The 115,343-nt window shown below is 51.0% G+C and carries 99 protein-coding genes, 1 tRNA gene, 1 other RNA gene and 4 pseudogenes (1 of these 105 running past the window's edge); 82 read left to right on the forward strand and 23 right to left on the reverse strand.

Going from position 1 to position 115,343, the window contains the following annotated elements; translation table 11 throughout:
• Positions 1-160: 160 nt before the first annotated feature.
• Both GQS10_RS07835 and GQS10_RS07840 read right to left on the reverse strand, forming a co-directional pair.
• On the reverse strand, positions 161-406 hold the full coding sequence (locus GQS10_RS07835; protein WP_341805026.1) for a hypothetical protein: 246 nt from the start codon (positions 404-406) through the stop codon (positions 161-163).
• Between the two features lie 155 nt (positions 407-561).
• Positions 562-1,398 carry an MBL fold metallo-hydrolase gene (locus tag GQS10_RS07840; protein ID WP_166240790.1) on the reverse strand — a complete coding sequence of 279 codons (837 nt, stop codon included), beginning with the start codon at positions 1,396-1,398 and terminating at the stop codon, positions 562-564.
• 124 nt (positions 1,399-1,522) lie between these two features.
• Between GQS10_RS07840 and GQS10_RS07845 the strand changes: the two genes are divergently transcribed.
• Positions 1,523-2,515: a DMT family transporter gene (locus tag GQS10_RS07845; RefSeq protein ID WP_166240792.1), complete on the forward strand. Its 993-nt coding sequence runs from the start codon at positions 1,523-1,525 to the stop codon at positions 2,513-2,515.
• A gap of 72 nt (positions 2,516-2,587) precedes the next feature.
• On the opposite strand, the gene GQS10_RS07850 is transcribed toward GQS10_RS07845, so the two are convergent.
• The 4 genes from GQS10_RS07850 to GQS10_RS07865 are packed head-to-tail and all read right to left on the reverse strand — an operon-like array spanning position 2,588 to position 6,517.
• Positions 2,588-4,189 carry a GMC family oxidoreductase gene (locus GQS10_RS07850; RefSeq protein ID WP_166240794.1) on the reverse strand — a complete coding sequence of 534 codons (1,602 nt, stop codon included), beginning with the start codon at positions 4,187-4,189 and terminating at the stop codon, positions 2,588-2,590.
• Entirely contained in the window at positions 4,179-4,793 is a 615-nt protein-coding gene (locus GQS10_RS07855) for a gluconate 2-dehydrogenase subunit 3 family protein (RefSeq protein WP_166240796.1), read from the reverse strand. The genes GQS10_RS07850 and GQS10_RS07855 overlap by 11 nt, the downstream gene beginning before the upstream one ends.
• 12 nt (positions 4,794-4,805) lie before the next feature.
• Positions 4,806-5,195: a hypothetical protein gene (locus tag GQS10_RS07860; protein ID WP_166240797.1), complete on the reverse strand. Its 390-nt coding sequence runs from the start codon at positions 5,193-5,195 to the stop codon at positions 4,806-4,808.
• A 29-nt stretch (positions 5,196-5,224) separates the two neighbouring features.
• The gene (locus tag GQS10_RS07865) at positions 5,225-6,517 is read right to left on the reverse strand and encodes a nickel-dependent lactate racemase family protein (protein WP_166240799.1); all 1,293 of its coding nucleotides are present in this window, start codon (positions 6,515-6,517) and stop codon (positions 5,225-5,227) included.
• Positions 6,518-6,652: 135 nt separating this feature from the next.
• Between GQS10_RS07865 and GQS10_RS07870 the strand changes: the two genes are divergently transcribed.
• The 9 genes from GQS10_RS07870 to GQS10_RS07910 all read left to right on the forward strand — a co-directional run bounded on the left by GQS10_RS07870 (position 6,653) and on the right by GQS10_RS07910 (position 15,866).
• Positions 6,653-7,600 (forward strand): MraY family glycosyltransferase, encoded by a 948-nt coding sequence (locus tag GQS10_RS07870; RefSeq protein ID WP_166240801.1) that lies wholly within the window; start codon positions 6,653-6,655, stop codon positions 7,598-7,600.
• A 142-nt stretch (positions 7,601-7,742) separates the two neighbouring features.
• Entirely contained in the window at positions 7,743-8,594 is an 852-nt protein-coding gene (locus tag GQS10_RS23075; protein ID WP_341805027.1) for an NlpC/P60 family protein, read from the forward strand.
• Between the two features lie 104 nt (positions 8,595-8,698).
• A complete protein-coding gene (locus GQS10_RS07880) occupies positions 8,699-9,802 on the forward strand; it encodes a PucR family transcriptional regulator (protein ID WP_166240803.1) in 1,104 nt (367 codons plus the stop codon).
• Positions 9,803-9,893: 91 nt separating this feature from the next.
• Complete coding sequence (locus GQS10_RS07885; protein ID WP_166240805.1) at positions 9,894-11,015, forward strand: ABC transporter ATP-binding protein; 1,122 nt, start codon at positions 9,894-9,896, stop codon at positions 11,013-11,015.
• Between the two features lie 204 nt (positions 11,016-11,219).
• Positions 11,220-12,158 (forward strand): HPr(Ser) kinase/phosphatase, encoded by a 939-nt coding sequence (gene hprK, locus GQS10_RS07890; RefSeq protein WP_166240807.1) that lies wholly within the window; start codon positions 11,220-11,222, stop codon positions 12,156-12,158.
• Positions 12,159-12,180: 22 nt separating this feature from the next.
• Entirely contained in the window at positions 12,181-13,260 is a 1,080-nt protein-coding gene (lgt, locus tag GQS10_RS07895) for a prolipoprotein diacylglyceryl transferase (protein ID WP_207952187.1), read from the forward strand.
• Positions 13,257-13,919: a pyrophosphatase PpaX gene (gene ppaX / locus GQS10_RS07900; RefSeq protein WP_166240811.1), complete on the forward strand. Its 663-nt coding sequence runs from the start codon at positions 13,257-13,259 to the stop codon at positions 13,917-13,919. Before lgt ends, ppaX begins: the two co-directional genes overlap by 4 nt.
• Complete coding sequence (locus GQS10_RS07905) at positions 13,916-14,416, forward strand: acyltransferase (protein WP_166240813.1); 501 nt, start codon at positions 13,916-13,918, stop codon at positions 14,414-14,416. Before ppaX ends, GQS10_RS07905 begins: the two co-directional genes overlap by 4 nt.
• A gap of 127 nt (positions 14,417-14,543) precedes the next feature.
• Positions 14,544-15,866, forward strand: a complete 1,323-nt coding sequence (locus GQS10_RS07910; RefSeq protein WP_166240815.1) for an MFS transporter — start codon at positions 14,544-14,546, stop codon at positions 15,864-15,866.
• A 51-nt stretch (positions 15,867-15,917) separates the two neighbouring features.
• Here the strand turns inward: GQS10_RS07910 and GQS10_RS07915 are convergent, their stop codons facing one another.
• Both GQS10_RS07915 and panD read right to left on the reverse strand, forming a co-directional pair.
• A complete protein-coding gene (locus GQS10_RS07915; RefSeq protein WP_166240817.1) occupies positions 15,918-16,676 on the reverse strand; it encodes a YheC/YheD family protein in 759 nt (252 codons plus the stop codon).
• Entirely contained in the window at positions 16,660-17,070 is a 411-nt protein-coding gene (gene panD / locus GQS10_RS07920; protein WP_166240819.1) for an aspartate 1-decarboxylase, read from the reverse strand. Before panD ends, GQS10_RS07915 begins: the two co-directional genes overlap by 17 nt.
• A gap of 188 nt (positions 17,071-17,258) precedes the next feature.
• On the opposite strand from panD, the gene GQS10_RS07925 reads away from it, so the two are divergent.
• The 20 genes from GQS10_RS07925 to GQS10_RS08020 all read left to right on the forward strand — a co-directional run bounded on the left by GQS10_RS07925 (position 17,259) and on the right by GQS10_RS08020 (position 36,462).
• On the forward strand, positions 17,259-18,470 hold the full coding sequence (locus GQS10_RS07925; RefSeq protein WP_341805028.1) for a threonine synthase: 1,212 nt from the start codon (positions 17,259-17,261) through the stop codon (positions 18,468-18,470).
• Between the two features lie 12 nt (positions 18,471-18,482).
• On the forward strand, positions 18,483-19,712 hold the full coding sequence (locus GQS10_RS07930) for a YheC/YheD family protein (protein ID WP_166240821.1): 1,230 nt from the start codon (positions 18,483-18,485) through the stop codon (positions 19,710-19,712).
• A 198-nt stretch (positions 19,713-19,910) separates the two neighbouring features.
• Positions 19,911-21,110 (forward strand): ATP phosphoribosyltransferase regulatory subunit, encoded by a 1,200-nt coding sequence (locus GQS10_RS07935; protein ID WP_166240823.1) that lies wholly within the window; start codon positions 19,911-19,913, stop codon positions 21,108-21,110.
• Positions 21,111-21,125: 15 nt separating this feature from the next.
• Positions 21,126-21,770, forward strand: coding sequence for an ATP phosphoribosyltransferase (gene hisG / locus GQS10_RS07940; RefSeq protein ID WP_424991774.1), 645 nt, complete (start codon positions 21,126-21,128; stop codon positions 21,768-21,770).
• A 21-nt stretch (positions 21,771-21,791) separates the two neighbouring features.
• A complete protein-coding gene (hisD, locus tag GQS10_RS07945; RefSeq protein ID WP_166241101.1) occupies positions 21,792-23,087 on the forward strand; it encodes a histidinol dehydrogenase in 1,296 nt (431 codons plus the stop codon).
• Positions 23,088-23,687 carry an imidazoleglycerol-phosphate dehydratase HisB gene (gene hisB, locus GQS10_RS07950; RefSeq protein ID WP_166240827.1) on the forward strand — a complete coding sequence of 200 codons (600 nt, stop codon included), beginning with the start codon at positions 23,088-23,090 and terminating at the stop codon, positions 23,685-23,687.
• Between the two features lie 3 nt (positions 23,688-23,690).
• Positions 23,691-24,320, forward strand: a complete 630-nt coding sequence (gene hisH / locus GQS10_RS07955; RefSeq protein ID WP_166240829.1) for an imidazole glycerol phosphate synthase subunit HisH — start codon at positions 23,691-23,693, stop codon at positions 24,318-24,320.
• 15 nt (positions 24,321-24,335) lie between these two features.
• Positions 24,336-25,070, forward strand: coding sequence for a 1-(5-phosphoribosyl)-5-[(5-phosphoribosylamino)methylideneamino]imidazole-4-carboxamide isomerase (gene hisA, locus GQS10_RS07960; RefSeq protein ID WP_166240831.1), 735 nt, complete (start codon positions 24,336-24,338; stop codon positions 25,068-25,070).
• Between the two features lie 33 nt (positions 25,071-25,103).
• A complete protein-coding gene (gene hisF / locus GQS10_RS07965) occupies positions 25,104-25,862 on the forward strand; it encodes an imidazole glycerol phosphate synthase subunit HisF (protein WP_166240833.1) in 759 nt (252 codons plus the stop codon).
• Complete coding sequence (gene hisIE, locus GQS10_RS07970; RefSeq protein ID WP_424991775.1) at positions 25,859-26,518, forward strand: bifunctional phosphoribosyl-AMP cyclohydrolase/phosphoribosyl-ATP diphosphatase HisIE; 660 nt, start codon at positions 25,859-25,861, stop codon at positions 26,516-26,518. The genes hisF and hisIE overlap by 4 nt, the downstream gene beginning before the upstream one ends.
• Before the next feature lie 14 nt (positions 26,519-26,532).
• The gene (hisJ, locus tag GQS10_RS07975) at positions 26,533-27,342 is read left to right on the forward strand and encodes a histidinol-phosphatase HisJ (RefSeq protein WP_166240836.1); all 810 of its coding nucleotides are present in this window, start codon (positions 26,533-26,535) and stop codon (positions 27,340-27,342) included.
• A 65-nt stretch (positions 27,343-27,407) separates the two neighbouring features.
• Positions 27,408-28,358, forward strand: coding sequence for a ribose-phosphate diphosphokinase (locus GQS10_RS07980; protein ID WP_166240838.1), 951 nt, complete (start codon positions 27,408-27,410; stop codon positions 28,356-28,358).
• Positions 28,359-28,402: 44 nt separating this feature from the next.
• Positions 28,403-30,148, forward strand: a complete 1,746-nt coding sequence (locus GQS10_RS07985) for a tetratricopeptide repeat protein (RefSeq protein ID WP_166240839.1) — start codon at positions 28,403-28,405, stop codon at positions 30,146-30,148.
• A gap of 39 nt (positions 30,149-30,187) precedes the next feature.
• The gene (gene trxB, locus GQS10_RS07990; RefSeq protein ID WP_166240841.1) at positions 30,188-31,138 is read left to right on the forward strand and encodes a thioredoxin-disulfide reductase; all 951 of its coding nucleotides are present in this window, start codon (positions 30,188-30,190) and stop codon (positions 31,136-31,138) included.
• Positions 31,139-31,348: 210 nt separating this feature from the next.
• Positions 31,349-32,296, forward strand: a complete 948-nt coding sequence (locus GQS10_RS07995; RefSeq protein ID WP_166240843.1) for an ROK family glucokinase — start codon at positions 31,349-31,351, stop codon at positions 32,294-32,296.
• A gap of 5 nt (positions 32,297-32,301) precedes the next feature.
• Positions 32,302-33,189, forward strand: a complete 888-nt coding sequence (gene rapZ, locus GQS10_RS08000) for an RNase adapter RapZ (protein WP_166240845.1) — start codon at positions 32,302-32,304, stop codon at positions 33,187-33,189.
• Positions 33,190-33,204: 15 nt separating this feature from the next.
• Positions 33,205-34,173: a gluconeogenesis factor YvcK family protein gene (locus GQS10_RS08005; protein ID WP_166240847.1), complete on the forward strand. Its 969-nt coding sequence runs from the start codon at positions 33,205-33,207 to the stop codon at positions 34,171-34,173.
• Positions 34,174-34,179: 6 nt separating this feature from the next.
• Positions 34,180-35,115, forward strand: a complete 936-nt coding sequence (whiA, locus tag GQS10_RS08010; RefSeq protein WP_166240849.1) for a DNA-binding protein WhiA — start codon at positions 34,180-34,182, stop codon at positions 35,113-35,115.
• Positions 35,116-35,244: 129 nt separating this feature from the next.
• Positions 35,245-35,514, forward strand: coding sequence for an HPr family phosphocarrier protein (locus tag GQS10_RS08015; RefSeq protein ID WP_166240851.1), 270 nt, complete (start codon positions 35,245-35,247; stop codon positions 35,512-35,514).
• Positions 35,515-35,697: 183 nt separating this feature from the next.
• Positions 35,698-36,462: an SIMPL domain-containing protein gene (locus GQS10_RS08020; protein WP_166240853.1), complete on the forward strand. Its 765-nt coding sequence runs from the start codon at positions 35,698-35,700 to the stop codon at positions 36,460-36,462.
• Between the two features lie 101 nt (positions 36,463-36,563).
• Here GQS10_RS08020 and clpP read toward each other — a convergent pair whose 3' ends face one another.
• Both clpP and GQS10_RS08030 read right to left on the reverse strand, forming a co-directional pair.
• A complete protein-coding gene (clpP, locus tag GQS10_RS08025; RefSeq protein ID WP_166240855.1) occupies positions 36,564-37,145 on the reverse strand; it encodes an ATP-dependent Clp endopeptidase proteolytic subunit ClpP in 582 nt (193 codons plus the stop codon).
• A gap of 155 nt (positions 37,146-37,300) precedes the next feature.
• Positions 37,301-37,375: transfer RNA gene (locus GQS10_RS08030), tRNA-Arg, on the reverse strand.
• Between the two features lie 169 nt (positions 37,376-37,544).
• Between GQS10_RS08030 and GQS10_RS23080 the strand changes: the two are divergent.
• From GQS10_RS23080 to eno, 9 genes and pseudogenes are all read left to right on the forward strand, one after another.
• Positions 37,545-37,764 (forward strand): annotated as a pseudogene (locus tag GQS10_RS23080) (autorepressor SdpR family transcription factor); the annotation flags it as partial.
• Between the two features lie 315 nt (positions 37,765-38,079).
• Positions 38,080-38,739 (forward strand): SdpI family protein, encoded by a 660-nt coding sequence (locus GQS10_RS08040; RefSeq protein WP_166240859.1) that lies wholly within the window; start codon positions 38,080-38,082, stop codon positions 38,737-38,739.
• The gene (locus tag GQS10_RS08045) at positions 38,739-39,542 is read left to right on the forward strand and encodes a YhfC family intramembrane metalloprotease (protein WP_166240861.1); all 804 of its coding nucleotides are present in this window, start codon (positions 38,739-38,741) and stop codon (positions 39,540-39,542) included. Before GQS10_RS08040 ends, GQS10_RS08045 begins: the two co-directional genes overlap by 1 nt.
• A gap of 156 nt (positions 39,543-39,698) precedes the next feature.
• Positions 39,699-40,727, forward strand: coding sequence for a sugar-binding domain-containing protein (locus tag GQS10_RS08050; RefSeq protein WP_166240863.1), 1,029 nt, complete (start codon positions 39,699-39,701; stop codon positions 40,725-40,727).
• Positions 40,728-40,799: 72 nt separating this feature from the next.
• Positions 40,800-41,804 carry a type I glyceraldehyde-3-phosphate dehydrogenase gene (gene gap / locus GQS10_RS08055; protein ID WP_166240865.1) on the forward strand — a complete coding sequence of 335 codons (1,005 nt, stop codon included), beginning with the start codon at positions 40,800-40,802 and terminating at the stop codon, positions 41,802-41,804.
• Between the two features lie 101 nt (positions 41,805-41,905).
• Positions 41,906-43,087 carry a phosphoglycerate kinase gene (locus GQS10_RS08060; RefSeq protein ID WP_166240867.1) on the forward strand — a complete coding sequence of 394 codons (1,182 nt, stop codon included), beginning with the start codon at positions 41,906-41,908 and terminating at the stop codon, positions 43,085-43,087.
• 212 nt (positions 43,088-43,299) lie between these two features.
• Positions 43,300-44,055 carry a triose-phosphate isomerase gene (gene tpiA, locus GQS10_RS08065; RefSeq protein WP_166240869.1) on the forward strand — a complete coding sequence of 252 codons (756 nt, stop codon included), beginning with the start codon at positions 43,300-43,302 and terminating at the stop codon, positions 44,053-44,055.
• The gene (gene gpmI, locus GQS10_RS08070; RefSeq protein ID WP_166240871.1) at positions 44,055-45,593 is read left to right on the forward strand and encodes a 2,3-bisphosphoglycerate-independent phosphoglycerate mutase; all 1,539 of its coding nucleotides are present in this window, start codon (positions 44,055-44,057) and stop codon (positions 45,591-45,593) included. The genes tpiA and gpmI overlap by 1 nt, the downstream gene beginning before the upstream one ends.
• 161 nt (positions 45,594-45,754) lie before the next feature.
• On the forward strand, positions 45,755-47,044 hold the full coding sequence (gene eno / locus GQS10_RS08075) for a phosphopyruvate hydratase (RefSeq protein WP_166240873.1): 1,290 nt from the start codon (positions 45,755-45,757) through the stop codon (positions 47,042-47,044).
• Between the two features lie 121 nt (positions 47,045-47,165).
• Here eno and GQS10_RS08080 read toward each other — a convergent pair whose 3' ends face one another.
• From GQS10_RS08080 to GQS10_RS08090, 3 genes are all read right to left on the reverse strand, one after another.
• Positions 47,166-47,687 carry a MogA/MoaB family molybdenum cofactor biosynthesis protein gene (locus tag GQS10_RS08080; RefSeq protein WP_166241105.1) on the reverse strand — a complete coding sequence of 174 codons (522 nt, stop codon included), beginning with the start codon at positions 47,685-47,687 and terminating at the stop codon, positions 47,166-47,168.
• Between the two features lie 12 nt (positions 47,688-47,699).
• Positions 47,700-48,719, reverse strand: coding sequence for a CobW family GTP-binding protein (locus tag GQS10_RS08085; protein WP_166240875.1), 1,020 nt, complete (start codon positions 48,717-48,719; stop codon positions 47,700-47,702).
• 212 nt (positions 48,720-48,931) lie between these two features.
• Entirely contained in the window at positions 48,932-49,990 is a 1,059-nt protein-coding gene (locus GQS10_RS08090; RefSeq protein WP_166240877.1) for a CobW family GTP-binding protein, read from the reverse strand.
• Positions 49,991-50,127: 137 nt separating this feature from the next.
• On the opposite strand from GQS10_RS08090, the gene GQS10_RS08095 reads away from it, so the two are divergent.
• The 13 genes from GQS10_RS08095 to GQS10_RS08155 all read left to right on the forward strand — a co-directional run bounded on the left by GQS10_RS08095 (position 50,128) and on the right by GQS10_RS08155 (position 61,424).
• The gene (locus GQS10_RS08095; protein ID WP_166240878.1) at positions 50,128-50,484 is read left to right on the forward strand and encodes a (2Fe-2S) ferredoxin domain-containing protein; all 357 of its coding nucleotides are present in this window, start codon (positions 50,128-50,130) and stop codon (positions 50,482-50,484) included.
• 6 nt (positions 50,485-50,490) lie between these two features.
• On the forward strand, positions 50,491-51,537 hold the full coding sequence (locus GQS10_RS08100) for a CobW family GTP-binding protein (RefSeq protein ID WP_166240880.1): 1,047 nt from the start codon (positions 50,491-50,493) through the stop codon (positions 51,535-51,537).
• A gap of 42 nt (positions 51,538-51,579) precedes the next feature.
• Entirely contained in the window at positions 51,580-52,038 is a 459-nt protein-coding gene (locus GQS10_RS08105; RefSeq protein WP_166240882.1) for a Fur family transcriptional regulator, read from the forward strand.
• Positions 52,039-52,130: 92 nt separating this feature from the next.
• On the forward strand, positions 52,131-52,280 hold the full coding sequence (gene rpmG, locus GQS10_RS08110; RefSeq protein WP_166240884.1) for a 50S ribosomal protein L33: 150 nt from the start codon (positions 52,131-52,133) through the stop codon (positions 52,278-52,280).
• Positions 52,281-52,296: 16 nt separating this feature from the next.
• Positions 52,297-53,517 (forward strand): GTP-binding protein, encoded by a 1,221-nt coding sequence (locus GQS10_RS08115; protein WP_166240886.1) that lies wholly within the window; start codon positions 52,297-52,299, stop codon positions 53,515-53,517.
• A gap of 206 nt (positions 53,518-53,723) precedes the next feature.
• Positions 53,724-54,428: a M50 family metallopeptidase gene (locus tag GQS10_RS08120; RefSeq protein ID WP_166240888.1), complete on the forward strand. Its 705-nt coding sequence runs from the start codon at positions 53,724-53,726 to the stop codon at positions 54,426-54,428.
• Positions 54,429-54,504: 76 nt separating this feature from the next.
• A complete protein-coding gene (secG, locus tag GQS10_RS08125) occupies positions 54,505-54,738 on the forward strand; it encodes a preprotein translocase subunit SecG (RefSeq protein WP_166240890.1) in 234 nt (77 codons plus the stop codon).
• A 120-nt stretch (positions 54,739-54,858) separates the two neighbouring features.
• Entirely contained in the window at positions 54,859-55,623 is a 765-nt protein-coding gene (locus tag GQS10_RS08130; RefSeq protein ID WP_166240892.1) for an alpha/beta hydrolase, read from the forward strand.
• Positions 55,624-55,860: 237 nt separating this feature from the next.
• Positions 55,861-58,383, forward strand: a complete 2,523-nt coding sequence (gene rnr, locus GQS10_RS08135) for a ribonuclease R (protein WP_166240894.1) — start codon at positions 55,861-55,863, stop codon at positions 58,381-58,383.
• A 193-nt stretch (positions 58,384-58,576) separates the two neighbouring features.
• Positions 58,577-59,050, forward strand: a complete 474-nt coding sequence (locus GQS10_RS08140; protein ID WP_166240896.1) for a DUF6843 domain-containing protein — start codon at positions 58,577-58,579, stop codon at positions 59,048-59,050.
• A gap of 56 nt (positions 59,051-59,106) precedes the next feature.
• Positions 59,107-59,589 (forward strand): SsrA-binding protein SmpB, encoded by a 483-nt coding sequence (gene smpB, locus GQS10_RS08145; RefSeq protein ID WP_166240898.1) that lies wholly within the window; start codon positions 59,107-59,109, stop codon positions 59,587-59,589.
• Between the two features lie 139 nt (positions 59,590-59,728).
• Positions 59,729-60,093: a transfer-messenger RNA gene (ssrA, locus tag GQS10_RS08150) on the forward strand.
• A 209-nt stretch (positions 60,094-60,302) separates the two neighbouring features.
• Positions 60,303-61,424, forward strand: coding sequence for a tyrosine-type recombinase/integrase (locus GQS10_RS08155; protein WP_166240900.1), 1,122 nt, complete (start codon positions 60,303-60,305; stop codon positions 61,422-61,424).
• 69 nt (positions 61,425-61,493) lie between these two features.
• On the opposite strand, the gene GQS10_RS08160 is transcribed toward GQS10_RS08155, so the two are convergent.
• Positions 61,494-61,673 carry a helix-turn-helix domain-containing protein gene (locus GQS10_RS08160; protein ID WP_166240902.1) on the reverse strand — a complete coding sequence of 60 codons (180 nt, stop codon included), beginning with the start codon at positions 61,671-61,673 and terminating at the stop codon, positions 61,494-61,496.
• A 586-nt stretch (positions 61,674-62,259) separates the two neighbouring features.
• On the opposite strand from GQS10_RS08160, the gene GQS10_RS08165 reads away from it, so the two are divergent.
• From GQS10_RS08165 to GQS10_RS08200, 8 genes are all read left to right on the forward strand, one after another.
• Positions 62,260-63,018, forward strand: a complete 759-nt coding sequence (locus tag GQS10_RS08165) for an HNH endonuclease (protein ID WP_166240904.1) — start codon at positions 62,260-62,262, stop codon at positions 63,016-63,018.
• A gap of 80 nt (positions 63,019-63,098) precedes the next feature.
• A complete protein-coding gene (locus GQS10_RS08170) occupies positions 63,099-63,905 on the forward strand; it encodes a hypothetical protein (RefSeq protein WP_166240906.1) in 807 nt (268 codons plus the stop codon).
• A gap of 163 nt (positions 63,906-64,068) precedes the next feature.
• Positions 64,069-65,298, forward strand: coding sequence for an IS256 family transposase (locus GQS10_RS08175; protein ID WP_166240908.1), 1,230 nt, complete (start codon positions 64,069-64,071; stop codon positions 65,296-65,298).
• Positions 65,299-65,521: 223 nt separating this feature from the next.
• Entirely contained in the window at positions 65,522-66,787 is a 1,266-nt protein-coding gene (locus GQS10_RS08180) for a class I SAM-dependent methyltransferase (RefSeq protein WP_166240910.1), read from the forward strand.
• A 3-nt stretch (positions 66,788-66,790) separates the two neighbouring features.
• Positions 66,791-69,376 (forward strand): metallophosphoesterase, encoded by a 2,586-nt coding sequence (locus GQS10_RS08185; RefSeq protein ID WP_166240912.1) that lies wholly within the window; start codon positions 66,791-66,793, stop codon positions 69,374-69,376.
• Between the two features lie 160 nt (positions 69,377-69,536).
• On the forward strand, positions 69,537-70,130 hold the full coding sequence (locus tag GQS10_RS08190) for an RNA 2'-phosphotransferase (RefSeq protein ID WP_166240914.1): 594 nt from the start codon (positions 69,537-69,539) through the stop codon (positions 70,128-70,130).
• Complete coding sequence (locus tag GQS10_RS08195; RefSeq protein WP_166240916.1) at positions 70,111-70,899, forward strand: TatD family hydrolase; 789 nt, start codon at positions 70,111-70,113, stop codon at positions 70,897-70,899. The genes GQS10_RS08190 and GQS10_RS08195 overlap by 20 nt, the downstream gene beginning before the upstream one ends.
• A 30-nt stretch (positions 70,900-70,929) precedes the next feature.
• The gene (locus GQS10_RS08200) at positions 70,930-72,174 is read left to right on the forward strand and encodes a hypothetical protein (protein ID WP_243735044.1); all 1,245 of its coding nucleotides are present in this window, start codon (positions 70,930-70,932) and stop codon (positions 72,172-72,174) included.
• A 39-nt stretch (positions 72,175-72,213) separates the two neighbouring features.
• On the opposite strand, the gene GQS10_RS08205 is transcribed toward GQS10_RS08200, so the two are convergent.
• A complete protein-coding gene (locus GQS10_RS08205; protein WP_166240918.1) occupies positions 72,214-72,501 on the reverse strand; it encodes a hypothetical protein in 288 nt (95 codons plus the stop codon).
• Between the two features lie 350 nt (positions 72,502-72,851).
• Positions 72,852-72,980, reverse strand: coding sequence for a hypothetical protein (locus tag GQS10_RS23460; protein WP_279537947.1), 129 nt, complete (start codon positions 72,978-72,980; stop codon positions 72,852-72,854).
• A 693-nt stretch (positions 72,981-73,673) separates the two neighbouring features.
• Here GQS10_RS23460 and GQS10_RS08210 point away from each other — a divergent pair.
• The 3 genes and pseudogenes from GQS10_RS08210 (at position 73,674) to GQS10_RS08220 (ending at position 76,254) form a co-directional block, all read left to right on the forward strand.
• Complete coding sequence (locus tag GQS10_RS08210) at positions 73,674-74,789, forward strand: slipin family protein (RefSeq protein WP_166240920.1); 1,116 nt, start codon at positions 73,674-73,676, stop codon at positions 74,787-74,789.
• A 58-nt stretch (positions 74,790-74,847) separates the two neighbouring features.
• A pseudogene (locus GQS10_RS08215) lies at positions 74,848-74,943 on the forward strand (DNA polymerase beta superfamily protein); the annotation flags it as partial.
• A gap of 84 nt (positions 74,944-75,027) precedes the next feature.
• Positions 75,028-76,254, forward strand: a complete 1,227-nt coding sequence (locus GQS10_RS08220; protein ID WP_166240922.1) for an RtcB family protein — start codon at positions 75,028-75,030, stop codon at positions 76,252-76,254.
• A 436-nt stretch (positions 76,255-76,690) separates the two neighbouring features.
• On the opposite strand, the gene GQS10_RS08225 is transcribed toward GQS10_RS08220, so the two are convergent.
• The gene (locus GQS10_RS08225; RefSeq protein WP_166240924.1) at positions 76,691-76,987 is read right to left on the reverse strand and encodes a hypothetical protein; all 297 of its coding nucleotides are present in this window, start codon (positions 76,985-76,987) and stop codon (positions 76,691-76,693) included.
• Positions 76,984-77,217, reverse strand: a complete 234-nt coding sequence (locus GQS10_RS08230) for a helix-turn-helix transcriptional regulator (protein ID WP_166240926.1) — start codon at positions 77,215-77,217, stop codon at positions 76,984-76,986. The genes GQS10_RS08225 and GQS10_RS08230 overlap by 4 nt, the downstream gene beginning before the upstream one ends.
• 518 nt (positions 77,218-77,735) lie before the next feature.
• Between GQS10_RS08230 and GQS10_RS08235 the strand changes: the two genes are divergently transcribed.
• The 6 genes from GQS10_RS08235 (at position 77,736) to GQS10_RS08260 (ending at position 89,939) form a co-directional block, all read left to right on the forward strand.
• Positions 77,736-77,936: a cold-shock protein gene (locus GQS10_RS08235; protein ID WP_166240928.1), complete on the forward strand. Its 201-nt coding sequence runs from the start codon at positions 77,736-77,738 to the stop codon at positions 77,934-77,936.
• An 80-nt stretch (positions 77,937-78,016) separates the two neighbouring features.
• A complete protein-coding gene (locus GQS10_RS08240; RefSeq protein WP_166240930.1) occupies positions 78,017-78,229 on the forward strand; it encodes a cold-shock protein in 213 nt (70 codons plus the stop codon).
• A 361-nt stretch (positions 78,230-78,590) separates the two neighbouring features.
• Positions 78,591-81,656: a hybrid sensor histidine kinase/response regulator gene (locus GQS10_RS08245; protein WP_166240932.1), complete on the forward strand. Its 3,066-nt coding sequence runs from the start codon at positions 78,591-78,593 to the stop codon at positions 81,654-81,656.
• Positions 81,657-81,681: 25 nt separating this feature from the next.
• Positions 81,682-82,797 carry a response regulator gene (locus tag GQS10_RS08250; RefSeq protein WP_166240934.1) on the forward strand — a complete coding sequence of 372 codons (1,116 nt, stop codon included), beginning with the start codon at positions 81,682-81,684 and terminating at the stop codon, positions 82,795-82,797.
• Between the two features lie 360 nt (positions 82,798-83,157).
• Positions 83,158-85,800: an InlB B-repeat-containing protein gene (locus GQS10_RS08255; protein ID WP_166240936.1), complete on the forward strand. Its 2,643-nt coding sequence runs from the start codon at positions 83,158-83,160 to the stop codon at positions 85,798-85,800.
• Positions 85,800-89,939 carry an S-layer homology domain-containing protein gene (locus GQS10_RS08260; protein ID WP_166240938.1) on the forward strand — a complete coding sequence of 1,380 codons (4,140 nt, stop codon included), beginning with the start codon at positions 85,800-85,802 and terminating at the stop codon, positions 89,937-89,939. The genes GQS10_RS08255 and GQS10_RS08260 overlap by 1 nt, the downstream gene beginning before the upstream one ends.
• A 398-nt stretch (positions 89,940-90,337) precedes the next feature.
• Here GQS10_RS08260 and GQS10_RS08265 read toward each other — a convergent pair whose 3' ends face one another.
• Entirely contained in the window at positions 90,338-91,369 is a 1,032-nt protein-coding gene (locus tag GQS10_RS08265; protein ID WP_166241107.1) for a LacI family DNA-binding transcriptional regulator, read from the reverse strand.
• A gap of 408 nt (positions 91,370-91,777) precedes the next feature.
• Here GQS10_RS08265 and GQS10_RS08270 point away from each other — a divergent pair.
• The 13 genes and pseudogenes from GQS10_RS08270 (at position 91,778) to GQS10_RS08325 (ending at position 110,525) form a co-directional block, all read left to right on the forward strand.
• A pseudogene (locus GQS10_RS08270) lies at positions 91,778-93,211 on the forward strand (L-fucose/L-arabinose isomerase family protein).
• Between the two features lie 17 nt (positions 93,212-93,228).
• Positions 93,229-94,071 carry a transketolase gene (locus GQS10_RS08275; RefSeq protein WP_166240940.1) on the forward strand — a complete coding sequence of 281 codons (843 nt, stop codon included), beginning with the start codon at positions 93,229-93,231 and terminating at the stop codon, positions 94,069-94,071.
• Positions 94,068-95,006 (forward strand): transketolase family protein, encoded by a 939-nt coding sequence (locus tag GQS10_RS08280; RefSeq protein ID WP_207952189.1) that lies wholly within the window; start codon positions 94,068-94,070, stop codon positions 95,004-95,006. The genes GQS10_RS08275 and GQS10_RS08280 overlap by 4 nt, the downstream gene beginning before the upstream one ends.
• A gap of 10 nt (positions 95,007-95,016) precedes the next feature.
• Complete coding sequence (glpK, locus tag GQS10_RS08285; protein WP_166240941.1) at positions 95,017-96,516, forward strand: glycerol kinase GlpK; 1,500 nt, start codon at positions 95,017-95,019, stop codon at positions 96,514-96,516.
• Between the two features lie 27 nt (positions 96,517-96,543).
• Entirely contained in the window at positions 96,544-97,437 is an 894-nt protein-coding gene (locus GQS10_RS08290; RefSeq protein ID WP_166240943.1) for a nucleoside hydrolase, read from the forward strand.
• Between the two features lie 39 nt (positions 97,438-97,476).
• Positions 97,477-98,634 carry a glycoside hydrolase family 88/105 protein gene (locus GQS10_RS08295; protein WP_166240945.1) on the forward strand — a complete coding sequence of 386 codons (1,158 nt, stop codon included), beginning with the start codon at positions 97,477-97,479 and terminating at the stop codon, positions 98,632-98,634.
• Positions 98,635-98,840: 206 nt separating this feature from the next.
• Positions 98,841-99,263 carry an HNH endonuclease gene (locus GQS10_RS08300; RefSeq protein WP_166240947.1) on the forward strand — a complete coding sequence of 141 codons (423 nt, stop codon included), beginning with the start codon at positions 98,841-98,843 and terminating at the stop codon, positions 99,261-99,263.
• A gap of 210 nt (positions 99,264-99,473) precedes the next feature.
• Positions 99,474-99,671 (forward strand): annotated as a pseudogene (locus GQS10_RS23085) (MerR family transcriptional regulator); the annotation flags it as partial.
• A gap of 51 nt (positions 99,672-99,722) precedes the next feature.
• Entirely contained in the window at positions 99,723-100,289 is a 567-nt protein-coding gene (locus GQS10_RS08305) for a hypothetical protein (protein WP_243735059.1), read from the forward strand.
• 200 nt (positions 100,290-100,489) lie between these two features.
• Positions 100,490-108,838: a pectinesterase family protein gene (locus GQS10_RS08310; RefSeq protein WP_243735045.1), complete on the forward strand. Its 8,349-nt coding sequence runs from the start codon at positions 100,490-100,492 to the stop codon at positions 108,836-108,838.
• Between the two features lie 258 nt (positions 108,839-109,096).
• Positions 109,097-109,675: a TetR/AcrR family transcriptional regulator gene (locus tag GQS10_RS08315; RefSeq protein ID WP_341805029.1), complete on the forward strand. Its 579-nt coding sequence runs from the start codon at positions 109,097-109,099 to the stop codon at positions 109,673-109,675.
• Positions 109,672-110,097, forward strand: a complete 426-nt coding sequence (locus GQS10_RS08320; protein ID WP_166240953.1) for a DUF3995 domain-containing protein — start codon at positions 109,672-109,674, stop codon at positions 110,095-110,097. Before GQS10_RS08315 ends, GQS10_RS08320 begins: the two co-directional genes overlap by 4 nt.
• 35 nt (positions 110,098-110,132) lie before the next feature.
• Positions 110,133-110,525 (forward strand): (deoxy)nucleoside triphosphate pyrophosphohydrolase, encoded by a 393-nt coding sequence (locus tag GQS10_RS08325; RefSeq protein ID WP_166240955.1) that lies wholly within the window; start codon positions 110,133-110,135, stop codon positions 110,523-110,525.
• Positions 110,526-110,562: 37 nt separating this feature from the next.
• On the opposite strand, the gene GQS10_RS08330 is transcribed toward GQS10_RS08325, so the two are convergent.
• The 4 genes in view from GQS10_RS08330 to GQS10_RS08345 are tightly spaced (at most 60 nt apart) and all read right to left on the reverse strand, a layout consistent with a single transcriptional unit that may run on beyond the window.
• Entirely contained in the window at positions 110,563-111,582 is a 1,020-nt protein-coding gene (locus GQS10_RS08330; protein ID WP_166240957.1) for a protein-glutamate methylesterase/protein-glutamine glutaminase, read from the reverse strand.
• Positions 111,583-111,588: 6 nt separating this feature from the next.
• Positions 111,589-112,404, reverse strand: a complete 816-nt coding sequence (locus tag GQS10_RS08335) for a CheR family methyltransferase (RefSeq protein ID WP_166240959.1) — start codon at positions 112,402-112,404, stop codon at positions 111,589-111,591.
• A gap of 60 nt (positions 112,405-112,464) precedes the next feature.
• On the reverse strand, positions 112,465-114,330 hold the full coding sequence (locus GQS10_RS08340; RefSeq protein ID WP_166240960.1) for a methyl-accepting chemotaxis protein: 1,866 nt from the start codon (positions 114,328-114,330) through the stop codon (positions 112,465-112,467).
• Between the two features lie 54 nt (positions 114,331-114,384).
• Positions 114,385-115,343, reverse strand: partial view of a methyl-accepting chemotaxis protein gene (locus tag GQS10_RS08345; RefSeq protein WP_166240962.1) — the 3' portion only. It continues 772 nt past the right edge of the window; 959 of the gene's 1,731 nt are visible here — the last part of the coding sequence; its start codon lies off the right edge, out of view — the gene reads right to left on this strand; the stop codon is at positions 114,385-114,387.

The following is a 115,343-nucleotide window of genomic DNA, read 5'->3' on the forward strand; positions in this document are numbered from 1 at the left end:
AGGGTGTCGTAGGTTCGAGTCCTACATGGCTCATCTTTATAAGAGTATTTAAATCAGACCATTGATATGATCAATGGTTTTTTTATTTTATAAGCAGGCGCCAAAAAGCCCCTTCCTTCCTAAGGAGGGGGCTTAAGACATGCAGCGATGCTTTACCTACTTACTCCAAAACCTCAAAACGGTTCAGCTCATCGATTAGCTGTCTGGATCGTTTCGCGTTGCCTTCTGCAAAGTTACGCAAACGCTCTTGTAATTCCTCATCCTCCACTCTTTCCGCGGCAATTAAGTAAGTACGCATCATTTCTTCCTCGCGCTCGACAGACAGCTTTAACACTTCCCGCATATTATCATCTACGATTTCCCCAGCGGGCATAAATAGGACGTCCAGCTTTTGTTCCTGCTCCACGATGGAATGACCTCCACTTCACAAATTTTATTGTAGTTTTCCCAATACGGACGATTTCCATGATTCATTTTGCAGTGCTAACAGAGCAGCTTACTACTCTAATTCATTTCACAACAATACCTATAGTTTATACTTTGTATCGAACGACCTGATGCCTAAGGAATCCTTACTTCATGCTCGCTTTTTGCCCCAACTAACGTGTCGGTAAAGCGACCATCCTTCGGGACAGCAACCTCTTCAAACCGCTCGACAAGGCTATGGAGGCCTTGTAATAGCCGATCACCTGACATGGGGTGGCCATGCCCTGGGTAGATTACGCTCGGAGCAAGCTCGAAAATCGTACGAGCCGATTGCTTGGCTGCTGCCCAATTCGTTGTAAAATACGCCGGAGGACCGCTCACTTCTTCACGCTGAAGGAGAACGTCAAAGGCCGATTCTTGATTGACGGTAATCACGGCATCGCCAGAGATGAGTACACGGTCTTGCTCCCGGAAGAAGGAAACATGACCTGGTGTATGACCGGGGGTATGAACCCATTTCCAAGCAGGCAGGTGAGGAACGGAGCCATCTGCAGGAAGGGAATGAACGCGATTTCCAAGATTGATCGCTTCGTTAGGATAAAAAGGAGAGAGCAGTGACATCATCCCGCCGCCAGCGGTAGGGTCTCCTGGAGGGTAATCGGCCTTCCCGGTAAGGTATGGAGTCTCCGATTCGTAAGCATGGACGGGAACGTCCCAGCGCTTCAGAAGCTTCTCGATATCGCCGACATGATCGAAATGGCCATGGGTAAGCAAAATGGCTCTAGGAGGACAACCGAAGTTTTTTTCCGCATACTCAATTATTTGATCGCTGTGACCGGCCAGTCCAGTATCGATGAGGACCCAGTCTTTTTGATTCGAGCCGGGCTTGGCTCCTGCCTCCACCATTAATACATTCACAAATAAAATTTGCAAAATATGAACCCCAGCAGCAATGTTGGTTTCCACTGTCATTATCCCGCACCTCCTAATTGATTTATTATAGTTTCCGTTGAAAACAAAAGATTGATGCACCGTTGACGATTCCCTGAATGGGGAGTATAGTCATACCCAGATTACGTGCAACATCGGCTTCCAAATGCAGTGCACTGTGCACAGCTCAAATCCATTTGTTGTGACGATTGACGGCTTCGAAGTAGATGTAGGGGGTGCTGGGGGCATGTACGTAGCACTGGTGTTTGTTGTTGCAATTTTATGGAGCTTGGTCGGTGTGTTTGTAAAAATGGCCTCGACAATGCTGGACAGCGCAACGATCACCTTTTTACGTTTCGCGATTGGGGTATTGTTTTTACTTGCTCTCTTGTGGTGGAAAAAAGGGAAGCTCCGCATCCGTGGAAAGGAACGCTGGGTTTGGTTCGGGGCGGTCGGAAAGAGCGCAAATTATTTTTTTGAAAATATCGGGATCGCACTTGGATTATCGTATGGGTATATCATCGGCTCGCCGGTGGGAACGATTGTAGTTTTGCTGGTGATGGTATTCGCGTTTCGGGAATCGATTTCGCGAATCGAGTGGCTGGCGGCGCTGGTCTGCTTAATCGGAGTCTTTTTCGTCAACTGGAATGGCAATTCTCTTGATGAAATGGTGTCGGAGCACGGGGCGGTTACACTGCTGTTTGTGCTGTCGGGGATCGGCTATGCGTTTCATGTGTTAAGTCAAAAAAAGCTGGTGCAATCCATGGATGCGATCACGATGAATGTATCGGTATTTTTTTGGAGTGCGTTGATTACGGCTTTGCCGCTGCCCTTTCAGTTTGAGTTTAAAGGGACAGTGAGCGTATCCGCGGTTGTATCGGTACTATTGCTAGGGGCAATCACGGGAATCAGCTTTTATATGTTCTCCACGGCGCTCAAGCACGTACCGTTTTTTGTGGCGGTTATCGTCAGCAATTCGAGCGTGATGTTCACCGTATTGTGGGGCTGGCTGTTTTTTAAGGAGCCGGTGAGCATCTATGTGGTGATCGGTGTCCTGCTATTTGTGGCGGGCATGGTAACGGTGAACTGGCCCAAGGGCAAGGCGAGGGCGGTACCTGTCCAAGCGTCAGCAACGGGAGAACGGTCGCGGGGAGAGTAATACTGAAGAAGGAAAGAAGCCGAGGGCGTAAAATTTACGTCACTCGGCTTTTTTGCCGCCAAAACTTAGCTGCTATACGCCGCTTCCGGCCAGCTCGAGCTTTGCGGCTTTTTCCTTAATCCGGTCAGCAGTGCGCAGGGCAAGCGCCAATACGGTCTCCGTCGGGTTTCCGCCGCCGGAAGTGACAAAGGTGCTCGCATCGCATACCCACAGGTTGGGGATCTCATGCGTCTGTCCGTCTGCGTTGACCACGGAAGTGTCCGGGTCATCTCCCATGCGGCAGCCCCCCATCATATGGGCGGTGTCGGAGGTGACGAATTCCGGCTTGCCGCCGGCGGCAATTATAATTTTTTTCATTTGCAGCACCGCGTGGTCGATCAGCTTCTGGTCGTTGTCTCCATAGCTGAACGTTACCTTGGCTCGCGGAACGCCGTTTTCATCTTTTTCATCAGCAAGCGTCACACGATTATCGGCGTGCGGCAGAACTTCACCGACCATGGTAATGCGGTTGTAATAGTTGTAGTCAAAAGCCGTGCGGCGCAGCTTATCTCCCCACAGCAGGCCTTGATTCTGTGAGTTCGATATCCCGTGAATGAACTCCAGCGGCCTCGCGCCATGGGCATGCAGTGTGTAACCTCTAGCAAAGCCGCGGTTCTCATCGGTTTCGTAAAAATCCTGGGTGCTGGAAAGCACAGGAGTACCTTTATATAAACGTATTTCTTGATTGAATTTGCCGTACACATCCGCGGAGCTGTGTACCATGACGCCTCGTCCAACCATACCGCTGCCGTTGGCGAGTCCATTAGGGAATTGACCGTTGGACGAATTCAAAAGCAGCCGTGGGGTCTCCACGACATAAGCGCTAAGAATGACCATTTTGGCCCGCTGCTCGTAGGTTTTCCCGTCGTGAATGAATTCAACGCCTTTCGCCCGTCCGTCCTTCCCCATAACGACGCGGGTTACGGTGCAGTCGGCGAGAAGCTCAGCGCCCGCTTTGATCGCCTTCGGGATATGTACGATTAAGGTGCTGAACTTGGAGTTCGGCATGCAGCCCTGATTGCAGAAGCCCCGATTGATACACGGGGGGCGTCCTTCGAATGGGGCAGATAAAATCGCCAGCGGGGAAACGACGGTTTCAATGCCAAGCTTTTCACAGCCCTGCCGGAAAATATAAGCGTTCGGACTAAGCGGCTCCCGTTCCGGGAACGGATAGGGGCCATGAAATTCTCCCCAAGGGAAATGCTTTGGCCCCGAGACGGCAATTTCTTTCTCGATCCGGTCGTAGTACGGGGCAAGCTCCCGGTAGGTGATGGGCCAGTCGTCGCCAACCCCGTCTTCGGTAAACGTTTGAAAGTCGGACTTGTGGAAGCGCAGAAAAACGCCCGTCCAGTGCAGGGTCCCGCCGCCAACGCCGCGCCCGGAGTTGTTGTGTCCGATCGTTAACGGGTTTTCGCCGTCGACTAGGCGTGTTTCCTGCCAGCCGAGGCTTTGCATTCGAAGCTCATCGCTGGCAAAATCCTTCTGCGGATCAAGCAGCGGCCCAGCTTCCAGCACGACAACGCTCATGCCCGCCTCCGCCAGCTCCTTAGCGAGAACCCCGCCGGCCGCGCCGGCCCCAACGATGACGGCATCGACGATTTCGCGGCCGTATTTGCGCTTTAGCTCATTGGCCATCGCTTTTCGCCTCCCATGGATCAAGATGATTCGGGTGGGTCCGTATGTACCCTCTAGGGTAGGCCGGTCCCCCGTATCCAATTTCCGACCATACCGTTGGATGGGAATAATATGCGTCCATCGTCATCCGAAGCAGCTTCTTGAAGAAGGTTTTCTGCGGATATCGTCCCCACACGTCAACCGGCTTGGCATACTCTCGGCTTAGCTCGTCCAGCATGACGCTTTGGCTGTCCTCGCCGATCTGGATAAACGGCCCCTGAAAGAGACGCAGAGCTGCAAAATCGAGCAGCTTTAAGCCGTCTCGAATAAACTCAGGAGCTGGAGGAATTCCCGGCTTGCGGTCCGCTTCCCCGATAAAACGCCCTAAGGCTTCGTCCACGTGGCTGATCACATACTGAATGATCGGTCCCCGATGATCTCCCGTCAGAATGACGGCGATCGCGCGAATTTGCTCGGCCTCGGGCATCGTAAGAAACTCATAATTACGTTCCCGGATCAGCCGCGATCTGACAATGCTTCGAGTATGCTCATCCCAGTGCTCCTGCTGATCCATAACATTATAGGTCGGATAATGTGTGCCCTTGGGCAAACCGTTATCACTCATCGGACGCCCTCCTTACAAATAAAATATGAGCCAGCCAAAGCCTCCGAGAGCGGACAGCATGAGAGGCAGTACAATCGGCGGGCCGATTAGTATATTTTGCATCGTCCATCCTCCCACGCGGGAGCTCATGCCGCGGGTGTGAAAATAGAATCCGATAAACCCGCTGAGAACAGCAAGCCCCATCATCCACATAAAAAGGGTCACCAAGCCGTCCGTTCGAGAGAAGGTAAGCAGCAGGCCGATCAAAAAAAAGATAGGGGCTTCAATTACGGGCACCCACATGGCTTTGTTGCGGAAATTTTGACGGGAATGATACAGGGTGACCTGAATGCCGATCATTAAAAATGCAACACTTACAAACAGCACAGACCATCTTTCCAAGGTCCAGCCTTCCCAATACATAGCTTCCGTCCTCCTTTAGTAGAAACTGCTTACGACGATGCCGACGATGGGCCTGTTACAGGAAACGTAATGGAACCGCAGGGCATGACCGCAACCTCGGGCGAGGAAAAGCTCTCAAGCAGCTTCTTGATTTCTTGCTCGCAATCATCGGGGTAGACCGGCTTGAAGCCGAGCAGCTCGGCTTGCGGAGCGGCTACATCGCTGACAAGCAGCACCTGCTTTTCCTTCGTTACCTTGTGGATATGCTCTAGCTTGTGAGCGCCCAATACGAAGGTTTCTTTAAGGCTATCCAGCGCTTTTTGCTGGTCGGTCCACGTTTCGGCCCAGGTTTGAAACGTTCCGTTTCCGTAAAGCTCCTCGCATTTTGCAATAAGTACTATGGTACCTCCAGGCTTACAAATGGTGCTCGCATTTTGCAGTGTCTTGATCGCTTGGTACAGCTGCATATCCTTCGGGTATCCGCCGGCCGATGCGATGACCACATCGTAGCTTTTGTGAACCGGTACAAGAAAGTAGCCCTTGGCCGCTACTACGCCTCTACGGTGGGCTTCAAGGATGTTGCCGGATACCGCAAACAGAACTTTCCGCTGATGATCGACTACCGTGTTGTATAGGAAATGGATGGGCAGCATCGACTGCGCCTCCTCCAAATCCTGATGAATCGGATTATTCGGATCGCCGGGAGTGATTTGATAACGGGATGACAGCGAATGATTGGATTCAATGGTTTTGACGGAGGCTGCGCCGGGTACGAGCGCTTTTACCCCGCCTGACATTCCGACAAGCCGATGCGGCTCGATATTGCCGGTCGCAATCCGTAGGTCAGCCATGGCTACAATTCGGTTTATTTCAACGGGAGTCCCCTTGGAGGTTACCCCGATAAAGCTGCAGTCCTCCGATCGCGCCGAGTGATTGACAATCGAAACCCTCCGATAGGCTTCCTCCCCGGCGAGCCGGCGGATTTCCTGGTCGGTGAGTCTTCGGTGAGCACCCAAGGCGACAACTACGTGGATACAATCATCAGCGATCCCGCCAGCGTTAAGCTCGTCCAGCAGCATCGGCAAAAACTTGTGTGTCGGGCACAGCCTTGTAATGTCGCTAACGAGGATGACGGCATTTTGGGCTTTAACGGCCAATGCCCGGAGCAAAGGCGAATCATAAGGCTGCTGAAGCGCTTCAAGCAGGCGGAGCCTTTCTTCGTCTGTGCAGACTTCAGGATGGATTCCGGGATCATGGCGGTAACCGCGGTATGCAATCGTATCTGAAGGAACCCCCTCAAGAAGCGAAAGTTGAATATGGTTTCTTCCGTAACCAAGCAGCATGGTCGATTCCTCCTCAGTACGTACATGTTTTCCAATCCAAGAAAAAATTATGTCCTATACAAAGGTTACAGATGCCGTATGCGGTACTTTCGGTTTGGGGAACAATAAAAAGGCATCGAGAGGGAGGGATATACGATGGAAGTAATAGTGCCTTTTGCCTTTTCGCTTGCCCTCGTTTTGCTGCTCGTACCGGCTGTCCGGAGGGTTGCGCTCGAGACCGGTTTTTTTGACAAGCCGACGGGACGCAAAATCCATTCGCGACCGATCCCTCTTATGGGAGGAGCGGCGATCTTTGCGGGAGCCGTCATATCGCTGCTGCTTTTTGAGGGGTGGACGAATTTATCGCAAACGATCGTTTATGGCGGAGCGGCGCTGGTCGTTACGGGGCTGGTGGATGATTGGCATAAGTCTCGAGGGTTGGAGTTCCCTGTTTGGCCGAGATTGCTTATTTATAGTGCGGTGTCTGCAATACCTCTGGTGTATGGCATTGAAATTTCAGGCATTTCCCGGCTTATCGGCGGAGGAATGCATATGTTCCCGGAGATCCTCGTCATTGTTGGCACGATGCTGTGGGTGTTCGCTTTTATTAACATGATTAATTTCATTGACGGGTTGGATGGGCTTGCTTCGGGAATATCCGCGATTTCGTCCACGACCCTGCTTATTGTAGCCGTGTGGTCGGGTCAGCGGGATTCCGCCTTATTAGCAGCCGTCTTGGCGGGAGCGTGCATCGCTTTCCTAGCGTTTAATTTTCATCCGGCCAAGATTTTTATGGGTGACGCAGGAGCGACGTTTTTGGGGTACGCTTTAGCCGTGCTGGCCATTGAAGGGGCCTTTAAAAGCGCAACGGTCGTTTCCGTGCTTGTGCCGGTATTTGCGCTTGGCGTGCCGATTATGGATACGGTATTTGTATTTACCCGGCGCTTTTTGGAGCGGCGTGGCCTGCATAAGGCAGATAAGCTGCATACCCATCACAGCCTTATGAAGAGCGGCTTATCCCATAGACAAACGGTCTCTTTTCTGTATTTGATCGGCACGGTATTTTCGCTGGTTTCGATAATATTAATGCTTGTCATACGATAGTCCAATTCCTCATTAGCCAATAAAACCCTAACCATACCATTATTTTAGGCGTGAAAGGGGTTTCCCACCCATGGTAATCTAAGTGTGGATATCGAAGGTTTACCAATCCACCTAGAATTTACGATTCCTGGGAGGGAATATTGTGAAAGCAACATTGATGAAGAAATCAGCTGCCGCAGCATTGGGATTTTCCTTTATGTTCGGATTTATGCACACAGGCACAGTCATGGCAGCCTACGATGACATGGATGCTGTTTCGTTGGCCAAGAAGATGGTCGGCAAAGATTTTGACAGTGGAGAGGAAAGGCCATCGCAAGGCTTTGATGCTTCCGGATTGCTCCATTACATTTATGAAACGTTAGATTATTCGGTGCCTCGTTCGCTGGAGGCGCAGTATCGGATGGACAAGCCGAGGATTTCCCGCATTTCGGATTTACAGGTTGGCGATGCTGTGTTCTTTGGCAGCGGCAGCAAGCCAAGCTCCTCGGGCATTTACATAGGCAATAATCAAGTTGTACTTGCCTCAAAAAGCGCCGACGAAGTCGTTCGGAAAAGCTTGACTGGCTACTACAAAGAAAACTTCCTTGGCGCCCGCCGTATTCTAAAGTCGGAGGACAGGCTCAAAATCCGGCTCGTGCTGGACGCGCGCAAGTACTTGGGAACTCCCTATAAATTCGGCGCCGATTATGGACAAACCCGCACGTTTGATTGTTCGTCCTTCATGAAGACGATCTACTCGGAAAACGGGATTCGTCTTCCAAGGAAATCGATCGATCAGGCAAAGCAGGGGAAGTATGTGAGCAAGAGCAAGCTTGAGGTAGGGGATCTCGTGTTTTTCACCACCCCGTCATCGGGCAATAAGATCGGTCATGTGGGTATTTATGTCGGCAACGGCCAAATGATTCACACGTTTGGCGCGGGCGGCGTCAAGTACAGCTCGATTCATAGTGATTGGTGGAAAGAGCGCTATGTGACCGCCCGCCGCGTTATTTAATAGATTCGAATGAACCCCCGGGGCCGTCCGTGCCTGCGGGGTGTTTCTTGTGTTAGAATAGTAAAAAAACGGCAGTAAAGATCGTACATCCGAGGAGAGTTATGATGCATTGGGAGCCGGTTGTCGCAAAGCTGGAAAGAATTTTGCAAACGGATATGGAAATGAAGATTATTCCGAAGGAGCTATGGCTGGCCTGGGGCGGACAAGAGGCCATGGGGGAGATTTCTTCGATCGCCGCAGAAGGCTCTCGGTATTTTAAGCTGACATTTTTGGAGCCCGACAGCGTTTTGGTGCTGGGGGTTTCGGCGGACGAGCTCAGAGACCGCGAGATCCGGTTAATTGAGCTGTTTCTGCTTACACAGGCGGAGGATACCCCTGCTTTGGCGGTGGAAAGCTACGATGAAGAACGGATGATGACCGAGCTCGGTCAGCAGCTGATGAAAGAAATACGCAGCAGCACACCGGGACTGCCTATGGCTCCACTGGCGGAGCCTTACGCGCTGCTGCCTTCCCTGCGACAGGGAAAGCTGCCGTTTCTGGTAGCCGGCGAATTTCCGGACACGCTGCAAACGTCTTACAGCGAGCGGGTGAAGCTGCTCGAATCGTTCTTCGATGAGGACGTGACCCTCATTCCGCTGCAGGAAAACGAATGGGTGGTGCTGGCGCCAGAATCGTTATTGACGGCTGCAGGGGATGGGGATGAGGAAGGCTTGGAGGATGGTCTTGCGTCGCTTGCGTCCGGCCTGCACGATATGATTGAAGGAGAATGGGGAGGCAAGTCCTACGTGGCTGTAACGTATCCCTGCAAGCCTTCGGAACAGCTCCCGCAGGTTTCGCGCACGCTGCGGGAAACGATGGGAGCAGGCCGCAGGTTTGATGCGGCGCAGCCGATCTATTTGCCTTGGAAGCTCCGTCTGGAGCTTCTGTTGAGCTCGCTGCCCGAGGCGGAGAAGCTGCGGTTTGCCGAGCAAATTTTGGGGCGCGGCGAGCCGGTGCTGGATACGGAGACGCTGCAGACGCTGGACACGTTTTTCTCCTTGGACTGCAATGTGAGCGAAACGGCGAAGAAGCTCTATATCCACCGGAATACGCTGCTGTATCGTTTGGATAAAATCAAGCAGGAAACAGCGATCGATGTCCGCTCGTTTGAAGGGGCCGTTCTCATGAAGCTTGCCTTGTTATTGTATAAAGTAACGAAAAGGAAATGATTTTTTTGTAGGGATTGTGCATAGTCAAAGAGAACGCTTTCGGTTAAGATTTACGTATACCAAAAACAACGATTTGAGGGGGAAGCGTATCATGGCAAGCGTAACTCTTAAGAATGTATACAAGAAATATCCAGGTGTAGAAAAACCTTCTGTCAGCGACTTTAACCTTGACATTCAAGATAAGGAATTCCTCGTATTGGTCGGACCTTCCGGTTGCGGCAAATCGACAACACTTCGTATGATTGCAGGCCTTGAGGAGATCTCCGAAGGAGAGCTTTACATCGGCGACCGCCTTGTAAACGACGTTGCTCCGAAAGATCGCGATATCGCGATGGTATTCCAGTCCTACGCGCTCTACCCTCATATGAACGTATATCAGAACATGGCGTTTGGTTTGAAGCTTCGTAAGTTCAAGAAAGAAGACATCGACGCTCGCGTTCGTGAAGCAGCTCGTATTCTTGACATTGAGCATTTGCTGGATCGTAAGCCGAAAGCACTTTCCGGTGGTCAGCGTCAGCGTGTTGCTTTGGGCCGTGCAATTGTCCGCGAACCGCAAGTGTTCCTGATGGACGAACCGCTTTCCAACCTTGACGCTAAGCTTCGCGTACAGATGCGTGCTGAAATTTCCAAGCTGCACAAGCGTTTGGAAACAACGATCATCTACGTAACGCATGACCAGACGGAAGCGATGACAATGGGCGACCGGATCGTTATCATGAAGGACGGTATCGTTCAACAAGCAGCTTCCCCTGAAGAAGTATACAACCACCCGCTGAACATGTTCGTTGCTGGCTTCATCGGTTCCCCTTCTATGAACTTCCTGTACGGTACGCTGAAGGAAGAAGGCGGAGAAATGCGCTTCGTGAATGACTACATCAACGTTGCGATTCCGGAAGGAAAAGCAAAGATTGTTCGCGAGAAGGGTTTTGCAGGCAAAGAAGTAATCCTTGGTATTCGTCCGGAAGATATTCACCAAGAGCCAATTTTCTTGGAAGCTTCCCCGAACAGCATCGTTGAAGCACATATCGATGTTGCCGAAAACCTTGGTCATGAAATGTTCCTGTACCTGAACGGCTTGAGCAAAGACTCTGTCATTGCACGTGTAGACGGCCGCGCAGGATTGAAAGAGAATACAAGTGTGAAGCTTGCGTTCGATATGAACAAAATTCACGTTTTCGATAAGGAAACAGAAACAGCGTTGTTCACAAAGTAAAATTTCATTCGTAACCCAAAGCTCTTGTACGGTGCTTCATCTCCGTGCAGGAGCTTTTTTACGTATGCAGGTTGTTTCCTCGACGTATTTTCCGAAAATCATATATAATGGCAAGAGATTGAAAAATTGATTTCGCTGCGTACATGGATTAGGATGGAACTATTGGCCGCGGCTGAAAATCCGGAACAAGGGAGATTTTGCACCATGCCGAAAAAAGTACGAGTGAACGACCTCGTTAAAAAATTTAATATGGAAGTATTATGCGGCGAAGCTGGATTACGCAGGGGAATCACTGTCGCAGATTTGAACAGGCCTGGCTTGGAAATGGCGGGTTATTTCGAGTTCCATCCGAAAGAGCGTGTACAGGTGATGGGCCGTACGGAGCTGACGTTTTATGAAACATTATCGAATGAAGAACAGCTGGATCGCGTCTCCAAGCTTTGTGCGGAAGAGACTCCATGCTTTGTCGTAACCCGTGATTTAGAGGTGCCGCAAAGCATATTGCAGGCTGCGGAGGAGCATGGGATTCCGGTGCTGCGCAGCGGGGTGGCGACAACGATCCTGGCGGGAAGAATTACCGCTTTTCTGGAAAGCCGGTTGGCACCGACAACAACGATTCATGGAGTTTTGATCGACGTTTACGGCATTGGCATGCTGATTACCGGCAGCAGCGGCATCGGGAAAAGCGAAACGGCGTTGGAGCTCGTTAAGCGCGGCCACCGTCTGATCGCGGATGATGCGGTAGAAATTCGCCAAACCTCGGATCATTCGTTGTTTGGGCAGGCGCCGGAGCTTATTAAGCATCTTCTTGAAATCCGCGGGCTGGGGATTATCAATGTGATGACCCTGTTTGGTGCGGGTGCGGTGCGTTCGGAAAAACGGGTATCTGTCGTGATTAAGCTGGAAAACTGGCAGCAGGATAAGCAATACGACCGTTTGGGCCTAGATGAAGAAACCACACGGATCCTGGACACCGATGTTCCGCTGGTTACCGTGCCGGTTCGTCCAGGGCGAAATTTGGCTGTTATTATCGAGGTTGCAGCGATGAACTACCGTTTGAAACGGATGGGGTATAACGCGGCGCTGCAATTTACGAATCGTCTGACCGAGACGATCGCTGAAGATTACGACGATGTCGACTAAGTGAAAATGGGGAGGTAACGTGATGTTTTTGGCAATCGATCCGATCGCTTTGGCGCTCGGTCCCATCGAGGTTCGCTGGTACGGAATTATTTTGGGGACGGCTGCACTGGTTGGACTATGGCTGGCCATTCGGGAGGGCAAGCGATTCGGGATCCCGTCTGACTTTTTCATGGATTTACTGCTAATCGGCGTGCCTTCCGCCATCGTGGGCGCAAGAATTTATTACGTTGCCTTTAAGTGGCAGGATTATAAAGACAATTTCCTCGATGTGTTTAAAATTTGGGAGGGCGGCATTGCGATCCACGGGGCCCTGATTGGCGCGATTATTGCTGCATTGATCTATACGAGGAAAAAAGGCTACAACTTTTGGCGGATCGCCGACATTTGTGCGCCTTCGCTGCTGGCCGGTCAAGCCATCGGCCGCTGGGGAAATTTTATGAATCAGGAAGCATACGGCAGCCCGGTCACGGAGCCGTTCCTGCGGAGCACGCTCCATCTTCCGGATTTTATTGTAAATCACATGTACATAGACGGAGCCTTCCGCCATCCTACGTTTTTATATGAATCGGTGTGGAATATTGTCGGTATTATTTTGTTATTTGCACTGCGCCGCCAGCCGTTTATTCGTGCCGGTGAATTGTTCTTAAGTTATTTTATCTGGTATTCGATTGGCCGCTTCTTTGTCGAAGGACTGCGTACGGACAGCTTGGCGTTTGACGGTCCGGGATGGCTGCAGGCACTGATGAAGGGGCTGTGGTCGCCGATGGACCTTATTTTTGAGCCGGGTAATATGGCTTATGGAAATGTGCGCACGGCGCAGCTGATCGGCGTACTGTTAATTGTCGCGGCGATCGTGCTCATGATTGTGCGCAGAAAGCTCGGCTACGCGACGCCTCGTTATATGGATCCGATTGTACCGGAAGGAGCTGGGGCTCGCGCGGCTTCGGCACAAAATTCCGCAGAGACAGCAGCACAGCCTGCTGCCAGAAGTGATTCTGCTGAAGCGGAAGCTGACAGGGAGACCGGCACAGAGACTTTGAAAACCACCGATGCGCAGGCTTCGCAGCCGGGGGAGAATGACACTAAAGGAAGTGCGACATGAATGTAAACATTGATACGGTGCTGTTCGATTTGGACGGCACCATCCTAGATACGAATGAACTGATTTTACGATCCTTTTTACAGGCGCTTCACCATTTTGGCCACACCGACATCACTAGGGAACATATTATTCCGCACATGGGCAAGCCGCTGGATGAGCAGCTCCGCGATTTGTCCGGACGGGATGATGTAGAGGCGCTCAGAGCGAAATACCGTGAGTCCAACTGGGCGATGCATGACCAGCTGGTATCGGCTTTTCCTTATGTAAAGGAAGTGGTGGAAGAGCTGCATCAGGCGGGCATTACACTTGGCGTGGTGACAACGAAAATTCGCAAAACAACGGATATGGGCTTGAAGCTGACCGGCTTGTACGACTATATGAAGGCGCTCATTACACTGGATGATGTGCAAAATCCAAAGCCGCATCCGGAACCGGTGCTCAAGGCGCTGGAGGCACTTGGTGCGCGTGCGGAGAACACGATAATGGTCGGGGACAGCGGAGCCGATATCGATTCCGCGAATGCGGCCGGGGTGACCTCCGTTGCGGTAACCTGGACACTGAAGGGCATCGATGCACTGCTTCCGCACAAGCCGAAGCATGTCATCAGCGATATGCGGGAGCTGCTTGATTTGGTGGGTGTAAAGAGGGGTTCCTATTGAGAAAGACAGAACGTTATCCGGTTGAAGGGCCGAATGCTCTTTGGCAAATTTATCGAACCGTACCCTGGTGGAAAGGGGTACGGAATTTTGTTTTTATCCAGGTGTCGCGGTACACCCCGATCCTGCCGGTGAAAAACTGGATCTACCGGCATGTGCTCGGCATGAAGGTGGGGAAGCATGCGGCGTTTGCTCTCATGGTGATGCCGGATGTGTTTTTCCCGGAGCGGATTGAAGTAGGCGATAATTCCATTATCGGGTACAACACGACGATCTTGGCACATGAATATTTGATCAAGGAATACCGGCTGGGCGATGTGAAAATCGGCTCGAACGTGATGATCGGGGCGAATACGACCATTCTCCCGGGGGTAACCATCGGCGACGGAGCGGTTGTTGCGGCGGGCAGCCTTGTGCATAAGGATGTGCCGGTCGGCGCATTTGTCGGGGGTAACCCGATGCAGGTCATTCGGGAGGCTGCCGCGGCGGAGACGGAGTAGTGCGATAAGAATAAGTCTTCAAGAGCTAAGACACGGAATAGGCGAGTAGCTAAGCTTGGAGAGTCGCGCATGTGGGATGCTCCAATTTGGGTAGGTAAAAATTGCACCTTGAAGGGTGGTTCGGGCAATGCCGAAGAATGGGTTAAGAAGTGGTGAGACGCCTGCGGGCTTGCAGGGTTATATCGACTCTCCCCAAATGCAGGAGCAGCTCTATAAACGGACGCTCCGAATCGTCGTTTTCTCGCAAATTTTTGGCGGCGCGGGACTTGCGGCTGGGCTGACCGTGGGTGCGCTGCTGGCCCAAGAGATGCTTGGCACAGACAGCTATGCGGGTGTGCCCGTGGCGCTGTTTACGTTAGGTTCAGCCGGGGCTGCGCTGCTCGTCGGGCGGCTTTCTCAGCGCTTCGGCCGCCGAGTGGGGCTCGCGGGCGGATTTTTTGCCGGAGCTCTTGGAGCGGTCGGGGTCATCCTCGCAGCGATGCTCGGCAGTATCGGCCTGCTGTTTGCCTCGCTGCTCATCTATGGAGCAGGGTCGGCAACGAATCTGCAGGCGCGTTATGCAGGCACGGATTTGGCGAAGCCGGTGCAAAGGGCAACGGCGGTCAGCACGGCCATGGTATCAACAACATTAGGAGCCGTAGCAGGCCCGAGTATGGTGGAGATCATGGGCGGTTTTGCGGCCTCGATCGGTATTCCCCCTTTGGCGGGGCCTTTTATTCTAGCAGCCGTTGCTTTCGTAGCAGCAGGGCTGGTGCTGCTCTTGCTTCTCCGCCCGGACCCGTTCCTCGTTGCAAAGGCGATTGCGGAAGCGAATACGGAGGCGCAGCAGTCCGGCTCTGCGGGGTCGAGAGCAGGCGGATCGATGCGCAGCAATCGGGGGATTGTCGTCGGAGCTGCGGTCATGGTCATTACGCAAATCGTCATGATCGGGATTATGACGATGACGCCTGTACATATGAAAAATCATGGACACAGCTTAGGAGAAGTTGGGCTCGTGATCGGCATTCATATCGGGGCCATGTACCTTCCGTCGCTCGTGACGGGGATGCTGGTGGATAAAATCGGCCGTACGCTTATGTCGTATGCATCGGGGGCTACCCTGCTGGCTGCCGGCATCCTGGCTGCGCTGGCTCCACCGGATTCGATGCTGCTGCTTACCGCGGCCCTCGCGCTTCTTGGCCTAGGCTGGAACTTTGGTTTAATCAGCGGTACAGCAATGATCGTTGACGCTACCGAGCCCGCGAATCGCGCGAAGGCCCAAGGGACGGTCGACGTCCTGGTCGCTTTGGCGGGGGCCTCAGGCGGGGCGTTGTCCGGTATGGTTGCGGCGCATACGAGCTTTGCCGCCCTTTCCTTATCGGGCGGGGTTTTGGCGCTGCTCTTGATCCCGGTAGTCGTATGGGCACAAAGAGAACGAAGTGTAAAGGGAAGCGAGAGCTTATCGGGGTAAGACAAGATCGGGGCGGCAGGCTGCGCAGCAGCTGCCGCCCTTTGCGTGAAATCATAGATTCCAGTCGGATAATGGGTGATCTTTTCGATGAAACGCCATGATTCGTCGATACATCGATTTATCTTTTAATTTTAAAAACATCGATTTCGCAGGCTTAAAATTTGCTTCAATAATCCAAGGCTTTCCGCGGCGGTCCAAACCGACATCCAAACCGATGATACGGATGTCATAATATTTGCTTAAGTGTACAGCGGTTCGCACAGCGAGGGTATTCAGCTTGCGCTTAATTTTGGTTTTGGACTTATGTTTGATATTGGAAGAACGAATGGCTCTCGTAAGAGGAAGTACTTTCCCTCCGCTTCTATTTACATTCGTAATGATATAACCGGATCCGGCTACCTTTGCCAGTTTCCCGGTGACCACCCAGCTCCTGTTTTCCTTCCGCTGGATCATAATCCTTACATCGAAGGGCCTGCCCTTTACTTTAGCAAGTCGGATTTTCTTCTGGACAATAAGAGAGCGATTTTTTGACTTATTGCGAATATAGGAATATGCGGCCTGGCGGCTGGAAACGGTCTTCTTTTTTTTCCCATATTGGACTTTGTATCGTCCGCCTTTCAAGGAAGAGACGGACATTACGCCGCTCCCTTTTGAACCGACAGAGGGCTTCACAATGACCTTTTTATATTTTGACAGCATGGATCGAAAATGCTTCTTGCTCATTCGAAGCGTCTTCGGAAGATAACGGGAAATTTTAGCGGACCTTTTTAGCAGCCTATATTTCGTATATTTGCTACGGTTGTAAGGCAACCCAATTTACCTCCCCATCCTCATCAAACAACGGGTGATCCTTATAGTGGGTCATTTGATTTTGTTCGTCCACGAATACAACTCTCGGAACGACCGTTCTGATTTCTTCCTCTTCAAACAAACCAAGGCTTAATATAATCACCAGATCTCCCGGTTGAAAAAGATGTGCCGGCGGCCCATTGAGGCAAATTTTCCCCGAGCCTTCCGCAGCGGGGATTGCGTATGTTTTCCAGCGGGTTGCATTTCGTAGGCTGGTTACCTGCACCATCTCGTAAGGCAGAATGTTGGCATTTTTCATTAGCGAGGCATCGATGGTGATACTCCCAACGTAATCCAAGCTTGCTTCCGTTACTGTTGCTCTATGAATTTTCCCTTTGCATAGAAGTCGTTTCATAACATCCTCCGTTGTCCCAGCTTTTTACACGCTTATCGAAATAGGGGTTAGCTCATTTCAACCTATTCACCAACCTATTCCATGGTATAGGCGGAACCATGATTTTCAAGAGTGGGAGCTATATGCCCTGCCGAGTTCAGGATAAGCACATAAACTGGTGGTGCCGACTGGTAAAGGAGGGATATGGGGTGGAGAGGTTTCACCTGGTTTGTCGGGCCTGCCGAAAATCGCGGAAATTTCAATTGGCATTGGAGCGATGCTCTTGCGGCGGTTCATTCGTTGTGGAATACGATTTGGAGCAAGTCCAAAACACGCTATCCAAGGAGAGCTTACTGGAGCGCCCTTCAACCATGTGGCGATACTGGGAGCTGCTTCCTGTACGGGATTCGAGCAATATTGTGTCTCTAGGGGAAGGCTGGACGCCGCTTGTCCGGCTGCATCGGGCGGAGAAAGCTTTATCCGTAGCAAAGCTTTGGGTCAAGAGAGAGGAGCAAAATCCGACGGGAAGCTTTAAATCCAGAGGGTTTTCCGCTGCCGTTTCGATCGCCAAGGAATACGGAGTAAGCAAGGTTGCCGTCAACTCTAATGGAAATGCCGCGTCAGCTCTTGCTGCGTATGCTGCATATGCAGGCATGGAAGCTTATGTATTCGTGCCGCAGGATTGTCCGGGTCTGATCGTTGAAGAATGCGTAGGATATGGCGCGCATACGGTGCTTGTGTATGGATTGATCCACGATGCCGGCAAAATCATTCAGGATGGAAAAGCGGAGCAGGGCTGGCATCACGTCGGAACATTGAAAGAACCCGGAAGAGCGGAAGGGAAGAAAACGATGGGCTTGGAGCTTGCGGAGCAGCTGGCTTGGAAGCTGCCGGATGTCATCGTTTACCCGACGGGAGGAGGCTCCGGCGTTATTGGAATGTGGAATGCATTTCGGCAACTGAAGGAGCTTGGGATGGCCCATGGGGACTTGCCGAGGTTCGTCAGTGTGCAGGAAGCAGGCTGTCAGCCGCTTGTTGATGCGGTGCAGGCGGGACGCTTCGCTGAACAAAATTCGGACGTCACATCAGCCCCGACAGGGATGCGGGTGCCAAATCCTCCAGACGGGGATTGGCTTCTCTCTATTTTACGTGAGACGAACGGCACGGCTGTGGCTGTCAGCGGTGAGGAAATTCGTAATGCAAGTATTCACTTGGGCAAGCTGGGCATTTCCTCTTCTCCGGAGGGTGCAGCGACTTGGGCGGGCTTTTGCAGGTTGAGAGAGCAAGGTTGGATTCGGCCGCATGACGAGGTTGTATTGTTCAATACCTCCCACGCAATGAAATATATGCATTGGCCGGTCAAAAATGTGCCGATTGTTAAAAATTATGCGGATTGGGTTACTCATCCCCGCAGGATGTAAGAGGTGGATTCCGTGGGAACGATAGGAATCTTGGTGGATTTGGATGTATTTCGCAACATTAAAAGCGGGAAAACAGGCAATGAAAAGCTAGAGTACTATAATCGGGCAGCCGTTAAACAAGGCCTTACTCCGGTGTATTTGTGCTTGGAACGAATGCAGCTCTCAAAGAAGGCCGCTTACGGCTATAAGTATCGTAACGGCTCCTATGTGTATAACAAGTACGCAATTCCAAAGGTCATTCACAACCGGGCGATGCCTTTTTCAAAGGAGCTGCAGCAAAAGCTCGAAAAATTATCCCGGCGCTATGAGGTGTTCAATTCCTGCACCCGGTACTCGAAGTACCGTATTCATCGGATATTGGAGAAACGGTTCATGGAACATTTGCCAACTACGAAAGGATATGGCCGTCAACGGCTGCGGGATATGATGAAAAGCTTCAAGAGCTTATATATTAAGCCGCAAAGCAGCAGTATTGGCAAAGGGATTATTAAAATCGCCCGTCAATCCGACCGTCTTTGGAAAATTCAGCTTCCGCATAAAACAAAGGTCATGACGCAAAGCAGGACGGAAAAAACGGTGGATCAATATGTTAAATCCAAAGATTATATTATTCAAGAAGCGATCCCACTGGCCGATTATCAAGGGAAGCCGTATGACGTTCGAGTGAGTGTTCAAAGAGGCGCCGACGGGCAGTGGCAAATGACAGGCATGTATGGAAAAGTCGCTCGAAAAGGCAGCCATGTAACGAACGTTGCTCGCAGAGGCACCGTAAAGAAATGCAGTGTATTGTTTAGCCACAGCTTCCAGAACCCCGGTCAGGTAGCAGCGGAGGTTCAGCGAGTGTCGCTCCAAATGACTCAATATTTAGGGGAACAATTAAAAAATCTTGCGGACGTAGGATTGGATATAGGCGTGGATCGTTCCGGAAAACCGTATTTTATCGAAATGAACGGACGTGACCAGCGTTACGGCTTCAAGAAGGCGAAGATGAAAAAGACGTTTTATCGAACCTACGAAAATCCGATCCTCTATGCCAAATACATTCAGCAATCAAGCGGAACGCAGCATGGGGGGAATCTAGGCAGGCTTAATGGGATGCGCAAAAGAAAAACGGTCTGGCCGAATCTGGACCGGAGGAGCCGCCTAAAGACACAATTGGGTTCGTATAAAAACCGGATGGTGAGTTCAAGTCAATTCTCTACAACTCGGTTTTCGGTTATTAAAAATGAGAGAAAGCGTTAAGGGGAATCAACGTCTTCGGTCCCGGTGATGGCATTCGTCAATCATCGGGACTTTATTATTTATGGTAAGGTGCCATTAGGGAATTCCGTTGACGGCACAGGGGTTCCATGGTAAACTTGCGAATAACTTCTTTACTTTGTTAATATGGTAGTATGGTAACACACTAAAGCGTTTTGCGATAGAAAGGCGGAGGAGCGTTTGTCCAAGCCAAAAGTATTTGAGAAGCCGACCGGCGTGCAGGACTATTTGCCGGATGTGGTAGCGAAGCTGCGGGCGATTGAAACACGTGTGCTGGAATGTATGAGCCGTTGGGGTTATCAGGAAATTATGACGCCGACACTGGAATTTTACGATACGGTAGGGATTGCAAGCTCTACCTCGGATAATAAGCTGTTTAAGCTGCTGGACCGCAACGGAGCGACACTTGTGATGCGCTCCGATATGACGGCGCCGATTGCGCGGGTCGTGTCCTCGCTGCTGAAGGACCGCCCGTTCCCGCTGCGCCTGTCTTATCATGGCGCGGTGTTCCGCGCGACGCCGGCGGAAGCGGGCCGGGATATGGAGTTCTTCCAGACCGGCCTCGAGCTCGTCGGCGACGCTTCCGCGGAAGCGGACGCGGAGGTGGTTGCGCTCGCGGTGGCGGCGCTGCAGGCGGCTGGAGTCAGCCGCTTTAAGATCGCCATCGGCCACGTCGGCTTCTTGAACGGGCTGCTGCAGGCAGCCCTGCCGGGACGCCCGGAGGACCAGCAGGAGCTCAAGGAGCGGCTGCTCAACCGGGACTTCGTCGGCTACCGCGATTCGCTGCGGAAGCTGGCCCTGCCGCAGGGCGTAGAAGAGGAGCTTGCGGGCATCCTGCGTCTGCGCGGCGGCGAAGAAATTTGCAGCCAGGCGCTGCAGCTGAAGCTCGACCAAGGAGCAGCCGAGTCGATCGGCCACTTGTGCGAGGTATGGAACATTTTGAAGGATTACGGTGTGTGTGAGCAGGTGCTGATCGATCTGACGATGATCGGCGACTTCGATTATTATACAGGCATGATTTTTGAGGGTTATGCCGCAGAACTGGGCTTTCCGGTATGCAGCGGCGGACGGTACGACAAGCTGCTTCAGCAGTTTGGCCGTCCGGCGGCGGCGACGGGCTTTGCGCTGAAGACGAACCGGATTTTAGAGGTGGTTGACAGCGAGCAGGTGATGGAGCTGGATTCGGTGCTTGTGCTGTACTCGGCGGAGAAGCGCGGCGAGGCGCTGCGCACCGCCCATCTGCTGCGCATCGAGGATGAGGCGCGTGTCGTAGCGAAGCGTGTGGAAAGCGAGCGGGAATGGGAAGAGGCGCAGGAGCTGCCCGGCGGCGGCGTATCCTGGCGCGGCGAAGTGTATTCCCGCCTCGTACGGTTGAAATAAGGAGGGATGCTGGGTATGGAGCAGGACGTGTTGAAGGTTGCGATGCCGAAGGGCCGCATTTACAAGCAGGCATCCAAGCTGTTTCGCGAAGCGGGGCTGGCGATCCCGGAGGAGATCGATGAATCGCGCAAGCTGATCGTTCCGGTGCCGGAGCTGAACATGGAGTTTATTCTGGCCAAGCCGGTCGACGTGCCGACGTATGTGGAATACGGCGTGGCGGACATCGGGGTTGTCGGCAAGGACGTGCTGATGGAAGAGGACCTGGACGTATATGAGCTCCTCGACCTTAATATTGCGCGCTGCCGCATGTCGGTTATCGGGCTGCCGAATTGGAAGCCGGTCATTCATCCAAGGGTAGCGACGAAGTATCCGAATGTAGCGTCGAAGTACTTCCGCGAGCGCGGGCAGCAGGTGGAAGTGATCAAGCTGAACGGCTCGATCGAGCTGGCGCCGCTGATCGGCCTCGCCGACCGTATCGTCGATATGGTGGAAACGGGGCAGACGCTGCGCGAAAACGGGCTGGCTGAGATGGAAGAAATGTTCCCGATCACGAGCAGGCTCATTGCCAACCGGGTCAGCTACCGGATGAAAAATGAACGGATCCAGCAGCTGTGCGACCTGCTGCAGACGCATATCTCAAAGGCGCAGCAGCAGGCCTAGAAGGGAGCGGTAGGGATGACGATCAAAATCGTAAAGGCGGCCGAGTTTGCCTTGGACCGCAAGGTAGAGTACGGGACGCCGGAGCAAAATGCGGCGGCGCAGGCCATCGTCGCGGGTGTGAAGGAGCGCGGCGACGAAGCGCTGCTGGAGTACACGAAGCAGTTTGACGGCGTCGAGCTGACAGCGGATACGCTGCGTGTAACGGAAGCGGAGCTTCAGGAGGCGTACACCAAGGTGGAGCCGTCCTTCATCGAGGACATCCGGGCGGCGGCGGAGCGCATCCGCAGCTACCACGAGAAGCAGAAGCGCTTGTCGTGGATGGACGTCCAGCCGGACGGCACGACGCTTGGGCAAATTATCCGGCCGCTTCGCAGGGCCGGCTTGTATGTTCCCGGCGGGAAGGCGGCTTACCCTTCCTCGGTGCTGATGAACGCGATCCCCGCGAAGGTGGCGGGGGTGCCGGAAATTGTGATGGTGACCCCGCCGGCGACAGCCGGAGTGCCGGGGATCAACCCGTATATTTTGGTCGCGGCAGCGGAAGCGGGCGTGAGCGAGATTTACCGCGTCGGCGGAGCGCAGGCCGTGGCGGCACTGGCTTACGGCACGGCGTCGATCAAGCCGGTCGACAAAATCGTGGGGCCGGGCAACATCTTTGTTGCGCTGGCCAAGCGCGAGGTGTACGGCGTCGTCGATATCGACAGCATCGCCGGGCCGAGTGAAATTGCCGTGCTCGCAGACAATGGCGCGAACCCGGCCTACGTGGCCGCGGACATGCTGTCGCAGGCCGAGCACGACGAGATGGCGGCGGCCATCCTCGTGACGCCGTCGGCACAGCTCGCCGAAGCGGTGCGCGCAGAGCTTGCCCGCCAAGTGGCGGAGCTGCCGCGCCGGGAAATCGCCGAGGCGTCGCTGGCCGCGCACGGCGCGATCGTGCTCGTCGACGACCTGCAGCAGGGCGTGCAGGTGATCAACGCGCTCGCGCCGGAGCATCTCGAGCTGATGATGCGCGACCCGGATGAATGGGTCGGCCGCATCGAGAACGCCGGCGCAATCTTCGTCGGCGAATACAGCTCCGAGCCGGTCGGCGATTATTTTGCCGGACCGAACCATGTGCTGCCGACGAACGGAACGGCGCGGTTTTCCTCGCCGCTGTCGGTGGACGATTTTATTAAGAAGTCGAGCCTTATCCGGTACAGCCGTCAAGCGCTGGAGCGGGATGCGGCGCGCATCGCGGCGCTCGCCCGCCACGAAGGGCTGGAGGGGCACGCAAGAGCGGTTGAAATTCGCCTGAGCCAAACCAAAGGGGGCACGAACTAAATGTCGGAAGAACTGCAGCGTTCAGCGGGCTTATCCCGCAAGACGTACGAGACGGATATCGAGCTTTCGTTCCAAGTAGACGGAAGCGGAGAGACGCAAATTGAAACGGATGTCCCGTTTTTGAATCATATGCTGGAGCTGTTCGCCAAGCACGGACAGTTTAACCTGAACGTGAAGGCGGAAGGCGATATTGCCGTTGACGACCACCACACCGTGGAAGACATCGGCATCTGCCTCGGCCGCGCGCTGTACGAAGCGCTTGGCGACAAGAAGGGCATCAAGCGCTACGCGAACGTATTCATCCCGATGGACGAGGCGCTGGCGCAGGTGATCATCGACGTGAGCAACCGTCCGCACCTGGAATACCGCGCGGAATATCCGTCGCAGACGATCGGCTCGTTCCACACCGAGCTCGTGCACGAATTTTTGTGGAAGTTTGCGCTGGAATCGCGCATTACACTGCACGTCATCGTGCATTATGGCCGTAACACCCACCACATGGTGGAGGCGGTGTTCAAGGCGCTCGGCCGTGCGCTGGATGAAGCGACGTCGATTGACCCGCGCGTAACCGGGGTGCCTTCGACGAAGGGAGTGCTGTAAGCCATGATCGCGATCGTCGATTACGGCATTGGCAACCTGCACAGCGTCAGTAAAGCAGTGGAGCGTCTCGGGTACGAAGCGGTCATTACCGCCGAGCGGGACGAGCTGCTGCAGGCGGATGGTATTATTCTGCCGGGCGTCGGCGCCTTCGGCGATGCGATGGAGCAGCTGCGGGCGACTGGGCTCGGCGACGTCGTTCGCGAGGCGGTGGCGGCCGGAAAGCCGCTGCTCGGCATTTGCCTCGGCATGCAGCTGCTTTTCTCGCAGAGCGAGGAGTACGGGCAGCATGAGGGCTTAAACCTGCTGCCAGGCAAAGCCATCCGCTTCGAAGGCGGCGTGAAGGTGCCGCATATGGGCTGGAACAAGCTCGAGTACCGCGATGCGGCGAGCCCGCTGTTCGCAGGCTTGGAGGAAGGACATGTGTACTTCGTCCACTCCTACCACGTCGTGGCGGACCAGCCGGAGCATGTACTGGCGGTGACGGACTACGAAAGACCGGTCACGGCCATCGTCGGCTCGGGCAATGTGTTCGGCATGCAGTTCCACCCGGAAAAGAGCGGGGAGCTCGGCATGAAGCTGCTAGGCAACTTTTTGAATTGGGCGAAGGCAGGCAAAGCTTCGTCGACTAACTAAACGGAGGTACGGGAAATGTCCTCATTTATTATTTATCCGGCTATCGATATTCGCGACGGCAAATGCGTCCGTTTGCTGCAGGGCGATTACAATAAAGAAACCGTATATAACGACAAGCCGCTGGAAGTGGCGAAGGAATGGGAAGCGAAGGGCGCGGACTGGATTCACCTTGTCGATCTGGACGGCGCGAAAGCGGGCCATCCAGTGAACCACGAGCTGATCGGCGAAATCGCCCGCACGGTGAAGGTTCCGGTGCAGGTCGGCGGCGGCCTGCGCACGCGCGAGGACGTTGACCGGCTGCTTGCGCTTGGCGTGTCCCGCGTCATTATCGGAACGGCGGCGATCGAGGATCGCGCCTTCGTCGAAGAGCTGCTGCGCGATCTGCCGAACCAAGTGGCGATCGGCATCGACGCGCGTGACGGCTACGTTGCGACACGCGGCTGGCTGGAGACGTCGCAGGTGAAGGCGACGGATCTCGCGAAGCAGCTTGCAGAGCTCGGCGCGCAGACGTTTATCTTTACCGACATTTCCCGCGACGGCATGATGGGCGGGCCGAACATCGAGGCGATTGCCAACCTGGCCGCCGTATCGGGCCGCAGCGTCATCGCATCCGGCGGCGTGAGCCGTCCGGAGGACCTGACGGCGCTCGCCGCACGCAGCAAGGACGGCGTGGCGGGGGCAATTGTCGGCAAAGCGCTGTACACCGGCGCGATCGATCTGGCCCAAGCGGTCAAGGAGCTGCGCGCGTAATCCGACGCGCCAAGCAAAGGAGCTGAACCGTTTATGCTGTGCAAACGAATCATACCTTGTCTGGACGTGAAGGACGGACGCGTCGTCAAAGGCGTTAACTTCGTCAACCTGCGCGATGCCGGCGACCCGGTGGAGCTGGCGGCAACGTACGACCGCGAAGGCGCGGACGAGCTCGTGTTCCTCGATATTTCGGCCTCCCACGAGGGACGGGCGACGATGATCGAGGTCGTCAAGCGTACAGCGGGCGAAATCACGATTCCCTTCACCGTCGGCGGCGGGATTTCCAGCCCCGACGACATGAAGCGGCTGCTGCGCGCCGGAGCGGATAAAATCGGCATCAACACGGCGGCCGTAACAAACCCGCAGCTCATTTCCGACGGCTCGCGCAAGTTTGGCGCGCAGTGCATCGTCGTGGCGATCGACGCCAAATTCAACCCGGAATGGGGCGAATGGGAAGTGTACACCCACGGCGGACGCAAGCCGACCGGCATGAAGGCGCTGGAATGGGCCCAGCAGGCCGAGCGTCTCGGCGCAGGCGAGCTGCTGCTGACAAGCATGGACGCCGACGGCACGAAGGACGGCTTTGACATTAAGCTGACGCGTGCGGTCAGCGAGAAGGTCGGCATCCCGGTGATCGCATCCGGCGGTGCGGGCAAAATTGAGCATTTTCATGAGGTGTTTGAGCAGGGCTTGGCGGATGCGGGTCTTGCGGCAACCATTTTTCACTATAAAGAAATGACGATCGGTGAAGTGAAGGCCGACCTGCGGCAAAAAGGAGTGGAAGTCCGGTGACCTACGATATACAAACGCTGCTGTCCGCCATCAAGTGGGACGCAAATGGGCTCGTGCCCGCCATCGTACAGGACGCTTCCAGCAAGGAAGTGCTGATGATGGCCTATATGAACGAAGAATCGCTCAAGAAATCCGCCGAATCCGGCGAGACGTGGTTTTACAGCCGCTCCCGCCAGGAGCTGTGGCATAAAGGCGCGACGTCCGGCAATACGCAGCAGATCACCGATCTGCGCTATGACTGCGACGGCGACACGCTGCTCGTGCTGGTCAAGGCGAACGGTCCGGCCTGCCATACCGGCGAGCGCACCTGCTTCTACCGCAGTGCAGCGCAGCCTGCAGAGGGCCAAGAAGCCGCGCAGGCAAGCGGCGGCAAGTACGACATCTTCGACAGCCTGGAGCAAACGATTGCCCAGCGCGACGAGGAGCGTCCAGAAGGCGCATACACGACCTACCTTTTTGAAAAGGGCGTCGATAAGATTTTGAAGAAGGTTGGCGAGGAAGCGGCGGAGGTTATCATCGCAGCCAAAAACCGTTCCAAGGACGAGCTTCGCTACGAAGCGTCCGACCTGCTGTTCCACCTTCTTGTGCTGCTTCGCGAGCAAGGGCTGCCGTTCGAGGACGTGCTGCAGGAGCTTGCCCGCAGACATAAGAAATAGGAGGAGCGGCGACCATGCAAATCGATTACCATACGCATCACGTGCGCTGCGGCCATGCGGAAGGCACGCTGGAGCAGTACGTACAAAAGGCGATCGAGATCGGGCTCGACCACATTGGCTTGTCCGATCACATGCCGCTCATCCATCTGGATCCGGAGACGTATCCGTTTAAAGGAATGGCCATGCCCTATGAAGAGCTTCCCCATTATGTGGAGGAAGCTTTTGCGCTGAAATCGTCCTATGCGGACCGCATTCAGATTCGCGTCGGCATGGAGGCCGATTATATCGAAGGCTATGAGGATGAAATCCGCAAGCTGATCGAGGCTTATCCGTGGGATTATGTCATCGGCAGCGTGCATTTTCTCGGCGACTGGGACATTACCGACTTTCGCCAAACCGAAGGCTGGAGCACGCGCGACGCCAACGAAGTGTACCGCAGGTATTATGATGCAATAAGAAAAGCGGCAAAAACCGGATTTTATGATATTATAGGCCATGTCGATGTGATAAAACGGTTCGGGTTTAAGCCGACCGAGGATATGACCGAGGTGGAAAATGAAACGCTGCGGACGATCGCCGAATGCGGCACCGCCATTGAACTGAACGCCTCAGGGCTGCGCATGCCCTGCGCCGAGATGTTTCCGTCCCGCCGCATGCTGGCCGAAGCGAAGCGCCTGGGCATTCCGGTGACGCTGGGCTCGGACGCACATCAGCCGGAGCGGCTCGGTCAATACCTGAATGAAGCCAGAAACACGCTAAAAGAAGTCGGTTTCACCCAATTAGCTGTATTTGAGCGGCGTATTCGCTCTCTTGTCTCTTTTTGAATTCCTGCATTCATCTTGTATAATGGAACAGAGCCGCAAGGGTACGGGAGGTTTATTTCTTAATTATGTGGAATCATGAGCAGCTACGCATTTTTTCTGGATCATCCAATCCTAAGCTGACCGATCGCATTTGCAGCGAATTAGGGCAGGAGCAAGGCCGAATGAAAATATCCCGTTTCAAAAGCGGCGAAATTTATGTGCATTATGAAGAATCCATCCGCAATTGCGACGTTTTTCTTGTACAAAGCTTATCGCATCCGATCAATGAGCATCTGGTAGAGCTTATGGTTATGATCGATGCGGCCAAACGTGCTTCGGCTCGTACGGTGAACGTTGTTCTACCTTATTACGGCTATGCGAGACAAGAACGCAAGGCAGCGCCGCGCGAGCCGATCTCCGCCAAGATGGTGGCCGACGTGCTGACGACGGTAGGGGCTTCCCGCATTCTGACGCTGGACCTGCATGCTCCTGCGATTCAAGGCTTTTTTAATATCCCCGTGGATCATTTAACGGCGCTTGACCTCATCAGCGATTATTTGAAAGAGCTGAATCTTCCGAATCCGATCGTTGTGTCGCCGGATGCCGGCCGCGCCGGAACGGCGGAACGTCTTGCGAATTATTTAAATACACCTTTTGCCATTATGATCAAAAAACGTCCTGCGCATAACGAATCGGTTATTACGCATGTCATCGGCGACGTAAGCGGCCAGACCCCGATCATTATCGAAGACTTGATCGACACGGGCTCCACGATCGTCAATGTGGTTAAAACCCTCAAGGAGCAGGGGGCAAATGACGCTTATGTTTGCGCCACGCATCCGGTGTTCAGCTCGAATGCGCTGGAGCGCTTGAATCATCCGAACATTAAGCAGCTGGTCGTTACGGATTCGATCGAAATTTCGGGCGAAACGCCAAATTTACATGTATTATCCGTCGCTCCGATGCTGGCGGACGCTATCCGTATCATTCTGGAGGGCGGTTCCATCTCCACGCTGTTCAAAAGCGGGGGCGTATAAGCAAGACACACGAGTAACGAACGAATCACCTGGAGGTGCCTTTAGTGGAAAAGAAAAAGCCGGTTAACCCGCGGTCGTCTGCCAATGTCATTTCACTTCAAATGGATGCCGCATTCTTTTTCGAGAAGGCCGTCCAATCGATGGATCGCTATCATTTCGACAAAGCGCTGAAATATTTCCGCAGAGCGGTGGATCTGGAGCCGAACAACCCGGTTAACCACTGTAATATGGCGGGGATTATGGCCGAGCTTGGACAGTTTCAAGAGTCCAACGAGGTGCTGCAGCGCATTCTCGATGAAGTCGATCCGGAGATGACTGAATGCTATTATTATTTGGCGAACAATTATGCCAATATGGAAGATTTTGAAGCAGCTGAGACTGCCTTAATCCGTTACTTGGAAAAGGACCCCGACGGGCATTTTCTCGAGGAAGCGGAGGAGATGATGGAGCTGCTCGGCATCGAGCTGCAGCGTCCTCCGAAAATCAGCACGATCAAAGCAAAGGAAGGGCTTTACGAGCATGACAAAGCCCGGGCGATGCTGGAGGAAGGCCGCTTCGCGGAAGCAGTGCGGCAACTGGAGAAAATTGTTCGCAAGCAGCCGGATTTTATTGCGGCGCGCAACAATTTGGCGTTAGCATATTATTATTTGGGCCACTTTGAAAAAGCGGTGCAGGCGATTGACGGGGTGCTGCAGGCTGATCCGGGCAATCTGCACGCGCTTTGCAATATGGCGATTTTCTTAAAGCATATCGGCAACGAAGAGGAGCTTTCCTTGCTGTCGGAGCGCCTGGCGCGCACGGTGCCGTACGCGACGGAGCACACGTTTAAGCTGGCCACCACCATGGGGATTTTGGGACGCCACAAGGAGGCGTACGGGCATTTCCGCCGTCTGCTGAAAAACGGGGAAAACCGTATGGATCCTTGCTTGTCGCATTATGCGGCGACAGCGGCTTATAACATGGGGAATTACGCGCAGGCGGAATACCATTGGAAGCAGGCGGAAAAGCTGGACCCGGCCTCGGACATACCGAAGTTTTACTTGAGCCAGCTCGGTGAGCACCATACCGGAGCATCGGGCAAGCGTCCGGACATTATCGTAAGCTATCATTATCATTTGCCGTTTGAGGAGCAGTTTCAGCTCATCGAGAAGCTGTCTGTGACCGAAGGGATTCCCGAGCATTTCCGCAAGGACCCGCTGGTACGCTCGTCCTTCTTCTGGGCGCTGCGCCACGGCGACCGCGACACGAAGCTGCAGGTGCTGCAGGCGCTGTCGCTGATCGGTGACCGCGAGGTAGAGCTTGCGCTGCGCGATCTGCTGGTCGACGCTGCGGAAGATGATTATATTAAGAAGATGGCCGCGTTTATTTTGCGCGGTATGGGCTTGAAGGATCCGCTTCCGGCCGTCATCGGCGGCAAGAAGCAGACGATTCATGGCGGCTCCTATGCGCCTTCCCTTCCGGTATGGGAGGAAAAGTGGCAGGAGGTCATGGACCGCGCGCTCTCCGCAATGGATAAGCGCTACGATATGATTCAAAGGCACGATTTGCAAACACTTTGGGTAGAATATTTGAGCAGAGTTTATCCTGCCGTGCCGAAGCTGAGCAAGGCCGAGGGCTGGGCGGCTGCTTTAGAATATTTGACGGCGAAGATGCATCGCCGCTCGATTACTTACGTAGAGGTTGCCGAGCGATATGGCGCTTCGATTACAACCGTAAGCAAAAATGTGAAAGCAATTGACGAGGCCTGCGGCCTGCGCGAGAAAATGCGCAGCCTATGGCCCAAAATGTAGTCCGCGCTTCTTTTGCGGCGAAAAGGAGGAGACTGTTGTATGCACAAAGCGATTATTATCGGAACCGGTCCAGCGGGATTGACCGCGGCGATCTACTTGGCGCGCGCCAACCTGAATCCGCTCGTGATTGAAGGGCCTGAGCCGGGCGGTCAGTTGACGACCACCACGGAAGTAGAAAACTTCCCGGGCTTCCCGGAAGGAATCATGGGCCCGGAGCTCATGGATAACATGCGCAAGCAGGCGGAGCGCTTCGGCGCGCAGTTCCGCACAGGCTGGGTGAATGAGGTGGACCTGTCCAAGCGTCCATTCACGCTCAAGATCGAAGGCGGCGAAGAGCTGCAATCGGAGACGCTTATTATCTCTACCGGTGCCAGCGCGAAATACCTTGGCATTCCGAACGAGAAGGAAAGCGTTGGACGCGGCGTGAGCACTTGCGCGACCTGCGACGGCTTCTTCTTCCGCAACAAGAAAATTATCGTGGTCGGCGGCGGCGATTCCGCGATGGAGGAAGCAAACTTCCTGACTCGTTTCGCTTCCGAGCTTACGCTGGTACACCGCCGCGACGAGCTTCGCGCTTCGAAGATTATGCAGGACCGCGCGAAGGAAAACCCGAAGATCAAGTGGGCGCTCAACCGTACGCCGCTTGAGGTCATTTCCGGCGAAAACGGCAACGTCAGCGCCCTGAAGGTGAAAAATAACGCGACCGGCGAGGAAGAATTGCTGGAGACAGACGGTATATTCGTAGCGATCGGCCACACGCCGAATACGAAATTCCTCGGCGGCCAAATCAAAACGGACGAAACCGGCTATATTCTTGTGGAACCGGGTACGACCAAGACGAATGTTCCGGGCGTATTCGCCTGCGGCGACGTACAGGATCTTCACTACCGTCAAGCCATCACGGCAGCGGGCAGCGGCTGTATGGCGGCAATGGATTGCGAGAAGTTTTTGGAAAACAACATGGTGCATGACTGGAGCAAGTCTCTGTAAATTGGCTGACGCTCTCCTTCGGTATCCTACGGACGTCCTTTCATCCCGCGAAAGCGGCGGTGGAAGGGCGTTTTTTTGAACACGACGCCCGTTTCATCGGCGGTTTCCAATGCATTGCCCGTTCTTGACCTTCCCCAAGGGTTCGCTTATAGTGGGAACATAAGAGAATGCGAGAGATCTCATAATTCGGTGATGAGGTGACTGGTCTACATGTCGGAACAAATTTTTATCGGCGTTGACTTAGGCGGTACGACGGTTAAGGTCGGGGTTTGCAATCCTCAGGGCGAGCTCATTTACAGGCTGGAAGGTCCGACGGATACGGCAGGCGGTACGGAGGTCGTACTGGAAAACATCGCGAAATATACGCGTCAAGCGGTGCAGGAGTCGGGACGGGAATGGAATGACGTAGCCGGCATTGGCGCGGGGATCGCCGGATTTGTGGATATTGCGGAAGGCTTCGTGAAGCTGTCTCCTAACTTGCCGCTGAGCAACACACCGGTGAAGAAGATTTTGGAGGAGAAGCTGGGCAAGACGGTAACGATCGATAACGACGCCAACGTAGCGGCTTTGGGCGAAGCATGGGCCGGCGCAGGCAAGGGCGTAGCGAACTGCGTGGTGTATACGCTGGGCACAGGCGTGGGCGGCGGCATTATTATCCGCGGCGGGCTTTACCAAGGCTTTAAAGGGCTGGCGGGCGAGCTCGGCCATATTGCGGTCGTGCCGGATTTGGAAGCGATTCAGTGCAACTGCGGCCAGAAGGGATGCCTGGAGACGGTATCCTCGGCTACAGGCATTGTCCGTATGGCGGTAGATGCGGTCGAGCGCGGCGATTTGTCTTCGCTGAGCGGCGTAGAGAAGATGACGGCCAAAGCGGTGTTTGACGCGGCGAAGCTCGGCGACGAGGTGGCGCTGCGCATTGTGAACCGCGCAGCCTTCTATTTGGCGAAGTCGATGACGGCGGTGGCCGTGATCATGAACCCGCAGCGTTTTATTATCGGCGGCGGGGTTTCAGCGGCTGGGGATATTTTATTCAACCCGATCCGCGAAAACTTTACGAAGCTGGCGCCGGAGCCGGCGCGCGACGGGGTCGACATTGTGCCGGCGATTTTAGGCAATGATGCAGGGATGATCGGCGCAGCCGGTCTTAACTTGAGGTAACGGCCATGGAAACGCAAAGTTTAGGCACGCTGGTCATTATTACGGGCATGTCGGGAGCGGGCAAAACGATTGCCGTGCAAAGCCTGGAGGACCAAGGTTACTTTTGTGTGGATAACCTGCCGCCTGTGCTTATCCCGAAATTTGCCGAGCTGATCGAGCAATCGCGCGGCCGTATTGCCAAGGTTGCGCTTGTAATTGATCTTCGCGGCCGTGAGTTTTTCGATGCGCTGTCGGAGTCGCTGCGCTACCTGCGCGACAACAATACGCTGAATTACGAAATCCTGTACCTGGATGCAACGGATTCGGTGCTTGTTCAGCGCTACAAGGAAAGCCGGCGGCGCCATCCGCTTGCGCCAAGCGGTGTTCCGCTTGACGGCATTAAACAGGAACGGCGCCTGCTTGAGGAGCTGAAGGGTCTGGCAACTCAGGTGATTGATACGAGTAATCTGAAGCCTGCAGACCTGAAGGAGAAAATTTCCGCGCGTTTCACGTCGCTTGAACAGAACGCGTTTTCGATCAATATTGTCTCTTTTGGCTTTAAATATGGGATTCCGATCGATGCGGATATGATTTATGATGTGCGTTTTTTGCCGAATCCGCATTATGTGGACCACTTGCGCCCGAATACGGGTCAAGATCCGGAAGTCTATGAATACGTTATGAAGTGGAACGAAACGCAGGAGTTTCTGACCAAGCTGATGGATATGCTGCATTTTCTCATCCCGCAGTACAAGAAGGAAGGCAAAAGCCAGGTTGTGATCGGAATCGGCTGTACGGGCGGCAAGCATCGCTCTGTTGCGCTTGCTGAGTACATCGGGAAAATGATGGGGGACAGCGAAACTGAAGTTGTGCGGGTCAGCCACCGGGATTCGGAACGCGACCGCCATAAATAAGAGGTGACCGACCGAATGTCCACTCATCCGAAAATCGTCGTTATCGGCGGCGGAACCGGTCTATCTGTGATGCTTCGCGGACTGAAGCAAAAGCCGGTAGACATTACGGCCATTGTGACCGTCGCCGATGACGGCGGCAGCTCAGGGATTCTCCGTTCAGAAATGCAAATTCCGCCGCCGGGCGATATCCGTAACGTGATTACCGCGCTGGCCGAGAAGGAACCGCTGCTTTCCGAAATGCTCCAATACCGCTTCCGAAGTGGGACGGGGCTCGCCGGTCATACGCTGGGCAATTTATTTTTAGCTGCTCTGACCGACATAACCGGCGATTTTGTCACCGCTGTTGCGGAACTGAGCCGGGTGCTTGCCGTTCGCGGCAGAGTGCTGCCGGCTTCCGATCAAGCCATCGTGCTGAAAGCACAGATGGAAGAAGGTGACATCATTTCCGGGGAATCAAATATCCCCAAAGCGGGAAGAAAAATCAAGAGGGTTTTTATTGAACCGCCGAACGTAAAGCCTTTGCAGCAAGCCATCGACGCCCTGGAGCAGGCCGATGCGATTTTGATCGGTCCGGGAAGCTTATACACGAGCATTTTGCCGAACCTGCTTGTTCCGAAAATTGCTGAAACGGTGCTTCGATCAGAGGCGATTAAAATTTTTATATGCAACGTCATGACGCAGCCGGGGGAAACGGATAACTACTCGGTCAGCGATCATTTAAAAGCGGTATATGACCATGTGGGGCATCATATTTTCGACTATGTCATCGTAAATAACGGGGAAATCCCACCGCAGGTTCAGAGCAAGTATGCGGAGCAAGGGGCGAAGGCGGTGCCGCTCGACCTCGAGGAGGTTACGAAGCGCGGTTACAAGGTGATCGCCGATCAGCTGATCCTGTTCCGAACGTACCTCCGCCATGATGCGGAAAAACTGAGCGGACACATCGTTCAGCTCGTCGAAAGCTGGATGGCCCGAAAGAGGTGATGTAGGGTGTCCTTTGCGGCCCTGACCAAGAAAGAACTAACGATGGTCGAGAGCGATGCCTGCTGCGAGAAGGCGGAATTATCCGCCCTTATTCGCATGAGCGGGGCCGTGCAAATCTCGAACCAGCGCGTTATTCTCGATATATCTACCGAAAATGCAGCCATTGCCCGCCGCATTTTCAGCTTGATCAAAAAGCTTTACGGCTTTCAAGCCGAGCTGCTCGTTCGCAAAAAAATGCGGCTGAAGAAAAATAATATTTACATGGTTCGCGTTCCGATGCGGGTGCAGGAGCTGCTGCAGGATTTGCATATCGTATCGGAAGGATTTTTGTTCACGCAGGGTATAGATACCGAGATTGTGAAGGATGATTGCTGCAAACGGTCGTACCTGCGCGGGGCATTTCTAGCCGGAGGCTCCGTGAATAACCCGGAGGGCTCCTCTTACCATTTAGAGATTTACTCTATCTATGAGGAGCACTGCATGGCCATGACGGAGCTGGCCAATGAGGCGTTTGATTTGAACGCGCGTTGTATTGAGCGTAAGAAGGGCTTTGTCTTTTACATTAAAGAAGGCGAAAAGATTATCGAAATGCTCAGCTTGATCGGCGCCCATCAGGCGCTGTTGAAGTTTGAGGATGTGCGGATTATGCGGGATATGCGCAATTCGGTTAATCGTATTGTCAACTGTGAAACGGCGAACCTGAATAAAACGATCGGCGCGGCCGTCCGGCAAATTGATAACATCAAGCTGCTGCAGAGGCAAATCGGTCTGGAAAACCTTCCGGAAAAGCTGCGGGAGGTCGCTGAAATCCGTCTGCGTTACCCGGACCTGAATTTAAAAGAAGTAGGGGAAATGCTAAGCGGCGGCGTAAGCAAGTCGGGAGTGAACCATCGGCTCCGAAAAATTGATGAAATGGCGGAAAAGTTACGGAATTCCAACTAATATGGGCGCTTTTCCGCCTATTTCACAGTTTGCGCTAGTAGATCGCTGAAATTAGTGTTATAATGATATTTATAATATTCGGATGATTCTCCTGGCGTCATGCAAATATCAGTGGGGGGTACGTTGTTCATGACCAAGCAACCCGTGGTCGTCAAACTTAAGACTGGACTACACGCAAGACCTGCTGCCTTGTTCGTACAAGAGGCAAACAAATTTTCCTCGGAAATTTTCGTTGAAAAAGACGATAAAAAAGTGAATGCGAAAAGCATTATGGGTATTATGAGCCTTGCGATCAGCTCGGGTACAGAAGTAAACATTAGTGCCGAGGGTTCGGACGCGGAGCAGGCTGTAACCGCTTTAGTCGCACTTGTCAGCAAAGAGGAATTGGAAAACCAGTAATCGTTTATTAAAGTCTTTACGAATCAAGGAGAGCTGCCTGCGGGCGGCTTTTTTTCGTATCGCTTAATTTTTTGTCCGCTGCCGATTCCGCTGCAACATTTTCCACAAGACATGCGTCTGAAGTACTGAATCGATTCAAATAAATCGCGCGAGGAACGGGGGATTATTAGGATGCAAATGAAGATGAAAAAATGGGTAGTCGTGAGTGCGGCAGCGGTTATGCTTGTATCGGCAGCATGGACAATGGGCGATGCAGGAGAGGTGTTCCGGGTGAAAACGGCGCAGGCAGCGGGAGAGACGCAAATGGCGGATAAACGGACAGTTAGCGTAAATGGCGAAGGCGAAATTACGATTACGCCGGATGTTGCATATGTCCAGCTGGGCGTTCAAACGAGAGCGGATACGGCGATTGCAGCGCAGGAAAGCAATGCGAAGGCCTTTGCCGCAGTTGAAAAGGTGCTCTACGAGCAATATGGCATCGACAAGAAAGATGTGAAAACAACGGGCTTTAACGTAAACCCGGACTATTCGTATCAAGAAAATAAAGCGCCTCAAATTACCGGATATACCGCGCAAAACCTTGTTACTGTAACCTATCGCGATCTGGAGAAGCTGGGCGGCCTGCTTGATGCGGTGTCCAAAGCGGGAGCGAACCGGATTGACCACATCCAGTTCAGCACAGAGAAGGGCGAGGAATACGAGCTGCAGGCCATGGAAAAGGCGATGGCCAATGCCGAGGCGAAAGCCAAAGTGCTGGCGAAGTATGCCGGCAGAGACCTTAAAGGCATTCTGCACATCAACCAGTCCGGAGCGGGCACTCCTGTAGCGTACAGGGCATCCTTTGCCACGGCGGAAAAAGCGATGTTCGATATGGCGTCGCCAAGCTCGTCGGTCGCGCCGGGTGAGCTCAAGGTGAAGGTCAACGTGAACGTCACGTTTGAGTTTTAATAGGAGGCTGCAGTTGGGCGCTAGTTAGGCGTCAGGCAATATAAAAAAACGTTCTTCGCATCGGATTCGATGGAAGAACGTTTTTTTGATTTCTATAAAACTTACGCGCGCTCGATGACTTTATCGATGATTCCATACTGAAGGGCAGTTTGGGCATCCATAAAATTGTCGCGGTCCGTATCCTTTTCGATGCGCTCGATCGGCTGGCCGGTACGCTCGGATAGAATACGGTTCAGCTTGTCACGCAGGCCGAGGATACGCTTCGCGCGGATTTCGATATCCGACGCTTGGCCTTCCGCACCGCCCAGCGGCTGGTGAATCATGACTTCGCCGTTCGGCAGGGCAAAGCGCTTGCCCTTCGCACCGGCGGCAAGCAGGAATGCACCCATGGAAGCACACATGCCGACGCAGATCGTCGATACATCGGGTTTAATAAACTGCATCGTATCGTAAATCGCCATCCCGGAGGTAATGGATCCGCCCGGGCTGTTGATATACAGATGAATGTCCTTCTCCGGATCTTCAGCCGTCAAGAATAAAAGCTGTGCAATAATGCTGTTCGCAACAACGTCGTTAATCGGGCTGCCCAGAAAAATGATGCGGTCTTTTAATAGACGGGAGTAGATGTCATATGCACGTTCTCCCCGGTTTGTTTGTTCTACAACCATTGGGACGAAATTCATAAAGGCGTACCTCCTCTTTGGGTCACATAGTTATATTGTATACAAAAATATACTACCGCAATCCTCCTAAAAAGTCAAAGAAGGTCAAACATCAAATAAACAAAAAAACGACTCTCCGAAATATTCGGAAAACCGCTTTGGTTTTTGTAAGGTAATGGCGCGCTCGCAGGGAATTGAACCCCGATCTCAGGCTCCGGAGGCCTGCGTCATATCCATTGGACCACGAGCGCAAGGTGCAAAAATGATTATATGTTATTAAGAGCTAAAATGCAAGCGTACCAATGTGGCAATTTTTTCGGCGAATGGAGGGCTTGCAGACTCGGAAATAATGAGATATATTTGGGTTAAATATTTAGATAATTATCTAAATATTTAAATGAGAAGGGTACAGGTGACACCATGAATGAAACGTTTAAGGCGCTGTCCGATCCTACCCGCCGAAGGATACTGCAGCTGCTGCGCGACCGGGATATGTCAGCCGGAGAGATCGCGGAGCATTTTCAAATATCAAAGCCGAGTATTTCGCATCATTTAAATGCTTTGAAGCATGCCGGGCTAGTCGATGACGAGCGGAAAGGCCAGCACATCGTATATTCGATCAATACGACGGTGGTGCAGGAGATGATGAGCTGGTTTATCGGGATTATGCAGGGGCCCGCTGAGAGCGCCGGGAATGTAGAAGGACTCGGGGAAGTGCAGGGGGCGGCATCGGTGGAAGCCGAAGCAGAGGCGCAGAAAGAGCTTGCGCCAAAGCCGTCTGACCCTTCAATGGGCTACGGTAAGGAGCAAGCTGGTACTAAGGAGAAAAGAAGGGCCAAGAAATCGAAATCGGAATAAAACAAGCGGATTTTTTAAAATGATCCGGGCTGGAAATGGCTGATCGGACCTGAAATAGAGACAGGCGGAGGAACGAAATCGAAAGGGGATCGGAAAGATGAAGAGATTTTGGACGAAAGCGGATTTGTGGATGGTGCTTACAGGAGGGGCGGCATGGCTTGTCAGCCTGCTGTTTGCCTCACAGCTGCCGGAAAGGATGGCGACTCACTTTGATACGAGCGGAACACCGGATGGATATACGCCGAAGCTGGGCTTTTATGCGATGTTTGTCGGACTCGTCATTATACTGCCGTTATTTTTGAAGTTTGTTACGAAACTTGATCCGAACCAAGAAAATATTAATAAAGCGGTCGGTGCGATTAACGTTGTCCGCTGGGTGCTGACCTTGTTTTCGATCGTCGTTTGTTATGCGATCATCGCTTATAACCTGGGGTATCCGCTGATGGAGGGGAAATGGGCGCTGGTGGCGGTAGGCTTCCTATTTTTTACCCTGGGTAACCTAATGCCGAGATTCCGGCAAAATTGGTTTATCGGTGTGCGGACGCCGTGGACGATGGTTAATGAGGCGGTATGGCGCAAGACACAGCGGCTGACCGGATATTTGTGGTGCATTTCGGGAGTTGTGCTTATTGCGGCGGCCTTTATTATACCGGCAGGCTGGTCGATTGGCGTCGTGATCACAGTCATTACTGCATCCTCTCTCGTGCCTTATGTGTATTCGTATCTCGTATTCCGTCAAGAGGGAGGGAAAGCGTAATGATAGAACAACCAATGATCAGTGCCGGAGCACTGGCAGGAGCGGCCATGCAAATCCTGATCTCTTTGCTGCTTCCCATCCTGTTCATTGTGTATTTTCACAAGCGCGGCGGCTTCTCCTGGAAGGCCGCAGGGGTCGGGATTTTGGTGTTTGTTGTGTTTTCACAGGTGCTGGAGAAGCTGCTTCATGTGTATGTGTTCAGCGTAAACCCGGTGACAGCACAAGCATTAGGGAACCCTTGGCTTTATGCACTATATGGGGGACTGGCAGCGGGCTTCTTTGAGGAGTTCGGTCGATACTTTGGTTGGAAGCTGCTGCTTCGCAACCGTCTGGAACGCAAGGACGGGATTTCGCTTGGTGTCGGGCACGGAGGTATTGAGGCGATCCTAATCGGTGTCATTGGCGGCGTTCAAACGATCGCGTTCGCCCTGCTGATGCAGCAGGGCAAACTGGAGGAAGCGTTGGGCGCGTCAGCCCCGCCGGAAGCGGTGGCGCAAATTCGCGGCGCGCTGGTGACGACGCCGTGGTGGGAATACATCGCGGCCGGCTTGGAGCGGCTTCCGGCGATGCTGCTGCACATTGCGTTTTCGCTGCTCGTGCTGATCGGTGTACGTTCGGGCAAGCTAAAGTATGTGCTTTACGCGGCGCTGCTGCATGCTGCGGTTGATTTTCCGGTGGCCCTATACCAGAAGGGAATGGGGAGCCTGCCGGTATTATATGTGTATTTAGTTCTTATTGGGGCGGCTGCGGCCGTGATCATCGCCCGTTCTAAGAACTGGGCCACTTTTTTGCGGAAAAGCTGAATGAAAAAAACGATTTGGGAAGAGAATGGGATGGGGCCATTCTCTTCTTTTTTTTCCTTGAAAAACTTTCGGCAATTGTTTACAATAAAGAAGACGGTGGGACTTAAAATGTTTCATAGGGACAAAAAGTGACCCACCGAGATCGTGAGGGCTGCTGTGAGGCGAATTGTCGAGATTCAAAAACAATTGCTTCCGGACGTGCTGGAAACGCTGCGCAAACGGCACGTGGTTCTGCAGCACATTATGCTGTCGGGCTCGGTTGGCCGGCGCACCTTGGCCTCTTCCATCGGCATGACGGAACGGGTGCTGCGGGCGGAAACGGAGCTGCTGAAATCGCAAGGCTTGATTGAGATTGAGCAAGCCGGCATGCGCATCAGCGAAACAGGCAAACAGCTCTTAGCCGATATGGAGCCCTTTATGAAGGAGCTGCTCGGCTTAACGGAGCTGGAAGAAAAGCTGCGCACGGCGTTCGGCCTGCGGCAGGTTATTATTGTACCGGGCGATTCCGACGATTCGCCGCATGTGAAGCTGGAGCTCGGCAGAGCCGGGGCGCACATGCTGCGCAGGTCTACGGAAGCCGCCAAGCACGCGGTAGTAGCGGTAACCGGCGGCTCAACGATGGCGGCGGTTGCGAGCCAGCTGACGGCATCCGGGACGCTGAAGGGACTGCTGTTCGTTCCGGCGCGGGGCGGACTCGGCGAAAGCGTGGAGCTTCAAGCGAATACGATCGCGTCGACGATGGCGAAGAAGACGGGCGGCCAATACCGGCTGCTGCATGTCCCCGACCATCTTAGCGAGGAAGCGTATCAATCCTTAATTCAAGAGCCCGGCATTCAAGAGGTGCTGGCCGATATCCGCAAGGCGAGCATCGTGCTTCACGGGATAGGTGAAGCGAAGGTGATGGCAAGGCGCCGCAGGGTAGACGCAAGGGTGATTGAGGATCTAGAGCGGGAAGGGGCTAACGCGGAAGCGTTCGGGTATTACTTTGACCGCAAAGGACAGGTTATACACAAGATGCCGACGCTCGGCCTCCGGCTGGAGGATATCAAAAGCATGGACACCGTCATTGCGGTGGCCGGCGGAACGAGCAAAGGCGAAGCGATTGCCGCAGTGCTGCGTTACGGGCATGAGGACATCCTCATTACCGACGAAGCGGCTGCACAGCAGATCGCAGAGTGGATTTAATTCAGGTATCACGACGTGCCATTTTGGCCGTCTTGAATAAAAAAACAGTACACATTTTAGGAGGAAACCAAAATGGTAAAATTGGGTATTAACGGATTTGGACGTATCGGCCGCAACGTGTTCCGCGCTTCTTTGAACAACCCGGAAGTAGAAATTGTTGCAATCAACGACCTGACTGACGTAAACACGCTTGCTCACCTTCTGAAATATGATACGACTCATGGCCGACTGGATGCGACTGTAGAAGCAGCTGAAGGCGCATTGATCGTAAACGGCAAAACAATCAAGGTATTCGCTGAGCGCGACCCTGGAAACCTTCCTTGGGCAGCAAACGGCGTAGAAATCGTTGTTGAATCCACAGGGATCTTCACTGCAAAAGAAAAAGCAGAAGCTCACCTGAAAGGCGGCGCGAAGAAGGTTATCATCTCCGCTCCGGCAACGAACGAAGACATCACTATCGTTATGGGCGTTAACGAAGACAAGTACGATCCAGCAGCTCACACCATTATCTCCAATGCTTCCTGCACAACCAACTGTCTTGCTCCTTTCGCGAAAGTATTGAACGACAAGTTCGGTATCGTAAAAGGCATGATGACGACAGTTCACTCCTATACAAACGACCAGCAAGTGCTTGACCTGCCGCACAAGGACCTTCGCCGTGCTCGCGCAGCAGCAGAAAACATCATTCCGTCCACAACTGGTGCTGCAAAAGCAGTTGCACTTGTTCTGCCTGAGCTGAAAGGCAAGCTGAACGGTATGGCAATGCGCGTTCCTACTCCGAACGTATCCGTAACTGACTTGGTAGTTGAGCTTAAAGTCAACGTAACGGTAGAAGAAGTGAACGGCGCACTGAAAGCAGCTGCTGAAGGCCCGCTGAAAGGCATCTTGAACTTCTCCGAAGAGCCGCTTGTATCGAGCGACTACAACGGCGACCCTGCTTCCTCCACAATCGACGGCCTGTCCACAATGGTTGTTGAAGGCAACATGGCGAAAGTTGTTTCCTGGTACGACAACGAGTGGGGCTACTCCAACCGTGTCCTCGACCTTGCGAGCTACATCGCGAAAAAAGGTCTGTAATTCGGAACACCGAAAGCTGAAAACTAGGGTTACACGGAGGGGCCGTCCTCTCCGTTCCCTGGTTTTTTCTTGTACATAAACCATGAACGGGGGATGTTCCAATGAACAAGAAGAGCGTAAGAGACGTTAATGTATCCGGCAAAAAGGTGTTTGTCCGCGTTGATTTCAACGTGCCTTTGGAAAATGGCGCAATTACCGACGACACTCGTATCCGTGAAACGCTGCCGACGATTAAGTTTTTGATTGAAGGCGGAGCGAAGGTCATTCTGGCGAGCCATCTTGGCCGTCCAAAGGGTCAAGTCGTAGAAGAAATGCGTTTAACTCCTGCAGGCGTTCGTTTGTCCGAGCTGCTTGGCCGTCCGGTGATTAAAGCCGACGAAGCGGTAGGCGACAACGTAAAAGCGCTGATCGCAGACATGAAGGAAGGCGACGTGCTTCTGCTTGAGAACGTACGCTTCTATCCGGGCGAAGAGAAGAACGATCCGGAGCTGGCAAAGCAGTTTGCTGAGCTTGCTGATCTGTTCGTTAACGACGCATTCGGCGCAGCACACCGTGCACACGCATCGACAGAAGGAATCGCGCATCATCTTCCAGCCGTTTCCGGTCTTCTGATGGAGAAGGAGCTGGACGTTCTTGGCAAAGCGCTGAACAACCCGGACCGTCCGTTCACAGCGATCGTTGGCGGAGCGAAGGTAAAAGACAAGATCGACGTAATCAACAACCTGATCAACCTCGCAGATAACGTCATTATCGGCGGCGGTCTGTCCTACACGTTCCTGAAGGCACAGGGCCATGAGATCGGCAAATCCCTTGTGGATAACGAGAAGCTGGACCTTGCGCTTAGCTTCATCCAAAAGGCGAAGGACCGCGGCGTAAACTTCCTGCTTCCTGTGGATATCGTGGTAGCAGACGATTTCAGCGCGAAGGCAAACACGCAAATCGTTGACGTTGACGGCATCCCTGCAGATTGGGAAGGCATCGACATTGGACCGAAGACTCGCGAGCTCTACAGCAAAGTGATCAAGGAATCCAAGCTGGTCGTTTGGAACGGACCGATGGGCGTATTCGAAATCGAGCCGTTCTCCCACGGAACGCGTGCGGTTGGCGAAGCTTGCGCAGAAACTTCCGGGTACACTGTCATCGGCGGCGGCGACTCCGCGGCAGCTACCGAGAAGTTCGGCTTGGCGGATAAGATGGACCACATCTCCACAGGCGGCGGTGCATCGCTCGAGTTTATGGAAGGCAAGGCGCTTCCAGGCGTTGTTGCACTGAACGACAAGTAAGAACGGGCGCTTTGGTACCGTTCATAATAATATGGGCGTTTTACAGTTGGAGGGGCGGCTTTTCACAAGGGAATAGATCTTGATGGAAAGCCGTCTTTTACCACGATAGAGACCTTATACAAAGATAATAGATAAATAGAGCTTGGCTCCTAATTCGGATAGGAGAATGGATTGGCCTTGCACATGTTTTTGAAGGGAGCGGTACTCAAACGATGAGAACACCGATTATTGCAGGTAACTGGAAAATGTTTAAGACGGTCGGGGAAGCGCAGGCGTTTTTTGCCGAGGTGAAGGGCAAAGCGGAAGTCGCGGGTGTAGACAGCGTAATTTGTTCGCCATTCACGAACCTGCCGGCTTTGGTAGAAGCAGCGAAAGGCACGTCGATCGGGATCGGCGCGCAAAACCTGCACTTTGAAGACAACGGCGCGTTCACCGGTGAAATCAGCGGCGTGATGCTGAAGGATCTGGGCGTGCAGTACGTCATTATCGGACATTCCGAGCGCCGGGCATACTTCGCGGAGACCGATGAAATCGTGAACAAGAAGGTTCATGCGGCATTCAAGCATGGCCTCACTCCAATCGTTTGCGTCGGCGAAAAGCTCGAAGAGCGTGAAGCGGGACAAACGAAGGACGTTTGCAAGACGCAAACGGAAGCAGCTTTCGCGGGTCTGTCCGCTGAGCAAGCGGCAAGCGTTGTGATCGCATACGAGCCGATCTGGGCGATCGGAACGGGCAAATCGTCCACTGCGGAAGACGCGCAGGACGTCATTGCTTACATCCGCGGCGTGGTTGCGGAGAAGTTCGGAGCAGATACAGCGGCGAAGGTTCGCATTCAGTACGGCGGCTCCGTAAAGCCGAACAACATCCGCGAATACATGGCGCAGCCGGACATCGACGGCGCACTGGTTGGCGGCGCAAGCTTGGAGGCAGCATCTTACATTCAGCTGGTTGAGGGGGCTCGCGCGTAATGGCGAACCGACCGAAACCTGTTGCGTTAATTATTCTTGACGGCTTTGCGCTTCGCGGCGACACGCAGGGTAACGCGGTTGCCCAGGCGAATAAGCCGAACTTCGACCGCTACTGGTCGACATACCCGCACACGACACTAACCGCTTCCGGTGAAGCGGTTGGCCTGCCGGAAGGGCAAATGGGCAACTCGGAGGTTGGCCATTTGAACATTGGCGCGGGACGTATCGTGTATCAGGATTTGACCCGCATTTCGAAGTCGATTCGCGAAGGCGATTTTCACGATAACGAAACGCTGATCGGCGCTGTCCGCCATGCGAAGCAAAACGGCAAAAAGCTGCACCTGTACGGGCTGCTGTCCGACGGCGGCGTGCACAGCCATATCGAGCATCTGTATGCGCTGCTCGATCTTTGCAAGAAGGAACAGCTTGATGACGTGTATATCCACGCGTTTCTGGACGGCCGCGACGTCGCTCCGGACAGCGCGCGCAAGTATATGGAAGGCCTGCAGGCGAAGATCGCTTCCGTCGGCGTAGGCCGTATTGCAACGGTACAGGGCCGCTATTATGCGATGGATCGTGACAAGCGCTGGGAGCGTACGGAGAAATCGTACCGCGCCATGGTGTACGGCGACGGTCCAAAGTATACGGACCCGATGAAGGCGATTGTCGAGTCGTACGAGAAATCGGTATTCGACGAGTTCGTCATGCCGACGGTCATCGTCGGCGAAGACGGCCAGCCAGTTGGCCTCGTGGAAAGCGGCGACGCGGTCGTATTCTTTAACTTCCGCCCGGATCGCGCGATCCAGCTGTCGCAGGTATTTACGAACAGCGATTTCCGCGGCTTCGACCGCGGCGACAAGGCGCCAAGCAGCCTGTACTACGTGTGCTTGACGCTGTTCAGCGAATCGGTGGACGGCTATGTCGCCTACAAGCCGAAAAACCTCGACAACACGCTCGGCGAGGTGCTGGCGCAGAACAACCTGAAGCAGCTTCGCATCGCGGAAACCGAGAAGTATCCGCACGTGACGTTCTTTTTCAGCGGCGGACGCGACGTCGAGCTTCCGGGCGAAACGCGCATCCTTATTCCGTCGCCGAAGGTCGCAACCTACGACCTGCAGCCGGAAATGAGCGCATATGAGGTAGCGGCTGCGGCGGTTCAAGAAATTGAAGCCGGCCGTCAGGACGCGATCATCCTCAACTTCGCGAACCCGGATATGGTCGGTCACTCCGGCCTGCTGGAGCCAACCATTAAAGCGGTCGAAGCAACTGACGAGTGCCTAGGCAAAGTTGTGGACGCGGTGCTGGCGCAAGGCGGCGTAGCGATCATTACGGCGGACCACGGCAACGCGGACCTTGTGACGAACCCGGACGGCACGCGTAATACGGCGCACACGACGAATCCGGTGCCGATCATCGTGACGAAGCAGGATGCAAGCCTGCGTGACGACGGCATTCTAGCGGACATTGCGCCGACCATTCTGCAGCTGCTTGGTGTTGCGCTGCCGGAGGAAATGAGCGGACGTACGCTGATTAAGTAAGAGCCGATGTCCCTGTGAGGCGCTGTCCTTTGTAAATGAGCGAAGGGTATGCGCGAACAGCGGAGCTCGCCCGATTTGCCAACAATTGCCTCATTTCGATACAATAGAAGAAGTGTGTTTGAACTTGCAAAACCACCCATTTTAAAGGAGCGATTTTCCCAATGACGATTATTGCTGACATTTACGCACGCGAAGTACTTGACTCCCGCGGCAACCCTACAGTTGAAGTAGAAGTATCCTTGGAATCCGGCGGCAAAGGCCGCGCAATCGTTCCGTCCGGCGCATCCACTGGCGCATACGAAGCGGTTGAGCTTCGCGACGGCGACAAGTCCCGTTACCTGGGCAAAGGCGTTCAAAAAGCGGTAGACAACGTAAACAACATCATCGCTCCGGAAATTATTGGTCTTGACGCGCTGGATCAAGTTGCGATCGACCGCGCAATGATCGAGCTGGACGGCACGCCGAACAAAGCCAAGCTCGGCGCTAACGCTATCCTTGCAGTTTCCATGGCAGTTGCACGCGCAGCGGCTGACGGCCTGCAAATCCCGCTTTACACTTACCTTGGCGGCTTTAATGCGAAGCAGCTTCCCGTTCCGATGATGAACATCTTGAACGGCGGAGCGCATGCGGACAACAACGTAGACGTACAAGAGTTCATGGTTCTTCCGGTAGGCGCTGGCTCCTTCAAGGAAGCACTTCGCTGCGGCGCAGAAATTTTCCACAGCTTGAAGGGCGTTTTGAAAGAAAAAGGCCTGAACACTGCAGTAGGTGACGAGGGCGGCTTCGCACCGAACCTGGGCTCCAACGAAGAGGCGATCACAACGATCATCTCCGCGATTGAAAAAGCAGGCTACAAGCCAGGCGTTGACGTATTCCTTGGTATGGACGTTGCTTCCACAGAGTTCTTCAAAGACGGCAAATACCACCTCGAAGGCGAAGGCAAGTCCTACACGCCTGCAGAGTTCGTTGACCTGCTTGCATCTTGGGTAGAGAAGTACCCGATCCTTACGATCGAAGACGGCTGCTCCGAAGACGATTGGGAAGGCTGGAAGCTGATCACCGACAAGCTTGGCGGCAAAGTTCAGCTTGTAGGCGACGACTTGTTCGTAACCAACACAGAGCGTCTTTCCACAGGTATTGAAAAGGGCATCGGCAACTCGATCCTGATCAAAGTAAACCAAATCGGTACGCTGACAGAAACGTTCGACGCGATCGAAATGGCGAAGCGCGCAGGCTACACTGCAGTCATTTCCCACCGTTCCGGCGAGTCCGAGGACAGCACAATCGCGGACATCGCGGTTGCAACGAACGCAGGTCAAATCAAGACCGGCGCACCTTCCCGTACGGACCGCGTAGCGAAGTACAACCAGCTTCTTCGTATCGAAGACCAGCTTGGCGCTTCCGCGCAGTACATTGGAAGCAAAGTATTCTACAACCTGAAATTGAAGTAATCACCGAATATAGAAAAAGTACAGGCGGACGTTTTCACGTTCGCCTGTACTTTTTTTTGCAAAGCAGCTTGGACCCTGTTTGAACAATATAGGCTCCAAGCTGCTATATGTACATGGAAAATTAGTTGAGGTCCTTATAAATCTCCCGCATCACATGCTTTAACTCCGGGATAATGATTCTGTTCATCGCCAGCTTGACGGCCCCCGCTGATCCCGGCATAGAGAAAACAGCGGTGTTATTGCATACGCCGGCTACAGCGCGGCTGAGGATCGCGGCCGAGCCAATCTCCTCTACGAAGCTGAGGTAACGGAAAATTTCCCCGAAACCCGGAAGAACTTTATCAAGCACGTCGTGAACCGCCTCATAGGTTCTGTCTCGCTTGGCAATTCCCGTTCCGCCATTAACCAATACCGCTTCCACTGCAGCTCCGCTCGCCGCTTCTCGAATAAGCGTTTGGATAGAATCGTAATTGTCTTTGACGATGCGATAATCTACGATCTCATAGCCGCCTTCATGCAGTAGCAGCTCCTTCATGAGGCTTCCGCTCTTATCCGTTTCCGGCGTTCGGGTGTCAGACACCGTAATGATCATGCAGCGAACCGAGGCGGGCGCTTGCCGTCGATGCTCATCCACCGAAGACATCGCTGACATTTCTTATGTAACCTGAGCAGCGGAATCCGCAATACAACCGGAAAACTGCTCCTGAAACCAGGCTTCATCCAAGTTTCGGCCGATAATCACAATTTCGCTCTTTCTCTGCTCATCAGGTCTCCATTCACGGTCCGGTGTGGATTCAAACAGCATGTGAATTCCTTGGAATACGATGCGCTGCTTAACGCCCTTGATATTCAAAATCCCTTTGTAACGGAACGTATCCGGTCCGTGATCTTGAAGCCACATGCCAAGGAAGTCCTCCAGCTTGTTCAGATCAAGCGGACGTTCGTCGCTCATTACGATCGAGGTCACATCGTCATCATGGTCATGGTGCTCTTCCTCAAGAAAACCGGGATCGAACTCCAGCTTCTTATCGAGGTCAAAGGCGTTGATTCCAAGGATATGCTTACTATCAATGTTCGATTTATGTGTTCGGTACACTTTCGAATACGGATTCATGGCACGCAGCCGTTGCTCCAGCTTGTTCAATTCTTCCTCGTCGACAAGATCAGTCTTGTTGAGCAGGATGACGTCCGCGAAGGCTACCTGTTCTTGAGCTTCATGACCTTCATCCAAATGCTGCGGCGCATGCTTGGCATCTACCATCGTGATGATGGCGTCCAGCTTATAAAATTCCGCCATCTCTTCGTCGACGAAGAAGGTCTGTGCTACCGGGGCGGGATCTGCGAGCCCTGTCGTTTCGATGACGACGCGATCAAAATCGACCTTCCGGTCGCTGAGTCCCCGTTTGGCATCCATAAGCTCGCCTAAAATCCGAATCAAATCTCCCCGAACAGTACAGCAGATACAGCCATTATTCATTTCAAAAATTTCCTCATCGGCTCCCACGACCAGCTGGTTATCAATTCCGACCTCACCGAATTCGTTCACAATAACTGCGATTTTTTGTCCGTGATCGGCCGTTAGGATATGGTTAAGCAATGTCGTCTTTCCTGCGCCAAGAAAGCCGGTAAGAACGGAAACGGGAACGCGATGGTTTGAGTTTTCTACAGTAGACATATACACACTCCTCAACTAAGTTATAGCTTAATCGTAATGTTTACTAATAAGAGTATATGTTCTTGGTAAGTCTCTGTCAAATCGAGGAAACCCAACGGATTGTATATTCGATGTATGGTGGAAAGGGGGTTGAGCAGCAATGTTTGTTCCAACCGTAGTACATGTATGAGTTGAATAAGGAATTGAATTTTTCTGCGGCCGAGTGATGTAATTTATCGACCGGTACGCTGAACGAACAGCTGGTTCCAATCCTGTTCAAGCTGCTGCCGATTCAAATCAATACCGATGAGGACGAGATAGGACGGACCGGAGTAATCGCTGATTTCCCAATGGATTCGCTTTCCGGCAAATTGAAACAGGATGTTGTTAGATTCGGAGTCGGAGAGTGCCACAAATCCTTTTGCCCTGAGCAGCCCGTCCCCCCAACGATGAAAAAATTGCTCTACTTGTTTCACGGTTACTTTCGTATATTCGGGAATAGGAAGTGTGATGGTTTGAACTCTGCTGAACGAAGCCTTTGCAGTCGATGTTGTTGTCTGATCTTTGTGCTCATGCTGATGATCGTGCACAGGGTCAGCGGAAGGCTCTGGCTTGCGCGCAGACATCATCACTCTAAATCCTGTTCTTTTTACCGGCACAGGGAGAGCAAGAGGCTCAATTCCCGAAAAGATGTGCGACAGATCCGCTTGGCTGTGCTGGGTAAAGTGGATGACAGCCTTAGGGTTCTGCTTTTTTACTACAGCTTTGATTTTTAGCAGCTGGGATGACGAAGCAAGATCTGTTTTGTTGATCAGGATGATATCCGCGACATCCATCTGCCGATGTAGCGTGTGCTTCAATGCCTGATCCGTGTTAAACATGCTGTTATACTCCAGCACCCATTCGGAATCGAGCACCGTGATCATGTGTCTTAGCTCGACGCGGTTCAGCAGGTGTGGCTCAGTGAGAGCATCGGCTACTTCCTCCGGATTAGCCACACCGGTAAGCTCGATGAATAATACATCCGGATGTTGATCAATGAGCCGTTTGACGGATGCGGTTACTTCGGATTTTTTGCTGCAGCATATGCAGCCGTCCATTAATTTTTCGAGTGATTCGCTCGGCAAATCGGACTGGATGAAGCCGCCGTCCACGTCCGTTTGCCCTAGCTCGTTCATCAATACAGCAGTCCTCAGCTGGCGGCTTTTCGCCTCTTGAAGAAGGCGCAGGAGTAATGTTGTTTTCCCGCTGCCCAGAAAACCGCTTAACAAGATGACAGGTACTTTATTCATTGTTGATCTCTCCTTTATTTGGGTTTACTCCTTGTATATGCATTGTTTTATCAATATAATCGTAATAATTACGAATAAACAAAAACAGATAAGATTTGGGCTTGGTTTTGTCCAAAAAGAAGGGAGGAAGCATCCCCATGACAACATGGAATCTGCAGCAAACTCAATGCCATTTCCTACTATGTAACGGTGGAAGTTGTATGAAGCAGGGCGGTGAGGAAGTAACCCAAGCGATTCGGGACGAGGTCACAAAGCTGGGCGCCGATAAGCTCATTCATACGACACGGACGCGCTGCAATGGTCGCTGTGCAGATGCTTGCGTCGTAATCGCTTATCCACAGGGAGTATGGTACAAGAACATTACCCCTGAAACAGGCAGGCTGCTAGTCCACAAGCATTTGGAAGGGAGCCGCCTGGAGGAGCAGATCGTTTACTCGTACGAACGGGAGTTTATTGCTTCAGGCTTATCCATCGAAGGTATAGCAAAGGGGTAGCAGAACATGAACAATAGTGTGCCGATTATCATCCTGTCGGGTTTTTTGGGCAGTGGAAAAACCACGTTGCTTACTAAGCTGCTGGAGCATTATACAAAGTCCGGGAAGCGCCCGGCCCTGATAATGAATGAGGTTGGAGATGTAAATTTGGATGGTCAGCTCGTCGAGGATTCCGTTCCAATGCGAGAAATGCTGAGTGGCTGCATCTGCTGCAGTATTCGGGGAGACCTTGGGATGGAAATTCAAAAGCTGATCGAAGAGTCGGACCCGGATCTGATTTTCATTGAAGCAACCGGCGTGGCCAATCCGATGGAAATTTTGGATGCGGTGACCGAAGCGGCTCTGCTGGTTCGTATTGAAATCCAAGCAACCGTTGCAGTCGTGGACGCGCCTCATTTTTTGCATTGGCGGGGTAAGGGCGAGGGCAGGACGTACCGGCTTATGAAGGATCAAATTCGCTGTGCATCGCTTATTGTTTTGAACAAAACAGATTGTGTTCAAGGTGAGGAGCTGCAGCTGCTTGCGCAGGCGGCCAGGGAAATCAATGCGCACGCCTTCATTCGTACGACTGCTTTTTGTGAGGTGGATCCCGCATTACTGGAGCTGCCTTTTCAGAAAGAGAGTCTGGCAATGAGTACAAGCGAGACGTTACAAGCTCCTCATCAGGAATCAAAAACAGCATGCTGCCACAACGATGAGAAGAACCATGCAAAGCCGCATCAGCATCACGATCTTGAACCTAAGGAGCATCACCATAATCATCACCATCATTCACACGATCATGTTATGGTTTGCACGCATTATTTCGAGCAGCCGATCGAGCCTTCTCGGCTGGAGGAAATCATCAGGAAGCTGCCGGACAATGTGTACCGTGGGAAAGGGATTTTTACGTCTGCTGAAACAGGAGAACGTGTATTATTTCAATTTGCCTATCGCCAAGTAGAGTTCGTTACCATCCGGCCGCAGGGCAACGTGCAAGATGTAGCGGTATTCATGGGAGAGCAGTTTTCAAGAGCGAATCTGATGGCAGACTTGGAGAGTCTCGTGCGGTAAGTATGGGATGCTGCAAGGGCGCATGTGAAGGAGGGGTGCCGGATGACGGAGCGGAAGCTGCAGTCGATTCTGCGTCAGTTAGAAATCGAAGGCTTGCGAATCACGTCCCAACGGAAGATGCTGATCCGGATTTTGATTGAACAGAAGGGGTTTTTGCAAACGAGGGAGCTGTATGAGCAAATGAACCGCATGTTTCCCGGTGTAAGCTACGATACGATTTACCGGAACATTCGAATGATGAGGGATGTGGGTGTTGTCGAGCAATTCGATTTTGACGATGGAGTGAAGTTTAAGATCGCTTGCCGGACACATCACCATCATCATTTGATTTGTCTTGGCTGCAGCAAAATTACCCCGCTTCCTTTTTGCCCGATGACGATGATTAAGGTCCCTTCATCCTTTACAGTGGTCAGTCACAAGTTTGAAGTTTACGGCTATTGCCGGCGCTGTGCGGGTAAGCAAGAGAAGAAAGAGAAGCTCCAATTTGATCTAAGGACTTGAATAAAAGGGTTGACGTTGGCGGTTCGCCTTGTTATAGTGCTTAATAGTAATGATTACGATTAAGCTGGATTGAAGGAAGGGGAGTTTTGTATATGCGTGTTATCGTAACCTTGGCTTGTACAGAAACCGGCGATCGGAACTATACGACGACGAAAAATAAGAAGACGCATCCAAACCGTTTGGAGCTGAAAAAATACTGTCCGCGTTTGAAGCGGGTAACGCTGCATCGGGAAACAAGATAAGAGAGGTAGAGAGGAAATGACGACGAAGAAAATACCTGTTACCGTGCTGAGCGGCTACTTGGGTTCCGGCAAGACGACGGTAATGAATCATGTGCTGAATAACCGGCACGGACTCAAGGTTGCCGTTATTGTTAATGACATGAGCGAAGTCAATATTGATGCGGATTTGATCCGGGAGGGAAGTAATTTATCCCGCACGGAAGAAAAGCTTGTAGAGATGTCGAATGGCTGTATTTGCTGTACGCTGAGGGAAGATTTGCTTCAAGAGGTGGAACGGCTGGCGAAGGAAGGCCGGTTCGATTATATTCTCATCGAATCAACGGGGATCGGCGAGCCGGTGCCTGTTGCGCAGACCTTAACCTATGTTGATGAAGAGAAGGGGATCGACTTATCCACCTACTGCCGTCTGGATTGTATGGTTACCGTAGTGGATGCCTATCGGTTCTGGCACGATTTCTCTTCCGGGGAAAGCCTTCTGGAGCGCAAACAGGCACTTGGTGAGGACGATACACGGGAAGTTGTTGATTTGCTTATTGATCAAATCGAGTTTTGCGATGTGCTGCTGCTCAATAAATGCGATCTGGTGAAGCCGGAGGAGCTGGACGAATTGGAGCAGGTGCTGCGAAAGCTGCAGCCGCGGGCGAAGTTTATACGGACGACGCGAGGCCAAGTGGATCCGGCGGAAATCTTAAACACGAACCGCTTTGACTTCGATGAGGCAAGCCAGTCGGCCGGTTGGCTGAACGAGCTGCGGAAGGAGAGTCACACGCCTGAGACAGAGGAATATGGGATCAGCTCCTTTGTCTATCGGAGGCAAAGGCCATTCCATACGGAACGGTTTGCGGCATTCTTGGAGGATTGGCCGGTGGAAGTGGTTCGGGCGAAAGGAATCCTGTGGCTGTCGAGCCGCAACGAAATTGCTGCGAGCCTGAGTCAGGCGGGGCCTTCCATCCAATTCGGCCCTTCGGGCTATTGGGTGTCGGCGCTGCCGGATGAGGATAGGCGCCAAGTTCTTATCGAAGAACCGGAGCTCCTGGAGAGCTGGCATCCTGTGTGGGGTGACCGGGTGTCGGAGCTGGTCTTGATCGGTATCGACATGCAGCGGGATGAGATCATTCGCGGTTTAGATGGTTGCCTGCTGTCGGATGAAGAGATGAGCTTAGATTGGAATACCTTCCATGATCCTCTCCCGGCGTGGCAGCCGTCCTGTGAGCTGTCGACTGAAAATCTGGCATAAGCCATACATTAAGGTATTGCGCCGCCAAGGGGTTTTATGCGCTTTCTCCAAACCTTAGAAGTAAAAAAATACAAATTTGGCTTAGAGGAATTACTCATAGAGGAACCTGGCCTCGCATAGAGAAAAAGTATAGGCGGACGTTACCCGTTCGCCTATACTTTTTTTATGTTACGATGACTTGATACGCATCTTTGGGAGGCTGGCCGATGACGCGCTGGATCATCACGATATTGTTTCTTGTCGGCTCCGCGTTTTTGACGCGGCTGCTGCCGTTTCATCCTTTTTTCCGCAACCTGAACACGATGATCCACGAGTTTGGTCACGCTCTAGCGACGCTGCTGCTGTCGGGAGATGTCATGTACATTCACTTGTACGAGGATCATAGCGGGTTGACTCTTTCGCAGGTGACGGCTGGCTGGCGGCTCATACCCGTGGCGCTAGCGGGATATTTCACGGCCTCGCTGTTTGGCGTGTATTTGTTCCGTTGTTATGCAAAAGGGCAAATTCGCCGGGGGTTGGCGGTCATTACGGTGCTCGCTGTGCTGAGTCTGCTGCTATTTGTGCGCAATGGGTTTGGGGTTCTGTGGCTGATCGGCTTTATCGGGCTGAATTTTATGTTTATGCTTTTCCCGAGCCGGACGATCACGACGGGGTATTTCCTGCTGCTGGCGTTCTTAACCTTAGAAGAAGCGGTGTACAGCTCGGTGGATTTACTGCTGCTGTCCTGGCTGCGGCCGGATGCGGCGGGGGATGCGACGAACTTAGCGGTGCATACGGGAACCTCGCCGGTGCTTTGGTCGGTGCTGTTTGTAGTCGTCGCGCTTTGGTGCGCGAGGTCGTGCATCCTATCCTTTATCCGTCCGAAGCGGAAAAAGGACGCACTCCCATCGTTTTCCGGGTACCGGGCGTAGGGGAAGGTTTGTTTTATAGTAAAAAATATGGTATACTTCCTACACGAATGTCTACGGACGGAGGTGTGATTCGGACATGGAAGTTTTCTTGAAAATTGTGTTGATCGTATTCTCTCTTGGGCTGATTGCGGTTGTATTGCTGCAAAGCGGCAAGAGCGCAGGTCTGTCGGGTGCCATTTCTGGCGGCGCGGAGCAGCTGTTCGGAAGACAAAAGGCTCGCGGTATGGAGCTTGTGCTTTCCCGTGTAACGATGATTTTGGCGGCAGGCTTTTTCATTCTTTCTGCGGTCGTTGCTTACATGGTGAAATAATTACCGGTTGAAAAACGAGGGCAAAACCCCGAAAATAAACAGCAGGGTTTCTATTGATCCTGCTGTTTTTTTATTTGGGGAAAATAGAATATAGAGATGAGGATAGAGGGGGAATTGGTTATGGAACAGCTGTTGCGTTCGGCCGAGCCCTTTTTCCTGCCGGGACATGGAGAAAATGAGAGCACGCTGATTATGGCGGTGCATGGATTTACAGGTACCCCCTCCGAAATGCGCAGAGTCGGTTATTATCTGCAGGGGAATGGGTACACGGTGGACGGGCTGCGGTTGCCCGGTCACGGGACAAGCCCGGAGGAGATGAGCCGGACGAACTGGAACGACTGGTGGCAGTACGTGGTCGATCGTTACGATGAAGTTAAGCAGCAAGGATACAAGCGGATTGTCGTGCTTGGCCATTCAATGGGCGGACTGCTCAGCTTGAAGCTGGCGTCCGAGCGCGAGGTGCAGGGCGTGATCTCGATGGCGGCGCCGATCTTTCTGGCGACTCGCTTGAGCGTGCTGGCGCATCCGCTTCAGTATATGTTCAAATATATAGACCGCCGGCCGAGCGGCATTCCGGATATTGATGCGGAGTCGCTTGCGTATACGCGGACACCGGTGAATTGCGTGGTGAGCCTGCGCCAGCTGGTGCGGCTCGTGAAGGATTCGCTTGGCGCGGTCCATGCCCCGATTTTTGTCGGGCAGGGGGTCCGCGACGGCGCGGTGAAGCCTCTGAGCGCGGAGTTTATTTATCGCGGGGTGTCGTCGGCGCACCGTAAGCTGAAGTATTATGCGCAGTCGTCGCATGGGATTTTGCTGGACAAGGACCGCGACGAGGTGTATGCGGATATTTTGGGATTTGTGCAGGCGCTGCCGGTAAAGGTGTAGCGCCGTGACCGTTTTTATTTTCACATCATAAACTAGCCTTGAAAATGCAGCTCCAGTGGTTGGGGCCGCGGCTTCGGGGCTTTTTTGCGTGAGGATTTGACGGCGGGACAGGCGAATGTTACGGTAGGAAACATATACATCTTAGGGACGGCAGAGGCATTTTTGCATATGGGGACGCGATCTCGTAAAGATTATGAAATACATAAGGAAAAAAGAAAGGACGAAGTGGGTGAGCGTATGGTAACGACACAAGAAGTCCTGGAATTTATGCGTGAAGAAGCGTATAAACCGATGACGGTGCAAGAGCTGGAAAAGCATTATGGAATCGAGGATTCCGACGATTTTAAGGATTTGGTGCGCGTGCTTAACGAGCTGGAGGAGTCCGGCCAAATTATGCGGACGCGTACGGACCGCTACGGCATTCCGGAGCGGATGAATTTGCTGCGCGGCAAGCTGCAGGTGCATGCGAAAGGGTTTGCGTTTTTTATTCCGGAGGACCGGGATCATCCCGATGTGTATATTCATGCAAATGATCTGAAAAGCGGTATGAACGGCGATATTGTGCTCATCCGCATTACACTGAAGGGCATGCACGGGGGCCGCATGGAAGGCGAGGTCGTCCGCATTGTTACGCGCGCGAACGATCAGCTTGTCGGCACGTTTACAAGCTACGAAAGCTATGGCTTTGTGCAGCCGGATGACAAGCGTCTTACGAAGGACGTATTTATTCCGCAGCATGCGTTTATGGGCGCCGTTTCCGGGCAAAAGGTTGTTGTTAAAATTGTTTCGTTCCCGGAAGGGCGTACGTCGGCCGAGGGAGAAATTGTCGAAGTTTTGGGGCATAAGGATGACCCGGGTGTCGATATTTTGTCGATTATTCGCAAGCATCGGCTGCCGGAAGCGTTTCCTGCTGAGGTCATGGCGGAAGCCGAGAAGGCGCCGGATACGATCCGCGAGCCGGAGCTGGCGGGACGCCGCGATTTGCGCGACCGCGTCATTGTGACGATTGACGGTGAAGACGCGAAGGACTTGGATGACGCTGTTAACGTGGAGCTGCTGGAAAACGGCAACTACCTGCTTGGCGTGCATATCGCCGACGTTGGTTATTATGTGAAGGAAGGCTCTGAGCTGGATCGCGAAGCGTACAACCGGGGCTGCTCGGTGTACTTGGTTGACCGGGTGATTCCGATGCTGCCGCATCGTTTGTCCAACGGGATTTGTTCGTTGAATCCGAAGGTGGACCGCTTGACGATGTCCTGTGAGATGGAAATCGATCCGGAGACGGCGAAGGTTGTGCGGCATGATATTTTTACGAGTGTGATTCGGACCAAGGAGCGCATGACGTATACGAATGTGCGTAAAATCCTGATGGACGAAGAGCCGGAGCTGATGGAGCGGTACGCGGATTTGGTGCCGATGTTCCGCCATATGAAGGACTTGGCGATGAAGCTGCGCTGGCAGCGGATGCAGCGCGGGGCGATTGATTTTGACTTCACAGAAGCGAAGGTGATCGTCGACGAGAGCGGCAAGCCTGTCGACATCGTGAAGCGGGAACGCAGCATCGCCGAGATGATTATCGAGGAGTTTATGCTTGCGGCGAACGAGACGGTGGCGGAGCATTTCCACTGGATGAAGGTGCCGTTCTTATACCGGATTCACGAGGACCCGGATCCGGAGAAGCTGCTGCATTTCACGCAGTTTGTGTCGAACTTCGGGTATGTGGTGCGCGGCAAGGGCAATAAGATTCATCCGCGTGCGCTGCAGTCCATTCTGGAGGAAATTAAAGGCGCGAAGGAAGAGACGGTCATTTCGACCGTACTGCTGCGCTCGATGAAGCAGGCGAAGTATGACCATGAGAGCAAGGGGCATTTTGGCTTGGCGGCGGAGTATTATTCGCATTTTACGTCGCCGATCCGGCGTTACCCGGACTTAATCATTCACCGCGTGATGCGCGAGGTGTTTGAAAATGGCGGCGCGCTCACCGAGGAGCGGCAGGAGTACTTGCAGACGCGCATGGCCGACATTGCGCAGCAGTCGTCGGAGCGGGAGCGCGTCGCGGTGGATGCGGAGCGCGATACGGAGGCGCTGAAGAAGGCCGAGTTTATGATGGACAAAGTCGGCGAGGAATTCGAGGGCATTATCTCGAGCGTGACGTCGTTCGGCATGTTCATCGAGCTGGAAAATACGGTCGAGGGCCTCATTCGCTTGAGCGACTTGAACGACGATTATTATCACTTCCATGAGCAGTATTTGGCGCTGATCGGCGAGCGGACGTCGAAGATTTACCGCATCGGCGACGAGGTGCGCGTGCGCTGTGCCCGCGTGAGCATGGAGGAGCACTCGATTGATTTTGAGCTCGTGGATACGAAGCCCCGCGAGAACAAAATCTCTTTGGTGGACGGAGCGCTCCTGGAGTGGGCCGACCGTAAGAAGCGCGGCGCCGGGGGCGGCCGCGGAGGTAAGCGCGGCGGCGAAGGCCGGGGCGGTGACCGCGATCGAGGCGGGTCCAACGGCGGCGGCGGTCGTGGCGCGAAGCGCGGCGAGGGCGGTGCCCGGGGCGATTCCGCTGGCGGCGGCACGGAATCGGCGGGGCCGAGCGGCAAGAAGCGCAAGGCGACGGTGTTCCAGCCGCTGGGCACGGGCGTTGGCGCCGGCGAAGGCCGTAGCGGCGGCGGTGGGCGTCCGGGTGGCGGACGCGGCAAGCCGGGTGGCGGCAAGAAGAAGTCGGTGGCGCCGTCGGCTAAGCGTAAGCGGAAGTAAGGGTTAGGTATGGTTTTTGACTTTTTGAAGCGGCGCCCCTCCAGGCAGGCTTCATATGCTTGATGTGGGGGCGAATTGCTTCTGGCATACAGGTTTGATCTGCTGGCAAGGTGTACCATGGCACATGTGTCTCGGCTGCTTTTTCGGCGCTGGGGTGCATGTGCTTTTTCCAAAAAGGAGGAACGTACGCAGCATGAGGAAGCTACGGATCGGGGTCGTTCTCTCACTTGTTTTGATGGCGGTATTTGTGGCTTCCGGCTGTACCCGCGACGTGCGGGAGCCGAGCATGTTTCTGATTCCGGAGGGATACACCGGCTGGATTCAGATTATATATAATCAAGAGGATGCAAAGCCTTTGGTTAAGGAAGGATCGTTCATCCGCTATGACATCCCGGAGGACGGCATTTTGCGGACGTCTACGAAGCAGCTCCAGTTTGGCAGCGCCATTGATTACTATGTGTATGTGGATGGGGAAGGGAGGCGCAAGCCGATTCCTTTTGCCCTGATTCAAGGAAATCACAATGGGAAAATGGAGTCTTATCAGAAGCCGCCGGTTCGGATGCTTGGGGGTCCGATCGTTCAACGTTTTTTTATCGGGACGGATGAAGAGCTTGAACAGGTAGGCCCGCCGCCTTTGCCGGAGGTGCTGAAGGAGCCCGTCTCTTGATTTTCCAGCTCTCGGGTGATATCATTTTAGAACTGGATCAATAGGAGGTGGCGTACATGGGCAGCAAAAAAGCCGAAGGCAAGGTTCTCGCGCAAAATAAAAAAGCATCCCATGATTACTTCATCGAAGATACCTATGAGGCCGGGATGGTGTTGACCGGGACGGAAATTAAGTCGTTGCGTAACGGCAGGGCGAACATTTCCGACAGCTTTGCCACGATCCGTAATGGCGAAGCGTTTATCCACAACATGCACATCAGCCCTTTTGAACAGGGGAACCGGAACAATCCGACCGACCCGACCCGGGCCCGCAAGCTGCTGCTCAAGAGAGAGCAGATCATGAAGCTGCTCGGCACGGTGAAGCAGGAAGGGTACACAATTGTGCCGCTGAAGGTGTACGTGCGCAACGGTTACGCGAAGCTGCTGCTTGGCATCGGTAAGGGCAAGAAGCAGTACGATAAGCGTGAATCGGCTGCGAAGCGCGATGCACAGCGCGATATCCAGCGCGTGCTGCGCGAGAAGCAGAAGGTTGCGCGGTAAGGTGTTACTGGGCGATGCGCAGGTTGTTCCAGTGCTTCCACCAATCCGCATAAGCATGCGGAGAGGTTGTATGCTATAATTGTTTTTGCGACCATGACTCAGGCTTTGATGCCGTTCAGTCTTGGCGCCTTCTCATCTCGGGGGCGTTTTTGGATTCGACGGGGATAGTTCGAGCATGGGTAGCGGGTAGTGGGGACGCGTCCACTTCAACAACGCTAAAGCCTATTAAATGGCAAAGCTAACACTTCCTACGCTGTAGCAGCTTAATAACCTGCACGCGTGCTCTATCTCTGTATCGCCCATGTACCGGGAATAGGGCTCAACCTTAAGTGGGATACGCCGTTTGGTCTCCGCCTGGGGTCGACGGAAGAAGATAATCAGGCTGACCCAACGCAGAGCCGGTTACGGGGCGCTGCTCGGGTGACATCAAAACTGTGACTACACCCGTAGAAGCCTATGTGGCGTTGTCTTCGGACAGGGGTTCGACTCCCCTCGCCTCCATACTGAAAACCCGCTCCTGGAGCGGGTTTTTGGCTTTTCTGGGATGAAATTGTAGTCCAAATGTAGCCCAAACTTTTTTGGATCCCTCATTTTTGAGGTGTCTTGTAGTCCATTGGGCTACAGCCGGTTCACTAACGTTTTGATAAAGATGATGCTATCATAATCTTGAGGTAGGGGACTCCCCTACGATTAGCTTGAGATGAGGTGGTAGTGTGGCCGGTAATATTACAAAAGTCGGGACAAAATTCAGGGTAACCTTCGATTTCGGAAGAGACAGTTCAGGGAAACGAATCAGACAATATACTACTGCCTCGTCCGAAGCAGAAGCCAAGAAGCTGCTGAATGAATTTGAGTATAATCAGCAGCGCAACCTACTCGTCCAGACATCTAAAATGACCTTTGCCGAGTTTTTGGAACACTGGATGGACAACTACGTGAAATACAACTGTGAAGAAACAACCAAGTACTCCAATGAAAACATCATTTATAATCATGTGGTTCCCTATCTCGGGGCCATCGAACTTCAGAAGCTTCAGCCGGCATTTATTCAACAATACTACAAGCATCTGATGGATGACAAGGGCTTGAAACCGAACACAGTACATAAGCATCATGCATGTATTCGCAAGGCGTTGGATTACGGACTGAAGCAGCAGTTCGTACACAGGAACGTATGTGACGCGGTCACACTACCCAAGAAAGAGCGCTTTGTTGGTCAATCCTATACCAGAGATCAGCTGAATAGACTGCTTGATGCCGTCAAGGATACAAGGCTGGAGCTGCCGGTACATCTCGCCGGGTATTTGGGCTTGAGAAGAGAAGAAATCATGGGGCTACGATGGAAATACGTTGATCTTGATGAGAGGCTTATTCATATCGTAGAGGTTCGTACCTGTGCGGGCAGCCAAGAGGTTGTGAAGACTCCAAAGACGGAGAGAAGCAGAAGAGTACTCTATATTACAGATGAGCTGCTGGAGGTTCTCTTAAAGGTAAAGGAGCGGCAGGAAGCGAACAGACGTATTCTGGGCGACGAATATTTTGATAGTGACTACGTATACGTTCAAGATAACGGCAAGCTTTATCGGGTGAATTCTGTGACGGAACGGTTTAAGGAGTTTCTGGAAAAGAACAACTTCCCGAAAATCAGGCTTCACGATTTGAGGCATACCTTCGCAAGCATCCTGTACGATGCGGGGATTGATTTGAAGGCCATCTCGGAGGCGCTGGGGCATTCCGATCTAGGGACAACCAACAAAATCTATACCCATCGGTTCGATAAGACGCATAAGAAGACTGTATCAGCAATGAGCCAGGCGCTGGGAAGACGGAACTGATTGAATAGAAGAAACGTAGGCAAGCGAACCTGATTGTACTTTAGTCGGGTTCGCTTGCCTTATATATTTTTAAGCAATCAATTGCTTCTTCACCCAGTCTTCGAGCTCCTGCAGAGGGATTCGGATCTGCTTACCAATTTTGATATGAGGAACGCCGCCGGTTCGAATCAGTTCGTACATCACATTGCGGCCAACACGGAGGATCTCTCTAGCCTCATCGATTGTCAAAAGTTTAGTTTGTTGATTCATATGAATCGTGCTCCTGTTCGTATAAGTATAGTTGGTGCTGTGATCCCCCTTTCAGCCGCCATCATCTAAGGGGGTGGCGGCATACGATTTGTTTTTTTGAACGCAAAAAAGCCCATTTCAGCAGCAGAAGAAAGGCTTTCTACCAGAAATGGGCTTTGGTATACATAGGTGATCAAATTAATAGGATACAAAAAGATAAATTAGAACATCAATTAGAATGTTTCCGTCCGTCTGGTCGGAAATTGTGAAAGGGATAAAACAAGTGGTATAGATTAAGTATATTGTCTGCTCTTAGTTGAGTCAAGCGTACTTTATAGGAGTAACGGTACATTAAGGTATGTTCATCATTTATGTTTACTTAGGTTGTTACTTATTTGTTGTATATTGTAAATAAATAAGCATTATAGTTAGTGGATTTATATAACAAACATGTAGAAATGATTCATTAAACTGCTATATTTCCAATGGAGGGTTATGTAAAATTATGTAGAAATATTAGATGATGTTCTTATGAAAGTAAAAAACCGTTAGACAAAGAACTGTTCCTTCAGGGGAAAACTAAGGAAATAGGAGCCGGTGAAATAACATGGAAATTACTCAACCTAATAGACCCAAGAGAAATGATTTCAGTAAAACAACTACTTTAAAATTAGTAAAACGTGCCGGTGCCATGTGTTCCAATCCAAAATGCAAAATACTAACGTTTGGTGCTGTTGATAATGAAAATGAATCATACGATGTTGGTGAAGCTGCACATATTCATGCTGCCTCAAAAAATGGGCCACGATACAATAAAGAATTATTAAAGTCTTATGTTACAAGTTTAGAAAACGGGATTTGGCTGTGTAGTAATTGCCATGATATGGTTGACACTGCCTTTGAATCGTACTCAGCAGAATTGCTTAGGAAATGGAAAAATGACCATGAAGAAGAAATGAAAAAATACGGCGGGAAAAAGATACTTAAAACAAACGATGAAAGTCTAGCAAAATTAATCATAAGCAAATATGAAAATACTGGTGCGTTGTATTTATTAGAAGAGGCTGAAAACCCCCACTTTGTAATAGATTCATTCATAAAAATGAGGCATGATCTCGTTGAATGGCAAAGCGAAAAGTATTCACCATCCATTGAGTTTAAAAAACACTTGAAGAAGATGGCGACAGCACTTCAAAAGTTCTGTAATAATCCAGATAATGACTTGACTAAAAAGGGGAATTGTATTTTTGAAAATATCTTAAATTTTAGAAAAGAATATGGCTTATATATAAAGTGGATAGTTGAAACATACAAAATTGAAGTAGAAGCTAGTTTGCAGTCAATTTTTTTGGAAGCAGAAGTCTGAATCCCGTAAATGATTGGCAATTTATTTTGCAAAAAATGAATTTTACTCAAAGTTAAGATTGCGCCGAAATGGGAGAAGACATGAGTTCAAGAAAAAAAATACCTCAAGATGTAGAAACAGATGTTTTAATAAAATCAAAAAGAAGATGTTGTTTGTGTTTTGGTATTCAAAATGACCTTGATGAAAAGAATGGCCAGATTGCCCATATTGATAAAAATAGAGATAATAATAACTTTGATAACCTAGCTTTCTTATGTTTTAATCATCATGACAAATACGATGCAGTTACTAGTCAAAGTAAAAACTATACAAAAAATGAGGTTAAAAGATATAGGGATGATTTATACGGATATTATGAAAAACTCTATGATAATGACATAAGTAATAATGATTTTCTTGATTACTTAAATAAAACAATTAGAATTACTTCGGAAAGACATGAGGTAAAAGATAATAAAGTTATAGTAACAGTAGATAACCTTGAATTGATGAATTCTAAAACAATTGAACTGGAGTTATGGAATGATGGTAAATACGAATTAGTAATAAATAAAATCATTATGCAGAATAAACTCCCGTTCCATTATAGTAGTGAACATTGGACTCCCCTTCCCTTTAAAGGATCCGATAAAGACAATACTTTTACGTCAATTAGATACATAAACAATCATTTTCATGGTTTTGAAATAGAAAGTAATAAGTATATCAACTTATATTATAATTTCCCACAATTAAGGATAGGCTTTGCAAAGAAAGTGTACACCTTTCAATTTGATTTTTTGGTAGACATCACCATACCCTCGAAATCATTCAATTATAAAATAACGGATGTTTCAAGAGAAGTCATGAAAACCATTTATTTTGATTTTGTTCTAAATGACGATTAACTTAATTCTGGGATATTAAATATTTAGTGTAATATAAATTATAAAGAAATAACATAAATTCATAATATAGGTAATACGTGTGTGATCATAGAGACTGTAAAATATTTTGTGTAAACTCTCAAAACCAAATCTAGTAAACTAGAAGAAAGGTCGGTTTGAGAGGATGACACAAGTGGCACGGTTTAGCAAGGAACAGGTAAAAGTATTCGTTAAAGAAAACAACCTGAAGACCATGGATGACGTACAATCTGCACTCAAGGAATTGTTTGCAGAGACGCTTCAGTCCATGCTGGAAGCCGAACTCGACACGGAACTCGGTTACGAGAAGCACGATGTGAAGAGCAAGGTGACCGCTAACAGCCGCAACGGCAAAACGAAAAAGACCGTCATTAGCGAATATGGTGAAGTGGAGATCCAAGTTCCGCGTGATCGTAACGGTGAGTTTGAGCCCATGATCGTGAAGAAGCATCAGTCGAATGTGACGGGGATCGAGGACCAGATTATCGCCATGTACGCCAAGGGTGTAAGTACACGCGACATCCAAGACCATCTGAACCGGCTCTACGGTATTGACGTCTCTCCTACGATGATCTCAAACGTAACCAACAAGATCGTACCTTTGATCAAGGAGTGGCAGAATCGCCCGTTGCAAGGCGTATATGCCGTTGTGTTCCTGGATGCCATTCACTTTAAGGTCAAGCAGGACGGAGCGATTGTGAACAAGGCGGCCTACATGGTCATCGGGATTGATCTGGATGGCAACAAGGACGTGTTGGGCATGTGGATTGGCGAGAATGAGTCCGCCAAGTTCTGGCTCAGCGTTCTTAACGATCTCAAAAACCGCGGCGTACAAGACATCCTCATCACATGTGTAGACAACCTGACGGGCTTCTCTCAAGCGATTATTGCCTGCTATCCGAAGACCGAGATCCAGAAGTGTATTATCCACCAAATCCGAAATTCCACGCGGTACGTGTCCTACAAGGACTTAAAGAGGGTTACTGCCGACTTAAAGCCGATCTATAAAGCCGCTACAGAAGAGGCAGCCTTGGTCGAACTGGATCGTTTCGAAGAGGCATGGGGAACCAAGTACCCGCTCATTATCCGCTCCTGGCGTAACAATTGGGACGAGCTTGCTACGTTCTTCAAATATCCCCCAGAGATCCGGAAACTCATCTATACGACCAACATCATTGAGAGTTACCATCGCCAACTCCGCAAAGTCACCAAAGGAAAAAGCATCTTTCCCTCCGACGAAGCGTTGTGGAAGATGCTCTATCTGTCCACCATGGATGTGGTTCGGAAATGGACGGGCCGGGTTCAGAACTGGGGACAAATGCTGTTACAGCTGTCCGTCTTTTTCCCCGATCGGGTCGGTCAACATTTACGGTAGGTAGGCCAACTCCCCCTCCCCGGGGGAGTTCCCTATAAATGAGTTTACACAAAATTATTGACAGACCCTGATCATATAATTTGATTACTTGGCTTATATAAATCCACAAGCGATAATGCTTGTGGATTTTTTGTTCAAGCCCCCTTCGTAATACTTTCACCATGTTCGTCAGCATATATCTAAGGTAAGATATCGTTAACAAGTAGATTAGGAGTCGATCCATATGGCAATCGTCCAAATCAGATCCACCAATCCGCAGTTTTCATTTTTGATCAAGAAAAATCCGAACACTGGCATGCAGCTTCGCTCGATCCGCAGGGGCATGGCGTACGGCTGGTACACGGATGAACAGACGTATAACGTGTATTTCAAAGATGCGGACAATGAGATTTCCTATAAACAGCACGAAAATGACAACTTCGAATATCTGAACGTGTCGAGGTACAATACACCCTTGTTTCCGCTGAATGCAATTAATGAATTTTTCTCTGCACCGCTTAAGGCACAAGACGAACGTGATGGTGACGGCTATGAACATACCTTTTTCATCAATATGATACATATCGAACTCGTCCGGTATATTGACTACTTCGAAAAGCATCTCAAGGATTTCACTTTCGAAATCACTCATCATGCGCATAAGAGCTACTCTCTCACCGTTACGACGCAGAAGAGTCTATACCAATTGCTCCATGTGGTTAGTGTATTATGCTTATTCCTCTCTATGTTCGGAAACGAATATATCGATATCTCGGAAAGCATCCTGGATAAGTACATTAAGAGCATGAATGTGATAGATGCGCCGTTTTATATTCGCAGCCTGTTTGTACGAAACTTCCTGAACTCCAGAGACCGGTTTCAAAAATACAAAGCGGAGCTTGAGAAAACGGGACGCTATGAAATTCGATTCGCATACGGTGGCACAGCGCTGCAGCGGAGAAATTATATCGGAAGCGTGCTGGCTTTTGATAAGTCGATCTTGGACGTGGGCTGCGGAGAAGGATTCTATGCGATTCCTTTTGCGGGGAAAATTGAAGGCAGCTATTATGCGGTTGACGTTAATGAGGAGCTGCTGGAGAAGGTACAGCGTAAAGCGGAGGCCAAAGAGATCGATAACATCGTTACATTCGGCTCAATTGACCAATTCCTGGAGAGCTACAACGGGGAGCAGGTTGATGTGATCCTGACCGAGGTTATCGAACATATGAGCCAGGATGAGGCTAAACAGCTGATTCACCAGATTTGTACTCATGTTGATTTTGACAGATTCATCATTACGACGCCTAATGCCGACTTTAACCGCTTCTACGAGCTGAGCGACTTCCGGCATGATGATCACAAGTGGGAAATGGGCCAAGAGGCGTTCCAACATTGGATGCAAGATGTCATCCATGATACGAATTTACATGCCGAATTTGTTGCTGTCGGGGACGGCGTGAACAATATTCAAACTACACAGGGTGTTATTCTCAAGAAAAGGGGGGCCTGATCGATGGATATCCAAACGAAGGTTCACACGATTTTCATGCTGGTTGGGTCAACGGAATGCGGCAAAACAACGTTCGCTAAGGAGGTACTGATTCCCGGTCTGCGATTTGAGGATATTAACCGGGGTGTCAGGGCCAATGTACAATATTTATCCTCAGACCAGATCCGACAGGAGGTCCTTGGGTATGAGTATGACAAGTACGATCAGGTCATGCTCGAGGCTAGCGAACAAGCCTTTCACCTTTTATTTGAAAGATTGAGGATGACGACGTCTTTTCCGATCAATGCAGAGTTTGTTGTCGTAGATACAACTGGGCTCTCCGAGGATTTCCGGGCTAAGGTAAAGGAAATTGCATTTCAGAACAACTATAACCTTGAGGTCATCGTCTTCGATTACCGAAAGCGGGAAGATTACTATGCGTCGGAGCGCTCCAAGAAACTGATCACCAATCACATCAATAGGCTGAAAAAGGAGGTCCTCCGCACGCTGCCCCGCGAGGGATACGGCAAGATTCATAAAGTGCGTGCAAAAGACTTTTATGTGGCCGAGGAGAGAAGGGCGAATCCCGAGTATAAAGTGATCACCGAAGATGTGGATGCGTACTTGGCGAGTATTCTCCCCCAGGACCAGCAGTACATTATAATCGGTGACGTTCACGAATGTGTGGAGGATCTGAAGGGGCTGCTGCTCGACCATGGTTACAAGATCGAAGCAGGAAAGCTGGTCGTGGCTGATAAGCTGAAGCATACGAAGCTGATTTTGGTTGGCGACTGGATTGACAAGGGCAAGCAGACGAGGGAAACCGTCGAGTTTCTGTATGATAACCAAGAACATTTTTACTTTGTGCTTGGGAACCATGAAAATTTTGTTAGCAAGTACATCAAGGGTGAGATTAGCAGTGTTGATCAAGAGCTGCTCGAAACGTATTTTGACTCGACGCAAATATTACTGAATGATCCTGAACTGCTGCAGAAATTTGAACATCTAGTCTCGATCTCGAAGCCATTTTATCGGTATGTTGGGGCCAGGGGGTCATCCTTCTATGTCACTCACGCTCCATGCCGGAACAAGTACATCGGTAAGCTGGATACGAATTCGGTCCGGCATCAAAGGAATTTCCGAATCGACCGGGATGCTCCACTGGAGGAGCAGCTTGTTTTTCTTCAGGAGGAATCGGTCAAAAACCATCCCTATCACATTTTCGGACACGTCGCGGCAAAACAGTCTTTCCGGATCGGAAATAAGCTTCATATCGACACGGGCAGCGTACATGGCAATCTCTTGACCTCTGTCTCGATTTCGTATAAACCGTTTATGAAGTCTCATAAGTCCAGACAAGCGGTGATTACCGAGGAGCTGCAAACCTTATTTAAAGTGGAACGAAAGGTCTCCATTCAAGATCTTGGGGAGGATGACATCCGCCGACTCCACTACTGCTCGCGTAATAAAATCAATTTCATCTCCGGCACGATGTCTCCGGCGGATAAGAACGACGAGACGAATGAACTCGAGTCGCTGAAGCGAGGTCTTGATTATTTCCGGGAGCACGGTGTTCAGCAGGTGGTGCTGCAGCCGAAGTATATGGGATCCCGATGCAACGTGTATCTGCATAAGGACCTGGATCAGTGTTATGCTGTCAGCCGCAATGGTTATAAGATTAACCAAGTCGATTTGACGGAGATTTACGGCAAGCTGCTTCATAAATTCGGTGAGTATATGGAACAACGGAAGATTGCCATGCTCATTCTGGATGGAGAGCTTCTGCCGTGGAAGGCGCTCGGTGAAGGGTTGATCGATAGACAGTTCAAGCCCATTGAGAAAGCGCTGGAGACCGAGTTGACCTTTCTGCAGCTACACGGCTTTGAAGAAGCATACAACAAGCTTATTGCCAAATACGAAGCAAGCGGATTTGAAAAGGACCAGCATCATATCGGAAAATCCGCCTTAAGCGAGAAGTATGGTCCAAGTGTGTACCAAAACTATAAGTACGTCCATGAGATTCAGGACACGTATGTCCCGTTGTCGGGGCATATGGAGGCCTATCAAACGTACAGAAGACAGCTGGAGCTGTATGCAGAAGATGAAGCAATGACGTATAAGCCGTTTGCCTTATTAAAGATCGTATATGAGGACGGGATCGAAGAAATTCCGGCATGGAAGACCTCCGAGATGTACGGATTTCTGTCGGAGGACGTGGGACCTGTACTGGATCTCTCCGAGCCGGGGTATCTGGAGCAGGCGGAGCTTTACTTTTCGAAGCTGACGATGGAGAACCATATGGAGGGGATCGTAATCAAGCCCGAGCTGTGGAACGGTAAAACGGTGCCTTATATGAAGGTGCGAAATCCCGATTATTTGTCCATCATCTATGGGTACGACTACAAGTTTCCGCACAAGTACCGAAAGCTGCTCAAGCAAAAGAATGTGAATCAAAAGCTTCGTACCTCGCTTAATGAGTACCAGCTGGGAATGCAAATGCTGGCGGTGCCATTGGATGAGATTGCGCCTGAGCATGTTGCCTATAAGGAGATCGCTGCTAATCTCTTGTTTGAAGTTGCACAGGAGCGGGAGATCGATCCGCGTTTATAATCGTGATAGAGTGTCTGAGCCATTCTGTGGTTCAGGCACTTTTTTTCGTTGCGGAACGTTTGGGTAAGAATTAATTATTCCCATCTTCAGGGCAAAAGGTAAAGGTATAATGAAATTACTAGAAGACGGGAATAAGTTCTACAGGAAGAGAAGTGTAGCCATGTTAAATCAAGCAGTTGAAAAAAGCTTAAGTAAATTCATGACCAAGATTCTTCGGCATACCCCTGAGGATTTTGGTGTTGTCCTAGATCCCGTGGATGGTTCGTGTCCGCTAAGCACTTTGCTGGAAGTCATCCAAGCCCAATCTCAATGGGGGTGGGTGAAAAAGGAACATATCGAACAGGTGGTACGCCATTCGGATAAGCAGCGCTTTGAGATCGAAGGCGACCGCATAAGAGCCAGGTACGGCCACAGTCATAATAAAGTGCAATACACACCGGGCGTGCCTCCAGAGTACGTCTACCATGGCACAAACAAGAAAGCCCTCCCATTGATCTTGAAGGATGGCATACGTCCGATGAGCCGTCAGTATGTTCATTTGTCGGAAGGCACCCATTTTGCAGCACTCGCGGGCAGCCGCAGAGGCGAACTGGTGATTCTTAAGGTAGACACCGTAAGCGCACAGCAGCTGGGAGTCACGTTTTATTATGCGGGTAACGAAGTGTGGTTGGCTAATAGCGTGCCGCCAGGTTGTTGCTCCGTGATGGATAACAAGGAAAAGGAGCACTCAAATCATGAATCATTCAATTATTGATATCGGCATCAATTTGATGCATCGTACATTCCATCAAGATCGTGATCAGGTCGTCGAAAGGGCACTGGACAACCATGTGACACCTCTTATCATTACAGGGACAAGTTTGAGGAGCAGTCTAGAAGCAGCACGCTACGCCGGACGGTACCCGGAAAAGCTGTACGCTACTGCAGGAGTTCATCCTCATGATGCGAAGAACTGCAACGAGGAGACCATCGCGAAGCTGAAAGAATTGGCGGCATTACCGCAGGTTGTAGCCATCGGCGAATGCGGGCTGGATTATAACCGGGATTTCTCGCCGCGGGATGTTCAGCGCAAATGGTTCACGGAGCAGGTTCAGTTGGCGGTGGAGCTTAAAATGCCGCTGTTTCTGCATGAGCGGGAGGCTTTTTCAGACTTTGTTGCAATCCTAAAGGATAACGCGGTTCAAAAAGCGGTCGTTCATTGTTTTACGGGAACCTATGCAGAGCTTAAAGCTTACCTAGAAATGGGCTTCCATATTGGCATTACCGGATGGATTTGTGACGAACGAAGAGGGAAGCATCTGAGGGACCTTGTCCGAATGATTCCGCTCGACAGGCTGATGATCGAGACGGATGCCCCCTTTCTGACTCCGCGGGATCTAAAGGAAAAGCCAGCGGAGGGACGGAACGAGCCTGCATTCCTGCCGCACATTCTGCAAACCGTAGCAACATGCATCGGCAGACCCGTGGAAGAGGTTGCTAAAGCGACAACGGAGACTTCAGTGGACTTTTTCGGTCTTTCGTGATCACAAGAGGAAGTTCAAAGGAGGACAGGAGTGCGATTAAATCAATTTCGTTATGATTTGGCCCGCGGGTTAGGGAGCGTCATGCTTTACTTGAAGCAATCTCCCAGACTCGCTAATAAGCATATTGATGCTATATATCATGCTTGTATCAAGAATACCGCTTATGACCCCCAATGTGATATAAGCAGGGAAGATTATCTTTGGGAGATCATTCAGCTCTCCGAAGAATCCGAACAGCTACAAAAACGGATACTCGCCGCCTTGGAGAGCGATATAGATGGTTGGGATTTGCTGCAGGTATACCGCTTAGCGAAAATTTTTGCCCTTAAAAGTCATTCAACAGCAGTAGAAGCCATGAAGAAAGGATTCCGTTACCACGAAGATTGGAACAGCTTCATTGGCGGGGAAGAGATCATAGCGGTTGAAGGGGAGCAGGGCTTCTTGTTTGTGGCAAGCCGAATTGGGGAGCAAATATTGTCCTCCGACTATGAGGAGAGTAAATTTCTGCTGGAGTTCGCATATGAAAAAATAGGGGAAGAAAAGGTGACGGCTCTCCTTGAGAGCCAAGGTGATGCGAATATTCAGGCATTCGTGCAATCGTCAGTCCACCAGCAAGAATATACCCAATCGAAGCCGCTTCACATAGTGTCTTACAATGAGTTGAAGTCGACCATAGGAACGGGATCTGGAGGTCTATATCGCTACACCAGATGGGGGAAGCATGCCTCTAAAGAAGATCTGTTAAAGGCAGCTAACGATCTGCTGCAAGAGAGTAATTCAAAAATACTATTGCCCTATCTCTATATCTTCGCCAAAGCGGTTTTCCCGCTTGATCCACAAAAGCTAATTGAATTAGCGGGTTCGAAAAATAGGCGTTTGCGCTCGCAGGCCATTAGAGTCCTAAGTAATATTAAGGATGAGCGGATCCACAAGCTTGCGATTAAGCTTGCCACGGAGCGGGCAACTGAAATTGATGCATTGGACCTTTTTATCCACAATTGTTCCGATGAAGACGTACACCTATTCGAGCAAATTGTTTTCAAGAATCATAGTAGGGATACGTTTCATAGTGCTGGGTTCAGCATTCTTAAAATATTCGAAAATAACCGAACTCCATTATGCCGGAAGATTCTAATTGAACTTTATAAGAAGGCACTTTGCACCTTTTGTCGACAGCGCAGTGTAGAAATCATGGTACTAAATGGCATACTGCCGGATTCTATTCAAAATGAAATCCTGCACGATTGTAATCCGGATATTCGTGTCTTGGGATAAGAAGCACAAACGCCGGGCTTCCATGACCGGCGCATTTACTTATTTTCTTCTATAGTACCTTTCCCAATCTTGAATGACTTCTGCTTTATTCAATAACCGCTTCCTCAGGCACTGGGATGTTTCCCATTCATGTATTGCTTGCTGCTTTGTTTTGAAAAAGCGATAGTCACAGATATTCCAGGAGCAGAACAGCTTTCGGTACCATTTACCGTTTTGGACATTACCAGTGAAACGGCGAACAGCCTTATTTGCTTGTCGTTTGCTCCAGCGGGTGCCGGGTGTATGATGGTCTTTCCATGCGGGTGATTTTTTCACACTATTACTCATTTGGCTCTCTAACCCCTCCTTACGGGAAGCTAGAGACCGTCTAATTTCTTCATTTACTCACCTCATCCAGAGTATAATGGCTTTTGAAAGTATTAAACGCTAACCATGAATATATGTTTCTTAGTGGATTTGTCTATAATGATTCTTTACTAACACTGGTCACAAGATATAGTACGATTTAGTTGGATTTTTTATGGAGGAAAGTGCATGAGGTTCCTATTTTGTTTTCATTGACCTTTATCCTTTTCATCCATACTTTACTCCTCCAAGTTACGAAGATAGCTCTTTGTCGGCCGTAACAACCCCATAACGTTCCAAAGTTTTCGTCTATGCTTCGAGCATTCTCCTCCTCAAATGATTACCCTCGATAACCCGAACCAGAACCCGATTCCCGTGAAAACGGATTTCTTCAGTCGGTTGCTCATAAAGGCTTGATACCGGGTGTGATACCGGAGCAAATACCATACCTGTTTGATCATGGAGTGTAGCAGCATAACTGCTGCCGATTGAAAGCACCGCTTGTCAGCATCAGCATCCGCAGGAACTGGATTTGTTTATCAAAAGCTCTCCTCTCCTTAACCAAAAGAATTATCCGCCCAAAATACATTTTCTTCCATTTTGATAGGGGTGGGATTTGGGTGAAATGGAAAAGTTTATGCCGCCTCGTAATACTTTCGCCATGTTCGTTCCGGTAGAAAGGTGCGATTATAGAACCTGTAAGACACAAGGTTCTTATTCGGACGGTCGTAACGAGGCAGGGATATCGTTGTATCCCGCAGTGCCGTGCCTGTTAGGCTGCGGTATCCTGTACAATCGGATCGGATGGAGTCCACTATTTGGGGTTCGATTCCCCACTCGCCTTTGACGCGATTCTGGTAGAGCACTCGACTTTCAATCGAGCGAAAAAGTTGAAGAAGGACCAAAGGATAGAATCCCTGGCGGCTAGCATATGCGCACTGCAGCTCAGCCATGTAATCCGTGGATACCGATGAGCGGAACGCCGAAGACTTTTTTGGGATGGAAGAGACAAAAGGTTGGCTGAACGAGGGTCAATCTTCTGAACCCGATGTCCTTCAAAAACACCGTCAGACCGCTTATCTCAAACGGGATTCCGCCGGAGCTGCAGTGGGATTCTTTCATCCAATGGTCAAATCATGAAGGGGGTAACAAAGATGTTTAACCAAGTAACCATTCAAGCCGACCAGCGCGGTTTACTCTTTCATAAAGGAAGCTATGTGAAAAAGCTCAATCCGGGGACCTACCGCTACTTAGCGTGGTCGCAAAATACCGTTGTCGTGCTGAATATCACGAAACCGTTCGTTGTAGAGGGAAAAGAGCTGCAATTGTTTTTTCAAGATGAAGACCTGGTGCGGGAGCTCGACATCGTACGGGTGCAGGACCACGAGTACGTGCTCCATTACGAGGACGGCCAATTCGTGCAGCTGCTTAAGCCTGGCACCTACGCCTACTGGAACATACTGAAGAAGCATACGTTCCTGCATGCGGATATTCGAAACCCCGAGCTGCCTGTCGGGGTAGACCGCTCGATCCTTCCGAAGCTTGCAGTCCACGTGCAGTCTTGCGAAATCGCAAGCTACGAGTCCGGATTTTTGTTTTACGATCATGTTCTGCAGCGGGAGCTTACTCCCGGCAGGTACTACTTTTGGAAAGGACCCGTTTCGGTTATGGTCAAGTCGGTTGATGGAAGACAGCAGCAAATGGATCTCGTTGGTCAGGAAATCATGACGGAAGACAAGGTCACGCTGCGCCTGAACTTCGTCTGCCAATACAAGATCGTGAACCCTTTACGAAGCTTGGAAATGAAATCGTTCGAGGAGCAGATCCACATCCAGCTTCAGCTCATGCTTCGGGAGTATGTCGGAACGCTGAAATTAGATGACCTCTTGAAACGGAAAGAGGACGTAGCATCCTTCGTCTTGTCCCGTTTACGTGAGAAGGGGGAAGAGTTTGGTGTGCAGTTCCTGAGCGCGGGAGTTAAGGATGTTATTTTGCCGGGGGAAATGAAAGAGATCCTAAACACGGTCTTGCTGGCGGAGAAAAAAGCCCAGGCGAACCTCATCACCCGCCGGGAAGAAACGGCCTCGACTCGAAGTCTGCTGAACACGGCTAAGCTGATGGACGAGAACCAGACGCTCTTCCGTTTGAAGGAGCTGGAGTTCCTCGAGAAAATGTGCGAGAAAATCGGCTCTATCTCTGTAACGGGTGGCGGAGACCTGTTGGAGCGGTTAAGCTCCCTCATTGGGGAGAAAAGGGCGGCAAGTAAATAAAGGAGATCGAATCGGCTGTTGGTGCTGACCCACAGTCAGTCCAAGGAGGGAAAACGTCATGCTGGATGTCCTGTTTGCTTTCGAATCGGGCAGCCGAGCATGGGGTTTTCCGTCCAAGGACAGCGACTATGACGTTCGGTTTATCTATGTCAGACTGTGAATGAGCGGGATCATAAGCTGCGTGAGGCAAAAGGATTGTAGAAGAAGTGAATGATTGATGGATACAGGAGTTGATCTTATGGCTTATCAAACGATAAACGGCGTTCGTGTCTGGGGGAACCCAGACGACGGAGCAATGACTCAAGCTAAGACATGTGCAGAACACGGTAATGTGGTTCAGACCCTTCTCATGGCGGATCATCATAAAGGGTACAGCCAGCCGATCGGTGGGGTCGTGGTCTATGACGGGCAGATTTCCCCATCCGGCGTTGGGTATGATATCGCTTGCGGGAATAAGGCAGTGCGCACCTGCTTGACCGCAGCAGATGTAAAACCCAAATTGAATAAGGTGATGGATGAGATTGCCCGCAGAATATCTTTTGGCGTGGGACGCGTTAACAATGAAAAGGTGGACCATGAGCTTTTTGATGATCCGGATTGGGACGTTTATAAGGCGGTAGGCAAGCAGGAGCATAACAAGCTGAAGGCATTGGCGCGAGACCAGCTCGGAACAGTCGGAAGCGGTAACCACTTCGTAGACCTGTTTGTGGAAATGGAAACAGGCCGATTGTGGATTGCCAACCACTTCGGAAGCAGAGGGTTCGGACATAAAACAGCGAGCGGGTTTATCAACCTGGCTGCTGGTAGGAAGTTTCTCGCTAATGCCCCCGGGGAAAAGATGGACCAAGCGCCTGTGCTGCTTGATCTTGGTAGTGAGCTGGGGGATATGTATTACCGGGCGATGAAGCTGGCGGGACGCTACGCTTATGCAGGACGGGATTATGTGATCCGTCAGGTGTTAGACATTCTGGGGACGGAAGCCGACCTTGAAGTGCATAACCATCATAACTATGCCTGGAAAGAGGTGCATGACGGCAAGGAGGTCATGGTTGTGCGTAAAGGAGCGACCCCTTCTTCGCCAGGCCAGGTTGGTTTTATCGGTGGCAGCATGGGGGATATCTCCGTTATCGTCAAAGGGAAGGACAGCGAAGAGAATCGGGACGCTTACTACAGCACCGTTCATGGAGCGGGACGGATCATGAGCCGGACTCAGGCAGCAGGAAAAATGAACTGGAAAACCCGCACCAGAAGCGGCGGCCAAATCAGTACAGAGCAGATGATGGAGGCCGTTCGGGGTTATGGTGTGGAGCTGCGTGGCGCAGGTACGGATGAGAGTCCGTTTGTATACCGGAAGCTTCAAGAGGTGCTTGATGCGCATGCCGAAACGATTGAGGTCCTGCATGTGTTGAAGCCTATCGGTGTTTGCATGGCCGGTGCGGATGAATTTGATCCGTACAAGGATTAATGGGCGGGTAACTGAATTCTTGCAGCATTTGAGGTGATTACGTGATTCTTTATAAGAACAGTCGCATCACACCCGGCCTGTAGGGGAAGACATAGATCTCTTGGCTCCCTTGCAGGCTGGGCTTTTCCCAAGGGGTGTGATGGAATGAAGAGAAAAGGCGTGAATCGTTCTCGTGCCTATTACCGGCATCATCGTAGTAGGGTGATCCAGCGGAAAAGCAGACTTGCTCAACAGCTTGGCTGGCATGAGAAGTGTAAAGGGATTTTTGCTAAGGGCAAAATCCATTGTTCCTGTTCGTATTGCAGGAAGAAGACGAGCGAAATGGGGCTGCCTAAGTCTGAGTTGGTAAGGTTGGAAGGACTGAACGAAAAGTAAATTTTGTTGCTGCGTGAGCTGTCCCTTAGCTTCATGGTATAAGGACAGCTTTCTTTTTTGACTAATAGTTTTTTCGAATTCTGCTCAGTGTAACGAAGGATATAACATTTGAAACGATCATTATTACCGCAACCAATAGTTTGTAAACCTGTAATGAATACTGCAAAAATGTATCAGTTAGGAGCAAAAGGCTAATGAGCAGGCAAATAATTGAAAACGAAAGCCGTGCTGAATCACCCCTTATGATCTGCCCGCGTTCGTCCATGCCCTCTTCTCTGGAAAACCTTCTATCGTAGTATAAGTTATAAACTACAGCAACTATGGCAATGGACCAGACCGCAACTTCCAACCAATTCATTCTGTTTCCTCCTTTTCATATTCTTCAAATTGGAACACTTCAGTAATCTCAACCTTAAACAGCTTGGCGATCTTGAAGGCTAAGATTAAAGACGGGTTGTATTTATTTGCTTCGATTGAGGCAATTGTTTGTCTGCTCACACCTAAACGGTCGGCCATTTCCTGCTGGGACCATTTTCTTGTTGCTCTTAAGAGATAAACATTGTTTTGAAGCTCTCCATTGATCTCCATTTTCCCCCTCCTCAAATTCATTGTAATAAATTTCATGCAATTTGTAAACTATTTATAACATAACGTAATTTATTTTACTCAAATGGCTTGTAATTTTGATTAGAAGCACTCCGGTGGGTGAATAGACTTTATCGTGGGTGGACGAATTCGACTTGGGTTTATGACGTTTGAAACTGAAAAAGAAAAAAGATGCCGTTGGAGGCACCTTTTAATACTGAAGCCCAGACGCAAAATAAAACAAGCTAACCTGGTTACATAAAAGGCAGAAGCTTAATGACGCCTCCATAGTATAGACAGGTGCTTTTTATGAGATAGATATCAACTCAGGGTGATCTAACTTCAATAAAAAATTGCTAAGATAACTAAAGTGTGTTATGATAAATTTATTGAAATTTTGACCTGAACTCACATATTGTAGAGGGTTGTGATTTTAAATTCAGAACCTTGTACAATATGTGATTTTTTATTTTTACGAAAATGTAGAGGTCATGTAAATAAAAATTAGGAGGTAATTTTTTATGCAAACAGGAACAGTTAAATGGTTTAACGCAGAAAAAGGTTTTGGTTTTATCGAGGTTGAAGGTGGCAATGACGTATTCGTTCATTTTAGTGCGATTGTAAGTGATGGCTTCAAATCGCTAGATGAAGGTCAACGCGTTGAATTCAACGTGGTACAAGGCAATCGCGGTCCACAAGCTGAGAATGTTGTAAAGTTGTAAATTGATCAAAAGTCCCAAACGTCGCGTTTGGGATTTTTTATTTTCTGCCCGTAATTCTAAGAGAGAAAGAAGGATGCATCTTGTACTATTCACGGAAAAGGCCAACGGAAGATCTTCCAGAGGAAATAACGGCCATTTGGTCGTGCACCAATGAAAAGTGCAACGGATGGATGAGAGATAATTTTGTGTTTTTGATTCAGCCGACATGTGTCCAATGCCAATCCCTTATGGAGAAAGGCGAAAAAAAGCTTTCAATCGTGGTAAATACGAGCCCTTTTCAAAAGAAACGTTGATTTACTAAGGCATCGGGAGACTTTTGGGGCTCAGGTGACATCAAATCTGTCCCTGCACCATAGAATTCGTGCCCTTAAATCCTTCGTGGATCCTATTATCTGAACCCGGCTGGACTGGGCGCTGCGGATATTCCGGCGGTGGAGAAGCGGGTGGGGGACGGTAGAGGTAGGTAAGAAGCTCAAGGTACCCTTAGGGGTGCCTTTTTTCGTTTTTCCGAGGGTTGGTAAGGGACTTGCCACAGACTTAGGCCAACAATTGGGAAGAGGGATTTTGTCGAAGGCTGACGAAACAGTGAGTAGGGTATTGTGAAAGCAGTATTCAACCGGCGACGGATGACATAGGAAAGCGGAGGACGAATTCTTGCTTAGAAAGCGTAAAGTATTGATGCTGCTGCTGGGTCTTGGGATCGCTGCTTTTCTGGCTCTGTATTACATAGGGCAAGCGTATCTCTCCCGAAGCATGCAGACTCCGCAGGTTCGTGATGGTGTAATCGATCTGACAGAGTGGGACTTCACGAAAGAGGAAACGGTAAAGCTGCAAGGATCATGGCAGTTTTATTGGAACCAGCTTCTTTTACCTAATCAGGAGGGGGAGCGAACAGGCTATCTGAACGTACCAGGGCAATGGAACCGGGACGGCTATCCTGCAAAAGGCGCCGTAACCTATCGGATGCTCGTCAAAGTGAAGCCTTCCTCCATGATTTACGGCATGCGAGTTTCGAATGTGCAAATGGCCAGCGCCGTCTATGTCAATGGGGTGGAGCTGGGCCGGAGCGGCCAGCCTGCCATGACGAAAAATGAGTACAAGCCGGAAAACAAACCGTATACTCTCTATTTTCCCATTGAAGGGGATACAGCGGAAATTATTTTACATGCGGCAAACTTTGATTTTATTAATGGCGGAATCACGTATAACATTCATTTCGGCAGCATGAAGGCAATTAACCATTTGGATAAAAGGATTACGGGTCTGGATGTTCTTGTTGTGATGGCGCTCGGGCTGATCGGGCTCTACCATCTGGGGATATTTTTGAAGCGGAGACAAGAGAAGAGTTTACTTTATTTCGGTCTATATTGCATCGTTGCGGCATTTGCCTTTGGCTGTTTAAGCGACAAGCTGTTCATACAAATATTTTACTGGCTTCCTTTTGAGCTTTCACACAAATTACAGCTGATCGTGATCAACGGCTCGATAATCATGCTTGCATTGTTTATTCGAACCCTGTGCTCTACCATTGTGCCTGCATGGTTTTTTAGATCGGTCTTTATCATCTACGGTCTCTTTTCACTGTTTGGCGCGCTTGTTCCATTTCAGATATACTCCCATTTTACTTTTATATTCAGTGCGCTTCAGGTGGTCGTTTATGTGTCCGTGATCTGGATGCTGTCGGCCTCGAAGGAAAACCGCTACGGGAATTATAACCGACAAAGCATCATTATTCTGATCCTCGGCTTTTACGCGCTGTTAATCTGTCTGATTGACAATTCCTTATATATATTAGGGCAATTGCCTAACAATTATTTAGGGAACTTTAGCACGATGGCATTTGCATTTCTCATTTCGATGATGCTGTCCTTCCGCTTCTCTGACGCCTATAAGACGATCGAAACGATGACCGAAAAGCTGCTGGAATCGGATCGACTGAAGGATGAATTTTTGATTAATACGTCTCATGAGCTCCAAACGCCTTTGAACGGGATTTTGAATATATCCCAATCGATGCTGGAGGAAGCGGGTGGAAGTATCAGCGAAAAGCAGCATTTGAATTTAATCATCGTTCAGGAATCGGCACGAAGATTGTCGGCGCTTGTGGGAGACATTCTGGATATGGAAAGAATCAAGCGAAATGATCTGCTCTTGCACATGGCCGCTGTTGATGTCAGGGTTACGGTATCGATTGTTCTTGAGGTGGCAAAGCACCTTGCCTCCGGCAAAGAGATCCGCATCGTCAATCGGATTCCGGAGGACCTACCGCCCGTCCATGCAGATGAAAATCGGCTGAGACAGATTCTTCTTAACCTAATCGGGAACGCGATTAAGTTTACCGATCAGGGAGAAGTGGAGATTATAGCAGAACCCGATGGGGACCGCATGAAAATCATCGTTCAGGATTCCGGAATAGGTATCGCTCTTTCGGACTGGAAGCATGTTTTCGAACCGTTTAATCAAGCGGAGGGAGAACGTTCACAGGGGTATGGCGGCGTCGGCTTGGGACTGTCCATATCGCGCCAGCTGGTTCATTTGATGGACGGGGACATTTTCATTGAAAGGTCAGAGCCTGGGGTGGGGACTCGTATTGCTTTTGTATTGCCTGTATCAGAAGCTCGGTCTGCCCCAGTCCGGCTGCCGCGTAAGCACGAGATGTCGGTGCAGCCTGCGCAAAAAGAGCCTCTTAACGGTGGAGACTCCAAGCCGGGTGTGTTTACTTTGCTGGCCGTGGATGATGAGGAATCCAATCTACAAGTGTTAAGGAACCTGTTCGCAGGGGAGGAATACAGTCTTTATACGGCAGCCAACGGGCGGGAAGCGCTTCGTATTTTACAAACCAATCGAACGATTGATTTGGTTTTGCTTGATGTCATGATGCCGCAGCTATCTGGGTATGAGGTATGCCGAGAAATTCGCAGCAAGCATACGTTGTTTGACCTGCCGGTAATTATCCTGACGGTTCGGAGTACGCCACAAGATATTGCAGCGGGCCTCGCGGCCGGAGCCAACGATTTTATCGCCAAGCCCTTCAATGCTGTGGAAGTAAGGGCCAGGGTGAAGACGCTGCTGGAGCTGAAAAAGTCGGTGCGGGATGCGATGGATGCGGAGATGGCTTTTTTGCAGGCGCAGATAAAGCCTCATTTCTTGTATAATGCCTTGAGCAGCGTGATATCATTCTGTTACTCAGACGGGGAAAAGGCGGCGTTTCTGCTATCGCGGCTCAGCCAGTACCTCCGGCATATTCTGGATATGGACAGGCATGAAATGCTGGTGCCCTTGAGCCGGGAGATGGAGCTGATCGAGGCTTATGTGGATATCGAGAAAGCTCGCTTCGATGACAGCTTTGAGTTCGTGAGCCATGTGGAGGAAGGGCTGAGGGTGATGTCGATACCTTCCCTTTGCATTCAACCGTTTGTGGAAAATGCCATCCGGCACGGCCTCTTCAACAAGGGGGGCCGGGGAACGGTTACCCTGACCGTGAAGAGTGATGCGGATGCAGTAGAGGTGACGATCGAAGATGACGGTGCAGGCATGCCTGAAGATATTCTGTTACGAATCACAAACACCGGTGCCAGTCCGGGGAACGGAGCAGGTATCGGAATCCGTAATGTACAGCGCCGATTGGATTCGATCTTTGGTGCATCTCTAAAAGTGGCTTCGGGTCCGGATTGGGGAACACGGATCACTATGCGGATCCCGACGGATACGGGAGTATAAACCTTTTTAGGAAGAGGGAAAAGCAATGTTCAGCGTCGTAATCGTGGAGGATGAAAAACCGATTTTGGAGCTAATGAAGGTTATCGTTGGCCGCAGCCCACATTGTCGGATTATAGCCTCTTTCAGCAATCCCCAGGAAGCGCTGGAACAGCTGCCGGAGCTGCAGCCGGATATTGCATTTCTAGATATAGAGATGCCCAAGCTCTCCGGTCTTGAGCTGGCACGGAAGCTTAATGAGTGCTGCGAAGGCACTCGCATTGTCTTCACCACCGCGTACAAGGATTATGCGCTGGAGGCATTTCAGGTTTTTGCCTTCGATTACCTGTTGAAGCCGGTTATGCCGGACGCGATCGACCGGATTACGAGCCGCTTGCTGAAGGAGGCGGCCCGTGCGGACGTCTCGGTAACGCCTTCGCGGAAGGTCTCCATACGCTGCTTCGGCAGCTTTGAGGTGCGAGGCGCCGAAGGCGAGCTGGTGCGGTGGCCTACTCGAAAGACAGAAGAATTATTCGCGTATCTGCTGTGCTGGCCCAATCAGGACATCAGCAAGTGGAAGCTGGTGGACATGCTCTGGCCGGAGTTGGACGAACAGCGTGCCGTTCATAACTTGCATAACAACGTGTACCGTCTAAAAAAGCTCTTGAAGGAGCAAGAAATCGGGATGGGAGTCATCCGAACGGTGGACGGATACATGCTGAACACGATGAATGTAACCTATGATCTGCAGGAATTCCAGGACAACCTTCCGGTGCAGGGCGAGCTGGAGCGGTCGGAAACGGAGCGGTTGGAGGCTCTGTGTGCCATGTACAGCGGCCCGCTGCTGGGCCACAAGGATTACATGTGGAAGGTTCAGCTCGAGGAAAATTGCAGCAAGCAGTACAGAGCTGCCGGCGGTCGGTTAGCTGAACAATACATGGCGGGAAGGGAATGGGATAAAGCCGAGCAGCGGCTAATGTCCTGTCTCTCACTATTTCCGCTGGATGAGGAGCTCCATCTGCTTCTTCTGAGGGTGTTGGCGGCAACAGGAAAAAAGGAACAGATCGCCCGCCATTTCTCTCTTTTCGTTGAACAACACCGGAGGGAGCTGGGAATGGAGGTTCCGGTTGAATTCAGCCGAAAAGCCGGGCTGCTTATGAAATAGCTGCGGCCCGTCAGAGTTAAGGATAAATGATAATATGGAAGGAAGTCTCGCCCTTGCAGCTGATATTCTGCAAGGGTTATTTCTGTTTAAGGAAATTCCAACCTCTGTAACTTTATGGCAAATGCTAAAATATAGGTCTATAGGACTATTTGTTAGAGGTAAATGCTCGGGTTTGAGAGAATTTTGAGAGAAGGTTGTTCTATAATTAGAACGATAATTAGCGAATGAAGTCACAGGAGAGAAAATGATGTTGAAAGATGTCGAATATTCAGGTTCGGTTTGTGACTAGCCTCGTTAGTGTCGATTGCGTAAGGAAATGCAGAAAATTTTCGTGATAAACGAAGAGGAGAGAACAGCAAGATGAAAAGCAAAATGAAATCGGCATTGTCGATGCTTCTTAGTGCAGTGCTTGCAACAGGGATGCTTCTGACGTCTCTTGTATGGCTGCCGAATGAAGTCAAGGCAGCAGGCACGGGGACGGTGGAAGATCCGTTCATTATTACGACCGCAGAAGATCTGAATAATGTGCGCAATGCACGGAGCGCCCATTACCGTCTTGGCAATGATATCGATCTGGGAGCGTATACCGATAACTGGCTGCCAATTGGAGAGCCGGGAGGAGGCAAGGATTTCGTCGGAACCTTCGACGGAGCCGGTTATGTTATCCGGGGACTGAAGGTCAATTCGACAAGCAACTTCGCCAGCTTGTTCGGCATCATTGGTACAAGCGGCCATGTCCACAATGTCGGCTTACTGGATGTCCAAGTGTCCGGCAGCAACTATGTCGGTGGTCTTGCCGGAACGAGCAGCGGCACCGTCAGTGACAGTTATGTGTCCGGTGTCGTTAGTGGCACCGGCGATTACGTCGGCGGGTTGCTAGGGAGGAACTCCTACGCTGAAGTTACTGGGAGCTACGCCGTCGGAACCGTAACGGGAGGCAGCTATGTCGGCGGCCTAGTGGGGGCCAGTGAGGGGTATTATCCCGATTATCCGTTGATTGGCGAGAGCTATGCAACGGTAGACGTGACGGGGGCCGGGGATTATGTCGGCGGGTTGACAGGAACCAACAAAGGAGAAGTTCGCAACAGCTACGCGGTTGGCCATATAACGGGAAGTGGTTTGAATGTTGGCGGAGTGTTCGGCCGCAATGAATACAGTGTCAGCAACTCCTACTACGCCTACGATGTCGCGGGAATCGGTACAGATGAAAGCTATGGGGGAATGACGTCTGCGGCCATGAAGTCGCAAATCACCTTCTACGGGTGGGATTTCGCTAACATCTGGTCGATTAAAGAGGGACAAGACTACCCGAAGCTCAAGAAAATTTCAGGTGAAGGTGACCCGATTATGACGGGATCGGGCAAAGAAACCGATCCGTACATCATTAAGACGCCTGCACAATTGAGTTCCGTGAGGTACAGTATTCCCCACATTGTGACGCATTTTAAGTTAGGCAATGATATTGATCTTTCGGTTTATCCGAACTGGGAGCCGATTGCAGGTCAAGCAGATGAATCGTTCAACGGTAAGTTTGATGGCGCCGGGTATGCGATTACCGGACTTACCATCGATTCCGGGCTGGAAAACGTCGGCTTATTCGGCAATATTCGCATGGACAGCACCATACGTAACGTTCGCCTGACCGGTGTTAATGTCAAGGGCACCCAAAATGTCGGCGCTATCGCCGGGCAGAATGCCGGGTACATCGTATACAGCTATGCGAGCGGCAGCGTGTCATTGGTTGGAAATGGGGTAAGCGGCAATGCGGGAGGATTGGTAGGGCGCCATTCCGCCGGCGGTTCACTTTCCGGCAACTACTCCGATGTCAATGTGGTCGGAACCGGCTTGGCCGGTGCGAATGCCGGCATTGGCGGTCTTGCCGGACATCTTGAAGGGCAAATCTTCAACGGCTATGCAACCGGCAGCGTCTCGGCGGATGCCGGGTACGTCGGCGGACTTGTTGGCAAGGGAAACGGTAGCATTAATTACGGATATGCAATCGGTTCGGTAAATGCGGGAAGTGGTGTTGCCGGTGGTCTGGCAGGAGATAGAAGCCAGATTTATGTCCACTCCAGCTATTACGATGCAATAACCACGGGAATGAGCGATTCGGATAAAGGTGCTCCGAAGACGACGACGGAGATGCAAACACAATCGACTTTTACGGGTTGGGATTTCACTACAAATTGGTATATGAAACCTGAAAGCTACCCCAAGCTTCGTGCGTTCTTAAAGACCTATGCCGTTACCTATAACGGGAACGGCAGCACGTCCGGCTCGGCACCGGTTGACGCTAAGCAATACGAAGCCGGAGATCTGGCTGCCGTATTGGCTAAGCCAAGCACATTGACACGTGAGGGGTACTCGTTCGAGGGCTGGAACACAGCGGCCGACGGAAGCGGCACGACTTACCGTGCAGGGGACTCGATCAGCATCGCCGGCGGTGTTACGCTGTATGCACAGTGGCAGTTTATCCGGACCTATACAATCGGCCAGTTGGAGAACCTGACGCTTGCGGAACTTACAGAAGAGTATACTTCCGGTACGCAGGAAAAGAGGACCGTTACCGTTACGAAAACAGGTACGGAAGCTTTAACGAATTTGACGGCGACATTAAGCGGTGCAGGTGCAGGTAACTTTGAGCTTGAGGGTCCGGTACTATCCACGTTGGATAACGTAACGACCTCCACGACGTTTACCGTCAGGGCGAAAGATGCACTGCCTGCAGAAACCTATACCGCGACGGTTACGGTGTCAGCAGACAACATGGCCGACGTGAGCTTTACCGTCAAGCAGATCGTCCAGTCAAACGTACTCAAGGGCGACGGTAATGACGACGGTCTGATCACACCCGCGGATGCCTTGATGATTACGCAATACTTATCGGGGACGAGAACGCTGACCCCTAAGCAAATTCAGGCTTTGGACGTGAATAACGATGGGACACTCAGCAGTCTGGATGTACAAATGATTATGGCGATTTACTTGGGGAGGGCAAGATAATGATGGTTCGCACGGATGGTATTACAAGCCGGTTGAAATTCGTGGTCTCGGTGTTTATGGCACTGATCTTGATGCTGGCTCCCTTCCTCTCCAGCGTCCAAGCGGCACCACAGGTATCCGTTGCGGTGGGAAGTGTATCGGGCGCACCAGGGGAGACGGTAGATGTAGCGGTAACCTTGGACCCGGGGGATGGTGTGTATAAGTATGCAATCGATATAGCCTATGATTCGAACATCCTTGAACCTGTAGCGGTGAATCCGGTAACAGATAAAGCTTCATCAGCAATATTCACAGTGGATACAACGACAAGCGAGACCATTAAGGTATCTGCGGAAAGTTTTGGCGATATGGTATTCCTGATGGCCAAGCAAGAGATTTTTACTATCCATTTTAAAATAAAGGAGAGCGCAGGCGCTGTTGTATCCAATGTGAATGCTGTCTCCGGAACTTATACTCAAGATGACGAAACATGGCCCAGCATCACGCAATTCACTTCCGGGTCCGTCACGGTAACTCCTGTCCCGGAAACCATCAACGTCGGAATTGGGACTGCGGCCGGAATTCCCGGAGGAACGGTGGATGTTCCGGTCTCCATACTGACAGCTTCGGGGGGCGCGGGCGCGTATGGCATGCAGCTGAATTTTGACCCGAGTGCGCTTGAAGTGGTAAACATTTTAGGAAAATCCGGTAATTATTTCGATTTTACTTATGATAATATTGCAGGCGAGCTAAAAACGGCATGGGCAGATGGCGGCGGCGGTGATAATGCGGTTCAAGCGGGTTCTGAGCTGTTTACAGTCACTTTTAAGATTAAAGCCGATGCAGCATTGGGCGATAAGACGATTACTGTCATCAATCAAACGGATCCGCAGTACCTTACCTTTACGGATACCCGGCTCGTTGAGATGCAGAAAACCGTTACGGCCGGTAAGGTAACGGTTAATGCGCCGACGAATGCGGAAGCGCCGGTGATCTCGATGCAGCCGGAAGACCGTACGGTAAGCGTAGGTGGGACAGCTGACTTGGTTGCAGCGGCAACGGGCAGCGGAACGGTGAGCTATCAATGGTACAGCTATAGCACGAACGGCGGCACGCTGTTGACGGGCGAGACGAATGCAACCTTCTCCGCACCGACCCAAACTGCGGGCACCACCTACTATTATGTAGTGATGACAAACACGGATAACAGCAAAACCGGCCAGAAGACAGCGACGGTAACGAGTAGAGTGGCAATGGTGACGGTCAACGAGCTGTCGAACGCGGAAGCGCCGGTGATCTCGATGCAGCCGGAAGACCGTACGGTAAGCGTAGGTGGGACAGCTGATCTGATTGCAGCAGCAACGGGCAGCGGAACGGTGAGCTACCAATGGTATAGCTATAGCACGAACGGCGGCACGCTGTTGGCGGGCGAGACGAATGCAACCCTCTCCGTGCCGACCCAAACAGCGGGCACCACCTATTATTATGTAGTGATAACGAACACGGATGACAGCAAAACCGGCCAGAAGACAGCGACGGTAACAAGTACAGTGGCTAAGGTGACGGTCAACGAGCTGTCGAACGCGGAAGCGCCGGTGATCTCGATGCAGCCGGAAGACCGGACGGTGATCATGGGCAGCCCGGCCAACTTGAGTGTTGCGGCAACCGGCACCGGCACACTGGGCTACCAATGGTACAGCCATACCATGAACAGCACGCTCGGTGGAGCATTGTTGGCTGGCGAGACGAGCAGCACCTTCTCCGCACCGACGACAGTGACAGGCGCTGTGTACTACTACGTTGTAGTGACCAACACTGACGTCAGCAAAACCGGCGAGAAGAGCGCATCGGTAACAAGTACTGCGGCTAAGGTGACGGTCAACGAGTTGATTAACGCGGAAGCGCCGGTCATTGTGACCCATCCGGAAGACCGGACGGTGAGCATAGACGGCCCAGCTAACTTGAGTGTTGCAGCAACTGGCAACGGTGTATTGAGCTACCAATGGTACAGCCAAGCCGTAAATAGCACGATCGGTGGAGCACTGTTGGCAGGCGAGATGAGCAGCACCTTCTCCGCACCGACGACAGTAACAGGTACAACGTATTACTACGTCACAGTAACCAACACGATTGATAGCTTGTTCGGCGTGAAGACTGCCTCGGTAACAAGTGCTGCGGCTAAAGTAACCGTCAATGAGCTGACAAACGCCGAAGCACCGACCATTGTGACCCAACCGGAAGACCGGACGGTGAGCACAGGCGGGTTAGCGGACTTGAGTGTTACAGCCACGGCCAGCGGTACGCTGAGTTACCAATGGTACAGCAACCTGGAGAACAGCACGATCGGCGGTACGTTGTTGGCGGACGAGATAACCAAGACGTTCTTCGCGCCGACGACAGTGACCGGCACAACGTATTACTACTACGTTGTAGTGACCAACACCGACAATAGCAAAACCGGGGAAATCACAGCATCGGTGACAAGTGCTGCGGCAAAAGTAACCGTCAACGAACTGACAAACGCCGAAGCACCGACCATCGTGACCCAACCGGAAGACCGGTCGGTGAGTACAGGCAGCGCAGCCAACTTGAGTGTTGCAGCAACGGCCAGCGGAACGCTGACCTACCAATGGTACAGCAATACGGAGAACAGTACGGCTGGCGGCACACTGCTGACAGGCGCGACAAGCAGCACGTTCTCCGCTCCGACAAACGTAACAGGCACTGTGTACTACTATGTTGAAGTAACTAATACGAACAACAGCATGACCGGTATGAAGACGGCAACGGCAACGAGCTCCGCAGCAAAGGTAACAGTAATGCAGTCACCTTCGTCTACATCGGAAACAAACGATAACGCACCTTCTGCTGCGCCTTCCGCTGCACCTGCTGCCGTACCTAATACCAACACGGGTGTCGATGTACTGGTTAACGGCAAGGCGGAAAGTGCGGGTACTGCAGAAACAACCCAGGTTGACGATAAGAAAATGATTACCGTAAAAATCGATCAGCAAAAGCTGGAGGACAAACTGGCGGCTGAAGGCAGCGGTGCTATCGTAACCGTCCCTGTCCGCGCGGAATCCAACATTGTTGTTGGCGAACTGAACGGTCAAATGGTCAAAAATATGGAGAAGCAGCAAGCGAAGCTGGTCATCCAAACGAACAAGGCTACCTACACCCTGCCGGCAGGTCAGATCAATATCGATGCCGTATCCGAACAGATTGGCAGTGCGGTATCTCTACAGGATATTAAGGTACAGATCAAAATTGCTGAACCTGCCGCTGATCAGGTTAAGCTTGTGCAGTCGGTTTCCAGGCAAGGGGAATTTGAAGTGGTTGTTCCGCCAATGGATTTTACCGTCACCGGCAGATACGACGGAAAGACGGTCGATGTCACCAACTTCAACGCATATGTGGAACGGACCATGGCCCTTCCCCAAGGTGTTGACCCTAGCCAAGTAACCACAGGTGTCGTTATTGAGCCGGATGGCACGGCTCGTCATGTGCCTACACAAATCACAATGATTGCCGGCGCATATTACGCTAAGATTAACAGCTTAACAAACAGTATCTATACCGTCATCTGGCACCCAACTTCATTTAAGGACGTTGAGAGCCATTGGGCAAAATCAGCAGTTAACGATATGGGCTCCCGGATGGTCATTAACGGCGTAGGGAATGAGGAGTTCAATCCAGATCAAGATATTACCCGTGCGGAGTTCGCCGCCATTATCGTTCGTGGATTGGGATTGAAGCTGGACAAGCATTCGAATCCATTCTCGGACGTAAAGTCGACGGATTGGTATAGCAACGTTATTAGTACGGCCTATTCGCATGAGCTGATTAACGGTTTTGAGGATGGTTCCTTCCGTCCGATGGAGAAGATTACTCGGGAACAGGCGATGGCGATTATCGCAAACGCAATGAAAATTACCGGGCTGAAAGCGAAGCTTTCAATGGAACAAAGCGGTGAGAGGCTGAATGCTTTCGCAGATGCCGACCAACTTTCGCAATGGGCAAAGGCTCATGCTGCTGATAGCTTGCAAGCGGGAATTGTATCCGGCCGAAACGGCAATAAGCTTGCTCCGACAGCTAACATCACAAGAGCTGAAGTTGCGGTCCTGGTACAGCGATTGCTTCAAAAGTCTGAACTGATCTAAACGGTATAGTGATCTCAACCTGAAAGCCATCCGAATGGTTGTAGGGTTGAATCACTACATGGTCAAGAAGTTCCCAAAACACCTGCTTTTCCTCCACAATTGTTGGAGCGAAGCAGGTGTTTTTTTGTTTTATAATAAATCGAGCGCCAGTGGACGCCCCCGCCGAAATCGACCACAAGGCTGTCCGCATTGATTGAGCATCGGCAGCAGGATCAATTTTCTCCCCCTCAGCGTGCCTCTCCTTCAAATGGAATAAGAAAAAACGACCTTTGCAGGTCGCTCCGTTTTAAAGCCTATTCGATATCCACGAGAAGGGAGGGCGTCACTGCCACGCACTAGCGTGATCCGATCCTCAGCCTGAAAAACTCCAGAACCATCAAGTCTTAACCGTTCATTTTCTACTTAACTTGAATCTCTCTGCATGAATCTCGGATCACCAAATGGGTGTCGATCCACATCTTACTTCTTACCTGCTCGCGCCCATCCGCACCGGCTATCAGCTTCGCAATGGCGAGTTCGGCGATTTTCAGCTTTTCGACGTGAACCGTGGTCAACTCAGGTGTAACGATCCTCGATTCCTGAATATTGTCAAAGCCAATAATCGAAATATCATCGGGAACACGGTACCCCATTTCATATAGCGATTTCATCGTGCTGATAGCAATGTAATCACACTCGCAGAAAAGAACGGTAGGCACATCATCTTCCAAGCGCATGAAGCTGTTTTTTAACTCTTCCTGCGAAGAGACGACCGTCGGTGAAACCGTAAAAGTATATTTTTCCGGTAAGTGGACTCCCTCTTCCGAAAGGGCTTGCAGAAAGCCTTGCTTGCGGGAGTCGAAGTTGTACATTCGCGAGTTGGACTGCACGTAGCCGATTTGGCGGTGGCCGAGATCGAGCAGGTATTTTCCTGCTTGATAGGCGCCCATTTTGTTATTCATTACGATGAAATTGGCATCCATCGTCTCTATGCATGTATCGATCACGACTAAGTTCGGTTGCTTGCGCTCCACCATTTCAATCTGCTGACGGCTTAAATTCGTGCCAAGAAGCAGGATGCCATTTGATTTATGCTCCGTCTCCAATTCTTCAACAGTCTGTTCAAACTGATCGTAAGGAACTGAGGAGAAGAACAGCGAGTACCCGTTGGCCCGACACTGCTCCTCGATATGGTGAATGAGCTCCATGAAAAAGGGCTGCTGATAAAAATGGTCCGAGACAATACCAGAATTGGTGCAGGCAACAAAGCGGAGAGTTCGGCTCAAACCATACACTTGATCAGCTTTGACCATAGCACGGGGCAAATAACCGGTTTCCTTCACGATAGCCAATATTTTCGCACGCGTTTCATCGCTAATTCCCGGTTTGCCGCTAAGGGCTAAGGATACGGCGGCTTTGGATACATTGGCCATTTTGGCGATATCGGTCATTTTCACAATGTGCACCTCGAAACAATACTAAAATATTTAAGTTATAAGTTTACAACGCGGTTTAGGATTATACAAGTAAATCTTATAGGGCGTAAAAAAGCACAGGGCGCGAAGCCTATTATGACTATAACATGTTAGGGGTCTTACCGATTATATAAAAAAGTTTAGTTATAATGCGCGAAACATATAAACAAATTTATTAAAACCATTGACCGCACGCCGATTCTGGTGATATGATCCAAGTGAATACGACAAGTCTATGAATTTAACTAAAAAAGTTTAGTGACAGGTTGCTGTACTGCTTCTGAATCGATAAATCGGAAGCGCCCTCTGCTCACTGGCACATTTCTTTTGATGGACCCCATGCGTTCAGATGGAACCCTAACCACGATAATGGAGGATGCGGAGATGAAAGCGCTTAAACTCGGTTATGCACCAACCCGCAGATTTGTATTCAGTGCGGAGGATGCGTTTACCTACAAGGTCAAGATCAGGGAGAAAATCGAAAGCTTCGGTCTCGACATCGATATTGTCGATCTCGAAGGATTGAACAGCGAAGGGCTCTTATACGACGACCATGTCAATGCGGAGGAAATTGTGGAACGGTTTAAGCGGGAGAATGTGGACGCTGTATTTTTCCCGCACTGCAATTTCGGTACGGAGGATACGGTTGCCCGTGTAGGAAAGGCGCTCGGTAAACCGGTGCTGCTGTGGGGGCCGCGCGACGAATCGCCGCTGCAGGATGGCATGCGCCTGCGCGACACGCAGTGCGGCTTGTTCGCTACGGGGAAAGTGCTGCGCCGCTTCAACGTACCTTTCACCTACGTGACCAACTGCCGGGTGAATGATCCGGTATTCGAGCGGGGCTTCGCCAACTTTATTGCCGCAGCCAACGTGGTGCGTCATTTCCGCAGCTTGCGGATTTTGCAAATCGGTCCTCGGCCGGCCTCGTTCTGGACGATGATGTGCAACGAAGGCGAGCTGTTGGAGCGGTTCGGCATCGAGCTTCATCCGATTACCCTAATCGACATTCAACGGGCGTCGAAGCAGATCGAGAAAGGGAACGGCGACGCCCTGCAAGAAGCAATCGAATATATAAAGGCAAAACTGGACTATTCCGAAGTGACCGAGGACGACATTCGGAGAATCGCCGCCCTGAAGGTCGCCATGAAGCAGTATGCCGTACAAACTGGCAGCACTGCGATCGCCATTCAATGCTGGTCGTCGCTGCAGGAGGTTATGGGCATCATGCCTTGTCTCGCCAATGCCATTCTTACCGACGAACAAATTCCGGTTACCTGTGAAACCGACATTCACGGTGCCATCACTTCGATCATGGTACAGGCTGCAGCGATGAATCAGGCCCCGACGTTTTTCGCCGATTTGACGATCCGTCATCCCGAGAATGAAAACGGGGAGCTGCTGTTTCACTGCGGCAATTTTCCCGTGTCGCTAAGCGAGGAGAACAAGCCGAAGCTGCGCAAGCATTTTCTGTTTGACGATCATTCTCCCGGTACACACGAGGGGAAAATTAAGGGTGGAAGCATGACACTCGCCCGCTTCGACGGAGACCATGGTGAATACCAGTTATTTCTTGGCCGCGCCCGCGGTATTGAAGGGCCTTATACCCGAGGCTCCTAAGTATGGGTGGAAGTAAACGACTGGCCGTTATGGGAAGAAAAACTGGTGAGAGGGCCATACGTACATCACGCCGTCGGGATTCATGCGAATGTGATTCCGGCGCTGTATGAGGCATGCCGCTACATTCCGGGGCTTACTCCCGATCCGGTGGACCCCGATGAGCGGGAAATTCAAGCCTGGCTTCGTGGCGGAGCACTTTAGTGGAGGGGGAGAGTGTCATGGAAATCGCGGAGCTTAAGGCCAAAGCAGCACAAATTAGAATGGAGCTGCTGACGATGATTCATCGCGCCAAGACGGGACATACCGGCGGCTCGCTCAGCAATACGGATATTTTGACGGCTCTATACTATCGGGTAATGAAAATCGATCCGAACGATCCCAAATGGCCGGAGCGTGACCGTTTTATCGCCAGCAAAGGCCATTCGGTGGAATCACTTTGGTGTATCCTGGCGGATCTCGGTTTCTTCCCGAAGGAGGAGCTGCTGACCTTCAGCCAGTTTGGAACGAGGCTTATTGGTCATCCGAACAATAAGGTGCCGGGAATCGAAATGAATACCGGGGCTCTGGGCCACGGTCTAGCGATTGGCGTCGGCATGGCGCTGGCCGCCAAACGGGACGGAAACGCTTATCGTGTGTTCTGTCTAATGGGAGACGGCGAGCAGGCGGAGGGTTCGGTATGGGAAGCGGCAATGGCCGGCGCCCATTATAAATTGGATAATCTGATCGGCATTATCGACCGTAACCGGCTGCAGATCAGCGGCTCGACCGAAGACGTGATGGGTCTTGAACCGCTTCAGGGAAAATGGGAGGCCTTCGGCTGGAAGGTGGTGTCCGTCGACGGGAACGATATGGGTGAGCTGGTGCAGGTGCTGGAAGCTGTGCCCGAGGAACGACGGCCGACGCTGGTGCTTGCAAATACAATCAAGGGCAAGGGAGTGTCCTTTGCGGAAAATGCTGCGCACTGGCATCACCACGTGCCGAATGATGCTGAACTGGAGCAAGCCTTGAGCGAACTTACAGCTGCGCGTGAGGTAATCCTGCGGGAGGGGCGGAACGTATGATCAACAACATTGCGAATCGGCAAGTTATTTGTGAAACGCTGTTAGAGCTAGGGCGTCAAGACCGAGACATTATGGTGCTGGCCAGCGATTCACGAGGCTCCGCTGCTATGGGGCCGTTTGCAAAGGAGTTTCCCGGGCAGTTCGTAGAGGTCGGGATCGCGGAGCAAAATATTGTGGGCATAGCGGCTGGGCTTGCCCACAGCGGCAAAAAACCGTTCGTCACCTCTCCGGCCTGTTTTCTCAGTATGCGCAGCATCGAGCAGATTAAGGTTGACGTGGCTTATTCCGGTACCAATGTGAAGCTGATTGGCATCAGTGGTGGCGTCAGCTACGGGGCCCTCGGCATGTCGCATCATTCCGTGCAGGATCTCGCGGTGGCCCGCGCTATTTCGGGGCTGGCGGTGATGATGCCGGCAGACCGCCACGAGACGAAGAAAATGACGGCTGCGCTCGTGCAGCATTACGGCGGCGCCTATGTCCGTACCGGCCGTAATCCGGTCGAGGATGTTTACGATTCGGATGAATACGAATTCGAGATCGGCAAGGCGGTGGAGCTGCGGAAGGGAGACGATCTGACGGTAATTGCCTCCGGCGAGACGGTGCGTGTAGCGCTGGATGCGCATACCGCCTTGAAGGAGGCGGGCGTTTCGTGCCGGGTGCTAAACATGCATACGATCAAGCCGCTGGACGTTGAGGCGATTATCCGCGCAGCCCGCGAAACCGGTACGATCATTACGGTGGAAGAGCATAGCATCCACGGGGGACTAGGCGCCGCAGTGGCTGAGACGGTCGTCCAGCATCACCCGGTGCCGGTAAAGATTATGGGCATTCCGGATGAGCCTGCCGTGGCAGGAAAGACGGCGGAAGTGTTCGAGCATTACGGCATTACGGCGGCTAACATCAAGCGCGTTGCGCTTGAGCTGCTGGATCGTTAGGAGCTGCACGATGACGAAGGAATACATTCTGACCATTGACCAGAGCACGTCAGGAACCAAGGCGCTGGTCGTCCATCGGGACGGAAGTATTGTCGCGCGCGGCTTCAAGGAACATAAGCAGTATTTTCCCCGTGCCGGCTGGGTGGAACATGACCCTTTGGAGATCTATAACCATGTGAAGGAAACTTCGCTCAGGGCGTTGCAATCGGCTGGCATTCAACCCGTGCAGCTTGCTGCACTGACGATTACCAACCAGCGGGAAACGGCTGTCCTATGGGATCGCCATAACGGGATGCCGGTGTACCCGGCAATTGTGTGGCAATGCCAGCGAACGGCCGGCCAGTGCGCGAAGCTTCAAGCCGCAGGGTATGAAAAGACAGTGCGCACGAAAACCGGACTGCTGCTGGATCCTTATTTTTCAGCTGCGAAATGGAGCTGGATGCTGGATCACGTGGAAGGAGCGCGCTCGAAGCTCGAAGAAGGCAGGCTGCTGGCCGGGACGATGGATAGCTGGCTGCTTTGGAAGCTGACGAACGGAAAGGTACATGCTACCGATTATACGAATGCGAGCCGTACTTCTCTGTTTAACATTCATACGTTGGAATGGGACGAGGAGCTGTGCCGTCTGTTCGGCGTGCCGTCCGAGCTACTGCCTGCAGTGAAATTTTCCGATGAGGGGTTCGGCTATACGGAGGATGCCGGGCTGTTCGACGAACGTATTCCGATTACAGGCATCATCGGCGATTCCCAGGGCGCGATGTTTGGCAACCGTTGCTTTACGGAGGGGATGGCCAAAGCGACTTACGGGACGGGAACCTCCGTGCTGATGAATGTAGGGGAGAAGCCGCCGTCTGCGAAAAACGGACTTGTCGCTGCCATTGCATGGGGGATGAGCGGCAAGGTAACCTACGCTCTCGAGGCCGTCGTTCGGACAACCGGCGACAGCATCAAATGGGTACGGGATCAGCTCGGCTTATTCCGCTCGTTTGAAGAAATGGAACGTCTTCTTCAATCCGCAGCGGACAATGAGGGCGTATATATGGTCCCCGCCTTTGTCGGATTGGGCGCCCCCTATTGGGATCCTTATGCCAGGGCGGCGATTACAGGTATGAACCGGGGTACAGGCAAGGCGCATATCGTTCGCGCGGCGATCGAGTCCATTGCTTACCAAGTTTGCGATGCGGTAGAGTTGATGCAATCGGTAACGGGCAACGCTCTTGTTGAGCTTCGTGCCGACGGCGGCGCATCCGATAACTCCTTGCTGATGCAGTTCCAGGCGGATCTTCTGCGATGTCCGGTGGTCAAATCGGAGGTGGCCGAGTTATCTGCACTAGGCTCCTATTATATGGGCGGGCTCGGGATAGGATGGTGGACATCTCCGGACGATATAAAGAACCGGCAGCAAAGCTACCGCACATACGAGCCAGTGATGGGAACCGGGGAGCGGGAGCGCCACTACGCAGGTTGGAAACGCGCCGTCGCGTCCGTGTTGAAAAGTGGGAATTTGTGATAAAACGATGAAAAGGTGGATGACCTAATGGAAATTCGTATCCCGGATGAGAAGAAAACAAGAGTGATCATCAACACCGATGCTAAAAACGAAGTTGATGATCAATTTGCCATAGTACATGCCGTGCTGACGCCTTCGTTTGAATTGCATGGCATTATCCCCGCACATTTCGGCGACCGGAAGTCGGCGACAAGCTTAAAGGACAGTCACGATGAAACGATGCTGGTGCTCAGATTGATGGGGATGGAAGGCCAGATCCGGGTTGAAGATGGTGCGGAACATGCGATGCCGGACGAACAAACACCGGTGGATTCCGCGGGGGCTCGATTCATTATTGAGGAAGCGATGAAAGACGATGAACGGCCGCTTTATATCGCTTTTTACGGTCCTTTGACGGATATGGCGTCCGCCCTATTGCTTGAACCGCGGATTGCAGACCGGGACATTAAGGTAATTTGGATCGGTGGCGGCGACTGGCCGGCTGGCGGCTGGGAATATAATTTAGCCAACGATGTCCATGCTGCAAACGTCATCTTCAAATCGAAGCTCGAATTGTGGCAAATTTCCCGCGCTGTGTATCGGCAGATGCCGGTTAGCTTTGCGGAGCTGGTCGAGAGGGTTTACCCTCATGGGGAAATCGGAAGGTATTTGGTTGAAGAGCTGATCGCGTTCAATAATGCAAGTGTTCAAAGGCCGGCTGAATATCGTATCTTGGGTGATTCTCCTGCGGTTGGCGTCATTCTTTTTCCGGATTGCGGCCGGTGGTCGTGGAAGCCTGCTCCTGAATTAGACGAACAGATGAAGTATATCCACAACGGAAAACATCGCCCGATCCGAGTATATGAAACCATGGATGCGCGTTTTATAATGGAGGATTTTTACGCCAAGCTGGCTCAGTTTCATAGAAAATTCGGTCGGTAGAGGCGAAAAATCAAGCATGGATTCAGGAGGATATGCTTTATGAACAGTCAAAAATGGTTTGCCATGGCTGAAACCATCATGTCGGCATCCGATTCGAAGGGCTACCATCCGGAAATTACGGAGCGGTGGGCTTACGTACCGGGTATGATGCTATTGGCGCTGCTGCGAGTCTGGGAAATGACAAAGGACACGAAGTATTACGATTATGTCAAAAAGCATATGGATTTGTTCATCGAATCGGACGGGGCCATTCGAACCTACGAGCTGGAAGAATATAATTTGGATCAGATTAATCAAGGAAAAGTTCTTTTTCATTTGTTCAAGCAGACAGGGGAGGAGCGTTATAGCAAGGCAGCGCACTTGCTGGCCGATCAATTGGAAGGTCATCCGCGTACGACGGAAGGCGGGTTTTGGCATAAAAAGGTATACCCGTTCCAAATGTGGCTGGATGGGCTATATATGTCCTCTCCGTTTCTGGCTGAGTACGCGAAAATTTTCAATAGGCCCGAACTGTTTGACGAGGTTGCCCATCAGATTCTGACGGTGGAACAGCGTACACGTGATAAAAAAACGGGCTTATTGTACCATGGCTGGGATGAAAGCAAGGAGGAGGAATGGTGTAATCCGGCGACAGGGACATCTTTTCATTTTTGGAGCCGAGCTATGGGGTGGTATGCGATGGCGATCGTGGACTCCCTGGAGCATTTTCCGAAAAATCATAGGAAGCGCGGAACGATTGCCGGAATCTTTTTGCGTATGGTGAGAGCACTGGAGAGCGTACAGGATGCGGAAAGCGGGCTTTGGTATCAAGTGCTTGATCAAGGGAAGCGGGAAGGGAATTACTTGGAGGCCTCCGGCTCCTGCATGTTCGTGTATGCGATTGCCAAAGGGGTCAGACTCGGTTACTTGCCGCGCAATTACCGCAAGCTCGCGGTCCGTGGGTATGAAGGTCTGCTGGCGCATCTGGTAACCCATGATGAGTCAGGCGTTCATTTGCATCAAATTTGCAAAGGAGCAGGGCTCGGCAATCGGCCATACCGGGATGGGTCGTACACTTATTACATCAATGAGAGAATCGTAAGTGATCAATTCATTGGTCAGGCACCGTTTATACTGGCAGGTGTTGAGATGGAGCGATTGGAATCGGTGCCGGAAGGTAATGTTGGGGACAGCGGAAATAACCAATTGGTATTTTAATCGTCATTTAAATAAGATCCCAAAGTCTGGTTAACCGGCATTTTAATGAAGCAGCTCTGGAAAGCATTTCAGAGCATGAAAAAAATCGCTCGTGTTATAATGTTAAAAACACAGCCTTGAACAGAAAAACTCTCCCCTGTGCCTCCGCGATACATAACCATGAATGAATAATGCGCGGTTATGATTCCAATATTGGGGGGAGACTAATGATAACGGTCCTAAATGTCGATGGCCAAGAGCTAACGCCATGCTTGCCTCACCGAGCGGAACGGGAAGTGAATCGGGCCCGTGCGGTTTGGATTGATGACGAGACCATCCAGCTACTTTATAATCCATTTACGTTCCGCGACTATCGAAAAGCTGCTCTAAAACGAGATCATTTCATTTGTTTATGGTGCGGTAATCCTGCAACGACCGTCGATCATATTGTTCCATCGAGCAAAGGCGGCTCAGACCTGCCTTTGAACCTGCTCGCTTCATGCGGCGATTGCAACTCAAGACGAGGGAACCGCTCGGCGTTCCTTTTTCTAAGAGAAAAAGCACATTCCGTGCCGAACCGCATCAAGCTTTCCTACCGTATCCTAAAAGCGGTTATCAGTCCATCGGCAAAGGTGAAGATGATCAAATAACGAGTATACAGGCCCTGGAATTCCTAATTAGGAATACGGGCTTTTTTGTGCTTCTCAAGTAATTAGTAGTAAGGGTCTGAGTGGTTCCGTGCGAGAGTTGCGTTTTAGCAATGTTCTGTAATCATCGACGTTTTCTCTCATTTCATACTGCAAAAGTTAACGATATAATCAAAGATAAGCCGTTTACTTAAAGTACCGATGGAGGTTTATATGAGATATAAGATCAGTGAATTATCTACACTCCTTCACGTTACAACAAACACAATCAGAAGATATGAAAAGATGGGCTATATCACGTCAAAAAGATGTGAAACTAGTAATTACCGATATTTTACCGAAGAAGACATCACCATTTTTATGAATATAAGGTTATTGCGAAAGTATGGGTTTACCCATTCAGAAATAGCCGAGATGAAGAAAAGCGAATTGTCAACCTTAATTTCGACATACGAGAAACGGATGGAAACCATCGACGAGCAAATTTATTATTTAAGCAACCTAAGACATAGACTCAAGGATGATTTGGTTCTGATGAAGAAAACGGATGAATTGAATCAGCAATGCTACATAAGAGATTGCGTTGCCTTATCGTACGTGCTTTATCAGAGAGGGGACAAAATTTTAACAGAACCCGACAGAGTGATGGCCGTACAAGAGTATTTATACCGATCACCGGAAGTACAGCGAATGTATTTGATCCGAAAAGAAGATATAGAGAATGACAAGTTCACGCTCCATGCGGGTTGGGCCGTAAAAAGGTCAGATGTAGATAAATATAAGATGAAAGAAAATGAATACACGGAACGATACGAAAAACGTAAATCTCTTCTTCGTGTGGTTAAGCTTCCCGTCCATGCAGAAAACCATAGGATGCATGTAAAAGAATCGCTGCTTAAAGAGTCTTTTACATATATGAAAGAGCATCATTTAATAATTGCCGGTGATATTATTGGCATTGTCATTGCGAATGTAGAAGAAGAAAACCGGCAAATGCAGTATGTTTTAATCGGTATCCCAATCGAATAAATGTAAACGCTTTATTGACTGTGACACTGTGTCAGCCTTCATAATAATCAGGAATGGAAATGATTTGAAGGAGGAGCTGACACGTGGGGAAGCAAGCAAAAAGACAAGCCAGGAGCAAGCCAAGCATGTTCATGAGGTCAAAGAAAGCGATGAGTAAGGTACTGACATTCATCATGCTTTTCACTTTAGCCTTCAGCAGTATGGGTGAACTGAAAGTCTTGGCCAATGAACCATTGAACAGCCGAAACATTGACGTGTGGGATTTTGGGGGAATTCAAACCTCCGGAGAGCTATACAACAATCATATTACACCGGAAATGTTGGACAGCCAAACGACCATCAAATCGGGGACGTTTGCGACAACGGTATATGGAGATTTGACCGTAGCGAATCCGGTTTCAAGTGACAGATCGTATTATTATGGGCCGGATGGGACGACCCCAGGTGTGAATTCTTCCGGTTCATCGGGAACGCAGACGTTTAGTTATGATGACGGCTATACGGCAAACGGAATGTATTACGCCAATGGAACGGGAGGTACAGGGAGAAGGTTCTTGACTCTTGATCATGTGGTTGCAGGAGACAAAATTACGGTTTATGGCGGAACACATAATGCGTCAAGCGAAACCATTCACCTGGTTCATGCAGCAGTTAGCGTCGATGGAACCAACGTAACCGTAACGCCGGATCCTTCGGAAGCTCAGGATCATACCGCTGCTTTTGGCGGAATCGGACAAAAGGTTGAATTGGTCGCACAATACTCCGGCTCCTATCAAATCTATGTTTCGGCTGGTGCTGGCGGGAAACCTTATTTTCAAAGAGTGGTAAGAACTCCTGGAGTTAAGGTTAGCGGCTCTGTAAATTTGAACGGCAGTGACATTGACGCGGGCTACCTCGTCAGCTTCACCAACCAGACAACAGGGGACGCAACAACCGTTCATGTGAATGCCGACAATACCTTTGATGCCGTTCTTGCAACGGGCTATGATTATATTGCTACGCTTAAGGATGTAACGAGTTATCGATTTTCCGATGAAACGAAACTAATAAGCACCTCGACCTCTGATATTGCGTCGGGGAAAAGTGTTAGCTTAGATGTGATCGCTAACCAGCTTGTTACTGTAAGCGGTAACATTAAGGGCTTTGACAGCAGCTATGATGTTCGTGGATTGGAGATCACTTTTACTCCACCAGAAGGAAGCCTGGCATCTCCGATTGCCGCGACCATAAATACAGACGCGATGACATTTTCGGCTGATGTTCAGGATGGGATCGAGTATACAGCTGTGATGTCCGGCGTTAATGATTATGAAATTACGGATGGCGGCAGTATTCATGTAAGCGTTGACACCGTTCAGGATATTACAGTCGATGCAAAGGCGGTATATACGGCAGCGGGCCTATACCAGGGGTTTCCATCTACAGCTCAAGTTTCAAGCATTACATTTACTAATGTTGATGATGGATACATATACAAAGGCACTGTGACAAACGGCGGGTATTCGGTAAGCCTGAGAAACGGTGCGTACAGCGTTACAGCGGTAACCTCCGAGAATTACAGCACAAGCTCTCATGTCGTGATTAATGGTCAAAATACCAATAAGGATATTTTGTTTGTGAACAATACGGCCCCGGAGCCTCTCCCCTGGGTTCCAGACTTATATGTTGGGGATAGCTCCAAGCAAAATAACTACAATACCGTGAAGGAAGCTCTTGCTGCGGCAGCAAGAATGAACCCGACAGGAGAAGCCAAACGAATCACCATTCATATCGCTCCGGGCGTTTACAGGGAACAGCTTGTCATCAAAACTCCATTTATTACCCTTGTGAATTCCCATCCAAACCCAACCAGTGATCCAAGTACGCAGGCGAAGATTACGTGGTATTACGGGATTGGCTATAAGTACTACAGTATCGGAGCAGACGGGTTCTATAACGAGGAAAAGGCATTTGATAAGTATTCCAAGAATATCGCCAGTAAGTGGGGAGGTACCGTTTATCTCACCAGTACGGCTACCGATTTTAAAGCGCAAAACATCGTATTTGAGAATTCTTTTAATAAATACATTACTGAAGAGGAATTAGCAGATGGCGTGGAGCTTGCCAATGCAGAGGCAGGAACCACGATCAGTGTAGATCGAAAGATTTTCACAGACGTGACTTCAAAAACTGCGACAGAAAGAGCAGCGGCAATGCTGATCGAAGGAAACCGGGCAGAATTTGTGGGCTGTAGTTTCCTTGGAAGTCAGGACACTCTCTTTACCGGCGGCAGCGGTACGAATAGCAGCTACTTTAAAGACTCCTTTATCGAAGGAAATACAGACTATATTTTCGGTGATGGAAATGTAGTGTTTGATAATGTGACGTTGAACTTTGCCGGTTATAGTGATAAGGCTGTAGGTGGCTATATCACGGCGGCCCGAGATTCAGCAGCCTATGGCTATTTATTTCGAAATGCTACGGTAACTGCCGGCAGCAAAAATCTGCAGACCTCGGGATTTTTCGGAAGACCTTGGGGGGCAGGGGCAAAGGTAACGTTCGTAAACACCAAGCTGCAAAACGGCTCCATGATCGACCCTAGAGGCTGGACGGATATGTCGGGCCCGGCTGAAAATGCGAATTTTGCAGAGTACAACACGACTTATAATGGTGGAGCAGTAGATACCGCCCAAAGAAGAGCACCTGTTTTAACAGACACACAAGCTGCCGCAATCGATGTTACGGATTACTTTGGAGGCTGGACACCAACCTTCTATGCGGCTGACACGGAAACACCGCCAACTTTTAAAACGGCTCCTTTCTTTACAACAGACGATGATATTAACATTCCGTACACCGGAAATACCATTAGCTTAGGCTATGAATTTGAGCATACGAACGATAACCTGAACGACAGCTCGTTAATCCAGTGGTACAGAGTAAGTCCGGATGGAACAGAAACGTTGATCCAAGCAACAAAAGCGTATATTTCGAAAACCTACAAAATTACAAGTGGTGATATCGGCTTTTATATTAAAGCTGTGGTTACCCCTGAAACGGTGAAAGGCTTAAAGGGTACGCCGAATTCTATTCAGCTTGATAACCTGGTGCGAAAAGGGTCATCGGGTGGCGGCGGAAATGAAATTCCCGACGGGCAGCGTGTAAATATTTATGTAGCCGGCGATTCGACGGTGAAGACATACGGCCCAAGCTCAGATACAGGGGGCTGGGGAGAATATTTACAAAGCTTTTTTAACTCGGAAAAGGTGAATGTCGTTAATTATGCCAATGGGGGCAGAAGCTCCAGAAGCTTTATCAATGAGGGAAGTTTGGATAAAATTGCTTCGACCATTAAAGCCGGTGATTATTTGCTGGTTCAGTTCGCCCACAATGATTCCGCGAATCAGCAAGGATATTTGCTGGATAGATTCGTTTCCGTGGGAGAACCGGATGCAAATGGTATTTATCCTTCCATTCCGGGTGTGAAGGAAGCTACTCCGTTAACGCTTCCAGCGCAGTACGGGGCAGAGTATTATACTTATACAAGCGGTACCTTTAAGTGGTATTTGCAGCAGTATATCGATGTAGCGCGAAATGCGGGTGCGACACCGATCTTGGTAACTCCTGTTTCAAGACAATATTTTAACTCGGACGGCACCATCCGAACTCATCATGATGCAACCGATACAGCAACGGGAACCATTACAAGCGTCAACAATGCTTATGTAAGAGCTGTGGAGCAGCTGGGTGAGGAGCAAGGGGTTAAGGTTGTTGATATGTTTAGCTTAACAAGGGATGCTTTTGAAAAAGCGTACAAGAATGACCCTGCAGCCAGCAATGGATCGTCGCCATTAGCCAAGGCCGTAATGGTTGCCGGAGATTCGACCCACAATAATAAAATTGGCGGCTTTTATAACGGCGGTCTCCTTGCCAAGGAAATACAGGGACTCGGATATAACATCTCGAATTATGTCATTCCACCGATAAGAGTAGGCGGTCTGGATAGCAAGAACAGCGTGCAATTTGTAGTGGATTCACACAGTAATGTAAGTGTATACACTCCCGATGAAAGCGGGGTTTATACAACTCAGCCTGATACGTATTGGACGGATGAGACACAGGCTCTAATTGATCAGCTTTCTCCGGGATCGGAGCAGCCTATCATAACTTCCATCGTAAAGCCAGCCGATCGGACCGTCATGCAAGGGAATACAGCTGTTCTTCCACAAACGGTAACAGCCGTATATAGTGACGGAGCTCAAAAGGCTGTAGGAGTAATTTGGGATACGGTTGATACTTCCAAGGTTGGAACGATAGAGGTTCATGGAACCGTAGACGGTTTTGCCGCAGGAGTGACAATCAAGGTGACCATAACGGCAAAAACGAATCCGACCTCTACGATTTGGATCGTTGGGGACTCGACGGTAAGCTCTTTCTCGGATCATTATTATTATCCGCGTTACGGTTGGGGCACTCAGATTGGAAATTACCTGGACGGTTCATTCCATATCCAAAATATCGCCTTGTCCGGAAGAAGCTCAAAGAGCTATACCCTCGATCCGGAATATCAGACATTGCGGAACGGAATGAAGAGCGGAGATTATTTGATCATCGGATTCGGTCATAATGATGAAAAAGCTGAGGCGGAAAGGTACACGAATCCGAATGGAACTTATTTGGATTCAGGCTCCTTTGCGAATTCCTTGTATGAAAACTATATTAAACCGGCCCAGGCGGCAGGAACAAAAGTCATCCTTTCTACGCCAATTGTGAGAAGAACGGATTCCGGGGTATGGAGCAATTCTAATCTTCATATCACAGGCACATCAGGAGCGTTTGAAGGCGGAGATTATGCGCAAGCGATCAGGGATTTGGGAACAGCGCTTCAGGTGCCGGTTGTGGATATGACTACATTAACGAAAGCGCTATATGACGAGCTCGGTCCGGCAGAGACTCTCTATTTGCATGCGTGGACCTCATCCAAACCGGTCAGTGTAGATAACACACACACCAATATCTGGGGCGGGAAATACAATGCATTCCTTGTAACCAAGACGATAAAAGAACTTGGCGTAAGCGGACTTTCTGAACATGTGATTGATGCTGCGGCGCCAACGAAAGCAGATACATTAGTTTCTAATCCTGATTACCAAGACGCGCCATATACCGGTGAATTGCCGCAAAGCAGCTTATGGCCGGACCATGGGATCTGGAAAGGGACCGTATTTGGCGACGTAGGGGGGACTCCAAGCTCTGAAAACCAAACCCTCGAAACCGATGGCGATGGGAACATGCATATTTCAGTAGCCAATAATAAAGGAAAAATAGCAGGTTCGTCCGATGGAATCGCTATGTATTACTATAAAGTGCCTGCAAACAGCACATTCACGCTAACAGCGAAAGCGAAGTTGAATCGCTTTGAGCTGAATGACCAGGTATCCTTTGGTTTGATGGTTAGGGATGCCATGTTTATTGATTCCTATACAAAGGATGCTGTCGGCGATTATGTGGCAGCAGCACCTTTAAAGCTCACGAAGGCAGCGGCAGGAGGATTTTGGAATAGCTTCGCTAGAAAGAGCGGGGTTCTTACCCAGGGCGGAACCGCTGTAAACCCAATTGCTGCAGGAGATACGGTTGAGCTACGCATCGAAGGTACTGCGGATGGGTATATGGCTAAATTCGGTAACGAGGCAGCGGTTACCGGAGGATTTGATTTTAAGCTTACGAGTATTGATCCGGATTACGTATATGTAGGGATGTTTGCTGCAAGAAATGCGGATGTAACCTTTAGCGACATCAAGCTGCTGGTGGATGGTGTTGAGGTGACAGGAGACGACGTTGTCGAGACCCCGTCCGATGTGGCTGACCCGAATTCTACGAAAGACAGAGCATTGCGGAAATATGCGCTTGAAGGCTATGCAGCTGCTCAGGAGGTAACAGGAGGCGGATTGCTTTTAGAAACGTCCGAGCGTTACTTCAAAGTATCCACTGCTGAGGAGTTCCTAAAGGCCATTGATGCAGCGAAAACAAGCGGAAAACCAAGCGTTATCGAGCTGACGGATGATATTGCTTTAGGTTCGTTAGAAATTGGAACGGCCATCACAACCTATAGCAGCATCATTAAGCCGGCAAGCCATCAGCCGCTGCTGCATCCGAAGCTGATTCAAACCGGAGTGTCTACCTTGAAGCTTTCTGGAATGAATAACCTGACCCTTTTCTCTAAACATGGTGCAAAGCTGCTTCATACCACCATCGATATATCCAATTCCAGCAATATCATGATCCGTAACCTGGTGTTTGATGAGCTGTGGGAGTGGGATGAAGCGACTCAAGGCGATTACGACGTGAACGATTGGGATTACATCACCATTCAAGGAGGAAGCACAGGGATCTGGATTGACCACGCAACCTTCTATAAGGCTTATGATGGAATCGTCGATGTGAAGAAGGCGGTCAGCACCCGTACTTCCGATGTAACGATATCGTGGAGCAAGTTTTTACCGGCAAGTGAGGGCTCTTTCTTTGACGAAATGATGGGACTACTGGAAGCAAATCCGGAGAACTATCCGTATTACCATGAACTGCTGACGACTCACGGCATGAGCAAGGAACAAATTCGTCAATATTCGGCCGGTCAAAAGAAAGCACATTTAATCGGTGGTTCGGATACGGAGGCCAATACCTCTAACCTGAGAATCACGCTTGCAAATAACTACTATAAAGATACGATGGACCGGATGCCAAGGCTTCGCAAGGGATACGGACACGTATACAACACCATCATGGATGCTGCTGTGATGTACGACCTGAGAAATTCGTTAGCGGATGACTATGCAGCATCGAAGGTCGTTAGTAACGGTGCGATTTCCACTCAGGGTGCCTCCGTTCTGGTGGAAAACTCCTATATCAGCGGCATAACAAAAGCGTTGTTGAGCGGAAACGGCTCGAGTCCGGCGGGGTATATCGGAGCCATCAATAGCGTGTATGTGATGAACGGTGCCGAAACCGAGCTGACGGTAACCAATTCGTCCAATGCAGGACTCGTTCTGGATGCAGGCGCATTTAAGAATGCGCTGCCGTACAGCTATCAATTGTACGATGCCCAGTCGTTAGCGACTTCGGTGCTGCCTTACACAGGTGCAGGCGCGGTTTACATGTCCTCTGTTCAGTGGGAAAAAGCGGTGTATAACGATCTTGCGGATGAAGAGGCTCCAGCTTGGATTTCCGGCAGCTTGAACGCTTCCGATGTAACGAGCACCGGTTTAACTTTGACCTGGTCCGGCGCAACCGACAATGTTGGGGTGACCGGCTACAAAGTCTATCAAGGCGCAACGGATCTCGGTACCGTTACGGGAAGCACGTACCATGTATCAGGGCTGACGGCGGGAGCTTCCTATACCTTTAAGGTAGAAGCAGTCGATGCGGCAGGCAACTGGTCGACTAGCGGCCCAAGCCTAACGGTAATCGCTGGGGAAACACCGGTAGTCACAGACACAGCTGCGCCGGTATGGACGAATGGCCGTTTGACAGCGTCCAGCGTAGGGGAAACCGGCTTGACACTCAGCTGGAACGCAGCGAGCGACAACATAGGGGTAACGGGCTACAAGGTATATCGAGGAACCACACTGCTGACAACCGTGACCGGTTCGGTTTACACCTATCCTGTAACAGGTCTAGGGTCAGGAACGAGATATACATTTACCGTACAGGCAGGAGATGCAGCAGGCAACTGGTCGACTAATGGGCCGACCGTGACCGTAACCACAGACGATGATTCGGATGATGATTCCTCCGGTTCCTCGAATTCGCCAGCAGCGCCGTCCACGCCAGCAGCACCGGCTGTTCCAGCAACGCCTGCAACACCGGCAGCACCGACATCACCGGAAACACCGGTGCTGGTGGTAACGACGACTCCAGGTCAGCCTGCATTTGATTTCAGTAAACCGGAGTCGGTCTCCTTATTGAAGGAGGTTTTGGCTGAAAAGATCAAATCGTCTTCGAATCAACCGGTATCGTTCGAGGATGTATCCGATCATTGGTCGGCTGAAAGCATTCAAGTGTTCTCAAGGCTTGGGGTTGTTCATGGGTACGAGGATCGTACGTTTAAGCCGGATGCCAACATTACTCGCGGTGAATTTGCTGCGATCGTTGCCAAAACCTTCAATATCGGCATCGGCGGGGTGGAGGCTGCTCCATTCCAGGATATCAACGAAAACTGGGCGAAGGATGCGATCATGGCTCTAGCGTCAAATGGCATCATTAACGGATACGAAGATGGTACGTTCCGCGCGGAAGCGAACATCAGCCGTGCCGAAATGATCGCCATTATATCCAGAATCATCAATCTGAATACCGTTCAAGGGGCAAACAGCGCTACCTTTAACGATATCGGCGAGACATGGAATAAAGAGCAGATTAAAGCGGCGGCAGAAGCCGGCATTATCAACGGCAAGGGCGAGGGTTCCTTTGAACCGGATCAAAACTCGACCCGTGCTGAAGCATTAACCGTACTGCTGCGCTCCATCAAATTGAGCCCAGAAATAGCTGCGTTTATGGATTCGTTGAAATAAACTTTGCCGACACCTGAAATGGTAGACGCTAGCAAAATGTGGAGTGCCAAGCCGCGTTTTGCCTCCGTAAAGGATCAAAAAACGGGCTAAACATTCATTTCTTTGGATAAAGGTCGATCGGTTTTAATCCGGTCGACCTTTTCTTTTTTAAGTGAAATGATTGTTGTTTGTGTTGACTTTGTGGACGTTACCGTTCAGATGTTGCTCCGCTTTATGGTCATGGTGTAAAATTATCTAGACGATATCGTACAGAAAGGGGTGTTTCGAATTCCGAAAGTCATCGTAACAGAGGATCAATGGCTCGCAAAAGGGATGGAGAAATTCGCCGAGAGTGGAATCGACGGCATGGTGATTGAGAAGATGGCGGCGGAGCTTGGGTGCAGCAAGAGCAGCTTCTATTGGTATTTTAAAAATCGTTATGAATTTATCGCAAGGTTTGTCGAGCGCTGGGCTCAAATAGCGACGCAGCAAGTAATCCTGGAATCATCCGTTCTTGAAAAAACAGAGGAACAAATTACGGAATTGCTGGTACAGATGTTTTCGGTGACGGGGAAAGGAGATTTCTTATTTTATCTACGAAATCTAGCGAAACAGTACCTGTCCTTTCAATCGACGCTTGAGATGATCGAACGGAAACGAATGCAATATGCATGTGAGCTTTTTACAAAAGCAGGGATGCCTCCTCAAGAAGCTGAGCAAAAGTCATTCCTTTTATACCATTATTATTTGGGCTGGTATGAACGGCATAAGTACGAACAAATCCATCAAGAAGAGATTTATCGTCATATCGAAATGCTAAAAACTCAATTATTAGGGGTTAGGGGTGGAGAGCGATGAGTGTTATGGCTTGGATGGTGGGAGGAATTCTGTTTTTCTTAAGCGGCGTACATGTGTATTGGATGGCAGGTGGGAAAAGAGGGGTTTTGGCCGCGATCCCCAGCAAGGGTCTGGAATCACAATTATTATTTCGGCCAACCAAGCTTGATACAGGCTTTGTAGCTCTAGCTTTGGCATTAGCGGGATGGTTCGTCTTAGAGCTTGGGGAAGCCGTGGCTGGCATGTTATTTCCAAAATGGTTGATCCTATATGGTGGATGGATTTTATCCGCAGTGTTCCTGCTGCGATCCATAGGGGATTTTCGATGGCTCGGGTTTTTTAAGTCGAGGAAAGGAACCTTATTCGCCAAGTGGGATACGATGCTGTACTCACCGCTTTGCCTCTTGATCGGCATCTGTTTACTTATATTAAGCAGCAAATGAGGCATTTAGGTAGGCGTGAAAGGATGGAAGATACGATGAAAACGATAGATGTGGTGGGCGCGGTTATTACGAACGAGGAGGGGCAAATCCTTTGCGCCCTACGTTCGGAGAAGATGTCGCAGCCGGGCATGTGGGAATTTCCCGGCGGCAAGATCGAAAGCGGGGAAACGCACGAGCAGTCGCTCGTACGGGAAATCCGCGAGGAGCTTGGGTGTGAGATTCTGGTCGGAGAGCTTCTCTCCGACGATACCTACGAGTACCCGGCGGTGCGGGTAAGGCTGATCACGTATTTTGCCGCGATTGGTTCCGGAACGCCGGTGCCGAACGAGCATGAGAAGCTGGAGTGGGTCGATCGGGCGGACTTGATGCGGCTGGAGTGGGCGCGTGCGGATATTCCGGCGGTGGAGAAGCTGGTTGGCAAGAGGTAGGTGAACCAGAGCTAGCCCCCCCGCCCCCGACCTTGTCTCACAGCATACCGCAAAGCACCCTTGCCATCTGCTCCAGCGGCACCTGCTTCTCCACAGCCCCAAGCTCAAAAGCTGCCTTCGGCATCCCGTAAACGACGGAGGACGCCTCATTCTGACCTAGTGTGCGAGCCCCTCTGCGGCGCATAGACATAAGCCCTTTTGCCCCGTCATATCCCATCCCCGTGAGAATCAGCCCGAACCCATCAGCCCCCGCCTCCTTGGCCACGGAATCAAAAAGCACGTCTACAGAAGGGCAGTGCCCATTCACTTTGGCCCCCTGAAAGCATTCAAGCTTGTAGCGGCCGCCGAGCTTTTTCACCTTCATGTGCTGATCCCCGGGCGCAATATAGACATGTCCTCTCTGGACATAGAGACCGCTGCTGGCCTCCCGCACCTGAAAGGGGGTAAACTGGTTCAAGCGTTCCGCGAACATCCGGGAAAACACGGGCGGGATATGCTGTACGATCACGATGCCCGGCATTTCCGGAGGCAGCGCCTTCAGCAGGCTGTATATTGCCTCGGTGCCGCCGGTTGAGGCGCCAATCGCAATCAAACGCTGATCCGAGGCTTCACCCCCGCCAGACGTTACCACGCTTGGCTGCGATGAAGCCGTTCGCTGCTGCAGGACATTGGCTTTCGCGGCGGTTTTCACCTTGCTGATGAGCTCCCGGATGAAATCCTCAATGCTCTGCGGCGTTCGAATATCAGGCTTCACGAGAAAATCGACAGCGCCTGCATTCAATGCGTCGAACACGGCATTGCTGATCGTGCTGATCACGATAACTGGAATCGAATACTGCGGCAGCAGCCGCCGGATGAACTCAATGCCGTTCATTTTGGGCATTTCGATATCGCAGGTCATCACATCCGGTTCGAATTCCAATATTTTGTCCCGGGCATCATATGGATCCACAGCCTTCGCTACGACCTCGATGTTCGAATCCAGCATTAACCCTCGGGACAGCACCTCACGGAACACTAGAGAATCATCGACGACGAGTACCTTGATTTTCCTCATCCACCCTCATTCCTTTCGGTACACGGCAGGCATGATGTATTTATACTTCGTATGCTCGCGCTCGAGCGTCTCGGAATGGCCGATAAACAAGTAACCTCCGGGCTCGGTCCATTCATAAAATTTCTCAACGAGCTTGCGCTTTGTCGGAGGATCGAAGTAGATCATGACGTTGCGGCAAAAAATCACGTGAAACTTCTTTTTAAACGGAAACACAGGCTCCATCAGGTTAAAACGGCGAAAAATCACTTCATTCCGAAGCTCATTGGATACAGCGTACTTGCCTGGGCCCGCCGCCCGAAAGTACGCTCTCCGCCAATGCGCCGGCAAGGTTTGAATTTTATCTTCTTCATAGGTTCCGGCCTTACAGCTCTCAAGCACCTTTCCCGAAATGTCCGTGGCCAGCACCTTCGTATCCCAGGCAGACTTCTGCAGGCCAAAATAATCATCCATAATCATCGCCAGCGTATAGGGCTCTTCTCCAGTGGAGCAGCCTGCGCTCCAGACTCGGAGATCCTTATCCCTAACATAGCCTGACAATTTGGGCAGCACGTTCTCGCGGAAAAATATAAAATGCTCCGGCTCGCGCATAAAAAAAGTATGATTCGTGGAGATTTTGTCTGCGAGCACGAGCGCGGCCTGCCCGGAAGTATCGGCTTTCACATATTCAATATATTCGGTGAAGCTGGTCATATTTAACTGCTGCAAAACGCTGGCAAGCCGGCCCATGACCAGCGTCCTTTTCTCCGCTTTCAAGTGAATGCCGTAGTTTTCTTTAATGTAATGCACGAGCTGCTTGAACTCTTGGTCTGTGATGTTGATCATGCTTCATGGTTCACCTGCCTCGGCTAAAAAAGAGGGAGCGCTCGCTCCCTCTCGTTTCTTTTAATATTTACCAAATTCCGTGTCGCTTAACACAATTTTTTTCGTATTGTCCTTTGCCTTAGCTGCAGCAGTTTGTGCATATCCGCTGCTTTCTTCCGCATGCTTGCCGTTGCCGCCTCTGCTCATGGTTTCAAGAATTTGCAGCAGCTCCGGAGAGAGGTGTTCGGGGGTACGGTACGATGCGCCCGCAAATCCTTTTCTCAGCTTGAATCCTTCGACCTGTTCCTTCAGCAGCTGCGCCTGGCTGGACAACTCCTCGCTTGCTGCCGCGCTCTCCTCGGCGGTTGCCGAATTGGACTGTACCACTTGGGAAACCTGAATCAAGCCTTGGTTGATTTGCGCGACTCCGGATGCCTGTTCATTGGACGATACGGCGATTTGATCCACGAGCGAAGCGACCTGTGCGATGTCGCCGACGATCTTTTGCAGTGCGGAAGCCGTTTCGTTAGCGATCTTGGTGCCTGCGTCCACTTTTTTCATGGAGCCTTCGATCATCTCGGTCGTTTCCTTGGCGGCGTTTGCCGAACGGGCAGCTAGGTTACGAACCTCTTCCGCGACAACAGCAAAGCCCTTGCCGTGTTGTCCAGCTCTCGCGGCTTCTACGGCTGCGTTCAGCGCCAGTATATTGGTTTGAAAGGCGATTTCGTCAATCACTTTGATAATCTTTGAAATGTTTTCCGATGCCTGGTTAATGTCTCCCATTGCCCCAAGCATGTCGTCCATCTGCCTATTGCCTCTGCCTGCATTATCCTTGGCTTCTTCGGCCAGCAGGCTTGCCTTTGTCGCGTTCTCCGCATTCAGCTGCGTCTGGGCGGACATTTCTTCGAGCGATGCAGTCAGCTGTTCGATGGAGCTTGCTTGTTCCGTCGCTCCATTCGATAAGGTGATGCTGGACTCGGACATTTGTCCCGCGCCTGTCGCTACCTGCTCGGAAGCTGTGCGGATGTTATTCATCACATTGTTCAGATTGTCGGTCATCCGGCGGAATGCAGATCCGAGAACACCATACTCACCCTTGGAATTGGTCTCCACAGTTACATTCAGATCGCCATCCGCCATGCTCTCCGCGACATTGGCAAGCTTGTTCAAATTGCCGATCATGCGCCGGAATGACGCTGCAAGCTCTCCAACTTCATCCTTGGAGCCGGCATCGATGGAGACGTTCAGTTCATCATCCGCAATGCGATCCGCAACCCGGACCATCTCCCGGATCGGTCTGCTGATCATGCGCGAAATCACCAATCCTAGTGCGGCGGCAATCAGCACGGATATAACGACAATAGCGATCATGGACAAAATGGTCGTGTTGGCTTGAGCGGATAAGTCCTCGGATTTCTTAAAGCCATCGGATTCTTTATTGGTGAACAACTCGTCTATGAGCTCCGATATCTTCTGTGCAAGCGGATTCGCCTCGGAGTTGATCACGGCTACGGCCTGCTGCTTATTTCCTGACAATTCGAGCGCAATGGCTTTATCGAACACTTTATAATAGGTATCCAAAGATTTGGTTAAATCATTATATACATTACGCGTGGTGTCACTTTGTATGGAAGCTTCGAATCGGACAAGCTCCTCGCCAATCTTTGCGATATGGCTCTGAGCTGCCTCGGCATGTTTTTTCTTGTCTGCTTCGTTTTCAGCAAGCATCGTATCCTTCAGAGCGTTGCCCATCTGATGAAAGGCAAGGCCTGCTGTGCCAATATCCCCGATGGCGATGCCGTATCTTTCGTAAAGCGCGCTGTAATCTTTATCCAAGCTATTCATATTCACTACGCCGATCGTTCCCACAGCACCGGCTAATAAAGCGACGATGGCGAAGGATAGGAGCAGTTTTTGAGCGAGCTTCATATTGTTGAACCAATTCATAGGTTGAACCCTCCAGGGTATGTAATAGATGGAGTCTGCTCCAATTCAAAGCCATTAATATTTTCCAAACTCACCGTCGCTCAGCGATATTTTCACGGGCTTCACCTTAGCTGGCTTCGTCGCTGCCGCTTGCTCGTAATCTAGGCTTTCTGCGGTCGTACTGCTCATTCTCTCAATCATCCGCAGCAGTTCCGGGGACATTTGCTGCGATTCCCGATAGCTTGAGGCTCCATACGTTCTGCGAAGCTTGAATTTGCTCACCTGTTCATTCAGCAGCTCGGCTTGGCTGGATAACTCTTCGCTTGCTGCCGCGCTCTCTTCAGAAGTGGCCGAGTTTGCCTGCACCACCTGGGAGACCTGCATCAAGCCCTGATTAATTTGACTCACACCCGCAGCCTGCTCATTGGAGGAAAGTGCAATCTGGTTAACCAATTTGGCGACCTGGGAAATATCGTCAACAATTTGCTGCAGGGCGGACGCGGTTTCGTTTGCGATCTTCGTGCCTGACTCTACCTTCTTCATCGATCCTTCGATCATTTCCGTTGTTTCTTTGGCCGCATTGGCCGAGCGTGCCGCCAGATTGCGAACCTCTTCCGCGACCACCGCAAAGCCTTTGCCGTGCTGACCCGCCCTTGCGGCTTCGACTGCCGCGTTCAATGCGAGAATATTAGTCTGGAAAGCAATTTCATCGATAACCTTAATGATCTTCGAGATATTGGCCGACGCTTGGTTAATGCCGTCCATCGCCGCCAGCATTTCGTTCATCTGGCCGTTGCCTTTGGCCGCATTGCCTTTCGTTTCCTCTGCCAGTTGATTCGCTTTGCCCGCATTGTCTGCATTAAGCTGTGTCTGTACCGACATTTCCTCAAGCGATGCGGTTAATTCCTCGACCGAGCTTGCTTGCTCGGTAGCGCCATCAGAGAGGGTAATGCTGGACTCGGATACTTGTCTCGCACCGGACGCAACCTGCTCGGACGCTGTCCGAATATTGTTCATGACATTGTTTAAATTAT

It is taken from the genome of Paenibacillus turpanensis (genome assembly GCF_011421635.1).
Classification (GTDB): domain Bacteria; phylum Bacillota; class Bacilli; order Paenibacillales; family YIM-B00363; genus Paenibacillus_AK; species Paenibacillus_AK turpanensis.

Bases quoted from the DNA above. Each gene is read 5' to 3' on its own strand.
- GQS10_RS07840 (WP_166240790.1), bottom strand. From the start codon at position 1,398: ATGACAGTGGAAACCAACATTGCTGCTGGGGTTCATATTTTGCAAATT.
- GQS10_RS07845 (WP_166240792.1), top strand. From the start codon at position 1,523: ATGCAGTGCACTGTGCACAGCTCAAATCCATTTGTTGTGACGATTGAC.
- GQS10_RS07850 (WP_166240794.1), bottom strand. From the start codon at position 4,189: ATGGCCAATGAGCTAAAGCGCAAATACGGCCGCGAAATCGTCGATGCC.
- GQS10_RS07855 (WP_166240796.1), bottom strand. From the start codon at position 4,793: ATGAGTGATAACGGTTTGCCCAAGGGCACACATTATCCGACCTATAAT.
- GQS10_RS07860 (WP_166240797.1), bottom strand. From the start codon at position 5,195: ATGTATTGGGAAGGCTGGACCTTGGAAAGATGGTCTGTGCTGTTTGTA.
- GQS10_RS07865 (WP_166240799.1), bottom strand. From the start codon at position 6,517: ATGCTGCTTGGTTACGGAAGAAACCATATTCAACTTTCGCTTCTTGAG.
- GQS10_RS07870 (WP_166240801.1), top strand. From the start codon at position 6,653: ATGGAAGTAATAGTGCCTTTTGCCTTTTCGCTTGCCCTCGTTTTGCTG.
- GQS10_RS07880 (WP_166240803.1), top strand. From the start codon at position 8,699: ATGCATTGGGAGCCGGTTGTCGCAAAGCTGGAAAGAATTTTGCAAACG.
- GQS10_RS07885 (WP_166240805.1), top strand. From the start codon at position 9,894: ATGGCAAGCGTAACTCTTAAGAATGTATACAAGAAATATCCAGGTGTA.
- hprK (WP_166240807.1), top strand. From the start codon at position 11,220: ATGCCGAAAAAAGTACGAGTGAACGACCTCGTTAAAAAATTTAATATG.
- lgt (WP_207952187.1), top strand. From the start codon at position 12,181: ATGTTTTTGGCAATCGATCCGATCGCTTTGGCGCTCGGTCCCATCGAG.
- ppaX (WP_166240811.1), top strand. From the start codon at position 13,257: ATGAATGTAAACATTGATACGGTGCTGTTCGATTTGGACGGCACCATC.
- GQS10_RS07910 (WP_166240815.1), top strand. From the start codon at position 14,544: ATGCCGAAGAATGGGTTAAGAAGTGGTGAGACGCCTGCGGGCTTGCAG.
- panD (WP_166240819.1), bottom strand. From the start codon at position 17,070: ATGAAACGACTTCTATGCAAAGGGAAAATTCATAGAGCAACAGTAACG.
- hisG (WP_424991774.1), top strand. From the start codon at position 21,126: ATGGAGCAGGACGTGTTGAAGGTTGCGATGCCGAAGGGCCGCATTTAC.
- hisB (WP_166240827.1), top strand. From the start codon at position 23,088: ATGTCGGAAGAACTGCAGCGTTCAGCGGGCTTATCCCGCAAGACGTAC.
- hisH (WP_166240829.1), top strand. From the start codon at position 23,691: ATGATCGCGATCGTCGATTACGGCATTGGCAACCTGCACAGCGTCAGT.
- hisA (WP_166240831.1), top strand. From the start codon at position 24,336: ATGTCCTCATTTATTATTTATCCGGCTATCGATATTCGCGACGGCAAA.
- hisF (WP_166240833.1), top strand. From the start codon at position 25,104: ATGCTGTGCAAACGAATCATACCTTGTCTGGACGTGAAGGACGGACGC.
- hisJ (WP_166240836.1), top strand. From the start codon at position 26,533: ATGCAAATCGATTACCATACGCATCACGTGCGCTGCGGCCATGCGGAA.
- GQS10_RS07980 (WP_166240838.1), top strand. From the start codon at position 27,408: ATGTGGAATCATGAGCAGCTACGCATTTTTTCTGGATCATCCAATCCT.
- trxB (WP_166240841.1), top strand. From the start codon at position 30,188: ATGCACAAAGCGATTATTATCGGAACCGGTCCAGCGGGATTGACCGCG.
- GQS10_RS07995 (WP_166240843.1), top strand. From the start codon at position 31,349: ATGTCGGAACAAATTTTTATCGGCGTTGACTTAGGCGGTACGACGGTT.
- rapZ (WP_166240845.1), top strand. From the start codon at position 32,302: ATGGAAACGCAAAGTTTAGGCACGCTGGTCATTATTACGGGCATGTCG.
- GQS10_RS08005 (WP_166240847.1), top strand. From the start codon at position 33,205: ATGTCCACTCATCCGAAAATCGTCGTTATCGGCGGCGGAACCGGTCTA.
- GQS10_RS08015 (WP_166240851.1), top strand. From the start codon at position 35,245: ATGACCAAGCAACCCGTGGTCGTCAAACTTAAGACTGGACTACACGCA.
- GQS10_RS08020 (WP_166240853.1), top strand. From the start codon at position 35,698: ATGAAAAAATGGGTAGTCGTGAGTGCGGCAGCGGTTATGCTTGTATCG.
- clpP (WP_166240855.1), bottom strand. From the start codon at position 37,145: ATGAATTTCGTCCCAATGGTTGTAGAACAAACAAACCGGGGAGAACGT.
- GQS10_RS08040 (WP_166240859.1), top strand. From the start codon at position 38,080: ATGAAGAGATTTTGGACGAAAGCGGATTTGTGGATGGTGCTTACAGGA.
- GQS10_RS08045 (WP_166240861.1), top strand. From the start codon at position 38,739: ATGATAGAACAACCAATGATCAGTGCCGGAGCACTGGCAGGAGCGGCC.
- gap (WP_166240865.1), top strand. From the start codon at position 40,800: ATGGTAAAATTGGGTATTAACGGATTTGGACGTATCGGCCGCAACGTG.
- GQS10_RS08060 (WP_166240867.1), top strand. From the start codon at position 41,906: ATGAACAAGAAGAGCGTAAGAGACGTTAATGTATCCGGCAAAAAGGTG.
- tpiA (WP_166240869.1), top strand. From the start codon at position 43,300: ATGAGAACACCGATTATTGCAGGTAACTGGAAAATGTTTAAGACGGTC.
- gpmI (WP_166240871.1), top strand. From the start codon at position 44,055: ATGGCGAACCGACCGAAACCTGTTGCGTTAATTATTCTTGACGGCTTT.
- eno (WP_166240873.1), top strand. From the start codon at position 45,755: ATGACGATTATTGCTGACATTTACGCACGCGAAGTACTTGACTCCCGC.
- GQS10_RS08080 (WP_166241105.1), bottom strand. From the start codon at position 47,687: ATGTCTTCGGTGGATGAGCATCGACGGCAAGCGCCCGCCTCGGTTCGC.
- GQS10_RS08085 (WP_166240875.1), bottom strand. From the start codon at position 48,719: ATGTCTACTGTAGAAAACTCAAACCATCGCGTTCCCGTTTCCGTTCTT.
- GQS10_RS08090 (WP_166240877.1), bottom strand. From the start codon at position 49,990: ATGAATAAAGTACCTGTCATCTTGTTAAGCGGTTTTCTGGGCAGCGGG.
- GQS10_RS08095 (WP_166240878.1), top strand. From the start codon at position 50,128: ATGACAACATGGAATCTGCAGCAAACTCAATGCCATTTCCTACTATGT.
- GQS10_RS08100 (WP_166240880.1), top strand. From the start codon at position 50,491: ATGAACAATAGTGTGCCGATTATCATCCTGTCGGGTTTTTTGGGCAGT.
- GQS10_RS08105 (WP_166240882.1), top strand. From the start codon at position 51,580: ATGACGGAGCGGAAGCTGCAGTCGATTCTGCGTCAGTTAGAAATCGAA.
- rpmG (WP_166240884.1), top strand. From the start codon at position 52,131: ATGCGTGTTATCGTAACCTTGGCTTGTACAGAAACCGGCGATCGGAAC.
- GQS10_RS08115 (WP_166240886.1), top strand. From the start codon at position 52,297: ATGACGACGAAGAAAATACCTGTTACCGTGCTGAGCGGCTACTTGGGT.
- GQS10_RS08120 (WP_166240888.1), top strand. From the start codon at position 53,724: ATGACGCGCTGGATCATCACGATATTGTTTCTTGTCGGCTCCGCGTTT.
- secG (WP_166240890.1), top strand. From the start codon at position 54,505: ATGGAAGTTTTCTTGAAAATTGTGTTGATCGTATTCTCTCTTGGGCTG.
- GQS10_RS08130 (WP_166240892.1), top strand. From the start codon at position 54,859: ATGGAACAGCTGTTGCGTTCGGCCGAGCCCTTTTTCCTGCCGGGACAT.
- rnr (WP_166240894.1), top strand. From the start codon at position 55,861: ATGGTAACGACACAAGAAGTCCTGGAATTTATGCGTGAAGAAGCGTAT.
- GQS10_RS08140 (WP_166240896.1), top strand. From the start codon at position 58,577: ATGAGGAAGCTACGGATCGGGGTCGTTCTCTCACTTGTTTTGATGGCG.
- smpB (WP_166240898.1), top strand. From the start codon at position 59,107: ATGGGCAGCAAAAAAGCCGAAGGCAAGGTTCTCGCGCAAAATAAAAAA.
- GQS10_RS08160 (WP_166240902.1), bottom strand. From the start codon at position 61,673: ATGAATCAACAAACTAAACTTTTGACAATCGATGAGGCTAGAGAGATC.
- GQS10_RS08165 (WP_166240904.1), top strand. From the start codon at position 62,260: ATGGAAATTACTCAACCTAATAGACCCAAGAGAAATGATTTCAGTAAA.
- GQS10_RS08170 (WP_166240906.1), top strand. From the start codon at position 63,099: ATGAGTTCAAGAAAAAAAATACCTCAAGATGTAGAAACAGATGTTTTA.
- GQS10_RS08175 (WP_166240908.1), top strand. From the start codon at position 64,069: ATGACACAAGTGGCACGGTTTAGCAAGGAACAGGTAAAAGTATTCGTT.
- GQS10_RS08180 (WP_166240910.1), top strand. From the start codon at position 65,522: ATGGCAATCGTCCAAATCAGATCCACCAATCCGCAGTTTTCATTTTTG.
- GQS10_RS08185 (WP_166240912.1), top strand. From the start codon at position 66,791: ATGGATATCCAAACGAAGGTTCACACGATTTTCATGCTGGTTGGGTCA.
- GQS10_RS08190 (WP_166240914.1), top strand. From the start codon at position 69,537: ATGTTAAATCAAGCAGTTGAAAAAAGCTTAAGTAAATTCATGACCAAG.
- GQS10_RS08195 (WP_166240916.1), top strand. From the start codon at position 70,111: ATGAATCATTCAATTATTGATATCGGCATCAATTTGATGCATCGTACA.
- GQS10_RS08205 (WP_166240918.1), bottom strand. From the start codon at position 72,501: ATGAGTAATAGTGTGAAAAAATCACCCGCATGGAAAGACCATCATACA.
- GQS10_RS23460 (WP_279537947.1), bottom strand. From the start codon at position 72,980: ATGATCAAACAGGTATGGTATTTGCTCCGGTATCACACCCGGTATCAA.
- GQS10_RS08210 (WP_166240920.1), top strand. From the start codon at position 73,674: ATGTTTAACCAAGTAACCATTCAAGCCGACCAGCGCGGTTTACTCTTT.
- GQS10_RS08220 (WP_166240922.1), top strand. From the start codon at position 75,028: ATGGCTTATCAAACGATAAACGGCGTTCGTGTCTGGGGGAACCCAGAC.
- GQS10_RS08225 (WP_166240924.1), bottom strand. From the start codon at position 76,987: ATGAATTGGTTGGAAGTTGCGGTCTGGTCCATTGCCATAGTTGCTGTA.
- GQS10_RS08230 (WP_166240926.1), bottom strand. From the start codon at position 77,217: ATGGAGATCAATGGAGAGCTTCAAAACAATGTTTATCTCTTAAGAGCA.
- GQS10_RS08235 (WP_166240928.1), top strand. From the start codon at position 77,736: ATGCAAACAGGAACAGTTAAATGGTTTAACGCAGAAAAAGGTTTTGGT.
- GQS10_RS08250 (WP_166240934.1), top strand. From the start codon at position 81,682: ATGTTCAGCGTCGTAATCGTGGAGGATGAAAAACCGATTTTGGAGCTA.
- GQS10_RS08255 (WP_166240936.1), top strand. From the start codon at position 83,158: ATGAAAAGCAAAATGAAATCGGCATTGTCGATGCTTCTTAGTGCAGTG.
- GQS10_RS08260 (WP_166240938.1), top strand. From the start codon at position 85,800: ATGATGGTTCGCACGGATGGTATTACAAGCCGGTTGAAATTCGTGGTC.
- GQS10_RS08265 (WP_166241107.1), bottom strand. From the start codon at position 91,369: ATGACCGATATCGCCAAAATGGCCAATGTATCCAAAGCCGCCGTATCC.
- GQS10_RS08275 (WP_166240940.1), top strand. From the start codon at position 93,229: ATGGAAATCGCGGAGCTTAAGGCCAAAGCAGCACAAATTAGAATGGAG.
- GQS10_RS08280 (WP_207952189.1), top strand. From the start codon at position 94,068: ATGATCAACAACATTGCGAATCGGCAAGTTATTTGTGAAACGCTGTTA.
- glpK (WP_166240941.1), top strand. From the start codon at position 95,017: ATGACGAAGGAATACATTCTGACCATTGACCAGAGCACGTCAGGAACC.
- GQS10_RS08290 (WP_166240943.1), top strand. From the start codon at position 96,544: ATGGAAATTCGTATCCCGGATGAGAAGAAAACAAGAGTGATCATCAAC.
- GQS10_RS08295 (WP_166240945.1), top strand. From the start codon at position 97,477: ATGAACAGTCAAAAATGGTTTGCCATGGCTGAAACCATCATGTCGGCA.
- GQS10_RS08300 (WP_166240947.1), top strand. From the start codon at position 98,841: ATGATAACGGTCCTAAATGTCGATGGCCAAGAGCTAACGCCATGCTTG.
- GQS10_RS08305 (WP_243735059.1), top strand. From the start codon at position 99,723: ATGGAAACCATCGACGAGCAAATTTATTATTTAAGCAACCTAAGACAT.
- GQS10_RS08310 (WP_243735045.1), top strand. From the start codon at position 100,490: ATGGGTGAACTGAAAGTCTTGGCCAATGAACCATTGAACAGCCGAAAC.
- GQS10_RS08320 (WP_166240953.1), top strand. From the start codon at position 109,672: ATGAGTGTTATGGCTTGGATGGTGGGAGGAATTCTGTTTTTCTTAAGC.
- GQS10_RS08325 (WP_166240955.1), top strand. From the start codon at position 110,133: ATGAAAACGATAGATGTGGTGGGCGCGGTTATTACGAACGAGGAGGGG.
- GQS10_RS08330 (WP_166240957.1), bottom strand. From the start codon at position 111,582: ATGAGGAAAATCAAGGTACTCGTCGTCGATGATTCTCTAGTGTTCCGT.
- GQS10_RS08335 (WP_166240959.1), bottom strand. From the start codon at position 112,404: ATGATCAACATCACAGACCAAGAGTTCAAGCAGCTCGTGCATTACATT.
- GQS10_RS08340 (WP_166240960.1), bottom strand. From the start codon at position 114,330: ATGAATTGGTTCAACAATATGAAGCTCGCTCAAAAACTGCTCCTATCC.